This window comes from Burkholderia oklahomensis C6786 (assembly GCF_000959365.1).
GTDB classification, from domain to species: domain Bacteria; phylum Pseudomonadota; class Gammaproteobacteria; order Burkholderiales; family Burkholderiaceae; genus Burkholderia; species Burkholderia oklahomensis.
This window is the reverse complement of sequence record NZ_CP009556.1, coordinates 634,386-749,071: the sequence shown is the minus strand read 5'-3', so window position 1 is coordinate 749,071 and position 114,686 is coordinate 634,386. Positions and strand designations below refer to the sequence as shown.

Here is a 114,686-nt window from a genome sequence, read left to right as displayed (position 1 = left end):
GCGGTATTGGCCAGATCGCTGATGCCGAGGCAGACATAATCGAAAGCGAGCCCGCGAGCAGCGCAATCACAGGCGATCTGATCGAACGGCGTGCCCGAATTTGCAGGACGCGCCTGCCGCAGATCGAAATGCGCATCGAAATTCACGATCGTCAGACGGCGTGCGCCGCCGTCGTCGAGCCACGCGCGCAAGCCGCCATACGTGCCCCACGCGACCTCGTGGCCGCCGCCGAGCACGAGCGGCCGTCCGCCGCAAGCGAGCGTCTCGCGCACCACCTGCGCGAGCTCGGCCTGCGCGCCTTCCAGATCGCCGTCGTCGCAGACCACGTCGCCGGCATCGCGCAACGTCACATCCGGCTTGGCCGGCAGGCTCGCCAGCACGCGACGCAATTCCCCGGGGCCGTGCGCGGCGCCGACGCGCCCCTTGTTCCGCCGCACGCCTTCATCCGAGCCGAAGCCGACGATCACCGCCGCATCGCCCGCCAGCGCCGCGCCGGTAAAGCGCTCGACCTGATCGAACACGCGCCGGGTGTCGCCTGGCTCCGCGTCGTCGGAACGGCCGCGCCAGACCCCGTTATCGAACGGCGCCTTCATGCACGCGACAACACGGCTTGCAGGAAAGCGCGCGTGCGCGGCTGCGATGGCGCGGAGAAGATTTCCGAAGGCGGTCCGGCCTCGACGATCGCACCGCCGTCCATCACCACCACCACATCCGCGACTTCCTTCGCAAACCCCATTTCATGCGTGACGACCACCATCGTCATCCCTTCGCTCGCGAGCAGCTTCATCACTTGCAGGACTTCGCCGACGAGCTCCGGATCGAGCGCCGAAGTCGGTTCGTCGAACAGCATGACGCGCGGCTGCATCGCCAGCGCCCGGGCGATCGCGACGCGCTGCTTCTGGCCGCCCGACAGGCTCGCCGGCATCACGTGCGCCTTGTGCGCAAGGCCCACTTTCTCCAGCAGCGCCAACGCGCTCGCTTCCGCATCGGCCTTGCTCGCGCCGCGCAGCATGCGCGGGCCCACGGTGATGTTGTGCAGGACGGACAGATGCGGAAACAGATTGAACGACTGGAACACCATGCCGACTTCGGTGCGCAGCGCATTCAGCGAGCGTTCGCCGAGCATCGCGCCGCGATCGACGAGACGATGGCCGCAGATGTCGATGGTGCCGCCTTCCGGTTGCTCGAGGCCGTTGCAGCACCGCAAGAAGGTGCTCTTGCCCGAGCCGCTCGGCCCGATGACGACCACCACCTGTTGCGGCTCGATGTCGAAGTCGATGCCGTTCAGCACGACGTGCGAACCGAACGACTTGGTCAGGCCACGGATCCGGACGATGGGTTCGGACGCCTTGTTCATTGCACCATTCCTCCTGCGCGCAGGCGCCGCTCGACGCGATGCAGCGCGTAATTGGTCGCCTGGGTCAGCACGAGATAGACCAGCGCGATGGCCAGATACACTTCGAGCGACCGGTACGACACGCTGATGATCTTCTGTCCCTCATGCATCAGATCGTTGATCGTCAGCAGCGACACGAGCGCCGAATTCTTGATGAGCGCGATGAACTCGTTGCCGAGCGGCGGAATCATGCGAACGACGGCCTGCGGCAGGATGATCGCGCGCATCGCCTGCCCCGACGACATGCCGATCGAGCGGGCCGCCTCCATCTGGCCGCGATCGACCGACTGGATCGCGCCGCGCACGATCTCCGAGACATAGGCGGCCGAATAGAACCCCAGCCCCAGCATCCCGCACACGAACGCGGGCAGCAGAATGTTGAACTGGGGCAGGCCGAAGAACAGCAGAAACAGCTGCACGAGCAGCGGCGTGCCGCGAAAGAACGTCAGGTAGGCGGTGCAGAAGCCGTAGACGAACCGCCGCTGCGGCGCGAGCCGGCCGATGCCGATCAGCAGCCCGAGCACGCAGCTGAGCGCGAGCGCGGCCGCGGTCACTTCCACCGTGACCAGCGCGCCATGCGCAATATCCGTCCAGCCGGCGATCACCGGCGAGAAATCGAGTTCCATGGGCGTGACTCGGCCGGTTATTGCGCGCCGGCGCCGAACCACTTGCGCACGATCGCCGCATACGTGCCGTCGGCCTTGATTTTCGCCAATGCGGCGTCGAGCGCGGCCTTCAATTGCGGCTCGTCCTTGCGCACGGCGATGCCGTACTGCTCGGTCGTCAACGGCTTGTCGAGCACGCGGAAGCCGCCGCGCGTGCGGACCAGCTGATAGGCGGCCGGCTTGCCGGTGACGGCGGCATCGGCGCGGCCGATGCCGACGAGGTCGAACATTTCCTGATTCTTTTCCACTTCGACGCGCGTGATCTGCGGAAAGTTGTCGCGCAGGAAGTTCACCGACTTGGTGCCCACCTGCACCGACACCTTCTTGCCGTTCAGATCGGCCACCGTCTTGATTGGAGAATCGCGCTTCACCAGCGCGACGAGACCGCCCGCGTAGTACGGGCCGGCGAAATCGACAACCTTCGCGCGCTCGTCGGTGATGTATATCGCCGAGATCGCCGCGTCGAAACGATGCGCGATCAGGCCGGGAATCAGCCCCTTGAAGTCGATGTCCGTCCACTGCACGCTCTTGCCCATCGCTTTGGCGAGCGCATTCATCATGTCGATGTCGAAGCCGGTGCGCACGCCGTTTTCGGTGTACTCCATCGGCGCGAACGTGGCGTCGGTCGCCACGCGCAACACGTCAGGGGTTTGCGCCGCGGCGCTGCCGCAAAAGCCGGCGAAGGTGGTCGCCAGCGCGAAGCAGGCAAGGGACAGCAGACGTTGCAATTTCATGGCGAAACTCCTTTGAGACTCGGTGTGAGACGGATCATTCGGCTTGCAGATGCAGGGAAATCGCGCGAGCGGTTCGCAGCGTCCCGTCGATGAACTGGCTTTCGCGACCGATCGCGCGCGTCGAAGGCGCCATCAGCGTGATCGACGCGGAGCTGCTCACGCCGCGCCACGTGCGATGGAAAATCGGTGCGCTGACGCCCCAGACGCCGGGGTCGACCTCGCTGTCGCTCACCGCGTAGCCCTGCGCGCGAATCCGCTCCAGTTCGGCTTCGATGGCCGCGCGCCCGGCGCGGTCGCCGGCGAATACCGAGTCCAGCACTTCGTTGCGCGCGTTCTCCGCCATGAAGGCCAGCAGCGATTTCGCCGACGCGCCCGCCTTGAGCGGCACCGCGCGGCCCTTTTCGAACGAGCAGCGCAGCGACTGCTCGCTGTCGACCCTGTCGAGGCACATCGCCTGATTCTTCACCGCGACGACGAGCCCGACGCTCTCCTTCGACGCCCGCGCGAGCTGCTGCATCTCCATGCGGCTCGCTTCGACAAGCATCGAGTTGACGTCGAAGCCGAGCGCAAGCTGAAGACTGATCGGACCGGGCGCATAGTGCCCCGTGTGCTCGGCGACGAAGCCCCAGCGCTTGAGCAACGCGATCTGGCGATACAGCGTGCTTTGCGCGAGCCCCGTGACGCCTTGCAGATCCTTCACCGACATGGCCTTGCCATGGCTCGCAAGCGCGGCCAGCACGAGCAGCACGCGCTCCGATCCGGTGACTGTGGTTCCTGAATTCACGACGAAAACGACGCAGGTGACGATGAAGTCAGAATGCCAGACCACTCTCAGAAATTAAAACCGAATTTCCCATGAAACGGGAATGCGATGGAGGGGTTTTCCCTCGCATGAAGCGAGATCGCGTTCCGTGCGCCGGAACGCGAAGCGGTGCGCGCCGACGGCTCATGCGCGGCGGCCCACGACGATGTGCAATGCCGGATTGATGTGAAGAAACGCAGCGAAGTCGGCGCGGCGAGAGCCCGTCGATCGGCCGGAATCGCATCCGCCGGATCGGCAGCGGCCAATACCGCCGCGCATCGTGAAGTGTCCGACATTGCGGACCGACGGCGAGAAGCGTCCCGCCCACTTTGATGCGAATGTCGATGCACTGAGCCGATGGATGCCGAACGCATCGAGGGTCACGATATCCGCCGCGTCTCATGGGATGAATCTCGCGCGCCCGAGCGCTTTCAATCGATATCTTCTGGCGTTCTTCCTGTCCGCCTAGCGACGGACGTCGCGACGGATGCGCACGCCGCATCCGCTTCAATCGGCCACGCCCGGTCGCTCATCGTGCTCGTCAAATGGCGGACTACATTGCGACATCGTCGATGCGCGTTTCAAGAGAGCGCCAAATGAGTTTCTCATTCAAGTTATTAGTAACCCAAAAGTAACCGCCCCCAATAACGGATCGATGCAATCAGTAACCCGAAGGTAACTTAATTCTAAAAAAATACTGATCACGCACTCCCGCCAAAACCAAAAAATTTCACATTTATCCGAATATGAGAAATTCGCTGCTTCCGACCGAAATCATGCGGTTCTCATCCGGATTCACGCTCTCACGCCCCAGGCCGTAGCGGTATCCCGCGTCCGCACGCGATTGCGCGCGATCGCGCCGCAGATATCGCGCTGCCTCTGCCGCACCGCCGCACCGCCGCTCCGGATCGAGCTTCCGGGCTCCCGGCTCTTGGGCTCAGGACTGACTCGTCGCCCATCCTTAATAAGTTCCTCCCGCGACATCGCGCGCCATTCACGCAAGCATCCAAAGCGATCGAATCAGGCGGAAACGATGAATCGGCACAGCTCCGGCCGCCTCGTCACTTTTCGTGAGCTATCGACGCGGCCTCTTCGAGACAGTCGTCTCAGATAAAATTATTTACCATTCTTTTATTAAGATCTTAAGTCAGCTATGGAATACTGGCGGCGATGGTTGTAAAGCGTATGCGAGGAAGCATGGATTCCGCGGGACTTGATTGCTGCTGCATCGCATTGCCTTGCCGATGAACCGATTGCCGCAAGTAAAAAACAAGGGCTGCGATGAATTCTGGCTCGCTTGGATCCTCTTTCGTGGTTCGAGCATGCAAAGGAGGACGCATTTGACGGTCGTAGCCCATCGCCGTCGCGGCGACGCCGATCGCCCGATTCGCGCCGCGCCGCCGATTGCGGCGCGCACGTCGACAGCCTCGATCCGCGACGGGCGAATCGCGCGCGGTCGTGCGCATCCCATTGCCTGCCCGACGCCGCGCCTCCCCCGATACTCCCCGACGACACATGCCGCATGCGGCGGAACAGCCATCGTCCAGATCAAGCACCGGGTTCATGCCGCCGCATTGCGATGCAATGCCGTTGCGACATCGGCGCTCCGTCCGCAGCAGGACGAGCGCGCCGCCCGGTATTTCGAAACATGACCGTTCTTGAGGTGGGAAATATGTCCGAGGTGGGGATAAGAAATTTGAATCACCTGCGCGTTTTTATGGCGATTGTCGAGAAGGGTAGTTTCACTGCGGCGGCAGAATGTCTGTGCATGTCGAAATCGCTGGTCAGTGAATACCTGAGCCGCCTCGAAGCGGAGATCGACACCCAGCTCGTGATGAGAAGCACCCGCAGGATTGCGCCGACCGACGCCGGCAACAAGCTGTACTCGGCGTCCCAGGCGTTCGTCAGCGGCCTGTATGACGTGATCGGCAGCATCCGGTGCCTGCGCCATGAATCGACCGGCCTGCTGCGCGTCGCGGCGCCCAGCGGTTTCTCCACCGCGCATCTGAGTTCGATCGCGGCCACGTTCATTCATCAGCACCCGCAGATCGAGCTCGAAATCGTCTGCAACGACGAGGAAATCGATCTGGTCGGCGAGCGCATCGATCTCGCGTTCGAGACAGGCTGGCCGAAGAAGAAAGGCTTCCGGATGAAGATGCTCGGTGCATTCGACCAGGTGCTCGTCGCATCGCCCGAGTATTCGCGCAAGCACGCGGTGCCAAGGCATCCTGACGATCTGCCCAGCTCGCATTGGATCGGGCACGGCGGGCTCGCGAACCTCAGCTATTCGGTGTTCGGCAACGACGGACGCTCGGTCCGTATCCAGACGAACGGCCGCCTCAAGGTGAAGAGCGTGCTGCTCGCGCATCAGATGGTGCTCGCGGACGCGGGCGTCAGCGCATTTCCCGACTATCTGGTCGCCGAGGACTTGCGGGAGGGACGCCTGCACCGGCTGCTGCCGATGTGGACGATGCCGAAAGGCGGCATCTACGCGTGTCGCACGTCTTCGCGGCATGCGTCGGTTCGCGAGCGTCTGTTCCTCGCCGCGGTGCAGGCGTATCTGGCCGGTCTGTCGGGCGAGCAGATGCGCGCGGGCGCGGTTCCGACTTAGCGGAGAACACGCTCCGTCGCTTCAAGCGGAACGGCGCTCGCTTCGATGCTCGCTCGCATGCGTCGGAGCGAGCATCGGAGCAGCGCGCCGCGCTCCGGCGCCATGCGGGGCGACGACAGGCCCGAACCGGCCGTCGCCCGCCCGGATATCAGGCATCGGGCTCGATCTATCGGCCGCGATCGTATCGAAAGCCTGCGGCATCGTGTCCGTTGCTCACGCACGCAGCGATCTCCATGCGATCGGGAACCATGGCGCGCGCGTCGTCCCGATCACGCGCCTGCCGCGTTCCTTGGGCGCTGCGGCACGGCCGCTCGCGTCCATCCGCCATCGGCCGGACTGAACCACAGATGAACGTGACCGGTGCCGATCCCGTTCTCGTACTCGCTGAAGAGACGCCCGCGCGCCGCACACGCGTGCGCGCCGATCGCGCCCGCCATCATCAGATAGTGGCCGAAATTCGCCTCCGGTTGAAAACGCAGAAACGCCGGCATTGCTTCGATCACCCGATCGTGCCGCCCTTCTTCGAGCCATGCGATCCGCCGTTCGTCCGCCGCGCGCGCGGCCGGCGTCACGATGTTCGACGCGGCGCCCGCCATCCGGTTGCGCAGCTCGGCGAGCGGCCAGAACACGTGCGACAGTCCGCCCGACGCGATCAACAGCACGTCGCGGTCGAGCCGCTCGACCGCCTCCGCGACGATCTCGCCCATCCGCAGATAATCGTCGGTGGTCGCGGTCTGGCACACGGAAACGGAAATCCAGCGCTTGCCGGGCCGGCCGAGATAGGTCCACGGATTGAGCGTCGCGTAGTGGATCGGCAGGCACGGATCGTCGACCGCGGCGATCCAGGACGCGCGCCGCGGCGCCCGTTCGGCGATCGCGTGCGCGAGCTCGGGATCGCCAGCGAGATCGTACGGCAACTGCCGTATCGCGTTCGGCATCTCGTCCGACGTGAAGCGGCCCTCGCGCCGCGCGTGCGCGGTGACGACCGCCTCGGTCGTGGTCCGCCAATGGCTGTCGAAAACGAGCACCGTGTCGTAATCGTCGGCGTCGAACACTTCGTGCCGAAGCCGCATCAGGCCGGTCGCGAGCGTGAAGTCGCGGCCGCCGTTTTCATGAAGCCGCGTCGCCTCCGACATCATCACGACGGGCGCATGCGAAATCAAGCCTGCGCCGATGATCTTTCCCATAGATAGGCATCCTGTTCAATGAGTGAGCGAGCGGGCGCGACGGCGTCACGGCACGAGCAGCAGCTTGCCGGTGGTCCGGCGCGCCGCGAGATCGGCATGCGCCCGCCGCGCGTCGGCGAGCGGATAGCTGCCGCCGATCCTGATCTCGAGCGAGCCGTCCGCGATACCGTCGAACACTTCGCCCGCGCGCCACAGAAATTCGTCGACGGTCGCGCGGAAATGTTCGAGATACGGACGCGTCAACGTAAGCGAGCCGCCCCACAAGAGCCGCATCACGTCGACGGGCGGCACCGGGCCGCTCGCACCGCCGAAAATCACCAGCGTGCCGCGGGTCCTGAGGCTCGCGAGGCTCGCGTCGAACGTCGCGGCGCCGATGCCGTCGTACACCGCGTGCACGCCCTTGCCGCCCGTCAACCGGCGCACCTCGGCGGCGAGATCGTCGACCGCGTGGTGCAGGATCACGTCGTCCGCGCCGTTGCCGCGCGCAAGCGCCGCCTTCTGTTCGGTCGACACGGTGCCGATCACCTGCACGCCGCGCTGCTTCAGCCACTGCGTCAGCAACAGCCCGACGCCGCCCGCCGCCGCATGAACGAGCACGGTGTCGCCTTCGCGGGCCTTGTACGAATCGTTGACGAGATAGTGCGCGGTCATCCCCTGGACGAGTGCGGCGGCGGCCGTCTGCAGATCGATTGCGTCCGGCACGACGATCGCCTTGTCCTCCGGCACGATCACGTGTGTCGCGTAGCTGCCCATCACGGTCGTCCAAGCGACGCGATCGCCCGGCTTGAAACGCATGACGTTCGGGCCGACCGCGAGCACGCGCCCCGCGCCCTCTTCGCCGGGCGTGCCGGGAAGCGGCATCGGATAACGGCCTTCGCGGCGGTACAGATCGATGAAGTTCACGCCAGCCGCGGCGAGCTCGACGAGCAGCTCGCCTTCGCCGGGCTCGCGCGGGGTGCGCGTCACGTAATTGAGGACGTCCGGGCCGCCCGTCTCGCGGATCTCGATTGCTTGCATCAGTTCGCTCCAAGTGTTCGTCAAAGGATCAACCCGCCGGGACGCCGTCGAGTTCGACTCGATAGAGGTCGAGCCAGTTGTTGAGCCGGCTGCTCGACTCCAGCAGGATTCGTTCGAATTCCGAAAGGCTGCCGGCCGCGGTCTTCGCGGTCAGGTTGCGCAGCGCGTTGCCGTCGATGAACGGCTTCAGCGGCGCGCGACCGCCGTCGATCGCCTGATTGAGGCGCTCGATGAGACCGCGGTCGTAGCCCGGCGCCTGAATCGACGGATACGCCGCCTTCTTGCGGTTCAGCACCGAATCCGGCAGCAGGTCGGCCGCCGCCGCGCGCAGCAGCGCCTTCTCCTGGCCGCTGAACGTCTTCATCGCCCACGGGATGTTGAACACGTATTCGACGAGCCGGTGGTCGCAGAACGGCACGCGCCCTTCGAGGCCGCTCGCCATGCCCATCCGGTCCTTCTTGTCGAGCAGCACCGGCAGCCAGCGCGTCAGCGTCAGATAGTGCAGTTCGCGCGTGCGGCGGTCCTCCGCGTTTTCGCCGTCGAGGCGCGGCACTTCCGCGAGCGCCGCGCGATAGAGATCCGCTTCGTACTCGCCGAGCTTCAGCTCGTCGATGAACCATCGATGGAACAGCGCGCGCGGATTGAGGCCGCGATGCGCACCGAGCTTGAGCCATGGGAACGTCTGCGCGCGACGCGCAATCGGATCGGAGAACCACAGGTAGCCGCCGAAGATTTCGTCGGCCGCTTCGCCCGACAGCGCGACCGTCGCGTGCTTGCGAACCTCGGCAAAGAGGCGATACAGCGATACGTCGAGATCGGCGAAGTTGAACGGCAGATCCCACGCGCGCAGCACCGTTTCGCGCACCTGAGGATCGAGCAGCCCGGCCTGGTTCAGCTCGATCGTGTGGTGGTCGCTGCCGATGTGCCGCGCGACTTCGAGCGCATACGGCGCGTCGGCCGTCGGGCGGATCGGGTCGGCCTGGAAATTCCGCGTATGACCGGTGAAGTCGACGCAGAACGTCGACAGCGCGCCGCCGCCGTTCGCGCGCCGCCGCTTCTGCGCGATCGCGGCGACGGTGCTCGAATCGACGCCGCCCGACAGCAGCGCGCACAGCGGCACGTCGGAGATCATCTGGCGCGACACGATGTCGTCGAGCAGCGAGCGGATCGTCGCGATCGTCGTCGGCAGGTCGTCGGTATGCGGACGCGCTTCGAGCGCCCAGTAGCGCTCTTCGACGATCCGGCCGCGCCGCACACGCAACAGATGGCCGGGCTTCAGTTCGCGCATCCCGGAGAACGGCACCTGTCCCGGCGTGCGCAGGAACAGCAGCGCGTCGCACAGTCCTTCCGACGACGTGCGCGCACGCACGTCCGGATGCGCGAGGATCGCCTTCGGCTCGGAGCCGAAGATCACGCCGTCCGCCGTCGGGTAATAGAACAGCGGCTTCACGCCGAGCCGGTCGCGAACGAGCAGCAGCTCGTCGCGCGCGGTGTCCCAGATCGCGATCGAGTACATCCCGTTGAGACGATCGACGAACGCCGCGCCCCATTCGAGATACGCGCGCAGCACGACCTCGGTGTCGCAATGCGTGTCGAACCGATGGCCGAGCGCGGTCAGCTCGGCCCGCAGTTCGCGGAAGTTGTACGTTTCGCCCGCGTATGAAATCGCCGCACGCGGCAGATCGCGCGGGCCGCGCTCCGGCGTGAGCATCGGCTGCGCGCCGCGCTCGAGATCGATGATCGACAGGCGCCGGTGCCCCAGCGCCACATGCGTGTCGAGCCACACGCCGCGCGCGTCCGGGCCGCGGCGCGCGAGCGTATCGGTCATCTTGTCGACGATCCGCGCCTCGTTGCGCAGATCGCGGGCGAAGTCGACCCATCCAGTGATGCCGCACATAGCTGCTCCTTTGAGTTGAAACGATTGGGATCGGGCGGCGCGATTCAGCCGTGCAGCCACGGACCTCGCGACCAGCCCGACGCGTCGTAGTCGTCCATGCAGCGCTGCGCGAACGCTTCGCAATCGGCGAGCTGGCCGAACCGGGTCGCCCACGTCAGCGAGTCGAGACGGATCTGATCGAAGTTGCCCGAATAATGCGTTTCGTAGACCGAATGACGCGAGCCGAACTCGCTGCCCGTCGCGTCCCAGATCAACTTGAAGAGCTTGATCCGCTGCTCCGGTTCGAGCGCCGCGCCGCGGTAGTACGCGTCGATCAGCCCCTTCACCCGCGGATCGAGCAGGTCGGCCGCGCCGGACACGGTGACGAGCGGCGAGCCGCCGAGCGCGGTCTCCATCAGCTCGCGGACCCGCTTCCAGATCTGCGGCACCTGAATTCGCAGCGCCGACGCATATTCGAGCTTCGGCACGACGACGCCGGCTTGCGTGCGCACGGGGTCGCGCGCCATCGCGGACGTGATCGCCTTCAGCAGATGCCACAGAGAAATCAGCTCGCCGAGCGCCGCCTGAATCCCGCGGAACTGCTGCGTGCCGTTCGCCTGCGTGCCGAGCGACAGCAGGCCGATCATCAGTTCGAGCTTCACCGCGAACCGGATGCCGGATTGGAAGTTGTAGAGATTCGCGAAACCCGACGCCGCGTAAAAGCCGGTCGCGCGCTTCACGTCGCGATGGACGAGCACGTCTTCCCACGGAATCAGCGCGCGATCGAAGATCAGCACGCTGTCGTTCTCGTCGAAACGGCTCGACAGCGGCGCGTCGAACGGGCTCGTCGCGGCGGCTTCGTACGACGGCCGGCACATCAGGCTCAGGCCCGGGTTGTCCATCCGCGCGAAGAACACGACGGCGAAGTCGTCGGCCTTGCCGGGCTCGAGCAGCGCCGACGCGACGGGTGCGACGAACGTCGCATTGGTCAGCGCGCCCGCGGTCGCGAGCATCTTCACGCCGCTCACGACGATGCCGCGATCGGTCTCGTCGACGACGTGCACGAACACGTCGCGCATGTCGTGGATCGCCTTGCTGCGATCGAGCGGCGGATTGATGATCGCGTGGTTCAGATACAGCCCGTTGCCGGCGAAGCGCTTGTACCAGTCGACTGCGTTCTGACGAAAGTCGCCGTAGTAGTCGGCGCCCGCCTCGAGCCCCGACATGAACGCCGCCTTGTAATCAGGCGTGCGGCCCATGAAGCCGTAGGTCATCTTCGACCACAGCTCGATCGCGTCCTGCGCCGACAGCAGATCGTCGGTCGAATGGCTCGGCTTGAAGAAGCGATGCGTGACCTGCCCGTGCCGATCGGGCGCGGTCAGCCGCTCGCGATGCTCGCCGTGCAACGCGTCGTACAGCGAAGCAATGCTGCGGGCCGCGTTGCGGAACGCGCGGTGCGACGTTACATCGGCGATCCGTTCGCCGCCGAGATACACGTTGCGCCCGTCGCGCAGGCTGTCGAGATAGTCGTTTCCGGTCATCAACGTCATGGTCGTCTCTCCGTCGACGAAGTCGTCAGGCTGCTGCATGGCCGGCCGCGGCCGCGTCGTGCGGCTCTTTCGACAGATGCGGATTGCGCAGCGGCGGCTCGCCGTGAATATGAACGCGGCGCAGATGGCGGCCGGTCCGGCTCGTGAAGCGCTCGCGCCCGTGCAACAGCGTGAAGTTGTCGGTGAGCGCGACGTCGCCCGTCTGCCAGCGATGCGCGTAATGCGCGCGCGGGTCGTAGAGCGCGTGCTTCAGGCTGCCGAGCAGCGCTTCTTTCTCGTCGTCGGCGATGCCGCCGAATGCGTAGCTCGACGGATTGATGAACGTGCTGTCGTTCGCGATCGGCGGCTCGCAGAAGCGCAGGATCGGAAATTCGCGGCGCGGATGCTTCTCGATGATCGGCGCTTCGACCGTGTTGCTATAGAGCTCGACCGTGCGCTGATAGCGTCCGTGCGCGCGGCGCCACAGCGCGCGCGTCTGCGGCGTCGCGATGCGCAGCGCCTCCGTCGTGCTCGAGAACGTCGTGCGCCCGCCGTCCGCTTCGCCGATCGCCTGCACGCACTGGAACACCTGGAATTCCGGCACGGTGTCCAGATACATGCCGTCCCAATGCAGCGGCACGTAACTGCTCGCGAACACATGATCGGCGGGATTCGCCTGCTCGATCAGCTCGAGCACCGCGCCGAACGGCCACATCATGATTTCGCCGAACGTCGCGCAATAGCGGGTCATGCTCTGCGCGTCGACGAAGCTGTCGAAGCCGCGCAACACCACGAGCTGCTGGCTGCGCACCAGCGCACGCAGCCACTCGACCGACAGCTCGCCGACATGAACATGCGCGCGGCGCGGCTTCACCAGCACGCCGAACGAGCACGGCTCGCCGGCATCGCCGACCAGCGGCTCGAGCGACACCGAGCGCTGCAGGAACAAATCGCTCATACGGCCTCCGAAGGAATCAGGGTGTTGCCGGCGTCGGCCGAAGCGCGTTCGTCGCCGACGATGGAAAGCGGAAGGAGATCGTCGCCGCCGATTTGCGACCGCTCGATTTCGTAGTGGCTCGGCCGCCCGTCGCGCATCACGATGCGGCCGCCCAGCAACTCGACGTCGCGGCGCTTCATCAGCACGAACTGATCGCCGAGATCGACCGCGACGCCGTGCCACGGCGTCAGCCAGTTGTCGCGCGTCGGCATCATGTGGACGCCGATCTTCAGGCTCGCCGCCGGCTGCGGGTGGATCGACAGGCGAATCGCATCGGGAAACTGCGTGGCGAGAAGCGCGCCCCATGCCCAGCTGCGCTGAATCACGCCGAGCGCGCGCGTCTTCGAATCCTTCTGCAGCGCTGCCTTCGAGCCGCGATAGTCGGGCGTGAAGCCGTCTTCGAACATGAAGCGGGTGATCGCGCGATACAGCAGCGTGCCCTCCTCCTCGCCCGTCAGCTTTCGCTTGATCGCGTCGATCGGATCGGCGAATTCGTCGACGAGCAGCCGCCGCATTTCATCGAAGCTCGACGTCCGGTTCGCGAACGCTTCGAAGTTCTCGAGGTTGTACGTCGACAGATGGTCCGCACGCAGATCCGCGATGATCCGCCGCAGCGTGCCCTGATATGCGGTGATGTCGCGATCGTCGACGCGGATCAGATCGCCGAATACCCGGCCGTCCGAGCAAATGGTCAGCTTCGCGCCGGGCGCATGGAAGCTCCGAATCCGCTCGCACAGGTCGTTCAGGAACGACAGCGAGAGCTTCTCGGCCATGTCCGGAAAGCGCCCCAATACCTTGTTCGGATTCGGCGATTTGGACGGGAACGCCGGCAGGATGAATTCGACCGGCCGCGCCGTATCGACGAACGCGCGGATTCTGGGAAGCTGAACGGCGTGGATCTGTTCGATCTCGTGACGGATGTCCGAATCCGTCGTGTATTCCGGATACCGACGATGAATCTTGAGAATTTCGCCCAGGATCGCCAGGGAAATCTCGTTGTTTCGGTCGCATTTCATGAATTTCGACCTCGCTGATCAAATAGGTTAATGGCGAGGGAAATTCTATTTTTCGTTTAAAACTTGATAAATACGGATTAATCGAAATGACTGTTCGGAGAATTTGCTTACACGAGAAGAAGAAATGCGGCCGAGCCTCGTTTGAACGGATCGATGGCGCGGTGCGGGCTTATCGGGTGATGAGCGGGTGGAATACGGCATGTGCCCTGGGCACTAGCAAAGTGACGGGCAAAATCAGAAACGGGAATTTGAGCGATTGCGTGCGTTTTCTGTTATTAACGAAAATCAGCCCAATCAGATATTGGAGAATGGCGTCAAACGACGAATTCAAACGCATGGCACGCGAACGAAAATCGGCCGTACGGGGCCGAAATCGACCAATAGATCGTCGACGCAACTGCGCGGAAAAAACGGAAATAGAGCGATCACGGCGACAGTCGCGACCGCCTCACGCCAGGCGCGGAGAGTGCAGCTTCGCCGATCGTCGAGACGGCGCGCGGCGGCGATGTCTGCAACGACACGCCGCCGCCTTTTGCGGTTCACGATCAAACCGCGCATGCATCGTGCGAGCGCCACGCATCGGCATGGCGCTCGCGTCCAGGCATCTACATCAGGCCGCCACGCCGATGCCGAACACGTGCATCTTGCCCGCGCTCACCTGCCTCGGCAGCGTGACGCTCGTCACGACCTTGCCGGCCGGCACCGGAATCTTCTGCGCGAAGATGTAGGTTTTCACGTTGTCCGTTTGCCCGCCGCCGGCGTTGCGATAGGCGGTCGTCACCGCGATCGCCGACTTCGCGCTCGCGCCGCCGCCGTTCAGCGTCCAGTCGTCGAACGACAGCGTGACCTGTGCGCTCGTTCCGTCCGCGAAGTTCACGCGCGCGACGCCCGCGCTCGGCCCGTTGTTCGACGCGCCCAGCACGACCACGCTGCTGCCCGTCGAGCCGGGCGGCAGCATCACGGTCTGGCCGACCGTCACCGCGTTGTCGAGCGACGACGCGCCGCCGCCGAGCACGAAGCTCGCTCCGCCGTACGCGAACGGCACGCCGGGCTTCGCGCCCGCCTGCGCGAGCGCGGTCGCCGAGTAGCTGAACAGGCTGCCGTCGAAGTCGGCGCCCTGGCCGTCCGCGTTCGTCGCGCCGTCCGAGCTGATGCCGCGATTGTTGAAGCCGTCCGCCACGTCGAGCGCGACCGGCACGCCAAACGACGGCGGCGCGTCGCCCGTCCCCCATTGCGATGGCGCGCCGCCCATCTTGAAGTGCATCACCGCGCCGCCTTCGAGCGCGTCGAGCGCGATCCACGGGCTCGTCTGCGCGCGGCCGTTCACGCTGACGCTCTGCACGTAGTTCGACGACGGCGCGCCCGGCGCGCGAATCCTCAGCGTCTTGCCGCTGCCGAGCCGCACGTCGATCGCGCGGAACTGCGGACTGCCGATCGCAAACCCCGCGACGCCCGGAATCTGCGGATACAGCCCGAGCGCGGCCCACACGTACCAGCCGGACACCGCGCCGAGATCGTCGTTGCCGGGCAGGCCGTCGGGCTTCGTGCCGAACGCCGTCTGCATGATCTGCTGGACGACGCGCTGCGTTCCGGACGGCGACCCCGCCCAGTTGTACAGCCACGGCGCTTCGAATGTCGGCTCGTTGCCCATGTAGAAGTTCGGCAGGCTCATCCCCGCGTTCAGCACCGTGAAAAACTTGTCGAGCCGAGGCACGACCGTCTGGTTGCCGCCGAGCTGCGCGAACAGGCCGGCCGGATCGTACGGCACCATCCACGTATATTGCTCGGCGTTGCCTTCGACGTAGTTGTCGGTGCTGCCCGGCGTTTCGGGGATCCATGCGCCGTTCGACTGACGCGCGGCGACGAGCGGCGGATTCAGTGACGCGTTCAGCAAGTTCTGCCAGTACGCGGAGCGGCCGAGCAGCATCTTCTGCGTCGCGGCGTCGCCGAGCGCGCCCGCGAAGCGTGAGATCGCAAAGTCGCTGCTCGTGTATTCGAACGTCGACGATGCGATGCCCCATTCCCCGCTCGTGATGTAGCCCGTCTGCAGATAGCTCGCGCGTCCGCCGTTGGTCGTCACGCCCGCGCACGCGGTACCGGGAATGTTGGCCATCCTGATCATGTGCGCGAGCGCGCCGCGCGCGTCGAAGCTGCGCGCGCCGAACGCGTAGGCGCTCGACACGATCAGCGAGCCCGCATCGCCCGGCATCACGCCGTCCTCGACGTTGTCGTTGACCCAGTGCGGAATCGCGCCGCATTGGTCCGCATCGTTGACGAGCGACTGGATCATGTCGCTCGTCTCGCGCGGGAACAGCACGGCTTTGAGCTGGATCAGCGAACGATAGATGTCCCAGCCCGAGAAGCTCGAGTACTGCGCGGCCTGTCCTTTCGCGACCGTGTGCACCTGCTTGTCAAAGCCGACGTACTGGCCGTTGACGTCGCTGAACACGCTCGGCGCCCACAGCGCGTGATAGAACGCGGTGTAGAACTTCTTCAACGCATCGGCATCGCCGCTCGACACGCGAATCGCGCCCAGCCGGTCGTTCCACGTCGCGTCGGCGAGCGCGCGCACGCCGTCGAAATCCCACGCCTTGTTCTCGGCGTCGAGATTCGCCTTCGCGTTCTCGACGCTCACATACGAGATCCCGATCTTCATCCGCACGGTCGCGCCCGAATCGAAGCCGAGCTTCGCGACGCCGTGCGAGATCGACGACGTCGACGCGAACGGCCGATCGAACGTCGCATAGAAGTACACGGGCACGGGCACCGAATTGCCGCAGAAGCCGCCGCCCACCGTGCTGCCGGAGATCGCGGTCGACGACACGCGCGTGATCGCGCCGCTCGTCGACGTCTTCGTATTCGTGCGCGTCGCATCGAGCACGAGGATCGCGGGCTTGCCGGCGGGATACGTGAAGCGGCCGAAGCCCGTGCGCAGCGTCGCCGTCAGCTCGACCTTGATCTGCGAATCGAGCAGCACCGAGTAATAGCCGGGCTTCGCCGTTTCGTTCGCATGGCTGAAGGTCGGCGCGAGCTTCGTCGCGTCGGTGGTCGGCATCACCGGAAACTCGCCGTTGTTGCCCGCGCAGCCCGCGCCGCTCATGTGCGTGACGCTGAAGCCCTGGATCGCGTTCAGGTCGTAGTAGTAGCCGGCGGGCGAGCCCGGCTCCCTGCTGCCGTCGGGCGCGGGCGTCGTGTTCGTGTCGGGCGCCCACTGGACCATGCCCGAAGGCAAGCCCGCCGCCGGCACGACGCTGCCCGCCTGCCCGGCCGGCACCGGATTCGGCGAATTGCTCGCGAGCGTGCCGATCAACGGATCGACGTATTGGGTCAGCGAGACGGGGCGAATGGCGTCGTCCGTTTGCGCGTTGTTCGCCGCCGCGTCGACCGCCGCGCCGTTCGCGCCCGTCGCGGCCAGCGAAGACGCGGTCGCGGCAGGACTGCCGTCATCCCCTCCACAAGCTGCGAGCGCGCAAGCGACGGCCATCGCGGCGCCCAGCCTGACGAATCGATTCATGATCGTCTCCAGTTCTTGTGCTTCGTTATCGAGCGGCGCGATCGACTGCACGTCGTCGGCCAATCGTGAATCTCGGCTGCGCTGGAAGACTAGGACACGACAAGTTTCTTCGTCAATGAAATGAAGGGTGATGTAATGTTTTTATCAGATTTACTAAACGATGCGAAACAGCGTGCAACACGGCGGTTTTATCTCGCGCGTTTGCGCAGCGTCGCACATGAACGCCGGACGGCGCGCGATGCGGCGCCGCGCCACCCGACGTTCGCCCGTGCCGATCGGGCGCGCGGCCGTCACGGCTTCCAGCGATAGACGACGATGCTCGAGCCGTTGTAGTTGTCTTTCGTGATCACGTATTCGCCCGTCGATCGCAGATAGGCTCTCAGCCCGTACATCGAATCGACGTCGTTGCCGACGTCCATCGTGCTGGTGTTCGAGTTGATCAGCGTCGTGACGAGCTGTCCCGTGTTGAGATCGAAGACGTCGACGTTCGGCACGGTGTGCACGTAGCCGACGAACAGATAGTTGCCGGCCGCCGCGATCGACTTCGGATTGGGGCTCGTGAGCGTGATGACCGGATTCGGCTGGGCGACGTTGCCGGCGCTCCAGCCGTGATACACCTCGATCCGCCCGTTCATCGCCGTCCAGTCCCAGCTCCCCGCGATCCCTTGCGCGAGGATCATCGTATCGCTCTCGGACATGTAGAGGATGCGCGCCGACGGCTGGATGCTCGCGGGCGTCGGGATCGACGTGGCCGCGCCCCAGGCCGGCTTGCCGGTCGCATCGAAGCCCGTCAACGGATAGTGCGAGATGGCGTTCGTCCCGTTGAGGCCGACCCACACGTCCCCCTTGTTGTCGATGGAGAATCCGGCCGTCACCTGCAGCGTCGTATTGAACGCCTTGCCCGGCAGCGACGCATCCGGGATCGCGATGTAGCCGCTTGCCGCGTTGAAGTGGTAGAAGTTGAAGTTGCCCGGATTCTGCCCCGACGCGACGAGAATCCTGTTGCCGCCGACGCTGACGAGCTGGCCGAAGTGCTGGCCGCGCTGGTAGTCGTTCATGTCGAGACGCGGATCGGCAGGATACGTGAACGGATCGACGGTGTTCGCGACGAAGGTGCCGCCCGCACTACCGGTGTAGACGTTCATTCCGCTGTAGAAGTAAGCGCCGTCCGTCGTCGGATCCGGCGCGGCGATCGCCTCGAAGTTGAGCGCCTGGAGCTTCCACAGCGTGTTGCCGAAGGTGTCGTATGCGTGAATGTCGGTGGCGCCGTTGCGGCCGAGATCCCAGCCGCCGCCCCACGGATTGTTGAGCACGTATAGCGTGCCGGCGGCGTCCTTGCCGATGCCGACCACGCGCGTGAAGCGCTTGTCGCCGACCTGGCCTTTGATGCCCGTCGTGGTGTCGAGATAGCCGCCCAGCACGCCGAACGTGCCGACCTGCTTCGGGACGCCCGCGATGCCATAGAACTTGATGTTCATGTCGGGGCCCTGATCGCCGACCATCAGTTGCCGTTTCGACGCATCGTAATACAGCGACGACGGCCGCGATGCCGTCGGCATCTGGATCGTGTTCATCAACGCGCCGGTCGGACTGAATTCGACGATCTTGGCCGCGTTCTTTTGGGCTACCCAGATATTTCCCGCACCGTCGAGCGCGAGCGCGCCGGGATTCGCGATGCTGATGTCGCGCTGCCAGACGCCGTCGGTCGTGAAGACCCGCACGCGGTTGCCGAAGAAGTCGCTCGCGTAGAGGAGCGTGCCCGCCGTCGCGAGACCGGTGATCACGTCGGCCCGGCTGACGGCGTTCCACACGCTGACGGGAATCACGAGATCGCGTGCGAGCGTCGTCCGGTTGTAGCGCGCGACCGAGCCGCTGCCCTGCGAGGTGCTGTATTGCGACGCCGCGAAGATCGACGTCGCGTTGCCTGTAATCGCGCCGCCCTGGAACTCGGCGTGCGTGCCGATCGAACCGAGGCTCTTGCCGTTCTGATAGATCGCGACGCCGCCTTCGTTTTCGTCCCAGAAGGAAGCCGTATAGATGACGCCTTCGGGCGAGACCCACATCGAGCGCGCGTTGTTGCCGACGTGCGACGCAAGGGTTCCGTAACTGTTCGCCAACCAGTCCGTCGTGTATTGCGCGTGCCCTGTGGGCGCGATCATCGCGATCACGGCGCCGACCCATGCGGCATGGATTCGTTTCTTGACCATGAGTGATGCTCTCCTGACCTGACCCGTCGAAATATGAATCGCCGGGTATGACATGAGTGAGTACGGCGAGCGGATCGCCGCTGCCCCCGCTGATTGGTCACCACGCATCTTCAGCCGCATCGCGATTTGCTTCGCGCCGCCACGCGACGTGGCAGGCGCGTCGACACTCGTCTCGTGTCCGTATCGCTTGATCTTTCGGATCGCTCCATCGATCCGTCGTTGAACGACGATTGGCGTCGCCTTGTCGCTCGTCATTGAATTTGTTAAGGAGTCTGGAGCGACGCCCTATTGCTCCATTCGGTAAAACCGTCAGTGGACACAATTCGGCGGCGGTAGAAAATACAGCTGCTCCGATTCCCCCGCCGCTCGATTATCCGGCGTAGTGAGCAAATGCTCTTGAGACTCGCCGATCCGGCCCGAAGTAAAACACTTCGAGCGCCAGCCGCCCCTTTGCGCCACGGTAATGAATCGCGACGCTGTCGACGCCTGTCAGCGTCGCAATCCATTCGAAATGCAAGTCCGGGATCAATTGCAGCGCCTTCGACCAGTACGCGCCGACCGCTTCCTTGCCGCATAGACGGCCGCTGGGCTCGCCGGCGAGCTGCGCGATCATCGGCGACGACATTTCGAATCCGTCGGCGTAGTGCGACAGGATCCGGTCGAGGTCGTGCGCATTCCATGCGTCGATCCATTCCCGGCCGAATTGCTGAGCGAATGCTTGCGTGATGGGTTCCATTGGCAACGAGTATCGAAGCTTGCTTGAGATAATCCGACGGGCGTCGACCGTCATTCAACGGCTCGCGTCGCCGGCATCGCTCGGTTTGTCGAATCGTTTTCGCTGTGCGCTCGGCATTTCATCCATGATTCCGGCTCAAGGCTAGCATGCAATCATGTCATGACGAAATTCGTTCGATATTGCTCGCGTCTTGATCGAAGACGGACGATTCCGCCATGAACCGCACTCGTCGGCGGGCATTTGCGCCAAATTGGCGCCGACGTTACGATACCGGCTCATCCGGTCATCCTGCTGCGCATCGCTGATCCGGCTGCCGACGGGATGACCGCGCGGCCAGCCGTTCGACACGCTTCGTTCGAGCGGCCGAGCGCCGCTGAAACAGATCGTCGGCCACCGCGTGCCGCATCGCGCACGCCGCGCATTCAGTTCTCTTCATCGTCCGAATCGATATGGTCACTCGCTCTTCTCAATTGCCGGCGGTTCGCGCAATCGTCACCGGCCACACGCGCGGGCTCGGCGCCGCGCTCGCCGTGAATCTGCTTCAGCGGGACATCGCGGTGCTCGGTCTGTCGCGCAGCCGCCATCCGTCGCTCGGCGCGCAGGCGGACGACCGGTTCGTCGAAACCGAGCTGGATCTGTCGGAGCCGGCGCGCGTCGAAGCGTGGCTCGACGGCGACGCGCTCGGCGATTTCGTCGCCGGCGCGAGCAGCGTGCTGCTGTTCAACAACGCGGGAACCGTCGAGCCGATCGGCCCGCTCGACACGCAGGACGCGGCGGCGATCGCGCGCGCGGTCGGCCTGAACGTCGCGACGCCGCTGATGCTCGCGAGCGCGATCGCGAAGATCGCGTCCGAAACGGTCGAGCGCCGCATCGTGCACCTCTCGAGCGGGGCCGCGCGCAACGCATATGCGGGCTGGAGCGTCTATTGCGCGACCAAGGCCGCGCTCGATCATCACGCGCGGGCGGTCGCGGCGGATGCGAATCGCGCGCTGAGGATCTGCAGCGTCGCGCCGGGCGTCGTGGACACCGGCATGCAGGCGACGATCCGCGCCACCAGCCGCGACCGGTTTCCGTCGCGCGAGCGGTTCGAGCAGCTCAAGTCGAGCGGCGCGCTCGCGACGCCTGACGATGCCGCGCGTCAGCTTGTCGATTACGCGCTGAGCGACGACTTCGGCAACGCGCCAACGGCCGACCTGCGCGATTTGGGGTGAAGCCGGGGCGGCGTGAGACAACGGTATCGAGGAGGACCGGGCGGAATGTGACTGGCGACTGGCGACTGGCGACCGATGACCGGTGACTGGCGTCGAGTATCCGGCGATCCCGCACCGCATCGCGACGCCATTCGAAGCGCCCGACGCGGCGCGCGCCGCTCTCGCATTGCACGAGAATTCGAAGACGCACGCGAACCAGCGAATCGGCGATGAGCACGCGCCCGGTCGAACCGAATCAAGCCCATCGGGCTCGCCGCATCGATTTCACCGATCCAATCCGATCCGCGCATCCGCTCCGCACGATCGCGCTCACGGCCTTCCGTGCCGAACAGGATTGCGACCGGCTCCGGCCCGCGGTACTGTCCGATGCACGAAGATCCGTCTCATTCCCCGTCATGCGCCTCCGCCACATCGAAGTCTTCCACGCGATCATGCGCACCGGCTCGCTGTCGAAAGCCGCGCAGCTACTGTGCGTGTCGCAGCCCGCCGTCAGCAAGGTGCTCGCGCACGCCGAACAGAACCTCGGCATTCGCCTCTTCAATCGAGCGCACGGGCGTCTGCTGCCGACGCGCGAAGCCGAGCTGCTCTTCGGCGAGACACAGAAGCTCCAATCGAACCTCGACCGTATCAGCACGCTCGCGCGCAACCTGGCGCTGCAGCCCGAAGGGCATCTGCGCGTCGGCTGCCTGCCGAGTCTCGGCCTGAGCCTGATCCCGCCGGCCGTGAAGGCGTTCCGCACCGACTATCCGCGCGTCGCGCTGAAGATCCAGACCTTGCACACCGACGCGCTGCTGAACGCGCTGCTCACGCGCGATCTCGATCTCGCCGTCGCGATCGATCCGCCGACGCGGCCCGGCATCACGTCGACCGAGCTCGGGCGCACGGCCGTCGTCAGCGTCGGCCCGCCGGACGATCCCGCACCGGACGAACCGCTGTCGCTGCACGAATTCATGGAAGGCGACTCGATCGGCATCGGCACCGAGGATCCGCTCGGCGACGCGATCGGCAATGCGCTCGAAGCGTTCGGCGAGGATCGCGTCACGATGGTCGAGGCGCACACGTGGTATGTCGCGCGGGCGCTCGCCGCGCGCGGCGTCGGGCGCGTGCTGCTCGACGAGCTGACGGCGCGCGCGCCCGGCGATCCGGTGACGATCCGGCCGGTCGAGCCGGCGCTGTCGGTCGGCGTGTTCGCGCTGTGGCGCGACGGCGGGCTGGATTCACACGCGGGCGCGACGTTCATCGAAGCGCTGCGCGCACCGTTCGACGAGCCGCCCAGGCCCCACGCGCCGGGCGCCCCGAAGCGGCGGCCGCGCTGATCGGCGCCCCCAGCGCCCTTAACCCAAGGTTATGGGATCACACATCTGTTCATTTGCCCGGGCCATTTCAGCCGGTGAAACTAGGCCGCATCGACAACCCCTTTGCAGACGGCCGGAATTCATGCAGATATGCGTATTGGGCGCGGGCGTCGTCGGCTTGACGACCGCCTATCATCTTGCGCGCGAAGGTCACGACGTGACGGTGCTGGAAGCCCGCTCGGACGCCATGCTCGACGCCAGCTTCGCGAACGGCGGGCAGTTGAGCTACAGCTACGTCGCGCCGCTCGCCGATCCGGCCGTGCTGAGCAAGCTGCCCGCGTGGCTCGTCAGGCCCGATTCGGCGCTGCGCTTCGTTCCGCGGCTGGACGCCGGCCAGTGGCTGTGGTGCATCGCGTTCCTCGCCGCATGCCGCACCGGCCGCGCGCGTCGAACGGCCGCCGAGATGCTCGAACTGGGCGCGCTCAGCCGCGCCGCGCTGCACGATCTCGTCGAACGGGAAGCGCTCGACTTCGACTACGCGCGAAACGGCAAGCTCGTCGTCTATCGCGACCGGCAGGCATTCGATCAGGCGCGGCGCGCGATGGAGCATCTGATCAACGCGGGCGCGCAGCAGCAGGCGCTCGACGCGGCCGCGTGCGTCGCACTCGAGCCCGCGCTCGCGCACGCCGGCGATCGGCTCGCGGGCGGCATCCATACGCCATCCGAAGAAGTCGGCGACTGCCGCCGCTTCGGCGTGGGGCTCGCCCGCGTGCTGCGGGAGCGCCTGCGCGTCGCGATCCACTACGAAACGCCGGTCGATGCGCTGCGCGTCGACGGCGCATGCGTCGTCGCGGCTCGCACGGCGCGCGGCGACATCGACGCCGACGCGTTCGTCCTCTCGGCCGGCAACGGCAGCGCGCCGATGCTGCGCGGGCTCGGCTTGCGCCTGCCGATCTATCCGCTGACGGGCTACAGCCTGACGCTGCCCGGACGACAAGACCAGATGCCGCGCGTGAGCGTGACGGACTTGCATCGCAAGATCGTCTACGCGCCGCTCGGCTCACGCTTGCGGATCGCGGGCATGGTCGAAATCGCCGGCATCCGGTCGTCCGGCAGGGAGCGCCGGCTCGCGTTGCTCGCGCGGCAAGCGCAGGAAATCTTTCCGCACGCGGGCGATTACGCGAACGGCGAAACCTGGTGCGGACATCGCCCCGCGACGCCCGACGGCAAGCCGTTGATCGGCGCGACGCGCTTTCGGAATCTGTGGCTCAACACCGGCCATGGATCGCTCGGCTTCACGCTCGCATGCGGCAGCGCCAGAGTGCTGGCCGACCTGATCGCGGGACGCGAGCCCGCACTGGATGCCCGCGCGTATGCGCCGAACCGCTGAGCCGATGCGCGAGCGTTTCGCCGCTCCGATACGATTGACGGCCGCCATCGCCACGGCCGCCGAATCGACCGGCCCGACACGCTCGCCGACTCCATCCGTTTTTGCCTCGCCCCCAAACTTGTTATCCGCCACCCGTTCCGCCAGGAGCCTTTGATGATGAAACCCCTCCGCCCGCTGCTTTCGATCGCCATCGGCTGCGCGCTTGCCGCCGCCGCTCACGCGGACGACGCCAGCCCGACGTTGAAGAAGATTCGCGACACGGGCATCGTCACGCTCGGCGTGCGCGAATCGTCCGTTCCATTCTCGTACTACGACCAGCAGCAGCGCACGATCGGCTACTCGCAGGACATCGCGCTGAAGATCGTCGACGAGATCAAGAAGGAATTGAAACGGCCGAACCTGACGGTCCGCGAGATTCCGATCACGTCGCAGAACCGCATTCCGCTCGTGCAGAACGGCACCGTCGATCTGGAATGCGGCTCGACGACGCACACGAAGGAACGGGCCAATCAGGTGTCGTTCTCGAACAGCTTCTTTCAATACGGCATGCGATTGATCGTGAAGAAGTCGTCGGGCGTGAAGGACTTCCCCGACCTGGCCGGCAAGACCGTCGCGACGACCGCCGGCACGACCGAGGAACGGCTGCTGCGGCAATGGAACGCGGAGAAAGGGATGTCGATGCAGATCATCAGCGCGAAGGATCATGCCGATGCGTTCCTGAACGTCAAGAGCGGCCGGGCGGTTGCGTTCTTCATGGACGAGCCGCTGCTGTACGGCGCGAAAGCGAAGGAAGCGAATCCGGGCGACTACGTGATCACCGGCAATTCTCCGGTATCCGAAACGTATGGCTGCATGCTGCGCAAGGACGACGCCGGCTTCAAGCAGCTCGCGGATCGCGTGATCGCGCAGATGCAGCGCTCCGGCGAAGCCGAGGCGCTGTACGTGAAGTGGTTCAATCGGCCGATTCCGCCGAAGGGCGTCAATCTCGACTATCCGCTGTCGGCGGACATGAAGAAGCTGTTCGCGAACCCGAACGACAAGGCGCTCGACTGAGCGGGCAGCCGTTCGCGTTGACGGGCGCCGACGAGGTGCGCGGCATGTCATCGTGCCGGCATGACGCGGCGCGGCTCAGCAACGCGGTGCGGAAAGTGAGAGCGGAGCGCGTCGCACAGTTCGACGAACTCGCGCGGCGGCCTGAATGGGCGGCTTGAGACGCGTGGACGGCGTCGCGCCGGGTGCGTCGATCCGGCGGCGGCTGGTTGCGGGCGGCTTGTCGGCCGCCTGTCGAACCACCGTCGAACAGCCGAAGCGCGTCGGATGAGATGCGCCGAGGCGAAGGACCATTGACCCTTCAGGGCAAGGCGTTCGACACGTGCGCCGAGGATATCGGCCGAGCCGCAGCGGGAATGAAGCGCGTCGCGTTGTCCCGGAAGCCCGGCCGCGAACCTGAATGAGCGGCCTGATACGCGTCGCCGGCATCCTGTACGGCGCGCCGACTCGGCAGCCGACCGCCGCGACATTTTCCGCGGCGCCGCCGATCGATAACGCGAGCCCTTCGATTCACCGAAGGCCGCCGAATCGGCAACGCGGACGCAGCGCCGCTGGGAAGTTGCGATGGATGCGCGCGCGGCGCGAAGCCGTACGCCGCCATCGTGCATCAGAGCCTTCGCATGATCCGCCCGGCATCGATTTCGCATCGCTCGAAAACCGGCCGACGCGCGCTGAAGCAGGCATTCCGTGCCCAGCACGCGACCTCGGATCGAATCACGCCAATCGGACTCGCTTCACCGCTCAATGGCGATGGTGATGCTTGCCGCGATGGTTGCCCCGGCGATAGCCGCCGCGATCGTAATCGTCGTTGTACGAGTTCGAGCGAGAGATGTTGCCGCCGAGCGCGGCGCCCGCGCCGCCGCCGACGGCCGCGCCGATCAGGCCGCCGCCGCGGCCGCCCATCGCGTTGCCCGCCGCGGTGCCCGCACCGCCGCCGAGCGCGCCGCCGATGATCGCGCCCGTGCGCTCCCGGCGGTTCGACGTGACCGCGCCGCCGGCGCCGCCGCCGACCGCCCCGCCGATCACCGCCCCCGTGCTGCCGCCCACGGCGCCGCCGACCGCCGCGCCGGCCACGCCGCCGAGTGCGCCGCCGAGCGCGTTGTTCATGTCGCCGGCGAAGGCCGGCAGTGAAGCCGCAGCGGTCAGCGCCGCGATCGCAACGATCTGGATGAGTTTCTTCGACATAATTGAAAGGTCTTCTTTCGTTTTAGGTTTGAAGCAGCGGCGAGTATACCGGGGGCAATGAAAGGTTTCTGTTTCCTTTCGGTCCGGCCGCGGTAAGAGATGTAACAAAGTGATCCGGCGGTGCGCGGGCGGTATGGCAGCGGCTTGTCGGCGCGCATGGGCACGGACGCGAGCCGCAAGGGATCAGGAATTCGGGGAACGAGTGAGGGACCGCCGGATGACACGCGGACCGCGTCGCGGCATTTTCGTATGACGCCGGATCGGATGCGGAAAGCGCGCGTGTAATCCCGTCGGCGCATCGGTCGCGCGCGCAAGACGGATGCGGCCGATGCGCCGGTATCGGACGACGACATTGCGACGGATCGAAGCCGTCGCGGCGGCGTGCCCCGACGTCGCCGTTCGCCGGACATCACGTCCGCGTGGCACGCGTGCCGTTCACGCGGCCATCAACCGCCGATCTGAACACAATCGTCGATCACCGCGACACGCGCGCCGCGTCTCGCCGATGCCGATGCCGATGCCGATGCCGATGCCGACGCCGATGCCGATGCCGATGCCGATGCCGACGCATCGTCGTGCGCGAACGGATGGACGGGCGCATCGGTCTCCCGCCATGCATGGCGTTTCAGCAGCTCCCAATAGCCGCCGCGAATCACGAAGCCGCCGCATTTCCGCGCATACGCATCGCGTCGCATCCGGTACGCGCGCGGCAGGTGATACCACGGCAGCTTCGGCAAGTCGTGATGCACGAGATGGTAGTTGTTGTTCAGGTACAGCAGGCGCATCACGGGGCCGGCTTCGTTGATCGCGATGCGCGCCTTCGGATGCACGGCCGCGCGATGCTCGTACAACGAACGAATCATCGCAAGCGACTGCGCGGGCCACGTGATCGCGATCAGGTAGTACCACCACGGCACGCCGGCCGACACATGCAGCCACGCGAGCAGCACGACGACGGACACGCCGTGCGCGGCCCACATCGACGCATGGCGCCAGTCGCCGCCGCGCCATGCGCGCAGCGTATCCGCGCACATCGCGGCGACGCTCGCCGGCGGCCCGACGACGAACCGCCCGACGAAGCTCTTGCGCGCATGCCACAGCGCGCGCCGCCAGCGCGGGAGCCGAACCCACTGCGCACGCGGCACGTAATTGCTTTCCGGATCGACGCCCGGCACCGTCAGGTCTTCGTCGCGGTGATGTTCGAGATGAGTATCGCGATACAGCGTGTACGGATACCAGACCGCCAGCGGCGGATAGCCGAGCAGCTTGTTCAAGCGCGCGGAGCGCGTCGGATGGCCGTGCAGCAGCTCGTGCTGCAGCGACGTGTGCCACGCGCACAGCGCGATCAGCAGCGGCGTCGCGGCCGCGAGCGGCAGTCGCCCCGCGCGCACGCACAGCAGCACGCCGAGCCAGCCGCCGTAGATGACGACGATCAGCAGCCAGGTCGGCCACTCGGTGCGTGCGGCGAAACGGCCGCCGAGCGCCTCGATCTCGCGCGCATGATCTACGTCGAAATATTCGGCCATGTTTCAGTGGTGACGAAGGCCGAGCGTCGACAAGCGCGGACGACAACGTCGCCGCCCGCGATACGCACGGCAGAACACGCACCGTAACCAGCCGCCGCCGCCGGACCAACCAATGGATTCGCATTTGCTTATGCGAAACGGTCAGCGTTCGATGTGGCGAAATCGCGAAAAGGACGGTGCATCGGTTCCGGCGATGGCGATGGCGATGGCGATGGCGATGGCGATGGCGATGGCGATGGCGAAGCATCGATGCGTTCGCAGACCCGGCAAGCCGAACGCGCCTCCGCCGAATGCGCTGAAATCCGTAGAATGTCCGGATGACTCGATGGATCGCCGGACTGCCGATGTACAACGTGACGCCGCGGCACGCCGCGCTGTGGCGCGCGCTGCTGCGCGACGCGCTGCACGCGTTCGCGCGCGCGGGCGGCCCGGCCGACGTCACGCTGCTCGACGAACCGTTCGGCGAGTTGCTGCCGCTATGGCGCCGCGACGATCTGCTGCTGTCGCAGACGTGCGGCTATCCGTACCGCATGCTCGGCGTCGCCGGAACGGTCCATCTGATCGCATCGCCCGTATTCGACGCCGACGGCTGCGACGGCGCGCGCTACCGAAGCACGCTCGTCGTATCGGCGGACGCACATGCGCGCGGCGCGACGACGCTCGCCGCCTGCCGCGGCCTGCGCGCCGCGTACAACGGAGACGATTCGCACAGCGGAATGAATGCGCTGCGTCACGCGGTCGCGCGGCATGCGCGTGCTGGACGCTTCTTTTCGACGGTCACGCGCACCGGCTCGCATCTGGGCGCGCTGCGCGCGCTCGACGCGGGCGACGCGGATCTCGCCGCCATCGACTGCGTGACGCTCGCGTACGTGCGCGATGCATTGCCCGAGCTGCTGCGCGGCGTGCGGATCATCGGCGCGACAGCGTCCGCGCCGAGCCTGCCGTTCATCGCATCGCGCACGCTCAGCGACGAGCAAGCCGCTTCACTGCGTGACGCGCTCGATGCGGCGGCCGCAGCCGACGTCGAACGCGCGCGCGTGTTGCGACTGCGCGGCTTCGAGCAGCTCACGCCCGACGATTACTCGGAGATCGAACGATTTGCGCGCGACGCGGCCGCGCTCGGTTATCCGACACTCGCGTAACGCGTAACGCGCAACGCGCCGCGCGCAGGCAACCGCAGCAACCAGAGCGGCCACGATCGGCACGGAACACGCAACGAGCGTCCGCCTCGCCTGCCTTTCGACAAGATGCGAGATGCGAGATGCGGCAGGCCGGGTGCCGAACATGTCGATCGACCAGCAGCAAAGCCTGACCGACCCGAGCGGCGCGACAGCGCAACCAAGCTCCATCGCGCGACACGACAACCGGAGCGAAACGACCTGCACTCACCCGGCGTCAACGCAATCCATGCCGCCGCGCCGCATCGCGCATGCAATCGACCAGCATCGACGCAGCCGGCGTCAACGGGCTGTCGCGGCGCGTCACCACCTGCACGGTCACGGCCGGAATCGTCTCGCGTATCGGCAGCACCGCGATCCGGTCGTGCGACCATTCGACGTCGAGCAACTGGTCGGGCATCGCGGCAATCAGGTCGGAGCCCTGAATGAGGCTGTGCGCGATCGCATAGCTCGGACACTCGACGACGCGCATCGGCGTCGGCAAGCCGTGCTCGACGAAACAGTTGAATATCAGCTGCGTCGAGCTTTCGGGCGACGGATTCATCAGCCAGTCGGCGTCGACGAGATCGGCGAGCGACGTCGCCGACGCGAGCGGATGCCCCTTGCGCGCGACGATCGCGTGCCGGCTCGCATACAGCTCCGAGTGATCGAACTCCGCGGCGAGCAGTTCCGGCACCACCACCGACACGGCGAAATCGAGCGATCCGTCGTGCAGCTTCGGCAGCGCGACGCCGGGAAACCCTTCGACGATGCTCACGCGCGCAACCGGAAAACGCCGCCGAAACGCGCGAAACGCATCCGGCAGGATCGTCACCGCGGCTGCGGGTGTGATGGCCGCCGCGACGGCGCCCGTCGTCGCGCCTTGCGCCTGTTCGATATCGTCGCGCGCCCGCTGCATCTCGGCGACGATGAGGCGCGCGCGCACCTGAAGCTGCTGGCCGAATCCGGTGAGCTGCACGCCGCGCGCGGTGCGCACGACGAGCGACACGCCGAGCGCGAGCTCCAGCTCCTTGACCGCCTTCGTCAACGCCGCCGGCGACACGTTCAGCCGGCGCGCGGCCGCGCGAATGCTTCCCTCGTCTGCGACGGCGACGAACGCTTTCAACTGATGATATTTCATACGGAACGCGCGATTCGGAGAAGCCCTTCATTCGCTGCACCGCTGCGGATCAGGGTGTTCCCTAGAGGCAACCCGCAGTGAGCACCGACGCAATTTATCAGCTTATGGTGCGCGAAAAAAATTCATATGCTTCGTCGACATGTCCGCACAAGCGCGCATCCACGCCCCACCAGGAGACAGCATGCAGCCCGAGAATCCCGTCATCCCCGGCATCGCCGCAATCGCACCCGAGCTGATCGACGTGCGCCGCCGCATCCACGCGCATCCCGAGCTCGCGTTCGAAGAGACGCTCACGAGCGATCTCGTCGCCGGGCTGCTCGCCGGCTGGGGCTACGACATGCATCGCGGGCTCGGCAAGACGGGCGTCGTCGGCGTGCTGCGCGAAGGACAAGGCGCGCGCACGCTCGGCCTGCGCGCCGACATGGACGCGCTGCCGATCGCCGAAGCGACGGGGCTGCCGTATGCGAGCCGTCAGACGAACAAGATGCATGCATGCGGACACGACGGCCACACGGCGATGCTGCTCTGCGCGGCGCGCCACCTCGCCGCGACGCGGCGGTTTTCCGGAACGCTGAATCTCATCTTCCAGCCCGCCGAAGAGAACTTCGGCGGCGCGAAGGCGATGATGGACGACGGCTTGTTCGAACGCTTTCCGTGCGATGCGATCTTCGCGATCCACAACATGCCCGGCCGCGCGGCGGGCGACATGGCGTTCCGCGCGGGCGCCGCGATGGCGTCCTCCGACCGCGTGACGATCACGCTGCGCGGCTTCGGCGGCCACGGCGCGATGCCGCATTTCGCACGCGATCCGATGTCGGCGGCAGGCAGCATCATGGTGGCGCTGCAGACGATCGTCGCGCGCGAAGTCGATGCGCAGCAGGCGGCCGTGATCACGGTCGGCAGCGTCCAGGCCGGCGAGACGTTCAACATCATTCCCGAGACCGTCGTGATGAAGCTGTCGGTGCGTGCGCTGAACGCCGACGTGCGCGCGCTGCTCGCGCGCCGCATCGAGGCGCTCGTGAAGGGCCAGGCGGAAAGCTTCGGCGTCACGGCGGACGTTCAGTATGACTACGGTTATCCGGTGCTCGTCAATCATCCCGAGCCGACCGCGTTCGCGTTGGACGTCGCGCGCGCGATGCTCGGCGCGGATCGCGTCGAAGCGGACGCCGCGCCGCTGATGGGCAGCGAGGATTTCGCGTACATGCTCGACGCGCACCCCGGCTGCTACGCGTTCATCGGCAACGGCATCGGCAGCAAGGGCGGCTGCATGGTGCACAACCCCGGCTACGACTTCAACGACGACATTCTCGCGATCGGCGCGAGCTACTGGGTCCGACTGGCCGAAGCCTGGCTCGCCGCCTGACGCCCTCTCGCCCGCCGTCTTGCGTTCCTCGGGGATCACATGGAAACGTCCGCTCTCAATTTCACCGGCGCGCCGGCCGACGCGCGCGCCGCCGCGAAGAAGCGCCGCCTGATCGCCGCGGCCGCGGTCGGCAACGCGCTCGAGTTCTACGACTTCACCGTCTACAGTTTCTTCGCGATCCTGATCGGCAAGCTGTTCTTTCCGGTTCACTCGTCGTTCGGACAACTGATGCTCGCGGTCGCGAGCTTCGGCGTCGGATTCGTCACGCGCCCGCTCGGCGGTCTCGTGATCGGCATGTACGCGGACCGCGTCGGGCGCAAGCGCGCGATGATCGCAACGCTGCTCATCATGGCGCTCGGCACCGCGACGATCGCGGTCGCGCCGACTTACGCGCAGGCCGGCATCGCGGCGCCGCTGCTGCTCGTGATCGCGCGGCTGCTGCAAGGTTTCGCGTCCGGCGGCGAAGTCGGCGCGTCGACCACGCTGCTGATCGAGCAGGCGCCTCACGCGCAACGCGGGTTCTACGCATCGTTCCAGTTCTCGAGCCAGGGACTCGCGGCGCTCGTCGGCGCGCTGACGGGCGTCGTGCTGACGTCGACGCTCAGCGCCGCGCAGCTCGAAAGCTGGGGATGGCGCGTGCCGTTCGTCATCGGCACGCTGTTCGCGCCGCTCGGCTACTGGCTGCGACGCACGGTCGACGAAGCGCCGGCCGCAGCGTCCTCGGCCGCCACCGCTTCGCGCGGGAACATCGCATCGCTGCCGCTCGCGGACGTGCTGCGCCGCCACGGCAAAGCCGTGTTCGCCGGCCTCGGCATCACAATCGGCGGCACGTCGATCCATTACATCATCGTGTTCTACATGGCGATCTACGGCGTGCAGGTGCTGCATCTGCCGAGCTGGCTGTCGATGATGGCCGGCTGCATCGCGGGCGCGATGCTCGCGATCGTGACGCCGATCGGCGGCTACCTGTCGGATCGCTACGGGCGCAACCGGATCGTCTGGTGGACGCGCATCGCGCTGATGCTCGCGATCTATCCGGCATTCGTCGCGCTGAACCGCTGGCCGGGCGCCGTCTCGCTGCTGACGATCATCGCGGCGCTCGCATGCGTGCATGCGATCAACATCGGCGCGATGAGCGCGATGCTCGGCGAATTGTTTCCGCGCGCGGTGCGCGCGACGGGCGGCGCGCTCGTCTACAGCATCGGCGTCGCGATCTTCGGCGGATTCGCGCAATTCTTCGTCACGTGGCTGATCGCCGCGACCGGCGATGCGAACGCGCCCGCGTACTACGCGATCGGTTGCGGCGCGTTGACGTTGATCGCGCTGCGCTCGATGGACGACAAGGCGGGCAAGCCGCTCGATTGACGTAGAACGCCGCGGCACGGCTGACGTGTCCGCGCGGCCGTCGGCTCGCATTGCGCCGTCGGCGTCCGGAAAAAGCCGCCGCGCCCCGATGCGGGCCGGCGGCGCGTCCTTCCTTCACGATGCAGGCCGATGCCCCGATGACCATCGTCGGATCCGCGCATCGCGCGCCGACGGCACGAAACCCAACAACGCGTCATTCGCATGCGCCGCGCATCGCTCCCGCGTCGGCAACCTCCAACGAACGCCTCGAGCCCGCGCTTTCTCCGCACCGCGCCCGCCGCCGGCAGTTCATCTCGTCGTGCCGTCGAGCGGATGTAGTATCAATACATAGTCGACTACAATACATTGAAAATATTGACTCTTTCGGCTTCGCATGAGATACAGCGCATGTTGTTTTGCTACAAAAACGACAGCATACAAATTCATAACGGAGACGAAAATGTCGGCAAAGCACTTCAGATTGAAACAGGCGGTGCTGGTTGGCAGTTTGGCGGCCATGGCGGGCGTCGCGGCGTTGCCGGCGTGCGCGTCGGCCGCCGAAGCGTTCGGTTCGCCCGGCGCGACGCCGGTGAGAGGCCCCGCGGCCAAGTCGTTCCTCGGCACCGCGGTCAACGGAGCATCGCGGGTCTACTTCACCGGCTATCGCGGCATCCTGTCCGAGGTCTACTATCCGGTCCTCGATACGCCCGAATCGGTCGACCTGCAGTTCCTGGTCGGCGATGGCGGCAAGACCTTCGTCGACGAAGAAAAGCTGCAGGCCTACTCGGCCGCGCAGACCGACACGCGCACGATGAGCTGGCAGGTGACCACCAGCAACAGCGCGCACAACTGGCAGATCCGCAAGATCGTCTTCGCCGATCCGAACTACAACGCGATCGTCCAGCGCGTCACCTTCACCGCGCTCAACGGCCACAAGGTCGGCGACTTCAACCTCTACATGCTGTCGAAGCCGTACCTCGACAACGCCGGCGGCAACAACACCGCGCAAACGGTGTCGGGCACCGGCGGCACCGCGCTCGTCGCCAATCACAACAGCCGCTATTCCGCGCTCGTGACGAGCCGTCCGTGGACGGTGGTCAACGGCGTCGGCATGACGTCGAACGGCTTCGTCGGACAGAGCGACGGCTGGACCGACCTGCTCGGCGGCACCGCCGACAAGACGATGGACTGGACCTTCTCATCCGCCACCAACGGCAACGTCGCGCAGATGGGCTGGATCGACCTCGGCGATCCGACCGCGACGAGCGTGTCGTTCGACGTCGTGCTCGGCTTCGGCGGCACGCAGGACCAGGCGCTCGGCGACGCGAACACGGTGCTCGGCAGCGATCTCGCCGGCGAGCAGCAGCAGTACGACACCGCATGGCACAACTACGCGGCGGGCCTGTCGTCGCAGAACGGCGCCGCGGACGATGCCTACTACCTCGCCGCGATGACGCTCAAGACGATGCAGGACAAGAGCAACGGCGCGATGATCGCCGGCATCGGCACGCCGTGGGGCGAAACGCAGGGCGACGCGAACGCGGGCGGCTATCACCTCGTGTGGCCGCGCGATCTGTTCAAGTTCGCGAACGCGCTGACGACGGCGGGCGACACGTCGAGCGCGACGAGCGTCGTCAACTATCTGTTCAACACGCTGCAGCAGACAAGCGATTGCGGCACCGCCGAATACAACGCGTCCGGTTGCGCGCAGGGCTACAGCCGCGTCGGGCGCTTTCCGCAGAATGCGTGGGTGAGCGGCTGGCCGTACTGGCAAGGCACGCAGATGGACGAGCAGGCGATGCCGATCATCCTCGCGTGGCGCCTCGGCCCGAGCGTGTTCAATCCGTTGTGGCCGAAGATCAAGCTCACCGCCGACTACATCGTCAACACCGGTCCGTGGACCTATCAGGAGCGCTGGGAAGAGAACGCCGGCTATTCGCCGTCGACCATCGCCGCCGAGATCGCCGGCCTCGTCACGGCAGCCGACATCGCGACGCAGAACGGCGATACGGCGAGCGCCGCGCGCTACCTCGCCGCGGCCGACTACTGGCAGGAGAACGTCGCGGCGTGGACGTACACGTCGACCGGCACGTTCGGCAGCGGCAGCTACTACATCCGGATCAATCCGGCGAGCCGCTCCGGCACCGGCACCGATCGCGCGAGCTTCGCGCCGACCGCGGGCCCGGACACGCCGCAAACGCTGACCGTCAAGAACGGCGGCGGCAGCCACGACGCGCGGCGCGTCGTCGACGGAGGCTTCTTCGAGCTGGTCCGGATGGGCGTCAAGCGCGCGACGGATCCGACCGTCGTCAACACGATCTCGGTCTACGACAGCGTGCTCGGCCAGTCGCTGAGCCTGGCGAACGCGCCGGCGCTCTCGCCCAACGCGTGGTTCCGCTACAACTTCGACGGCTACGGCGAGCACAACGACGGCAGCGACTTCGACGGCACCGGAGCCGGCCGCTTGTGGCCGATCTTCACCGCCGAGCGCGGCATGTACGAGATCGCGCGCCAAGGCAGCGGCAGCGCGGGCAGCGCGTATTTCTCGACGCTCAAGCAATTGACGACGCCCGAAGGCTTTCTGCCGGAACAGGTGTGGTCGAATTCGACGACGCTGCCGGACGGCTGGGCCGTGACGACGCCGGCCGGCTACACGCCGGGCCAGCCGACCAAGTCGATGGCGCCGCTGAACTGGGCGATGGGCGAGTACATCAGCCTGCTGGCGTCGATTCAGGCCGGCCGCATCGTCGACATACCGTCGGTCGTCTGCGCGCGCTACAACAATTGCGTCGCGCCGCTGCAGAGCGGGCAGGTGGCGGTGGCGGTCAACGTCAACGCCAGCACGCAGCTCGGCCAGCAGGTCTACGTGACGGGCAACGTCGCCGCGCTCGGAAACTGGAACACCGATCTCGGCATTCCGGTCGACCCGGCCAATTACCCGGTATGGAGCAACACCGTCAACATGCCGGCCGGCCAGGCGATTCAGTACAAGTACTATCGCAAGAACGCGGACGGCAGCGTGACGTGGGAGAACTGGTCGGGCAATCGGCAGCTCCAGACGCCGACGAGCGGCGCGCTGACGCTGAACGATCAGGTGAACTGGTGATGACGCGCGCGAGCGGGTTGGCGCTTGCCGCCGCGGTGCTGCTGCTGGGATTGGCGGCGGCGGGCTGGCGTTACGGACTGCTGGCGAATCGCGATCGGGCGGCTGCGGTTGCGGTTGCGCCGGCCGCGGTCGTTCCCGATCGTGCGCAGCCCGTGCCGCCGCCTCCGCCCGCGCCGCCGAGCCGGCCGCTCGTCAAGGCGCTGCCGCCCGTCAAGGTCAAGCCGGGCGGGACCAGCTGGAGCCCCGATCCGGCGACGACACTGGCGCCCGTCGAAGCGCAGCGCGGTGCGCCCGACATCCCCGGCGCTCAGCCGTTGCACCCGCCGGCAGGGACTTCGCCATGAGCACGGGTTGAACGGCGCAAGCGTGCGCCTGATGTTGCCGAGAACGTCCGTCGACCGGGCATGCATGCCCGGTCGACGGACGGACCGACGCCGGCTTTCCGCGCATCGAAAAAACGCCGGTCCGGTCACATCCGCCGCGACATCCCGAGCCCGCTCGATGCGTCGATGAAGACCGAGGCCATACGACTTGATTTCAGCCACGATTTCGTTCGGCACGTGCGACGGTTCATCCATTTTGGATGACGAATCAATGCGATTGCCGCCGGCGACATTCCATTCAGGAATACGATCGAACCACCGCCGAATCGCCCGGCAATTCCGAACGCCCGCGAACATCGTTCGACAGCGCGCGCACAAGCAACTGAAAGCGAATCGTCATCCTCAACGCGCCCACCCCGCCGCCATCCTCCGCATCAATCCGTCGATACCCGGGAATCCCCTAAGCAGACATGTCCGACGTCTCGCAGTTAAATAAATCAACTTGATTTATTTAACCTCTGGCGACCCGTGCCAACCCCGGAGGAGACATCATGAGGAGTCCGCACATCGGCCAGGGCAGCAACTCGGTCAACGTGCGCCGCTACAACGAGCGCCTCCTGCTGAAGGCCCTGCGGCGCGCGGGCAGTGCGTCGAAGGCCGATCTCGCGCGTCTCGCCAATCTGACGGGCACCGCGGTCGGCAGCATCATCGCGTCGCTCGCCGAAGCGAAGCTGATCGAATTCGCCGGCCGCGTCGAAGGCCAGCGCGGCCAGCCCGCGTCGCTGATCCGCCTCGATCCGCGCGGCGCGTTCGGCATCGGCGTGCGGCTCGACCGGATGCGCATCGAGACGGCGCTCGTCAACTTCGCCGGCGACGTGATCGGCCGCCGCTCGCACGACACGCTGCTCCCGCCGCCCGCCGTCGTGCTCGACCTCGTCCGGGAGGACGTCGCCGCGATGCAGCAGCGCCTCTCCGCGCACGAGCGCGAGCGCCTGACGGGCGTCGGCGTCGCGCAGCCATACAACCTCGGAAGCTGGCTGCGCGAGCTCGATCTGCCGGCCGATGCGTTCGGCGCGTGGGCCGAAGTCGATTTCGCGAGCGAACTCGATCGCGCGATCGCGCTGCCCGTCTTCAGCGAAAACGACGGCAACGCCGCCGCGATCGCCGAGCTGTTCTACGGCTGCGGCCGGCAACGCGACGATTTCGTCTACCTGTTCCTCGGGCCGGCGATCGGCGGCGGCATCGCGGTCGACGGCGACTGCCTGCGCGGCGCCACCGGCAACGCCGGCGACTTCGCGATGATGCCGGTGCCGCCGAGCCGCCTGCCGTCGGTGCCGAAACCGCGCGGCGCGTGGGACATCCTGATCGCGCGCGCGTCGCTCAACGGGCTCGTCCGGCATCTGCGCTACTGCGGCGAACGGGTCGAGCATCGCGCGGATCTCGAAGCCTGCATCGCGCGCGGCGCGAAGGCCGTCGACGAGTGGATCGACGATTGCGTCGACGCGCTCGCGCCCGCGCTGCGCGCGGCGCTCGCCGTGCTCGAATCGCCCGTCGTCGTGCTCGACGCCGACACCGACGCGGGCCTGATCGACACGCTGATCGCGCGCCTGCACGCGGCGCTCGCGGCAAGCGCGCCGGAAGCGCGCGGCACGCCCACGCTGGTGCGCGGCTCGTTCGGCTCGGACGCCGGCGCGATCGGCGCCGCGACGCTGCCGATGTTCTTCAACTTCTCCCCGCGCGCCGGCATCCTCAGAGGTGCAAGCGTGGAATCGCAGGAGGCCAGATATGCGGCGTTCTGATCCGTCACGTCCGCTGCTCGAGATGCGCGGCATCAGCAAGACGTTCCCCGCCGTGCGCGCGCTCGCCGACGTGAGCCTCACCGTCCGTCCCGGCGAAATCCATTCGCTGATGGGCGAAAACGGCGCCGGCAAGTCGACGCTCATCAAGATCCTGTCGGGCGCGTACCAGGCCGATCCCGGCGGCGAAATTCTCATCGACGGCGCGCCGATCGCGATCGACGGCCCGCTCGCCGCCCGCGATGCCGGCATCGCCGTGATCTACCAGGAACTGTGCCTCGCGCCGAACCTGACCGTCGCGGAGAACATCTACGTCGGCCGCGAACTGCGCCGCGGCAACGGCCGCTGGGGCACGATCGATCGCGCCGCGATGGCGCGCGGCTGCCAGGACGTGCTCGAGCGCCTCGGCGCGGACTTCGGGCCGAACACGCTCGTCGGCACGCTGTCGATCGCCGAGCAGCAGCTCGTCGAGATCGCGCGCGCCGTCCACACGAAGGCGCGCATCCTCGTGATGGACGAACCGACCACGCCGCTGTCGTCGCGCGAGACCGAGAACCTGTTCCGTCTGATCCGGCAGTTGCGCGCCGAAGGCCTCGCGATCATCTACATCAGCCACCGGATGGCGGAGATCTACGAGCTGTCCGACCGCGTGTCGGTGCTGCGCGACGGCGCATACGCCGGCACGCTCGACCGCGACTCGCTGTCGGCCGAGCGGCTCGTCGGCATGATGGTCGGCCGCGACATCTCCGGCTTCTACAAGAAAGCGCATGCGCCGTACGATCCCGGCAATCTGCTGCTGTCGGTGCGCGACGTCGCGGACGGCGGCCGCGTGCGCGGCTGCAGCCTCGATCTGCACGCGGGCGAAGTGCTCGGCATCGCGGGCCTCGTCGGCGCGGGCCGCACCGAGCTCGCGCGGCTCATCTTCGGCGCGGAGCCGCGCGCGAGCGGCGACGTGAAGCTCGGCGACAGGACCTTCGGCGCGCACTCGCCGCGCGACGCGATCGACGCCGGGCTCGTCTACCTGACCGAGGATCGCAAGCGCCAGGGCCTGTTCCTCGACATGAGCGTGCGCGACAACATCAACATCTCGGTCTGCGGGCGCGACGCCCGGCTCGGCGCGCTCGACCTCGTGCGCGGCGCGCAGCGGGCGCGCGATGCGATCGCGTCGCTGTCGATCCGCGTGCCGCATGCGAACGTCAACGTCGGCGCACTGTCGGGCGGCAACCAGCAGAAAGTCCTGCTGTCGCGCCTGCTCGAGACGAAGCCGCGCGTGCTGATCCTCGACGAGCCGACGCGCGGCGTCGACATCGGCGCGAAATCGGAGATCTACCGGATCATCAACGATCTCGCGCGCGCCGGCGTCGGCGTCATCGTGATCTCGAGCGAGCTGCCGGAGATCATCGGCGTCGCCGATCGCGTGCTCGTGATGCGCGAAGGCAGGATCGCCGGCGAACTCGGCGGACACACGGGCGAGCGGATCACGCAGGAGGCGATCATCGCGCTCGCCACCGGCTCCCGTACGGAGGCGGCGGCCGCGCACTGAGCGGCCGCCGTCGGCTTGTCACCTTACCTTCAGGTTATCGCCATGAACCCACAGATGAAGCAAAGCGAGATCGCTTCCGCGCCGCCCGGTCCGGCGCGGAACCGCGCGCCGCAGCGCGCCGCCGACCACCGCGCGCGCATGCAGGCGCTGATGCGCACGGCCGGCATGCTGCCCGTCCTCGTGCTTCTGTGCATCGGCTTCAGCCTCATGACCGACGGCTTCTTCACGCTGCAGAACCTGTCGATCGTCGCGCAGCAGGCGTCGATCAACATCGTGCTCGCCGCCGGCATGACGTTCGTGATCCTGACGGGCGGCATCGACCTGTCGGTCGGCTCGGTGCTCGCCGCCGCCGCGGTCGCGTCGCTCCTCGCGTCGAACATCCCCGGCTGGGGCTGGCTCGGGATTCCCGCCGCGCTGCTGGTCGGGCTCGCGTTCGGCGTCGTCAACGGCGGGCTGATCTCGTTCCTGCGCCTGCCGCCCTTCATCGTCACGCTCGGCGCGCTGACCGCCGTGCGCGGGATCGCCCGCCTGATGGGCAACGACACGACGATCTTCAACCCGCAGCTGCCGTTCGCGTTCATCGGCAACGGCTCGATCCTCGGCGTGCCGTGGCTCGTCGTGATCGCGCTCGCCGTCGTCGCGATCTCGTGGTTCATCCTGCGCCGCACGGTGCTCGGCATGCGGATCTACTCGGTCGGCGGCAACCCCGAAGCCGCGCGACTGTCCGGCATCAACGTGCGCGGCATCGAGCTCTTCGTCTACGCGAGCTCGGGCCTGCTCGCCGGCCTGGGCGCGCTGATGTCGGCCGCGCGGCTCTACGCGGCCAACGGCCTGCAGCTCGGCCAGTCGTACGAGCTCGACGCGATCGCCGCGGTGATTCTCGGCGGCACGAGCTTCGTCGGCGGCGTCGGCTCGATCGTCGGCACGCTGATCGGCGCGCTGATCATCGCGGTGCTGTCGAACGGGCTCGTGCTGCTCGGCGTATCCGACATCTGGCAGTACATCATCAAGGGGCTCGTGATCATCGGCGCCGTCGCGCTCGACCGCTACCGCCAGCACGAATCGGCCCGCACCTGATGCATCGAACCGCCATGCGGCGCGCGCGCAGGTCCTCGCGCGCGCCCTCCATCACGGACCATACGGAGACAACGACATGTTGGAGATCAAGCACAAGCTCGTTCAGACCGGCGCCGCGTGCGCGCTCGCGTTCGCCGCATGCGCGGCCCACGCGGCCGACAAGCCGCTCAAATCGATCGGCATCACCGTCGGCTCGCTCGGCAATCCGTACTTCGTCACCGTCGTGAAAGGCGCCGAAGCGCAGGCGAAGGAAATCAATCCGAACGCGAAGATCACCGCGGTTTCCGCCGATTACGACCTGAACAAGCAGTTCACGCAGATCGACAACTTCATCTCGGCGCACGTCGACATGATCCTGCTGAACGCCGCCGATCCGAAGGCGATCGAGCCCGCCGTGCGCAAGGCGCAGGCGGCCGGCATCGCGGTGGTCGCGGTCGACGTCGCGGCGGCCGGCGCGGACGCGACCGTCCAGACGAACAACGTGAAGGCGGGCGAACTCGCGTGCGACTACATCGCGAAGAAGCTCGGCGGCAAGGGCAACGTGATCATCGAGAACGGCCCGCAGGTGTCCGCGGTCGTCGATCGCGTGAACGGCTGCAAGGCGGTGCTCACGAAGAATCCGGGCCTCAAGCTGCTGTCGAGCGATCAGGACGGCAAGGGCTCGCGCGAAGGCGGCATGAACGCGATGCAGGGCTACCTGACGCGCTTTCCGAAGGTCGACGGCCTCTTCACGATCAACGATCCGCAGGCGGTCGGCAGCGATCTCGCCGCGAAGCAGTTGCATCGCAACGGCATCGTGATCACGTCGGTCGACGGCGCGCCCGATATCGAGACCGCGCTCAAGAGCGACACGCAGGTTCAGGCGTCGTCGAGCCAGGATCCGTTCGCGATGGCGAAGAAGGCCGTCGCGGTCGGCTACGGGATCATGAACGGACACAAGCCCGCCAATTCGATGATCCTGCTCGAACCCACGCTCATCACGCGCGACAACGTGAAGAACTACAAGGGCTGGAGCTCGCATTGATTCGTCGCGGCCGTTCGCGGCCGGAGGCGATGCGCGTGATGGTACGGATGCCTGAATGATGTGTGGTGATGTACGGTCGTCGCAGGCCGGCGCGACGCGCCGGTCTGAACGCTGGTCCGTACGCTGTTCGATCGCGACGGCGGACACCTGCGGCGCATTTTTTGCTCGCGGCGGCCGGGCGCTGCGCAGCCAGTCGAAGCATCCGGTTGTCGCGGGATGCTCGATCTGCTCGATCTGTTCGTTGCGCTCGCGAGCGGAGCGACCGCATCTTAAATCGCGCGATACGACGCGCTCCGCCGCGAACCGCCGCCGAACGACGGTGGTCCAATGGCTCGAATACGCATGCTTGAGCGCTCGACAGCCAACCTTCGCGGAGCCAGGACGCGCAACCGATCGCGTTCGCCGGATTTCGATCGTGCTTCGACCCGGTGTCGCCCGCACCGGCTTGCGCAGCGCCGGGTGTTCAGCATCCGGCTCTCGGCCATGAGCGCAAGCGCGCTCGATCCGGAGCGAACCTCCGCTCACGCGTGCGTCCCCGCCATCCCCAGCGCTACCCCGGCGGATGCAAATCCTGAAGCAGCGTCGGCACCAGCTCCGACACGGTCGGGTGAATGTGCATCGCGCGGCTGACCGTCGTGTATGGCGCTTTCGCGTACATCACGTCGAGCAGCGAATGCACGACTTCGTCGCCCGCCACGCCCAGGATCGACGCGCCCAGAATCGCATCGCTGTCCGCATCGACGATCACCTTCATGAACCCCAGGCTCTCGCCTTTTTCCACCGCGCGCCCGACGCGCGTCATCGGGCGCGTGCCGACCAGCAGCCTGCGCCCCGCTCCGACCGCTTCGGCCTGCGTCATCCCCACGCGTGCGAGCGGCGGATCGATGAACATCGCATAGGCCGGGATGCGGTCCGACACCTTGCGCGGATCGTTGTCGAGGAGGTTGGCCGCGACGATCTCGTAGTCGTTGTAGGACGTGTGAGTGAACCCGCCGCGGCCGTTGCAGTCGCCTATCGCCCAGATGCCCTCGACGTTGGTGCGCAGTTGCTCGTCCACCTTGATGTAGCCGTGCGCGTCGGTTTCGACGCCGGCCTTGTCCAGTCCGAGATCGTCGGTGTTGGGCACGCGCCCGACGGCGAGCAGCAGATGCGAGCCCGCCACTTCGCGCGCGCCGGCGGCGCAATCGAGCCCGACGACCACGTTGCCCGAATCGCGGCGCACGCTCAGGCAATCGGCGTCGAGCCGGACGTCGATTCCCTCGCCTTCCAGAATCTCCCGCACCGCCTGCGACACGTCCTCGTCCTCGCGCTTGATCAGCCGCGCGCCTTTCTCCACGATCGTCACGCGCGATCCGAAGCGCCGGTACATCTGGCCGAACTCGAGCCCGACGTAGCTGCCGCCGACGATGACCAGATGCTCCGGCAGGAAGTCCACGTCCATCATGCTCGAATTGGTGAGATAGGACACCTGATCGAGGCCCGGCATCGGCGGAATCAGCGCCCGCCCGCCGACGTTGATGAAGATCCGGTCGGCTTCCAGCAGTTCGTCGCCGACGCGCACGGCATGCGCGCGCTCGAAGCGGGCATGGCCCTGATAGACCGTGCCATTCTCCAGACCACGGACCCACTGTTCGACACCGTGGTTCGAACTCGCCGAGATCCGGTCCTTGCGCGCCTTCACCTTCTTCATGTCGACCGCGACAGGCCCGCCGATCGCCACGCCGTATTCGCTGGCCCGTCGAGCCAGGTGCGCCGCGTACGCGCTCGCGATCAGCGTCTTGGTGGGGATGCAGCCGGTATTCACGCACGTGCCGCCGAAGCGCGCACGCTCGACGACGGCCACCGTCATGCCCGCGCCGGACAGCCGGGCGGCGAGCGGGGGGCCGGATTGACCGGTGCCGATGATGATCGCGTCGAAGCGTCGAGTCATTGAGCTCTCCTTCGTTGCTGCAGCACGGAATGCATGCCGCCGCGCGAGCGATCCGCGTGCCTTCGAGGCCGCGCCGCGGGCGGCAGCCCGGACATGGTAAGCCTGTTGATCGACGATGGCGACCGACGCGGCAACATTTGCAGAGCAGGCGTTCGAATCGCGGGCGAGACATCGGCGGCGATTTCACTCGTCACGCGGGCTCGGAGAATGAGAAATGAGAACGGTGGCCGGCCGGACGCCAAGTACCGGGCACGTCATGCGCTCGAGCCGCTTCGCGCGCGGCGTCGGGCCGAGATCGAACTCGCTTCGTCGAAGAACGCCGCTTGTGCAAGGCCTTTGACGTACCGCGTCGACGACCTCGCCGTCCGACGACCTCGCCCTCGCCCGCGACAATCGAAAAAACTCATTCATCCATCGCCGCCGCGACGCCGATCATCCGCGAATGACGATGCGTCCCGCATAGACTAAAGTAAATCAACGTCGAAGCGGATCGCGTAATAAACATTCCATTAATTGGTGCGACGCGCGTTCCGGGTCCGCTTCCCACGTCCATCTCGCCGCCCATCGGATCGAGGCGCGGGCTTTCGCGTTCGGGGGGATCCCATGGATGGCTTTCTCATTCAACGCCCGTCTCGCTTGCAGACGCTGGGGGCAGGATCGTTGGCGCTGCTGACATTGCTCGCGCTCGCGGCTACCGCGCCGCGCGCGAATCTGCAGTTGCCCGCCGTCGGACCGTTCTTGCCCATGTGCGCATTGACGGTGTTCACCACCTCGGCAATCGCGGCCTTCCTTCTCGGCTCGCAGTTCACCGTGATGCGACGCCCGGTCCTCGGCGCACTCGCCGGCGCGTATGCGTTTACGGCGGCGACGGTGGCGCTTCAGCTGCTCGCGTTTCCCGGCATCTTCTCACCGACCGGTCTGCTCGGCGCCCGGCCTGACAGCGCTGCATGGATATGGGTGTTCTGGCACGGCGGGTTCCCGCTGCTCGTCGTGCTGGCGCAGCTGACGCGATACCGGCTCGCGAATCGGCTCAACCGCACCCGTCACGTCGGCCGCTGGTCGGCGGCATTGATCGGCGGCCCGGTCGCGCTGGGCATATCGCTCAGCCTGGTCGCGCTGTACGCCGATCTGCCGGAACCGTTCGATCCGTTTTTCGACAACGCGTTGCTCGCCGCAAAACCGGCTGCGATCGTCGTTTGGGCGATCAACCTCGGCGCGGTCGCGGCCGTGCTGCTCATCGGCCGCATGAGGACGGTGCTCGACGTCTGGCTCATCGTCGTCGTGCTCGCGTGCTTCACCGATGCCAGCCTGAATCTGCTGAGCACCGGGCGCTTCAGCGCCGGCTGGTACATCGCGCGGCTCTTCAGCATGCTGACGCCGGGCATCCTGGTCTGCGCGCTCGTTTGGGAAGTCACGATGCTGTATCGCCGCCTGTTCGACGCGCATGCATCGCTGGTGCGGACCGCCGCGCACGATGCACTGACGATGGTGTACAACCGCAGCTATTTCAACGAGCAGTTCGAAAAAGCCTTTCGCCATGCGCATCGGCACAATCAACCGATCGCGCTCGTGATGGTCGACGTCGATCATTTCAAGCACTACAACGACGCATTCGGCCATTTGCAAGGGGACACGTGTCTCGTCGCCGTCGCGGCCGCGCTGTCCGGCGTGGCGAATCGTCCCCACGATTTTGTCGCGCGCTACGGCGGCGAGGAATTCGCCGTCGTGCTGCCGGGCACGGACGAACGCGGCGCGGCGACGATCGCCGAGCAGGTGCGGCAATCGGTCGAACGCCTGCGCATCGCCGCCGACATGCCGCCCGGCTACGTGACGGTGAGCGCGGGCTATGCGACGAGCAGCGGCAATCCGTTCGAAACGCCGGAAGCGCTGGTCGCGGCCTCCGACGCGGCGCTTTATCGCGCGAAGATGCTGGGAAGGAACGTCATCGCGGCGCCGCATCTCGACGCAACCTCGGCCGCGGTTCCGGACCGCTAGTGGTTTCTTCAGCGCAATCATGCGCTTCGATCGCGGTAGATGACGCGCACCGCCAAACGGCGTCGTGATTCATCAAGGTTCCTGCCGAGTGACAGATTCATCGAAAACGAGGTCCCTGAATTGATGGCGACGTTTCACCAACGCCGTCACGTCATCATGAGCCATGTGACGCGATGCGCGAAAAAACTCGGCCTATGCGATGAAACGTGAAAATTCCCGAAGGTGAGTCGCGACACACCGTGCGCCAATACTTGGCCAACCGGGGGCGTCCATGTTCGGACATTTGAAACCAGCCGCCACCAATCAGAATTTCGTCGATTGGCAATGTGCATTCCCCTGCACGGCAAGCTTGTTGGCATCGAGCCGGGAGACCTCAGGCCCGTGAGGACCGTCGAACGTAGCGGCATGACGTGCGACGAGCATGACGAGTGCCCGGGCTGCTCGTCCCTGGTCAGATCGACGGAGGTAGATCCACAGGCGCGCATTGGATGCTTGGCCGAGGGAATGCGTCATTGAAGCGGGCCCGCGCGGCAAAGCGCGGCGAAGGGTAGACCGGTCGGCAGCCTTTAGCCGCCCAGCGTGCTAGGATGTCCTGACGCACGCTGGGGGCCATCATGGACGACCTCATATTCACCAGCAAAACACACGTTGCACGCATTCGTGTGATGGAAACCACGAGTGGCTTGTATCGCGGTTACGTGTATTTGAGCCACGCCACCGAGGGGCCGAACGACGATCATCCGTACCAGACTGACATCCATAGAGAACGATACGACCTTGCACTGGACGACGCCAAGATTCTCGCTCAACGTTTGCTTCGCGAGTTCGAGTAGCCCGATTACTCCGTCAGTTTGACGAAGATCGGCGCGGACCGCATACACCGGCCGATGGTTGTCACGGAACGCTTGGCGCCAGACAGCAGCTCAGGAGTGACGCATGCCGGATCCGCAGTCTCTGAACGCAAACCATCTGCTTGCGGCGCTGCCCGAAGTGGATCGGGAGCATCTTTTGCCGCACCTTACGCTGGTCGACATGCCTTTGGGAAAGGTGCTGTATGAGTCGGGGGGTTCTCTCAGCCACGTCTATTTCCCGACGACTGCAATCGTGTCGCTGCTGTACGTGATGGAAGACGGTTCATCGGCCGAAATCGCGATCGTCGGCAACGACGGGTTGATCGGCATTGCGCTTTTCATGGGCGGCGAAACGACCCCGAGCCGGGCGATCGTTCAAAGCGGGGGGCAAGCTTATCGCCTCGACGCACGCATCCTGAAGGATGAATTTCGTCGAGGCGGTTCCATGCAGCGGCTGCTGCTGCGCTATACCCAGGCGCTCATCACGCAGATGGCGCAAACGGCCGTGTGTAACCGACATCATTCGATCGACCAGCAGCTTTGCCGATGGCTGCTGCTCAGCCTGGATCGCCTGCCTTCGAACGAGTTGACGATGACGCAGGAACTGATCGCCAACATGCTCGGTGTACGACGATCGGGCGTGACGGAAGCGGCGCTGAAACTTCAGGATGCCGGACTGATCCGCTACAGCTATGGGCACATCGAGGTATTGGACCGGCCCGGGCTCGAAAAGCGCGCGTGCGAATGCTACGGCGTGGTCAAGCGGGAATTCGACCGCCTACTCCCCGACTTGAAACGGCTTTAGAACCCCGCGCCTCGCAAGGCGTACATCCATGTCATCCAGTCCGTACGGCAACGTACCGACTTTGCGCACGCGCACGCGCATTCTGAAAAAAGTGCTTGGATTTCCCGCTTGCCGCAGCCTACGCCGGGATGGAAGCGCCGTGACCGAATCATCAGTCACGATCTGCATTGCACGCGCCGGTTCAGGCTGCGAAGAGCGAATCGACGTCGAAACCCCGGTCTCAAAAGGAGCATGTCGATGAACGATCGCGCGAATCAAGCGGGAGAAACGGAGCGCAGGCAGCAAAAATATGCGGAGGAGCGAGCGACGGACGACGGAATGCCCGTTGTCGACCCGCAGCGGCAGACAGACCATGCCGGTCCGCGGATATTCTTCACGCCGAAGCAACGTGTGTCCGATGCAAGAAAGCGGCTAGGCATGGGATATCTGTCGAGCCGGTAGCCCAGTAAAACTCTGCGCTCTCAGACAGAACGCAGAGCCGTCCCAGCAAGGCGGAGTAGCCCGAAGCCGGCGAAGCGCCGGCTTTCCACTTTGGCGAACCGCGTATCGCGACAGGCGATGCATGACTGCGCAGACACCGCTGCACGCGCGCGCGCCGACCGCCGGCGGCGTGTGATGGCGAGGCAAGGCCGCGAGAGGCGCGCGGCAACGATCGTCAAATCATGCGCATCGAGGGAACCGCGTTATCGATCAGTGTCCGGCTTGCTCACCGCACGGCGCCGGTATCCGCGCAGCGAGAACTGAAATATCAGCACCATCCCGATCAGGATGCCCCACATGGCGGGTGTCATCATTTTCCTCTCCGAAGCATAGAGATTCGCCCGGCATTGCCGGGCCATTGCCGGGCAGCGGCACAACCTGAGCGGACAAATCCGCCATGTCGCGTCCGGCAATCGCGCCAAGACACGTTCGCGACGCAGGACGTGTAGCTCAGGTAGACCGATTTCCTTCGTACAAGCCGCCACCAGCGCGTCGCGGGTTGTGTGGAGCGATTTAACCAACGCGTCGACTGCCTGCAAAAGGCGCTTGGGCAGGCGCAACGCGACCGGCACCGAACACGACGTCAACTGGTCCAGATCGATGCCGACGAACTTCCAACTCCCCCGCCGTCGTCGACGCTCGATGACGGCAATGCCGACATGTCTGCTGCCGAGGACGGAATGAGACGCGCGCAGTGGTCATCCCGTGCCTTGACCTGTTCCGTTGCAGCCGTGGTCAACTCGTCGCAGGAATTTCCCTTGACGCCGGCCTCGGGGAAATCCGGCAACCTGCCGCGATAGCGTGAGCCTTCCTCTCGCGTCATGTGGATTGGATATTCCGCGGAGGACGCCTGGCTTCCAGCGGGACAAATATCCTTGTGCCTCCCGGCAGTGCGGCGTGTCGGTACGCTAGAGGACAATCTTCGGGAAGCCGGCCATCCACGTCCGTTGCACGCTGGATCGCCGGAAGCGGTTCCGTTGCGGGAGAGATCATCCCTCTTCGGTTTCCGTGCTGTCAGCATCGCCGATCATTCATGAGCGGCGCTGATCAGTAACCCAATCCGGGTACGCCACCGTACCGATTTGCGTGGGAATCCGGCGCATGTTCGATCGAAGTGCCTCGACCCATGATGCCGAGACGCGCAAGGCAACCGAGCGGACATGTGCGGCTTTTCGCAGCCCGTGCCGAAAGTCGCCATCACCGGAACGGAGCGTCACCATGAATCCCATCACACTATTTCTGTCCGCCGCGTTCGTCCTTGCGGCGCTAGTTGCCGGCGCCTGGGGCAATCTGTATCTCGCGTTGCCTCTCTTCGCCGTCGCCGTGTTCGTTGCGCTCTCCGTGAAGGTTGCCAACGTCTGGGAGAAGTTCGTGATCCTGCGTGTCGGGAAACTACAGAGCGTCAAGGGTGCAGGTTTTTTTATGATCGTCCCGATACTGGACAACGTTGTCGCAGTGATCGACGAGCGCATTCAAACGACCGCGTTCAACGCACAAGAGGCCCTCACCAAAGACACGGTGCCAGTCAACGTCGACGCCATTATTTTCTGGCACGTGCACGACGCGCAGAAAGCGGCGCTCGCCATCACTGACTATCGGCAAGCCATCGATCGCGTCGCGCAAACTTCGTTGCGGGAAATGATCGGCTCGTCAATGTTGTCCACGCTGCTCTCCGATCGCAAGGCCGCCGACACCCATCTGGCAGAAGAGATCGGCAGGAAAATCGAGGATTGGGGCGTCACGGTCCGCTCCGTGGAAACCCGGGACGTCGCCATCCCCGTCGCGCTGCAGGATTCGATGTCGCGGCAAGCGCAAGCCGAACGCGAAAAGCAGGCGCGTGTGATTCTGGGTTCCGCCGAGGCCGAGATCGCGGCCAAATTCGTCGAAGCCTCGCGGGTGTATGAGAGCCATCCAGCCGCACTTCAACTGCGTGCGATGAATATCATCTATGAAACGACAAAAGAGCGCGGCGCGACGATCTTGATCCCGAGCGCGATGGTGGATAGCCTGAATCCGGCTCTGGCGTTGGCGATTGCCGGGCATGACGCAACGGAGACCGTCCCGCCGCCAGCGGCGCTCAAATCAGCGGCGTAGTTGCGCGGATGTCATCGTCGATAAAGAGACTTGACGCGGGTCAAGCGATCATCGATCGACCCGCGGATCGGGGGCGTCAACCGCTGAGGCCGCGCCCTGGCGATCGCTCCGACAAGGTTCGCCAAAAGCGACGCGAAATTCGCCCGAAGAACCGCGCGTATACGCGAAGCCAATGTGGGCGCGCAACTTCGGCCCGAAGGCGCGAAGGCGCATTACTCGATCGGGCCGAGAATCAGATCGATGGCGGCCTGCCCGGCGATCTCCGCGACGAGATAAGCCCAGCGGCGGGTGAACGGGCCATTGCGGATCCGAATACGTTCCCCAAGCGCGGCCACGCCTCCCGGCTCATGGATGCCATCAATACGAAACCAGACGTCGAACATGTCCTTCGACGTGGTCACCAAATTCACGTGGATTTTGAAGCCACGATAGTCGATCGTCCGTTCCATTCCGACCTCCACTTTCTTGAAACAGGCTAGCATGAAAGACGGCGAAGCCCGCGCGCTATCCGGAGTGCGCATCATTGCCGCAGGTTCGAGCCTTTGCCGAGCCGTCTTGTCGATCAAGACTGAACTTCGCGACCGATACGAGTCGACTTCGGCGCTCGAACGCCAGCTTCGATCCGGATTCCTACAAGACGACTCCGCTTTCCGTCACACGCTCGAAAGCGTCATCGGGCTTCACGCGGCGCCCGCGACGCGCTAACGCTCGGAGGCCTTTACCCGCAGGGTTCAGTCGATATCCCGGCGGGCATTTCCCGTCGGTATCGGCTCGATGGGCCGCTCATCGCAACGGCGAGGACGAGACCGTTGATTCGGTAACGATCCCGAACCGGACAACGCGCAGTCATGACCGGCATCATCGATCTGAACGGGCGTCAATGGCTGACCGTCTCACGCTGCCGTGCGTCAACGAACGCCGGAGCGTGCAACCGTTCCCCGAGCGCTCGTCACAGAACGCTCAACTCAGCCCCACGCCGCGCAAAACGCGTCGACGTCGCCGTGCTGAAAATCCGCCAGCCGCTCCCGTATCGTCTGTTCCGGCCAGTTCCACCACGCGATCGCCTGCAGCCGACGCGCGATGTCGCGTCCGAAACGATCGCGGATCTTCCGGGCCGGGACCCCGCCGACCACGGTGTAAGGCTCGACGTCGCGGCTCACGACCGCGCCGGCGGCAAGCACCGCGCCGTCGCCCACCATCACGCCCGGCAGCACGATCGCGCCGTGACCGATCCACACGTCGTTGCCGATCACGACCCGATCGGTGCGTCGCTCGCCGAAGAATGCGGCGTCGCGCGCGGCGCCGTCGAAGTAATACTCGGGGCAATAGGTGAAGCGGTGCTGGGACACCCGCTCCATCGGATGATTCGGCGCGCCGATGCGCACGTTCGCCGCGATCGCGCAGAAGCGGCCGATCTCGGCATCGGCGACGATGCATCGTTCGCCGACATACGAGTAGTCGCCGAGCACCGCGTATTCGACGACGCTGTCGTGCAGGATTTCGCATCGCCGCCCGATGCTCGCTTCACGCACCCGCGCGCTCGGGCTGACGACGGTTTCCGCGATCTTCGGCGGCAGGCGATCTGGTTCGTTCATGGATGAACTAAAAAGAGAGGTGAGCCGAACAGCGACATCTCGTCTTACGCCGGCATGTCGGGCGTGCAGCCGGTGCGCGCAAGCGCGAGCAGCGCCGACGCCGACGCATCGAGCGTCGTATCGTTGCGAATCCGAATCAGCGTGCAGTCGTCGGGCACCGCGAACGCCTGCTGCGCGCGCGCGACCCGCGCGGCGATCTGCGCCGCGTCTTCGCGACCGCGCTGCGACAGCCGCGCCGCCAGGATGTCCGGCGACACGACGAGCTCGACCGCGATCAATCGCGGATAGCGGGCGCTTGCGTGCGGCAGATAGGCCCGCGAGCCGTTGACGAGCACGACGTGGCCTGCGGCGATCCACGCGTCGATCTCGGTTCCGGCGCCGTACGACAGGCCGTGGCTGCGCCACTGCATCGCGAAACACCCACCTGCGGCGCGACGCGCGAACTCCGCGTCGGACAGCGCGATCGACGCCTCGGTCGCGCCGCTGTCGCGCGTGATGTAGCGACGCGCGATCCGGACCCGGTCGCTTGCCGTCAACCGCGCCGCGATCCATGCCAGCACGCTGTCCTTGCCGCTGCCCGATGCGCCCATCAGATAGACGAGCGCGCCCGGCCGCGATGCGTCCGCCGTATTCATCGATGATCCTTCAGTGCAGGCGCGCCGACGCCGTCGCGCATCGAGCCGTCGAAGCCGTAATGGCGGGCGACGACGAACGGCTGATCGGGCGCAGGCTGCACGAAAACCGAAATGTCGCGCACGATCATCGACGCGATGCCGAGCGCGGCCACGCACCCATGATACGCGGCGAGCCGCGCGAGCGCGTTCGTCGCGGCATCCGCCGATGCCGTGTCCAGCTGGTTCGTCAGCGTGATGTGGAACGCGAACGTGTCGAACACGTATGGATATCCCCAGCGGACGAGGTGCGCATCCTCGCGCGGCGTCAGGCCGGCGGCGCGCCGACGCCCGACGTCGGCCGCCGACAGCGGCGCGCGAAAGACATCGAGCTCGCGGACGCACGCGTCCGCCAGCGCGCGCAGCGGTCCGCGCTCGACCGACGCATTAGCGGGACGCCATGCGAGAAAGCCGCGCAGCGGCCGCAGTTCGAGCGCGAGTGAAAAAGACTGCATGCGCACGGCGAGCGCGTGCACCGCCGCGTCGAGCGCCGCCGCCGACACGCCCGCAGCGAGCCGGAACGGCGGCTTGAGCGTCGCGTGCAGACCGTAGCTGCGCGGGCCGCTCGTCCACGCGTCGACGCGCGCGTCATCGATGTCCTCGCCGCGCTCGATCCGCTCGCCCGTCAGCGCATTGCGACCGAGCCAGCGGGATCCGAGCGCGTTCCACGGCTCGGCCGGCGTCAGATAAATCGCATAGCGGGCGTCATCGCCGAACATGCGCGCCCTCGCCGTCATGCCGCGTCGAGATGCACGGCGTCGCGCGCCGCGCGCACCGCCCACTGACCGGTCGAATACGCGACACGCCCGCCGACGATCGCCGCGCAAACGCGCGGCAGCCCAGGCAGGCTGTCGTCGACGACGATCGCGTCGGCTCGCAGGCCCTTGCCGAGTTCGCCTCGGTCGTCGAGGCCGGCCGCGCGCGCCGGGTTCGCCGAGATCAGCCGCCATGCGTGCGCGAGCGGCAGCACGCCGCGAGCGTCGAGCTCGAACGCGGCCGCAATCGGCGCGGGGTAGTAGTAGTCGGACGCGAGCACGTCGCACAGTCCGGCCTTCACCATGTCCGCGGCGCCCGGCGCATTCATGTGACTGCCGCCGCGCACCACGTTCGGCGCGCCGAACACCACCGCATTGCCGAGTTCGCGCGCCGCCATCGCGGTTTCCACCGTCAACGGAAACTCGCCGATCCGGCAGCCCAGCGCATGATGGTGGCGACGCGCGGCGGGACTCGGGTCGTCGTGCGACGCCACGCTCAATCCCGCATCGAGCGCGACCCGCACGAGCTCCGCCACCGACGCGGGCACCGCATCCGCGACCGCCTGCGCGGCGCGGACGCGTTCGCGGAACGTCTCGACGTCGCACTGCGCACGGTCCGCGTATTGCTGCAGCTTGCGCTCGTTGCTCAGGCGCTTGACCATTTCGGGCAGATGATTGTTCAGGGCGACGAAATGCACGCGGCCGGCCCGGATCCAGTCGCACGCGAGCGGGACATCGGCGACGTTGTGCGCTTCGAAACGCAGATGGATGCAGTGATGCGCGCCGAGCACGTCGCGATGGCGCGTCAGCGCGTCGAACATGCGCTCCGCGTACGCGGCGCCGCGCAATCCGCCCTCCCACGACAGCGTCACGCCATGGAATTCGGTCGTGATCCCGTTTGCGAGCAACTGCCTGTCGGTATCGTAAAGCGCGTGGCGATAGTCGAAGCTGACGTTCGGCCGGGGCATGACGACCCGCTCGAACGCGTCGCCGTGCAAGTCGACGATGCCGGGCAGAACCAGCAGGTCGCCTGCATCCAGATAGCCGGCGGCGGACGCCGGCGCATCGCCGTCGTTCGGCGCGTGAACGTCGGCGATGCGTTCGCCCGCGAAAGCGACGCACGCCGCTTCCACGCCGGAACGCGTCAGCACCCGACGGCCCAGGATGCCTGCGAGTCGGGACGTCGGACGATCCGCGCGATGCGCGGTCGCGGCCATCAAAGAATCGTCTTTCATGTGCGGCTCCCCGCCGAGCAAGTAACTCACGCCCGGCAGTCTATGGACCGACGATGACACAAAGATGTCTAGATAGGTCGGTGTAGACAACCTATCAACGCTTCCGAACCCGCCGTCGTGACGAAGCAACACGCGGAGCACCTCCGCGCTCGCCGCTCACTCTCCGCCGATCAGCAACTCCACGCCGTCGCCCACGAAGCTCCCCACCGTGTATTGCAGCGGCACGCCCTTCAGATCCGTGTTCAGCGCCTCGACCTGCAGGATCGGCCTCAACCGGGACTGCTCCAGCAAGCGCGCGACGTCCGGCTCGGGCAGATGCGCGGTGACCTTCGACCATTGCCGCACGTAGTCGTCTATTCCGTAGCGCGCGTACGCCGCCGAGATCGAATGCGTTTCGCGCAGGATGTCCGCGAAATCCGGGAAGCGCTTGTGTTCGAAGTAATTGTCGGAGAGGCTGATCGTGGTCTTCTCGGCCTTGCCCAGCACACGGATGTGCACGAGCTTCGCGGTGCGGGGCAGTTTCAGATGGTGCGCGATGTCCGCGTTCTTGACCACGTCCGACTGGACAACCGTCACGTATCCCAGCACGCCCTGCCGGCGCAGCGTCTCCGTGAAGCGCGTGCGCTTGCCGATCGGATACTGGAGCATGCTCGATTCGACGAAGGTGCCGCGACCGCGCTCCACACGCACCAGCCCGTGTTGCTGGAGTTCCGCGATCGCACGCATGATCGTGTGGCGATTCACGTCGTAACGCGCGGCCAGATCCGACACGGAAGGCAGCAGCGTGCCCGGCATGTAGCGATTGATCCGGATTTCCTCGGCCAGCGATTCACCTATCTGTCGCCATACTGCGATACCTGAACGGCGTTCCATGAGCACTCTTGAGTCGGAAGTTCTTCGGGACGATATCGGATCGGGCGATTCTACGCGAATCTTCGCAAGCGGACCTCATCGTCGGAGCGCAATGCGACATTCGTCATCGCGTCTGCGATCGTCACGAAACCTTCACCGTGCTTTGCTGCAATAGCGGTCAATCAACTTGTCTACACCAGTTGGTATAGACATTTTTGATGAACACCCGATGCGGATCGCAGGCCGATCCGCGGCAATCCGTCGGCGAGCCGCCGCAACGGCGGCCGCGCGCCGCCGGCAAGCCCAGGGATACCTCAACGCACGATGGGAAATCAGAGCTCAATGCGAACAGCTTCCGACGCTCGCACCGACCCGGAGCACGACGACCGGCAGCAGCGCGCCGACTGGCTGCGCGTGCTCGCGCTGGCCGAAACGGACGAACTGGACCGCGCGATGCGCGCGCTCGCGGACAGCACGGATCTGCCGGCCTATCGCTGGATCCGGTCGCCCGAGATCGGCATGACGATGGTTCAGGCGCGCGCCGGCGGCACCGGCGCGCGCTTCAACCTCGGCGAAATGACGGTCACGCGATGCGCGCTGTCTCTTCCGGACGGCGTCGTGGGCGTCGCGTACGTGCAAGGGCGCAGCACGCGCCACGCCGAGCAGGCGGCGCTCGTCGATGCGCTGCTGCAATCGCCGACATGGCACGCGCGGATCCAGGAACGCATCATCGCGCCGCTCGCCGCATCGCGCGCCGCGCGGCGCGCGCGGCGCGCCGACGACGTGAGCCGAACGCGCGTCGATTTCTTCACGCTGTCGCGCGGAGACGAATGACATGACGATCGACACCGGCATCGCCGCGGCCCCATCGTCGCGCCCCGCTTCGTCCGGCCTGCAACCCGCGTTCACCGATCCGGTGCGCGGCGCGCAATCGACGTTCCGCGCGGCGCTCGCCGCGCTCGCGCATCCCGGACGTATCCGGACGCTGGGCGCCGAGCAGGCGTGCGGCGTCCCCGACGGACTGTCGCCCGCGATGACCGCGCTCCTTCTAGCGCTCGCCGACGCGGACGCTCCGCTGTGGCTGCCCGCCGCGGCCGACGACGGGATTCGCCGCTTCCTGCGCTTTCACAACGCATGCGCGTTCGCCGACGCGCCGGCGCACGCGACGTTCGCCGCGGTGCCGGCCGGACACGCGACGCCGAAGCTCGCGGACTGCGCACAGGGCGACCCCGCCTATCCGGACCGCTCGACCACGCTGTTGATCGAAGTGGATGCGCTCGGCGAAGGCGACGCGGTCACGCTGCGCGGGCCCGGCATCGAAAACGAGCAGGCGCTGGCCGTCAACGGATTGCCCGACGGCTTCTGGACGCAATGGCGCGTCAATCACGAGCGGTTCCCGCTCGGCGTCGACGTGCTCCTCGTCTGCGGCCACGCGCTGTGCGGCCTGCCGCGCACCACCGTCGTGGAGAACTGACATGTACGTAGCAGTCAAAGGCGGCGAAAAGGCCATCCTGCAGTCGTACCGGATGCTCGATCAATACCGGCGCGGCGATCCGGCGATTCCGGAACTCACCATCGCGCAGATCGTCGCGCAGATGCCGCTCGCGGTGTCGCGCGTGATGGCCGAAGGCTCGCTCTACGATCGGCATCTCGCCGCACTGGCGATCAAACAGGCGGCGGGCGATCTCATCGAGGCGATCTTCCTGCTGCGCGCGTATCGAACCACCCTGCCGCGCTTCGCCTACGCGGAGCCGATCGACACGGCCCGGATGGCGGTCTCGCGCCGGATCTCGTCAACGTTCAAGGACGTGCCCGGCGGACAGTTGCTCGGGCCGACCTACGATTACACGCAGCGGCTGCTGGACTTCTCGCTCGAAGCCGCGCGCGATCCGGCCGATGCGCGGTCCGGCGGCGTTTCCGCTTCGGATGCCGAAGCTTTCCCGAAACCGGCGGCAGCGGCAGTGGCGACAACGGCGACGACGCCGCAGATGCCCGGCATCGCGTCGCTGCTCGAACGCGACGGCCTGATCGAACGAGACGCGCCCGCACCGGGCGATCCCGCGCCTGCCGATCTGACCCGCGAGGCGATGCAGCTCCCGGCCGACCGCGCGATCCGCCTGCAGAATCTGGCCCGCGCCGACGAAGGCTTCCTGTTGTCGATGGGCTACTCGACCCAGCGCGGCTACGGCAACACGCACCCGTTCGTCGCGGAGATCCGCTTCGGCGGCGTCGAAGTCGAGATGGACGTGCCCGAGCTCGGATTCGCCGTGACCGTCGGCGAGATCGACGTCACCGAATGCCAGATGGTGAACGGCTTCGGCGGCAGCGCCGAGCGCGCGCCATGCTTCACGCGCGGATACGGCCTCGCGTTCGGCTACAGCGAGCGCAAGGCGATGGCGATGGCGCTCGTCGATCGCTCGATGCGCGCCGTCGAGCTCGGCGAAAGCGCCGAGTCGCCCGCCAACGACGAGGAATTCGTCCTGTACCACAGCGACAACGTCGAAGCGTCGGGCTTCGTGCAGCATCTGAAACTGCCGCATCACGTCGATTTCCAGGCGCAGCTCGAATTGCTTCGGCAGTTGCACGCGGAACGCGCGCATGCGAGCGCCGCGGACGCACCTTCGGACGCGCCCGCCGAACCCGAGCCATCCGGCGCGTCGACGCGCCACGCGAACACGAACACAAACGCGGATGCGATCGCGAATACGGATGCGGATGCAGATACAGATGCCGATGCGATCGCGACCAACGGAGTCTCGGCATGACGACCGGCATGAACGTCGAACGCGATCCGCACTACAACTACGGCTACCTGGACGAGTCGACCAAGCGCATGCTGCGCCGCGCGCTGCTCAAGGCGGTCGCGATTCCCGGCTATCAGGTGCCGTTCGGCAGCCGCGAGATGCCGCTGCCCTACGGCTGGGGCACCGGCGGAATCCAGGTCACCGCGTCGATCATCGGCGACCACGACGTGCTCAAGGTGATCGACCAGGGATCGGACGACACGACCAACGCCGTCAACATCCGACGCTTCTTCGGCCGCGTCGCGGGCGTCGCGACCACCGACCGCACGCCCGACGCCACCATCGTCCAGACGCGCCACCGCGTGCCGGAAACGCCGCTTGCCGAAGGCCAGATCCTGGTGTTCCAGGTGCCGATTCCGGAGCCGCTGCGCTGGCTCGAATCGAGCGAGAAGGAGACGCGCACGATGCACGCGCTCGCCGAATACGGCGCGATGCACGTCCAGCTCTACGAGGACATCTCGCGCTACGGCCACATCGCGACGACCTACGACTATCCGGTCGTCGTCAACGGCCGCTACATGATGCGCCCGTCGCCGATCCCGAAGTTCGACAACCCGAAGCTCGACCGCAATCCCGCGCTGATGCTGTTCGGCGCGGGACGCGAAAAGCGCGTGTACGCGGTGCCGCCGTACACGTCGGTCAAGAGCCTCGACTTCGACGACCATCCGTTCACGGTCGAAACATGGGAGCAGTGCTGCGCGATCTGCGGCTCCGGCACCAGCTATCTCGACGAGATCATCGTCGACGATCAGGGCACGCGTCAGTTCGTTTGTTCGGATAGCGAATATTGTGCGGAGCGGACCGCGTCACAGCAGGCAAAGGAGCACGCCGCATGAACACGCGCCCGTTGTTGTCCGTTCGCCGCCTGACCAAGACCTGGGACGGCGTCCATGGCTTTCGCGACGTGAGCTTCGACCTCCATCCGGGCGAAGTGCTCTGCATCGTCGGCGAATCCGGGTCCGGCAAGACCACGCTGCTCGGCGCGCTGTCCGCGCAAATCGCACCGCAGTCCGGCGCCGTTCACTATGACCTGCCGGGCCAGGGCCTCGTCGATCTCGCGACGCTGTCCGGCGCGCGCATGCGTCTGCTCGCGCGCACCGACTGGGGCTTCGTCCGGCAGCATGCGCGGGACGGCTTGCGCATGCAGGTCAGCGCCGGCGGCAATATCGCGGAACGCCTGATGTCGATCGGGCAGCGTCATTACGGCGAGCTGCGCGCGACGGCCGCGCAATGGCTCGACAAGATGGAAATCGACGTCGGCCGCCTCGACGACGCGCCGACCACGTTCTCGGGCGGCATGCAGCAGCGGCTGCAGATCGCGCGCAATCTGGTCACGCGCCCGCGCCTCGTTTTCATGGACGAGCCCACCGCATCGCTCGACGTCTCCGTGCAGGCTCGCCTGCTCGACCTGCTGCGCCAGCTCGTCAACGAAATGGGGCTCGCCGCGATCGTCGTCACGCACGATCTGGCGGTCGCGCGGCTGCTCGCGCATCGCACGCTCGTGATGCAGGGCGGCGACGTGGTCGAGAGCGGACTCACCGATCAGGTGCTCGACGATCCGCAACATCCGTACACGCAGTTGCTCGTCTCCTCGATGCTGCAGAACTGACCATGACAGACACTTCCACGATGATCAGCGTGCGCGGGCTCGGCAAGACGTTCACGCTGCACAACCAGGGCGGCGTGCGCCTGCCGGTGCTCGACGCCGTCGATTTCGACGCGGCCGCCGGCGATTGCCTGATCTTGTCCGGGCCGTCGGGCGCCGGCAAAAGCACGCTGCTGCGCTGCCTGTACGGCAACTATCTGCCGACCGAAGGCAGCATCCGCGTACGCATGCCCGCAGGCAAGACGGGCGCGGCGGACGCGCCGTGGCTCGAACTCGTCGGCGCGTCGGAACAGGCGGTGCTGCACGCGCGGCAAGTCGCGATCGGCTACGTCAGTCAGTTCCTGCGCGCGATTCCGCGAATCGGCGCACTGCACGTCGTCGCCGAGCCGCTGCTTCAGCGCGGCGCGAGCCGCCCGGAGGCCGAGGCGCGCGCCGCCGCGCTGCTCGAGCGGCTGCGCCTGCCCGCTCGACTCTGGCACCTGCCGCCCGCGACGTTCTCCGGCGGCGAGCAGCAGCGCGTGAACATCGCGCGCGGGTTCATCGGCGCGCAGCCGATTCTGCTGCTCGACGAGCCGACTGCCTCGCTCGACGCCGAGAACGCCGCGGTCGTGATCGATCTGATCCGCGACGCATGCGCGGCCGGCCGATGCCTGATCGGCATCTTTCACGATCGTGCGGTGCGGGAAGCCGTCGGCACGCGGGCGCTCGTGATGAACGCGCCGGAGGCCGCAACGCAACCGCATCCGCCCGGCGCGCGAGCTTCGTCGCAGCCGCCGCAACGCATCGCGGCCGACGCCGCACAACCTGGTTGACCGGAGCCGATCATGACGAACCGGACTTATCTGACGGGCGCGCGCGTGGTGCTACCCGATGCCGTGCTCGACGACAGCGCGGTGCTCGTCGAGCACGGCCGCATCGCCGCGATCGAGCCGGACGGCGCGAGCGCCGCCGCGCACGTGGACCTGACGGGGCAGACGCTGATCCCCGGGCTCGTCGACCTGCATTGCGACGCGATCGAGAAGGAAGTCGAGCCGCGGGCGCGCGTCCTGTTCCCGCTGGATTTCGCGGCTTCGCAGATCGATCGTCGCAACGCGGCCGCGGGCATCACCACGCCGTTTCACGCGATCTCGTTTGCAAGCGCGGACGCGGGCGTGAGGGACAACGACACCGCACAGGCGCTCGTGCGCGCGGTCGCCGCGTTCAAACGAAGCGGGCTCGTCGACAACCGCATCCACTGCCGCTACGAAGTGACGGACGCGGCCGCCGCGCCGCTGCTGCATCAACTGCTCGACGACGGCGTCGTGGACCTGCTGTCGGTGATGGATCATTCTCCCGGCCAGGGCCAGTTCCGCACGCTCGACGCGTATGTCGACTATCTGACCGGCAATCACCGGATCGGGCGCGACGCCGCGCACGAGATCGCCGCCGGGAAGCTCGCGTCGCAGGCCGGCGCGAGCGAACGCATGTCGGCGCTGCTCGCGCATGCGCAGCGGACCGGCGTGCCGACGGCGAGCCACGACGACGACTCGGCCGAGCGCGTCGCCGCGATGAAGCGATTAGGCATCCGGATGACCGAGTTTCCGACCAACGAGGCGACCGCCCGCGCGGCGACCGAGCTCGGGCTGCCCACGCTGTTCGGCGCGCCGAACGTGCTGCGCGGCAAGAGCCAGAGCGGCTCGATGCGTGCGATCGACGCGATCCGCGCGTGCAAGTCCGTCTGTCTGTGTTCGGACTACCAGCCGTCGACGCTCGTCGTCGCCGCGTTCATCGCCGCCGACCAGGCACGGCTCGATCTGCCTTCGGCGATCGCGCTCGTCACGCGCAATTCCGCCGACGCGTGCGGCCTTGCCGATCGCGGCCGCATCGCGGTCGGCGCGCGGGCGGATCTCGTATCGGTGTCGTTCGAAGGTCGATGGCCGATGGTGACGAACACCTGGAGCGCGGGCCGCCACGTGTTCTCCGCGCGTTATCCGCAACGCGCCGCCGCAAGCGGACTGCCGGACACGCTGCGGACCGGCGAAGCGGCGGCCGCGCAATAACGCCGCCGTCATCGAGCCGACATGCTCGTCCGGACGACGAAATGCTTTCGATAGATCGACATCCTGATTTTTACCGATTGTTCCAACCTGATCGCAGCATCTTCTGGAGCGCAAATTGAAACTCTCGACAATCCTGGCGGCGGTCGCTGCTTCGCTCTCCGCGACGGCCGGCGCCGCGCATGCCGAATCCGTCTGCCCGAGCGGCGGCACGATCCGCTTCGGCGTCGTCCCCTACGAGGCGACTGCGTTGCTGCAACCCGCTTACACGGAGATCGCGGATCTGATCAGCAAGAAGACGGGTTGCCCGGTGCAGTTGTCGATCGCGACCAACTACAACGCCGAGATCGAAGCGATGCGCGCCGGCAAGCTCGACATCGCCGAATTCGGCCCGCTCGGCTACGTGCTCGCGAACAAGGTGGCGCGCGCCGAAGCGGTCGCCACGTTCGCGGACAAGAACGGCAAGGCCGCCACATATACCGCGTCGATCGTCACGTGGCCGGGTTCCGGCATCAAGACGCTGACGGACGTCAAGGGCCAGTCGTTCGCTTACTCGGACCCGGCGTCCACGTCCGGGCATCTGTTCCCGGCATTCGGCCTGAAGAAGGCCGGCATCGATCCGGACACCGACGTGCGCGCGCTCTACGCGGGAAGCCATACCGCATCGTTCGAGGCGCTGCGCAATCACAAGGTGAAAGCGGGCGAGCTGAACAGCTCGCAGATCGCGAGCGCGAAACTCGCCAACCAGTACGATCCGGCGGCATTCGTCACATTGTGGCGGTCCGAACCGATTCCGATCGACCCGATCGCGATTCGCGGCGATCTGCCGGCGAACGTCAAGGCGCGGCTGACCGAGGTGCTGAGCAATCTGGATTTCCACGAGCTGTCGCCGGGCACGCAGAAGTTCATCGCGGCAGCGCTGGGCCCGGCGCTGCGCACCGCGCCGCAGACGGACGCCGCCTACGACGTGGTTCGCAGCCTCGTCTCGATGCTGAACATCGACCTGAGCAAACTATGAACATGCCCATCGGAACGCCTCACGTCGGTGCGATCGGACGCGCGCCGATATCGTTCACGCCCGTTTCCGCGATGCCGCCGCGCGTCGTGGCCGGCGGCGAGACGAAACTCGCGGTGCACGGCCTGTCGATGCGCTATCCGAACGGACACGTCGCGCTGCGCGGGCTCGATCTGTCGGTTCGCGCGGGCGAATTCGTCGTGATGCTCGGCAGCAACGGCTGCGGCAAGTCGACGTTCCTGAAGTGCGTGGTCGGCCTCAACCGGCCGACCAGCGGCACGATCGAAGTCGCCGGCCGCAATCTCGCCGGCCTCTCCGGCGAGATGCTGCGCGTGGCGAGACTGCCGATCGCGCTGATCTCGCAGCACGCGAACCTCGTGAAGCGCCGCAGCGTGCTCGCCAACGTGTGCACCGGCGCGCTCGGCCGCTACCGCACGTGGGAAACCGCGTTCGGCCGCGTGCCGCGCGCCGAAGTGCAGCCGTCGCTGGGCTTCCTCGACGAAGTCGGCCTGCCGCACCTCGCCCGGCAGCGCGCAAGCACGCTGTCGGGCGGCCAGGCGCAGCGGGTCGCGGTGGCCCGCGCGCTCGCGCAGCGGCCGCAAGTGCTGCTCGCCGACGAGCCGCTCGCGAGCCTCGACCCCGAGGCCGCCGAGGAAGTCATGCGGCTGCTGCGCCGGCTGGCGTCCGAGGACGGCATCGCGGTCGTCTGCGTGCTGCATCAGCCGGGGCTCGCGCAACGCTATGCGGATCGATTGATCGGCCTGCGCCAGGGCGCGGTCGTATTCGACGACGCGGCCGCGGCCGTGGATCCGGCGACGATGACTCATCTCTACGCATCGGAACCGCAATGAACCGCACGATGAACCACAGTGTGCGCAGCGCACCGCGACCGGGCTCGCGCGAAGCGCGGCCCGCCGGCCTGTTCGTCGCCGCGCTGCTCGGCCTCGCGCTGTTCGCCCAGGCGTGCTATGTCGTCGAGGCGCGCCCTCAGGATCTCGTCACCGGCGTGCACGGGATGATCGACATCCTGTCGCGGTCGATGCCGCCCGACTTCGGCAAGCTGAAGTCGAGCCTGTGGGCGGTGGTGGAAACGGTCGACGTCGCCGTGTTCGGCACGATCTGCGGCGTCGTCTTCGCGTTTCCGCTCGCGATCCTCGCCGCCGCCAACGTCACGCCGGCCCGGCCGCTGTATCTTGCGGCGCGCTCGTTGATCGGCATCACGCGGGTCGTGCCGGATCTCGTATGGGCGCTGCTGTTCGTGACGGCCGTCGGCCTCGGTCCGTTTCCGGGCGCGCTCGCGCTGGCCGTGCATTCGGTCGGCATGCTCGGGCGACTCTTCTCGGAAGTCATCGAGGACATGGACATGGGTCCCGTCGAAGCGCTGACGCTCACGGGCGCGAGCCGCCTGCAAGTCTTCACGCACGCGGTCGTGCCGGGCGTGCTGCCGTCGCTGCTCGGCATCGCGCTGTACCGCTTCGACGAGAACCTGCGCTCGTCGCTCGTGCTCGGCTTCGTCGGCGCGGGCGGCATCGGCTTTCATCTGCTGACCGCGATGAACCTGTTCCAGTATCGGACCGTCTCGCTGCTGCTGATCATCACGTTCCTTCTCGTCACCGGGGCCGAGCACCTGTCGGCCTATTTGCGCAGCAAGGTGACTTAGCGAGTCTCGTGCGGCGCGGCCAACGGCTTCAATGCGCGGCGCGGCGCGCGGAAGTGAAAGCGGGAGTAGGAGTGGAGGCGTGGGCTCGACCGCGTCGAGGCGCGGCAAGTCGACGCAAAGCGCGCTCTCGTATTCGACACGCTCGAACTGATGCTGACTGCGGCGACGGAGGGACAGGACGTTGCGACCGGCGATCCGCGGATATCGACGGATCGGCTTCGGTCGGAATCGCTGGCGATGCCGTTTATCGACATGGCGACGAACGGCCTGTCCTACTTCGTCGTCTATCCGCCGCGACGCGCGGCGCAGCCGAAGATTCGCGCTCTTGCGGAGGTCCCGATAAAGCTCGCGCAAGAAGCGTGACCGCCATCGAGCTCGGTGCGCGGTGGTCCGGCTATCGGCGCATGATCGCGGCGCGACGGCGGCGGGCTTCGCTCACGAGCAGTCGAACGTGCGCGCAGCATCGACCCAGTCCGGTCGAACGCTGCGCGCACGATGCGCACTTATGCCCGCGCTATCGGCCGTCGAGCACGCGCCGATTGCCGGCAGGCCGCACGGCCGCGCCGCCGCGCCGATCGACGCGGCCCGCCAGCCCGCATCAAGCCTTGACGCCTTCGATGACGCTGTGCATGCCCTCGGTCGGATGAACCGCCGTCATCGAGAGCCCGGCCGCCTCGTAGAGCCGCCGGTATCCGTCGGCCGTACGCGCATGTCCGCCGGAACTCATGATGAGCATTTCCAGATCATGCAGCTTGGCGAAATGCGGCTCGCCGGGCGGCGTGAGCACGGCCTCCACCAGCAGGAGCTTTCCTCCCGACGGCATCGCTTCCGCGCAGTTCTTCATGATCCGAATGGCCTGCTCGTCGTCCCAATCGCAGATGACGTGCTTCATCACATAGACGTCGCCGCGCGCCTCGATCGCCTTGCTCGCGTCGCCCGGCATCACGTCCACCCTGTCGGTCAGGCCGTGCTTCGCGAACAGCTGCCGCGCGCCGTCGCACGCGTGCGGCAGTTCGAAGAGCACGCCCTTAGCGTCCGGATTCGCGATAAGGAGCGTCGCCAGCAGAAAGCCGTGTCCGCCGCCGACGTCGACGATCGTTCGGGCTCCGGAAAAATCGTACGCGCGGGCCACCGCCGGAGACTCCAGTTCGCTCACGCTCGTCATCGCATCGTTGACGATCTGCGCGACCTCCGGATGCGAGTCGATGTATTCGAAGCCCGACCCGCCCACGACGTGCTCGAACGCGCTTCGGCCAGTCTTGACGCTATAGAGCAGCTCGCCCCACGCTTTCCAGCCCGCTTCCATGCCCGCCATGCGCGCGAACCCGCGCATCGAGCCCGGCGCGTCGCGCCGCAGCGTGTCGCTGAGCGGGTTGTTGCGAAACCGCCGCGCGTCTCCTTCGATGAAGACGCCCAGATTGCCGAGCGCGCGCAGCACCCGGTAAAGCGCTTCCGGGTGGGTGTCCGTTGCGGCGGCCAGCTCGTCCGCCGTCCGCTCCTTCTCCGCCAGCAGATCGGCAATGCCCAGCTCGGCGGCGACATACAACGCCTGCGCGTTCCACTTGCCGGTGATCATCTGCAGTATCGCGATATGCGGCGCCGCGCTCGCATCTACTTCCGCCATGAAGTTGCTCCTTTGCATGAGATATGGATTCGGCCTGTCGTCGTGCGCTCGCGCGGCGACGCGATGAAACGCGGCGGGCCGGACGGCGCCCGAAGCTTCGTCGTCGCTGCGCGAGCCGCGACCGTCAGGCCGCGATCAGATTGATCATTTCGGCCGTATCGAAATGGTCTTCGAACGTGACCGCCTTGCCGTTCGCGAACTTCCACACGTGCACGAACTTCAACGTGCCGCTGCGCCCGCTGGCGGCGGTGACGCGACGCGTACCGAGCACGACGATGCGGTCGCCGGACTCGATGAACTCCTCCGGCGCGAGCCGCATCTCGGCGATGTGCGTCGGCACGTGCTTGATGAAGGCGATCACTTCGTCGTGACCCTTCTTCGTTCCGCCGAGCCCGTACGGGCTCATGCCGTCCGGGTGCGTCCAGAGCACGTCCGGCGCGAGGGCGGCCAGCACGCCGGGCAGGTCGCGGTTATGGAAGGCCTCGTACGAGGCCCGTACGGTCTGCAGATTGGTCGACATCGCAAAAATCTCCTGTCTCGCGCGCTACGATTGCACGGCCGAGAGCGTCTTGACCGCCCCGGGGAAGTGGGTTTCGATGGTCCGACGCACGCCCTCCTTCCAGTGCACGGTGCAATCGCCGATGAGCGCGCGCCGCTTCGTGTTGTCGAACGCGTACGTTTCCCGCGTCACGTCGCTGCGCTCGAAACGCGCATCGACACCCGTGATGTCCGCGATGTATTGGAGGCAGTCCTGAATGCCGACGGCTTCATCCCCGCCCCAGTTCAGCACGAGCGCGGGCGAAGTCGCGGCGTCCCACAGCAGCGGCACTTGCCGGACGAGATCGTCGGTGTGGATCAGCGATGCCCAGTTCTGGCCTTCTTGCGGAATCGGAATCGGCTTGCCGGCGAGCAGTTGCCGGTACAGCAGTACCGGCACGCCGCCGTGGCCGTACGGGCCGTATGCGACGTTCAGGCGCGCGATGACCGTCGGCAGGCCGAGCACGGCCGAGAACGCGCGCACGACGCCTTCGCATGAAATCTTGACGATCGGATAAGCGGGCAGCCAGTGCGCGACGCCGTTGAGCGGATCCGTCTCCGCATACGGATGGTCGAGCGCCTGCCGCGCGTACAGGCTGCCGCTCGACACGTAGACGAACGCGTCGGCGGTGCGGCAGTGCGTCATCAGGCGGCCGGTGGCGACCGTGTTGACCTCGATCGCCTTGTCGAAGTCGCCGTCCTCGCCACGCCGGACCGCCGCGTGCAGCACGTGCGTGAAGTCGTCGGGCAGGCCGTCGAGCGCGTCGCGCTCCATGTCCCACCGCCATGTGTTGACGCCCTTCGCGCGCAGCGCGTCCTCGACGCTCGCGTCGCTGAAGCGGCCGATCGCCCAGACTTCGTGCTCCGCCGCCAGCGCTTCGGCGACGGGCCGCGCCACCTGGCCGGTCGCGCCCGTGATCAAGATTTTCTTCTTCGCGTTCTTCGCATTCTTCCGCTTCGCGTCAACGCGCGTATCGATGCCTGACACAGTCATGAGAATCCTCTTTTCGGTCATCCGTGACATGAGACATGGAGTTATTGGCCGCCGAGCGCGCGGTCGAGTTCCGCGCGCAGCACTGCCTGGAACGTCCCGACGTGCGCCGGTCCCATCAGCGTGTAGTGCTCGCCCGCCACGTCGATGTAGCGATTCGGCGCGCGCGTGAACTCGTCCCAGCGGCGCAGCTCCTTGTTCAGCCAGTCTTCCTTCGTGCCGCGCAGCGGAATCGCATAGAAGATCGACATCGACTGCACGTTGCCGGACGGAACGTACGAGCGCCCGAGCGTCAGCAGCGACTGTGCGAGCCCTGCCCATGCGCGGAACTTCGGCAGATCCAGATCGAGTTCGGCGAGCCGCCCGGGCGGTGCGTTGTCGATCAGATACGCGAGCGGGTCTTGCTCCGGCATCGCGGCCCGCAGTTGCGGGGGCAGCGTCAGGGATTGCTGCTTGTCGATCAGCGACAGGAAGAACGCCAGGTTGACGGCCCCTTCCACCTCGTCGAGCTCGTCCATCCGATACTTGATGTGCGGCGGCAGATTGAAGCTGCCGACGAAGTCCACGCGCTCGCCTTGCGATTCGAGCACCTTCGCGATTTCGAACGCGACGGCGCCGCCGTACGAATAGCCTGCGACCGCGTAGGGTCCGTGCGGCTGCCGCTTGCGGATCGCTTCGACATACGTGTTCACCATCTCGTCGAAGCTGGAGAAGTACGTCTCGCCTTCGTTGAATCCGCGTGCGCGCAACGCGTAGAACGGACGTTCGTTGACGAAGTACTTCGCGAGATTGACGAACACGAGCACCTCGCCGACGCCGGGATGCACGCAGAAGAGCGGCGTCTTCGCGCCCGTGAGCTGAAGCGGCACGACCGGATCGTATTCGCCCGCCGTCACGCGCTCGCCCGACGCGAGACGCGCGGCCAGCGCGCGCACCGTCGGGTTCTGGAGGATCGTCACGATCGGCAGATCGACGACGTGCAGCCGCTGCTCGACGTGCCGTTTGAGCTTGAGGATGTCGAGCGAGGTGCCGCCGAGATCGAAGAAGCTGGCGGTCGCGCTGATGGCGTCGGGCGCGACCTGGAACATCTCCGCGAAGATCGCGGCGACCGCGGTCTCGGTCTCGCCGGCGGGCGCCACGTAGCCGCCGATCTGACGATTCGTCATGTCGGCGACGGACGCCTTGTAGCCGTCGTATCCGCCCGCCTCCAGGCGCTTGCGCATGATGGTGCGCTGGGTCTTGCCGAGGCTCGTCTTCGGGAACTCGTCTTCCGGCAGCGGCAGGATCAGCGCGGGCCGGAAGCCCCACAGCAGGATCGTGCTGTTGCGAACCGCGATGATCAGCCGATGCAGCTTGTCTTCGTCTTCCAGCGGAAACGACGGCGTGAACGTCACGACGAGCTGCTCCGATTCGTCGCCGCTGTTGCGCGTCGGGAATGCGGAGACGAAAGAGCGCTTGATGCCGTCCAGTTCCTCGAGCGTCGTTTCCAGCTCGTGGCTGAAGTAGTTGACGCCGTTGACGATGATGCTGTCCTTGCTGCGGCCGACGAGCCAGAGCCGGCCGTTCTCGATGCGCCCGAGATCGCCGGTGCGGAACCAGCCGTCATCGGTGAAGGCCGCGCGCGTGGCTTCGTCGTTGTTGTGATAGCGATGGAAGATCATCGGGCCGCGCAGCTGGAACTCGCCGGGCTCGCCGTCCGGCAGCACGTTGTTGCGGTCGTCCGCGATGCGCATCTGCAGTCCGAGGACCGGCAGGCCGAGCGACGCGAACTCGCGATCGGCGTCGCCTTCCGGGAATTCGCGCGAATACACGGAGCCGGCGCACGTCTCGGTCATGCCGAAAGCCGGCCACAGCGCGTCGCGAGCGAGCCCGCAAGGCGCGAGGAGATCGAGAAAGCGCTGCCCGGTCGCGACGACGATGGCTTCGCCGCCCGAAACGACGTGCCGCAACGGCGACAGATCGAGCTTGCGGCGCAAGGCTCCGAGCGCTTCGTCGCCCATCGATTCGAGCGCGGCATTCAGTTGCCCGAACAGAAAGTTCGGGGAGAACGTCATCGTGACGCGATAGCGGCTGATGAGGCGCAGGAACAGCAGCGTGTCGGTCAGGATCGCGGCGGATTCGACATGCAGCTGCACGGCGCCGACATAGAGCGGCAGCAAGTGTGCTTCCAGAAGTGCGGCGACGTGATCGAACGAGATCCAGTTGAGCGTGACGTCGGCACGCGTGAGCTGCTGACGATCGTTCTTGCCCGCCATCGACGCCAGCAGGTTGCCGTGCGTGAGCACGACCGCCTTCGAATTGCCGGTGGAGCCGGACGTGAGCACGAAGACCGCGGGGTCCGACGGCTGCGCCGCGTGAACCGACTCGTCGGGCGACCCGGCGCGCAGCGCGTTCAGGTTGACGGCGAGCGTGTCGCTCGGCAGGTCGCTCTTCAGCGCCTCGGTCGTGACGAGAAGCGGGTGATCGAGCAGCGTGTCGACATGCGCGAGATGCTTCGCCCAGCGTTCCGGATCGTTGCGAATCGGCACGAGCGGACACGGGACGAATCCGCCGAGCGCGCAAGCCCAGAACGCCGGAATGAAATCGTTCGCGTGCTCGAGCAGCAGCGCGACCTTCATGCCGGATCGATAGCCGCGCGCCCGAAGGCCGCCCAGTATGCGGCGCGCCTGGTCGAGCAGCTCGGGATACGTCAGGAATACGCCCTTTTCCGCGGACTCCGCCGATACGAAACGAACGCCCGTGTGCGGATGCAGCCGCGCAGCCCGCAGCAGCAGATCGGCGACGTGCCGCGGTGACGGGGTGCGCGCCTCGTGTTCAGCAAGGCGCGGCGAATCGAGGGTTGATGTCGTCATGGTGCAGGTACTCCATTGCTTATGGTGCAAGTTATAAGCAAACGTCCGTGCGCGTTCGCGCGGACGCCTCGATAGACGATTGCGGGGTGAATCCCTACCTGACTGGCCGCCGATACGTCCGAAGACGAATCGGCGGCCGATTGACGCTCGACTGCGTGAGACGAATCAGCTCATCACCCGGCAAAGACGCGATTGTTCGCATCAAACCGAACATTGGCCGTCGCCACGATCCGAAATGGACGAATTCATCTCAAATCAGACACGCCAGTGATTCGGTTTATCGAAATAATCCGTCGATTACCTTGACGAAAGATGCTGAGCGATTCGATTGTTTTCCGCGCGGCAATGATCGACGCCATTCATTGACCGCGAGCGGACGATTTACAGCCAACGACCGACGAGACTTTATGGGGCAACCGATAATGCTATGGCGCCATTGATACGCTGGCACCGGTTCAAGCAAGACGCATTGAAACGAAGCTGGAAACATCCGACGCCGTTATGAAACGCCGCGAGTTGCAGCGATGGCATCCCTGAATTAATCGGGACAATTGAAACGAAGCGAAGTCTACGGCAAAAAGAATAAATTTGAAACCTAATTAATGTGACTATGTTTTAGCAAAAGTAATGATTTTGTTACAGATTAGACTCACGTCGATATCAATGCACCCAGTTGTTTATTCAATCGAAATCGTCCAATAAAACCCATCGACGTCTACGTCGATTAATTACGCTTCCATGACATCTATTTAACTGACAGTTTCAAGAAAATATCCGTATTTCCTACGGATATTTCGGCATATCGAGCGACTGCCGAGATTGATGGACGTTTCGTGAATGCGAGCGCCCGCGCCGTAAGGCAAGCAAGCCGCGCTCGTGAAGAATGCATCGATGTGTTTCGCGATCGTGACCGGGTCCGCATCCCCATGATCAGGGTGGCTCGGCGGTCGACACCGGCCGCCGATCGGCACGATGAGGTCGATCGGCGGAACCCGTTGTACGACGTGCCCGTTTGCTGCGATCGCTCGCGAGACGGCCGCCGCGAACATTCAGAATCGCGGCAGGAGCCGCGGCCACCGGGAGCCGCGCGGCATTGAAAGTACCACTGTCATCGATGCGCGAATTCATCTCGGAAGAACGGATGTCGCGCCAGCCAATAATCGTTCGTCATCGTTGAGCCGCGATCGTCGAGTGGCCCGTCGCGCCTCACCGATCCGGCACGCTGCACCGATATGCCGCTGGCATGCCCACACGCGAACTACACGTTGCCGGCAAGATGGAAGCGCGATGCGGGATGCCAAAGTTGCACGGACGTCGCGATATCGTCGCCGACCCACGTCCGCCGCCACAGCATCAGGCATGGCTCGCCGATTTCCATCATCAAATACCGGCGCACCTTCGCATCGGGCTTTTGCGCATAGATCCGGAATTCCGCACGCTGGATCGGCGCGAGCCGCACCATGTAGTGGTTTGGCGTTTCGATCGTGAAATCCTGGTCGAGATAAGCCGGAAATACCTTCGGATTGACGTACCGGTCCTCGAATTGAATCGGCTCGCCTTCCTCGTAATGGACGATCCGGGAATGGAACACCGGACCCGCGTCGAGCGCGAGCGCATCGATCGCGTGCTCGTCGTCGCTTCGGTCGAGCGACAGCACGCGCGACGTGTGACGATGTCCGCGCTCGGCGATTTCGTCGGCGATATTGCGTATTTCGAGGACCGTCGACTCGTAGCGCCGCGGCTCCACGAACGTGCCGGCCCCCTGGATTCGGGTCAGCACGCGCTCCGCCGTCAGTTCGCGCAACGCGCGCGATACGGTCATTCGCGCGACACCGAACTCCTTGACGAGCTCTGCCTCGGTCGGAATCGCGCTGCCGGGCTTCCAGTCGCCATCGGCAATCCGCTTCACGACGTAGCGTTTGATCTGTTGATACGCGGGCAATGCACGTGCCGGAACATTGTCGCCGTGCGTGCGCGGCTTTAGCGCGACGGCACGTCGTTCGGTTTGATTCATACGCACATCGACCTGTAGGTTAATGTGAAGAGCCGCATGCCGCGGATCGGCGCAACGCGGCCCGGATAGCCGCCGGGTGCTTGGGCGACGGCTGAAATTACAACACAGGCGGCATCGAACTGGCGATGATTTGCGCGGCGGCCGATATATCGTCGGCGAGCGGCCTGTCGTCGCGATACAGCGCAATACGTTCGCGCACTCGCTGCAGCAACGCATCGGTATGCGCTGCACGACGCAAATCGTCCGGCTGCAGATCGTATGCCTGGGCTGCCGCGAGCCACTCGATTGCGAGCACGCGCGTCGCGTTTTCGATGATGTCGAGCGCTTTCAGCGCGGCGGGCGTCGCGTGACAAAGGTGATCTTCCTGGAGGCCGGAGGTGATGCCTCCGTCCAGGCTCGCGGGCGCGGCAAGCCGCTGGTTCTGCGCGACCAGCGCGACCGCCGTGTACTGCGCAATCATGAATCCGGAGCAGGTACCGCCCGGCGCCGCGAGAAAGCCGGGCAAGCCGCTCACGAGCGGATTGACGAGGCGGTCGAGCCGCCGCTCGGCAATCGCCGCGACCTGCGCCATGGCGGCCGCGAGACTGTCCATCGCGAGCGCGATGCCCGCGCCCACCGCATGCGCCTGCGAATAGACGAGCGGCGCGTCCCGTGTACCGGCGACGATCGGATTATCGGTCACGGAAGCCAGTTCGCGATCGACGACGTCGGCTGTCGCCGCGAAGACGTCGCGCGCCGCGCCGTGCACGTGCGGAATCGTTCGCAGACTGAGCGGGTCCTGCGTGCGCCGCCCGGCGGCCGCAGCGAGTATCCCGCTGTCGCCAAGTGCGGCGCGCATCCTGGCGCCGACACGCCCGATGCCGGGGGACACGCGCAGCGCGAGCGACGCTGCATCGAACGCGGCAAGCTGTCCGCACAGATTCTCGAAGCTCATTGCGGCCACGCAATCCGCCCAGTCCAGCAAGCGCTCGGCACGCGCGAGCGCGAGCGCCGCCAACCCCGTGACGCACGGCGTGCCGTTGACGAGGCTCAGGCCCTCCTTCGCACCAAGCGCGAGCGGCTCCAGCCCAATACGCTGCAGCGCCGCCCGCCCGGACACACGCTCGCCGCGATGGCGCGCGTGCCCATATCCGATGCAGACGAGCGCGACGTGCGCCATGTGCGTGAGATAACCGACCGATCCGTGCGCAGGCACTTCCGGCAGGCAGTCGGCACCGAGCAGCGCGACGAGGTGCCTGACGACGTCGACGCGGATGCCGGAATGTCCGTGCGCGTAATTGTTGATCGCCGCGGCAATGATCGCGCGCGTCTCCGTTGCACCGAGCGGCGTGCCGACGCCGACCGCGTGACTCATCAAGATGTTGCGCGAAAGCGTGCTCTGCTCGGCAGGCGAGACGATCACGTCACACAGCGCGCCCACCCCGGTGTTCACACCGTACGCACGGATGTCGCGCGCGACGATCTCGTCGACGAGCTCACGCGCCGATGCGATCCGCGCGAGCGCATCGGCGGCAAGCTCGAGCCGCGCCCCCGCGGCGACGGCCGCGATCTGCCGCCAGTCGAGCGGACGTTCGGAACGACTGATGATCATGAAATCCTCAGTTCGCCGTACGGTGATGATGGCTCGACACGAACTGACGGAAGCGCTCGGATTTCAGTCCTCCGAACACTTCGTCCGGCGTGCCGTCGGCATCGACTTCGCCCTGATGCAGAAACATCACGCGATTCGACACGTGGCGCGCGAAACCCATTTCGTGCGTGACGACGAGCATCGTTCGGCCCTCCTCCGCGAGCGAGCGCATGACGCGCAGCACTTCGCCGACGAGCTCGGGATCGAGCGCCGACGTGGGCTCGTCGAACAGCATGACCTTCGGATGCATCGCGAGCGCGCGGGCGATCGCGACGCGCTGCTGCTGCCCGCCCGACAGATGCGCCGGATAGTGGCTGCGCTTGTCCGCGAGTCCGACGCGCGCGAGCAATGCCTCCGCTTCGTCGATCGCTTCCGCACGCGTGCGCTTCTGCACGCGCAGCGGCCCCTCGAGCAGATTGTCGAGCACCGTCATGTGCGACCAGAGATTGAAGTTCTGAAACACCATCCCGAGCTGCGAACGAATTCGGTCGACCTGGCGACGATCGCTCGGCTGAAGCTTGCCGTCGCGCGCGCGCTTTAACTTCAGCTCTTCGCCCGCGAGTGCGACGGAACCTTCGTCGGGCGTCTCGAGCAGATTCAGGCAGCGCAGAAACGTACTCTTGCCCGACCCGCTCGCGCCGAGAATCGAAATGACGTCGCCTTCGTGCGCGTCGAGCGAGATGCCTTTCAGTACATGGTGGTCGCCGAACGATTTGTGGATATTTCTGACCGACAGGGCGACGGAAGCAGAAGTGTTCATCGGATTCTCTGAAAAGTGGACGGTACGATCAGGACGCGGCGCGCTGCGCTTCGCTCGACGTCACAGCACGCCTGCCGGACGCGACCGGCGCGCGCAGATGGCGCGACAGGCGCCATTCGAGCGCGCCGAGCACGCGGACGATCACGAAGTTGAGACCCAGATAGATGAGCGCCGCGCAGACGAACACTTCGGTCGTACGATAGGTCTGCTGAATGATCTGCTGGGCGACGCCCGTCACTTCCCAGACTGTCACGAGGCTCGCGAGCGCCGTCGATTTCACGAGCAGCACCGCTTCCGTCGAATACGCCGGCAGGCACTGGCGCAATGCGATCGGGCCGATCACGCGCCGCAGCAGCGCAAACCCCGACAATCCAATCGCGTATCCCGCCTCGATCTGGCCGACCGGCACGGCCATCAGTCCGCCGCGGATGATTTCGGCAGTGTAGCCGGCGGTACACAATGCCAGTGAAAGCACCGCGCAGATGTACGGGTCGCGCAGCATCGGCCACATGAAGCTCTCGCGGATCACGCCGAACTGGCCAAGGCCGTAGTAGACGAGAAACATCTGGATCAACAGCGGCGACCCGCGAAAAATCAGGATGTACAGGCGTGCGAAACGGTTCGGCAGCCAATGCGGCGACACGCGCATCGCGACGACCGCGATCGACAGCAGGCCGCCCAGCACGAGCGACGAGAAGAACAAGCCGAGAGTTGTCGGCACGGCGGCAAGCAGTTGGCGCAGCGTGTCGGTAAGGAAGTCGAAATCGAGAGACATGTCGTTTCCCCGGTCAGTTGCGTGCGAAATTGCGCCGGAACGAGCGTCCGACATGGGCTTCCACGCGGTTGAACACGCGGTTCGACAGTCCCGTCATCAGCAGATAGAGCGCCCCGCCCGCCACGAAGAACACGAAATACTGGTGCGTCGAATTGGCGGCGATCTGGCTCGTGCGCAGCAGTTCCGCAAGCCCCGTGACCGAGATCAGCGCCGAATCCTTGAGACTCAGCTGCCAGACGTTGCCGATGCCCGGCAGCGCGAAGCGCAGCACCTGTGGAATCAGGATGCGGCGCAGGACCATGCGCGCGGGCATGCCGATCGAGCGCGCCGCCTCGAGCTCGCCCTTCGACACTGCGAGCACGGCCGCGCGGTACACCTCGGCCTGGTACGCGCCGGAAATCATGCCGACCGCGAGCGCGCCGATCACGAACGGCGGCACGCCGACGAAGCCTTCCGCGCCGAACCACTGCCCCACGGTCGTGACGAGCGTCGATCCGCCGAAGTAGAACAGGTAGATGACGAGCAGTTCGGGCACGCCGCGAAACACGGTCGTGTACAAGTCGCCCAGCAAACGAGCGCTGCGATGACGCGACAACTTCGCGGCCGCGACGAGCGCGCCGAATACGGCGCCGACTGCAAGCGCCGCGAGTGTCAATGCAACCGTCATCAGCGCGGCGAGCAGCAGCACGCTGCCCCAGCCGTCCGTTCCGAAACCCAGTAATTCGATGAGCGACATGCGCTTCTCCCGCTGGAGAAAGAGAATCGTGTGTTCGGACGCCGGCCCCGCGTCAAGCGGCGCCGGCGAGCGGGCGCACGCTTACGGCGTGACGTCGGTCTTGAACCACTTGTCGGCGAGCTTCTTGACCGTGCCGTCGGCGAGCGCCGCGCCGATTGCCGCATCGAACTTCGTTTTCAGGTCGGCGTCCTGCTTGCGGAATGCGAGTCCTTCTCCCGGCCCCCAGATCGGTCCGCCCAACTTCGGGCCGGCGAGCATGATCGACGCGTTCTCCTTCTTCGCCATGTTCGCCGCGTAATACGTGACGTCGTCGAACGACGCGTCAATGCGGCCGGCAACCAGATCGAGATCGCGCTCGGGCGACGTCTTGTACACACGGATGGTCGCAATGTCCTTGAAGTTGTCGTTGATGAATTTCGTGTAAACCGTGCCCGACTGGATGCCGATCGTCTTGCCTTTCAACTGCTTGCGCAGCGCGTCGACCGTCGGCTTGTCGGTCTTCGGGTCGCCCGTCAGCTTGAGCGCCGGCGCATTGGCGGCCGACCTCGGAAGAACCTTCGCATTGGTGACGGCGAACGTCGCGGGCGTCGCCGCATACGGCCGCGAGAATGCGAGGATTTTCTCCCGCTCCGGCGTGATCGAAATCGCGTCCATCAGCACATCGAATTTTCCGGCCTGCAATCCCGGGATCATGCCGTCCCAATCCTGCGCAACCATGTTGCACTGCAATTTGATGCGCGCGCACACGTCGGCGAGCAGCTCGGGCTCGAAGCCGCCCAGCTTGCCGCCCGGCAGCGTGAGATTCCATGGCGCGTAGCCGCCTTCCAGCGCGACCGTCACCATCTTCCACTCCTTCGCCTGCGCCTGCGCGGCGAGCACCGCCGCCATGCCGACGACCGCGCCGATCGATCTGATTGCCAACTTGATGCGCTTGCCGTTCACGTGATCTCTCCTTTCGATGAAGACGCCATCCCTGCGGTCGAGCGGCCGGCCGCACGAAATTTGTCTATACAAGTCGACGCAAGCATGCAGGAAGAAAAATCCGGCTACAAGCAATGATCAAAAAAAACCCCGGCAGCCTGGGGAAACTCCCTATAAATAGGGCTGTTTAGCAATCCTCGACGAAACATCAGGGCATGAAAATGGTGCAAGCATGCTTGCAGGCGCACCTTAAATGTCTAGACATATCAGATTGCCATCGCACGATGGAAGTCAGTCACGGTGTGCGTGGCGCGTCGATGCGATTCCGGCCGAAACGGCACGGCTGGGGCATCCGGATACAGTGTCCGTCTCCACGCGCGACGCTGCACATCCGTTCTGTACCCCAAAGCAACGTCGATCGACCGAACGGCCGTGAAACTGATCTCGATTTCGGGCCGCTGCCCGTACGGGATGAGTCCGGCGAGGATGCCGGATGTCGCGCTCGCGCGTCTCCGCGGCCATGTGAGCCTTCGAGCGCCCGACGTCGGACGCCCTGACCGGCTTCGAACGGTCTTCAGCCTTTTCGGCGCGCGGTTAGGCGACGACGGGATCGCACATTGCGCCATTGGCAATGGCTCAAACACACACATGTTTCTCAACAAGCGTCGAATCGAGGCGGAGCCGCCGGCTCCCTCCGATCAAGTCCCTGAACGCCTGTCGCCGGAGCCGCCGTCGGAACCGTCAGGGATGCTCACCACCGTCTGCAGCGCGATGTACAGCCAGAGCCGATCGTCCATCGACCCGAGATCGAGCCCCGTCGCATCGCGAATCTGCTGCAGCCGATAGTCGAGCGTATTGCGATGGATGCCGAGCGCCTCCGCCGTCGCGCTCGGGTGGCCGTCGTTCGCGTACCACGCCTTCAACGTTTCGAGCAGCGCGCCGGAGCGCCGTTCGCGCGCGAGCAGGCGCGTGAGCGGCAAGCGGAGCTGCTGCGCCTGCCAGCCCTGCGACAGCGCCGACAGCAAGACGGGCAGCACGAACTCGTAATACGAATACGCGGCCCTTTGCGGCATCCGCGCCGCGCCGACGCGAAGCGTCGCAAGCGCGCACTGATACGAGCGTTCGAAACCGTCGATGCCTTCGAGCGCGATGCCGAGCGCCAGCGAGAACGGCTGCGTCGCGACCTTGCGCAGCGTGCCCTCCAGCGCGGCGAGCCGCTTGCCGGCATGCCTCGCCAGCGCGCTGTCGTGCGCGGCGCGCGCATCGATCGTGTCGAACATCACGAGCTCCCGATACGACGTCTTCGCGGTCAGCAACTGCGGCCACTCGTCCGCCAGTTGTGATTGCATCGCCTCGATCTGGCTGACTCCGGCCTCCGGGTCCGCGTCGACGTCGGTCAGGCGGCACACGATCGCCGTATGCGCGAGCCGCACGTCGATGCCGAGCCGGTCGGCCCATGCCTCGAGCTCGGCGGACGTGGCGGTGCGTCTCAGAAGCTGGAGGACGAACTCCTCCCGATGGCGTGCGTTGCGGCGCAATTCGAGCGTCAGCTGCTCGCGCTCGAGGATCAGTTCCGCCGTGACGCGCAGCAGCTCGCCGAACCGGCGCACCTTGTCCGGCTCGCCGGTGACGCCGATCACGCCACAAACCCTGCCGCGCACGCTCAGCGGCAGGTTGATGCCGGGCCGCACGCCGCTCAGGTTCGCGGCCATGGCGTCGTCGATCTCGACCGCGCGCTCGCGGGCGAGGGCGAGCTGCGCGCCCGCGTGGATCTCGCCCACGCGGCCGGCGTCGCTGCTCGCCAGGATCAGGCCGTGCGCGTCCATCACGTTCACATCGAACGGCATCACTTCGACGGTACGTGCGACGATTTCAGTCGCGAGCCGGGCATCGATCATCATGGCGGTCAGGTCGAATAGCAGGAGCGGCGTCGAAGCGGCCCCGGGACCGGCGCTGGGCCCCGAAGCCTATCGTCGCGTCATTTCGGTCGGCCAGACGATGCGCATCAGGTTCGTCGAGCCGGGATGTCCGAAGGGTACGCCTGCGGCCACGACGATCGGACATTCGTCCGTCGGGAACCCTTCCGCGTGCGCGGCTTCGATCGCGATCTCGACGATGTTCTCGATGCCGGTCGCCTCCCCCGCGACGCGCGAGTGGACGCCCCATGCGAGCGTCAGCCGGCGCGCGACGTCGGCGCGCGGCGTGAGGCTCAGGATCGCCGCGCTCGGCCGCAAGCGCGACAGGCGTATCGCCGTGGCGCCCGACGCCGTGTACGTGACGGCGACGCCGAGCCGCAGTGTATCCGAAACCACTTCGATCGCCGCGCCGATTGCGTCGGTCGCGTTCGGCGCGTGCGCGGTGCCGATCGCCTTCATCAACTGCGGCTGGATCGGATCCGCCTCGGTCGTCGCGATGATCTTGCGCATGAAGTCGACCGCCGCGACCGGATACTGGCCCGATGCCGATTCCGCGGACAGCATCACCGCGTCGGCGCCGTCGTAGACGGCCGCGGCGACGTCGGACGCTTCCGCGCGCGTCGGCGTCGGCGCGAGCGTCATCGATTCGAGCATCTGCGTCGCGACGATCACCGGCTTGCCCGCCGCGCGCGCGAGCCGGATGATCCGCTTCTGCACGCTCGGCACGTCCTCGAGCGACATCTCGACGCCGAGATCGCCGCGCGCGACCATCACCGCATCGGCGGCGTCGACGATGTCGACGATGTTCGCGACCGCCTGCGGCTTTTCGATCTTCGCGACGATCGCGGCGCGCGAGCCGATCAGCGCGCGCGCGTCGCGCACGTCCTGCGCGGTCTGCACGAACGACAGCGCGACCCAGTCCACGCCGAGCGACAGCCCGAATTCGAGATCGTCGCGATCCTTCGTCGACAGCGCCGGAATCGCGAGCGTCGCATCGGGCACGCTGACGCCCTTGCGGTCGGACACGACGCCGTCGAGCAGCGCGACCGCCTCGATGCGTCCCGTCGACACCGCCCGCGCCTGGAACCGCAGCTTGCCGTCGTCGACGAGGAGCAGATGGCCAGGACGGACGGCGTCGAAGATCTCGGGGTGAGGCAGGCTCACGCGATGCGCGTCGCCGGGCGCCGGGTCCATGTCGAACACGAACGGCTGACCCTTGACGATCGACGCCCGCCCTCCCGCGAACTGCCCGACGCGCAGCTTCGGGCCCTGCAGGTCGAGCAGGACGCCGATCGGATGCCCGAGGCGCGCCTCGATCGCGCGGACGGCCGCATGACGCGACGCGTGGTCGGCGTGCGCGCCGTGGCTGAAATTCAGCCGGAAGACGTCGGCGCCCGCGCGCGCGAGGGCCTCGATGGCGGTCTCCGTCGAGCTCGACGGGCCGAGCGTGGCGACGATCTTCGTCGAACGGCGGCGCGCGCGGTCGGTGTGGTTTTCGTTTCGCATATCCGGTAGCAGAGTAGTGGGGCGAATGGGTTCGGCCGGCCGGCGATCGGAGGCCGATGCGTGGGTGCTACGCGCCGCGCCGCGACGATGCGTGCCGGCCGAGATGCCAGCCGACGCGAATCGCCGCCGCGACGTTGCGGGCGGCGAAGCGAACGTTGATCGCCGCGTCGCGAAGGGCTTCGTCGATCGTACACGCACGCCTGACGGACGCGAAGATCGCGTCGATGCCATGCCGGTACAGCGCGTCGGCCTGGCCCGTCACCGCACCGCCGATCGCGACGACCGGCACCCCGCATTCCGCCGCGATGCGCGCGACGCCGATGGGCGCCTTGCCCCGCAGCGTCTGGCCGTCGATGCAGCCCTCGCCCGTCACGACGAGGCTCGCGCCGCGAATCGCGTCGCGCAGCCGCAGCGCGTCGGTCACGATCTCGATGCCCGGCCGCAGCGTCGCGGTGAGGAACGCGGACATCGCCGCGCCGAGACCGCCCGCCGCGCCGCCGCCCGAAAGCTGCGCGACGGCGGGGCCGACGTCGCGCTCGATGATCGCCGCGAAATGCGCGAGGTTGTGATCGAGATGCGCGATCATCTCGGGCGTCGCGCCCTTTTGCGGCCCGAAGACCGCGGACGCGCCGTTCGGCCCGACGAGCGGATTGTCGACGTCGCACGCGACTTCGAACGTGCAATCCGCGAGCCGGCTGTCGAGACCGGCGACGTCGATGCGCGCGAGGCGCGCGAGCTGCGCGCCGCCCGCGCCGATCGGCCGGCCGTCGGCGTCGGCGAGATGCGCGCCGAGCGCCTGCAGCATGCCCGCGCCGCCGTCGTTCGTCGCGCTGCCGCCGAGACCGACGATGAAGCGCCGCGCGCCGGCGTCGAGCGCCGCGCGGATCAGCTCGCCCGTGCCCCGGCTCGACGTGACGCGCGGATCGCGCAGGTCGGGCGGCACGAGATGCAGGCCGCTCGCTTCGGCCATCTCGATGACCGCAGTGCCGTCGGGCAGAATGCCGAACGCGGCGCGCGTCGGCCGGCCGAGCGGATCGCCGACGTTCGCGATGCGGCGCTCGCCGCTCGCCGCCGTGACGAGCGCGTCGACCGTGCCTTCGCCGCCGTCGGCGATCGGCAGGCACCGGTAGTCGGCGTCGGCGAACACTTCACGGAACCCGGCCTCGATCTGCCGCGCCGTTTCGACCGCGGTCAGGCTTTCCTTGAACGAGTCGGGAGCTATCACGATCTTCATGAGCGAACCTCTTCGATGACGCGCGCTGTCGCGCGCGAATGCAGTGGCGAAAGGCGCGGCCTTCCGCGCGTCAGCGGCCGGCGCGACGCGCGTGCGTGCGCATCACGAGCACGATGCCGACGACCATCGTGCTCGACAGGACGTAGAGCGCGAGATCGGTGCGCTGCGTCGCGTCCTTGATCCAGCCGACGATGTAGGGACTCACGAAGCCCGCGACCTGCCCCAGCGAGTTGATCAGCGCGACGCCGCCCGCCGCCGCCGTGCCCGTCAGCACCAGGGTCGGCAGCGGCCAGAACATCGCGAGCGCGGTGAGCGCGCTGGCCGTCGCGAGCACGAGGCCGATCATCGCGGGCACGATCGCATTGCCGGACTGCGCGGCCATCAGCAGGCCCGCGACGCCTACCGCCATCGGGACGCTCAGATGCCAGCGGCGCTCCTGGCGCGCATCGGCGGATTTGCCGACCGCGATCATCGCGATGCTCGCGAACAGATACGGGATCGCGCTCAGCCAGCCGATCGCGCCGCTGCCGCCGACGCCGAGCGAACGGATGATCGACGGCAGCCAGAAGTTGATCGCGTACACGCCCATCTGGATGCTGAAATAGACGATGCCGAACTTCCAGACGGCCGCGTTGCGCAAGACGTCGCGCATCCGCTGCGGCCGTCCGGACGACGACCTCGCGGCGTCGGCCGCGGTGGTCGCGAGCGCGCGGTTGAGCGCGGCCTTCTCGTCGCCCGACAGCCAGCGCGCGTCGTCGATCCGGTCCTGGAGGAACGCGAACACCGCGATGCCGAGCACGATCGTGGGAGCGCCCTGCAGCAGGAAGAGCCACTGCCAGCCCGCGAGTCCGCCTTGCCCGACCGAGAAGTGGTCGAGCATCCAGCCCGACAGCGGGCCGCCGATCACGCCGGAGATCGGAATCGCCGACATGAAGAGCGCGATCGCGCGGCCGCGATGCTCGGCGCTGTACCATTGCGTCAGATAAAGCACCATGCCCGGAAAGAAGCCGGCTTCCGCGATGCCGGTGAAGAAGCGCAGCGTATAGAACGATGCCGGCGTCTTCACGAACAGCAGCGACGAGGACAGCATGCCCCACGCGACCATGATGATCGCGATCCACACGCGCGCGCCGACGCGCCGCAGAATCAGGTTGCTCGGCACGCCCGCGAGCACGTAGCCGACGAAGAAGATGCCTGCGCCGAGACCGTAGACGGTTTCGCTCATCTGCAGGTCGCTCAGCATCTGCAGCTTCGCGAAGCCGACGTTGACTCGGTCGAGGTAATTGAACAGGTAGCAGACGAAGATCAGCGGGATCAGTCGGAACGTGACCTTGCGATAGCCGTCGTTCAGCGGGTCCGACGCGGGTCGTACCGCTACGGAAGAGGGGTGGTCCATACGCGTCTCCGGATCGTTCATATCGTGTGAGTCGTATGGTATGGACGTCGCGCCGGGGATTCATCGGGCGGATGCACGAGCGTTACGCACATTGCATACGATGTATCGTGCAAGCGCCCAAGCCGGCGGCATCATCGCCGCCATGAACCACGGCGACTGCGCCAGCCCGGTCCTTCGTCCGCCGCGCGTTGCAGGCGATATGCCGCGCCGGCGCCGACGGCCGGTCACGTACTCGCCATCACGAACCGCGCCGACCGCGATCGCGCGAACCTCGGATGGCCGCATCCGACGTACGCCTGCGCCTGTCCGCCGTTGACGGTGCCGCGGCTTCGGCGATCCGACGCCGGGTGTCGCATCGATCGCCGGTTCGCGTCGCGGCCGCGACGAACGATCGGGCCTGATTCTCGCCAGCCGGCAGCACACCCGCTCGCCCGCCGCTCGTTCTCGCCGGCGCTCTTCGACGCGTCCCCGCCGCCGGACGCCGCATCGCAACGAAATCCGCCGACGAAATCCGAATCCGCACGCCGCCCCCGGCGCTACAATCCCGCGGCTGCGTGTCGATAGCGAGAGTATGTTTTGACGGAATTCGAACAGGGCTTCATTCTCACCCGCCACTGGAGGGACACGGCGAAGGGCACCGAGGTCGAGTTCTGGCTGGCGACCGAGCGCGGCCCGCGCCGGGTCCGCTTGCGCACGCAGGAATCGGTCGCGTTCATTCCCGCCGAGCAACAGGAACAGGCCGAACGCGCACTGAACGGCGACACCGACGCCGTGCTGCGCCCCCTCCCGCTGCGCGACTTCCGTCAGCGCCCGGTCGTCGGTCTCTATTGCCGGCGCTACCGCCATCTCGCCGCCCTGAAGAAGCACCTGAGCCAGTCGGGCGTCGACGTCTACGAGTCCGACGTCCTTCCGCCGGAGCGCTACATGATGGAGCGCTTCATCACCGCGCCGGTCCGGTTCCGCGGCGTGCCGGACAGCGACGGCGCATTGGTCGACGGCGAGCTGAAAACCGGCACCGACTATCGCCCGACACTGCGATGCGTGTCGCTCGACATCGAAACGAGCGCCCGGAGCGAGCTCTACTCGATCGCGCTCGACGGATGCGGACAGCGGCAGGTCTTCATGCTCGGCCCGGCCAACGGCGACGGCGACGTCGATTTTCAACTGGAATACTGCGAAAGCCGGCCCGCGCTGATCGAGCGGTTGAACGACTGGCTCGCGCGGCACGATCCCGACGTGATCATCGGCTGGAATCTCGTGCAGTTCGACCTGCGCGTGCTGCATGCGCACGCCGAGCAGTATCGGGTTCCGCTGCGGCTCGGACGCGGCGGCAGCGTGCTCGACTGGCGGGCGCACGGCCAGCAGCCCGATCATTTCTTCGCGACGGCGGCCGGGCGGCTCGTGATCGACGGCATCGACGCGCTGAAATCCGCGACCTGGACCTTTCCGTCATTCAGTCTCGAACACGTCGCGCAGTCGCTGCTCGGCGAAGGAAAGGCGATCGACAATCCGTACCAGCGCATGGACGAAATCCAGCGCCGGTTCGATCACGACAAACCCGCGCTCGCACGCTACAACCTGAAGGACTGCGAGCTCGTCACGCGCATTTTCGAGAAAGCGGATCTGCTGCCGTTCATGCTCGAACGCGCGACCGTCACGGGGCTGCCTGCGGATCGCATCGGCGGATCGGTCGCGGCGTTCACGCATCTGTACATGCCGAGGATGCACCGGCTGGGCTACGTCGCGCCGAATCTCGGCGACGTGACCGGGCAAACGAGTCCCGGCGGCTTCGTGATGGATTCGCGGCCCGGACTCTACGACTCGGTTCTCGTGCTCGACTACAAGAGCCTGTATCCGTCGATCATCCGCAGCTTCCTGATCGATCCGGTGGGGCTCATCGAGGGCATCAGCCATCCGGACGACAGCGAATCGGTGCCCGGCTTTGTCGGCGCCCGCTTCTCGCGCAGCCGGCATTGCCTGCCGGACATCGTGCGTCGCGTGTGGGAAGGCCGCGAGCTCGCGAAGCGCCAGCACAATCAGCCGCTGTCGCAGGCGCTGAAGATCATCATGAACGCGTTCTACGGCGTGCTCGGCTCCTCCGGATGCCGGTTCTTCGATCCGAGGCTCGCGTCGTCGATCACGATGCGCGGCCACGAGATCATGCACGAGACGCGCAAGCTCATCGAGGCGCAGGGTTACGACGTCATCTACGGCGACACCGACTCGACGTTCGTCTGGCTGAAACGCCCGCACGCCAGCGAAGAAGCCGATCGCATCGGCCGCGCGCTCGTCGGCCATATCAATCGCTGGTGGCAGACGCATCTGCAGGCCCGCTTCGGACTCGACAGCGCACTCGAAATCCAATACGAGCGGCACTATCACCGATTCCTGATGCCGACCGTCCGCGGCACGGAGGAAGGCAGCAAGAAGCGCTACGCCGGCCTCACCGTCGCACCGGACGGCGGCGAGGAGCTCGTGTTCAAGGGCCTCGAGACCGTGCGGACCGACTGGACTCCACTGGCCCAGCAGTTCCAGCGGGAGCTATACCGACGGGTCTTCAAGCGGGAGCCGTACCATGACTTCATCCGGGAATACGTGCGCCGCACGCTCGCCGGCGAATTCGATGCGCTGCTGATCTATCGGAAACGGCTGCGCCGGCCACTGGGCGAATACCAGCGCAACGTCCCGCCGCACGTCCGCGCCGCGCGCGTCGCCGACGCATTCAATCGCGAACAGGGGCGCCCGCTGCAGTACCAGCATGGCGGATGGATCAGCTACGTGATGACGACGGCGGGTCCCGAACCGCTCGAGACGCTCCGCATGCCGATCGATTACGCGTTCTACGTGAGCCGCCAGTTGCAGCCCGTTGCCGACGCGATTCTTCCGTTCCTGCGCGACGATTTCGAATCGGTGATCTCGGGGCAGGGGCAGTTGTTCTAGAGGCAGGACAGTCACGCCGCGTCGAATGCGCGATTGTCCGGTTCCCGGCTCGCCATCGGCGTTCTCCATCGCGACCGCCCATAACGTTCACGGCGCTGTTTGGCTCGCATCACCCCTTTGCAAATTCCTGACTACGCGACAGCGGGCTTTCGGAAAAGGCGTCTTTGACATTCTATAAAGCACCCAATCAGACATCTTCTCCGAGGCACGCGGGTCCCGCTCGTCTCAAAAGGATGTCCTTGGACGACGAAACTCTCGAAGAAGTCGTCCTTGGAAAGGGCCGTCGGCAGACAACCCCTGACCCGCATGGAGTGACGTATCGCGCCATTTCCGATCTCGATGCCGATGCCTTCATCGCACGCGGCCATTCATCGCATGCGGCGCGATGTCGCTCGCGCACGTCCGTCAACACCGATGACCTCCCGCCGCGCGATGTCCGCTTCGCCCCGAAACCGACCGCCATCGTCGTCAAGCGTGCAAGGATCGTTCAGAGCGGACGACGGCCGCTCGTCGGGCAGCCAACCCGGCGTTCACGATCGCCGGCACATCATGCAACGTAGCGCGCGACGCTGACGAATTGGCACAGGCTGCCCGCCAGAACGAACAGATGCCAGATGCCATGCCCATGGCGGATGCGCTCGTCGTTGATGAAGAAATAGATGCCGGCGCTGTAGATGACGCCGCCCGCCACGAGCCAGGCGGTGCCCTCTGCCGGTAACGCATGGATCAGCGGGCGGATCGCAACGAGCGCGAGCCATCCCATCAGGACATACAGCGTCATCGAAACGATGCGGGTGCGCCGCCCGAGCGTGAGCTCCTGCGCGATGCCCAGAGCGGCGAGCCCCCAGCTGACGCCGAACAGCGACCAACCCCACGGTCCGCGCAACGTGACGAGCGTGAACGGCGTGTAGCTGCCGGCGATCAGCAGGTAGATCGCCGAATGATCGCATTTCTGCAGGATGGCTTTCAGGCGCGGGCTGCGCACGCTGTGGTAAAGCGTCGAGATGGCATAGAGCACGCACAGCATCGCACCGTACACGCTGAAGCTCACGACCTTGTACGCGTCGCCGTCGAGCGCGCCCATCGTCACGAGCGTCACCAGCCCCACCACCGACAGCACGGCACCAACGAGATGGGTAATGCTGTTGAAACGCTCACCGACATGCACGACGCTGTCCTCCCGCACGGGTTCATCAAGGTAAGTCATCGACATGATACCGGGCCGGAGCCGACAATGAACTTTCGCCCGTAGACAACGGGCAGCGGTATTTCGACTCGCGCCTAGCCATCGTTTCAGAGACAGGCTGACGGACCCCATCCCGAAAAAGATGTCATTGGGCGAAAAAATCCTCAGAAAAGCCGTCTTTGGAACGAGCACCATCGGCTGCGGCCGGACTGGCTTTTCTTGCTTCTCGCGAGATCGACCGTTTCGTCATCGCTTGTGACGGCGCAAGCCGGACGGCGTCCCACGCCGCCGCGCCCTTTTGCGCTACAGTAAAACCATTGGCTTCGAATACGGCCACGACACAGTCAGACTTCTGTAAAGCACATGAGAGCGACGACGCATACTCCTCAGGCCTACTTCGCCGATGCGCCTACGCGCGCCGAAGTCGACGCGCTCGTTGGTGCGACCGTCATCGAGTTCGGCGCGAATTGGTGCGGCATCTGCACGGCCGCGCAGCCCAAGATTCGCGACGCATTCTCGGCGCACCCCGCGGTTCGGCATCTGAAAATCGAAGACGGCCCCGGCCGGCCGCTCGGCCGCTCATTCGGAATCAAGCTCTGGCCGACGCTGGTGTTCCTGCGCGACGGCGTCGAAATCGCGCGCGTCGTCCGCCCCGTCAGCGCCGAGCAGATCGAATCCGAGGGCTTCGCCGCGCTGGGATGAGCACACCGACGCCCAATGACCATGCAACAGTCGATTCAACACATTACCGTCGAGGCGCGCGGGTGCGGCCTCGTCGAGCTCACGCCGCAGGTACGCGCATTCGTCGAACAGCAGTCGATCCGCACCGGCCTCCTCACCGTGTTCTGCCGGCACACCTCCGCTTCGCTGCTGATCCAGGAGAACGCGGATCCGTCGGTGCAGCGTGACCTGGAACGTTACTTCGCCACCCTCGCGCCCGAGGACGGTTCGCGCTACGAGCACGACACCGAGGGCCCCGACGACATGCCCGCGCATTTGCGCACGGCGCTGACGCAGGTGCAGTTGTCGATTCCCGTCGAACATGGGCGCATGGTGCTCGGCACCTGGCAAGGCATTTACCTCTTCGAGCATCGCCGCGCCGCGCATCGACGCGATATCGTGCTGCATCTGATCGGCGAATGAACGCGCGTCGCGCGCGGTATCGCCGCAGTGCGATGCCGCCAACGCCGACAATATCCGGCTCGATCCGGCATTCGAGAAGCAGGTCGTAAGCGTGCCGCGACACCAGGATCGGGGCGTATATCTGCAAGTCGATCGCGCCCGGTAACGCGTCGACGTTGTCGTTTTGGATCGTGAGCCCTCAGCCGCCCCGTCATCGGCATCGAATACGACGGCGGGATCAACCGCTCCGGCGCGACTCCGCGGGATCCCGCGCGTGTCTACGGATATTCCCTCGGTGTCCACCGTCGACGATCATCGCGTCATGCGATGAACCGCGTTTTTTGCACGTCATCGAACGCCGCGCCGTTTCGTTCTTCCAAACAATGCCGCCATTCGTTCGCCGGCCGGCTCGCCAGACATCAGCCGCCCATTCGAAAATGCAGGCCGCCTGAATTGAAAAACGCTGCTTCATGGATCAATTGAATATTCATAAAATACCATTAACAATTGAAATGAATATCCAATGAAATAAAACATGGCGGCTGTTGTCGGCCTGCAAGCGCGCCACGAGCTCCGTTCGAGCCGCATCGCACGCGGCGCCACTCCGCTGTCGAATCTTTTGACACGCACTCGGCGCATGCCGCCAGTTCAATGTCGCCGACGCGCCCAACGCGTCGCACAAGATCATTTCAGATTTCTCACCAACACCTGACTCGATTCATGTCGACACAATGAAAAATTAATTTATTGGTAATTATCTTGTAAATATTGATTTGACCTTCTAGCATGCCTTTGCAGTTCGCCGCACCTCTCATGTTTAGTGCTTGCACTTAATACGTTTTCAATAATTACGCATTCATTATCTGGAGGATTACATGAAGAAGCTATCTTGCCTTCTGTCCGTCACTGCGATTTCCCTTGCCAGTCTCAGCGCGTTTGCGCACGCCGGCGATCAGCAGGCCGCAGTCGACCGGGCGCTGCAACTGATCCGGCAGAACCCGATCGCCTTCAACCTGGCCGCCGGCAGCGCCGCGCACACGCTGAAGTTCGCGGCCGCGCAGGCGAGCGCGCCGGTGGAAGGCGACCAGTTCCAGGTGCGCGACGTGATCGTCGACCCCGACGGCACCGAGCACGTGCGCTTCGACCGCTTCTACGCGGGTCTGCCCGTGATCGGCGGCGACGTCGTCGTCCACTCGAGCCAGGGGCAACTGAAGCAGGCCAACCTGACCCAGCCCACGCCGATCAATCTCGCCGGCAAGATCGGCAAGGTCGGCGACCGCTTCGTGGTGCGCAACGCGCCCGACGTGGGCACGGCCACGGCCCGGCGCGTCGCGTCCGCGCGCTTCGGCGAAGACGTGCGCCGCGTCGAGGGCGCGGATCTCGTCGTGTTCGCGCGCGACGTCGCGCCGACGCTGGCCTATGCGGTGCGGGTGTACGGCAAGGCGACCGACGCGCACGGCGAAGCCGTGCTCTACTACGTCGACGCGCGCACGGGCAACGTGCTCGACGCGCAGGACCTGATCAAGACCGCCTCCGCGACCGGCACCGGCCGTTCGCTGTACTACGGCAACCTGCCGCTGACGACCGACCAGACCGGCATGAACGCATACCGGATGCTCGATCCGACGCGCGGCGGCGGCTCGGTGTACGACGGTCGCGGCCTGACCTCGGACGACGTCGAGCTGGCCACCGATCTGCCGATCTTCACGAGCAGCACGAACGTGTGGGGCAACAACACGACCAGCGACCGGCAGACCGTCGCAGCCGACATCGACTACGGCCTCGCGCTGACCTGGGATTACTACAAGGCCACGCACAACCGCAACGGCATCTTCAACGACGGCCGCGGCGTGAAGAGCTACGCCCACGTGGTGTTCAACACCGGCAGCGGCACGACCGGCGCGAACGCGGCATGGCTGTCGTCGCGCGTGATGGTGTACGGCGACGGCGAGCCGGGCACCCGCCTGCCGAAGCCCGTCGTGTCGATCGACGTGGCCGGGCACGAGATGAGCCACGGCGTAACCGAAGCCACCGCGAACCTGAACTATTCGGGCGACGCGGGCGGCCTTAACGAATCGACGTCCGACATCTTCGGCACGCTCGTCAAGTTCTACGCGGACAACCCGAACGATCCGGGCAACTACGTGATCGGCGCGCGCGTGACGAGCGGCGGCCTGCGCAAGATGTACAAGCAGGATCTCGACGGCCGGTCGTACAGCTGCTATCCGTCCGGCGGCTTCTCGTGGTTCAATCCGCGCCACGATCCGCACTACTCGTCGGGCGTCGGCAACCGCTTCTTCTACCTGCTTTCGGAAGGCCCGGTGGCGCCGGCGACCGATACCGGACTGTCGACGAGCCAGCTTGTCTGCAACGGCGACACCCGCTTCAGCGGCCTGGGCCGCGACAAAGCCGGCAAGATCTGGTACCGGACGCTGACCGTGTACCTGACCACCAACTCCAGCTATCCGAGCGCGAGGCGCGCGTCGATCCAGGCGGCGAATGACCTGTACGGCGCGAATTCGGTTGAGAGCGCAACGGTCGCGCGCGCGTGGAGCGCCGCTGGCGTGAACTGACGGCGCTGCGCGTGCGCGTCAAGGGCCCTGCCGATCGCGACGATCGCGCGGCTGCACTTTCGATCCGGACGAAAGCGAGCCGATCGAGGTCGAGCGCCGGGTGGGCCTGGGAAGCGTAGGCGTCGATCAGCCGCTTGCGATTGCAAGCGGCTGATCGAAGGACATTTCATCTGTGCGAGGGGGGACTGCATGTTCGAGGAAGTCGCGGAGGTACGCTCGTTCACGAAGCCGGTTGAGTCCCCATTCACCCATATTGGCGTTGGCGGCCGCCGTGTGGGCCAATCCCTTCCGAATACCAATGCCTAAAGCACTAGATACCATGTCAGCATGGCGGCCCACAGCGTGATGACGAGGAGCAATATCCGCTCGCCATGCCGCAGCAGACGCTGCAAACCGGTAGGCGAACGATCCGTCGCGTGCAGCGGCGGCTCCGGCTCAAGCTGAAACGGCACGCCCGCGTCGAGCGCGGAATGATCGACGGGCACATGCGCGTCGGCACCGGCGTCGGCCGACTGCCGATCGTCGGCCAGCCGGACCGCGAACCCCATGAACTTCAGGCCCTGGCGCGGCAGCGTCTTGATGAGCGCGCCGCTGAGCTGATGCTCCTCCAGGCGGGTCCTGAGCGACCGCACGAGCTGATGGTAGCTGCTGTCGGTCACGATGACGCCCTTGTCGCCCCAAACGTGCTTAATGACTTCCGCTTTCGCGATCATGCCGGAGAGCACCATTTCCAGAAGCGCCGACTCGTTGGCGGTCAGTTCGGTTTCCCGGCCGGCGTGCGACAAGCTCATGTGGTAGCTATCGAACATCACGCGATCTTCTATCAGATATCTCGTCATCATCTCGTACACGGCATACCGTACCGTTGCATACATGCGAATGGCTTTGCGGACGGGCCGGCAGCGGAAAGCCGGCGTGCGGAATCGGAACGCGCTCGGCCTGAAGCGCAGGACAAATTCGTGTCCGAATAATCGATGCATACATTCTGGGACTGTCGGCGGTCCGCATAAATCGGATGCGTCTTAAATATGCCGAAACGTGGACTGTTCGTCCCTTTACGCAAGCGCGTCCGATGCGGTCACCGAAACGCATACACGACGCGCGCCCGGCGAGCGGCCGTCATGCCGCGCCGAAGCGGTGTTTTCGCGCATGATGCGGCGGCGTTGACATCGACCGGACAGGAAAACGAAACGAAAAAAGCGAAAGGCAGTGAATGCGACGGGATGCCGTCGTGTCCGACGACACACCTGTCTACGGCGGCGAAGCGCATCGCCGGACGGCGCGTGCTCGCCCGGCGCGCGCCGCGTCCGGTTCGCGCGCATCGAACATCGCGCCGCGGACGCCGCGCACGTCAACGCAGCGCCAGCAGTTCGCGCACGCGCGCCGCCCGAACGCCCGAGGCTGCGACGTTCAATGCTGCGACGTCGCAAAAATGCCGACCGGACGCCAGCGATTCCGCCACACCGGCGCTCGTCGCGCGCGCCCACTCCGCGTCGTGACCGGCCGGCGCGGCGCTGGCCGCGCGTCGCGCGTCTCTCAACGTGCGCTGGACGGTTTCACACACGCTTTCGACGTGCCTGATCGCATGCACAGCCCGGCGCAGCGATGCATGCAGCGCATCCCGATCGTCTACGCTCCACTGCGACGGCTCGATGACGCCCGGCAACGCGCCGAGCGCCGGCCGCTGCGGCTGCCCAGCCGGAAAGCGCACGCCGCCGCCCCGGATGCGCAGCCCCTCTTCGAGCGACGACCATTTCGATTCGGAGACGGAAAAGCGAATCCGCTCGTGCGCATCCAGCCTGACGTCGACGCCGAGCGCGGCCAGGCCTTGCTTCAGCCGAGCCGCCAGATCGCGCGCGGAGAGATTCGCCTCGACGTAGACCGTCGCCGACCGGGCGCCCGCGGGGCTCAGGTAGAACGTAAGCATCTCGCCTTCCGCGCGCCGTCCATCGCGTCCGTTGAGCCCGCGCACCACGAAGCTGCGTTGCGCGGCGCCTGCGTCGCCCGCTTCGAGCAGGTTGTTCAAGCGCCCGCCCGTCGCTTGATGCCGGCGCGCCCACTCCGCCGACACCGCGTCGAGCTTCGCGCGGACGTCGTGATCTCCGCCGCCGGCGAGCCGGGTGCCGAGCGCGCCCTTCAGGTCTTTCAGGTGCGCGGCGAAACGGCCCAGATAATCGAGCACCTGCTGCGAGCCGGACGCTTCCGCGTTCAGCCGTTGCCGAACGGCAAACGCGTCGCGCCGCGCCTTCGACGCACCGACGGCCGCGTCGGCATGCCCGCTTCGCGACGCGTCTCGTTCAGTACGGGCAATCGGGCGCATGCGCGTGATGCGGGCATCGGCCGGCGCGGTCTCGGTCCGTTGGTTGGCGCCGCCGCCCAGGCGTTGGCCGGCGGGCGCGGCAATCATTCGAACGTCCATCGATCGTCACCCGCGTCACAGCACATTGAAGAGCGACATCTGGATCACCTGCGCATAGATCTTCTGCGTCGCCTCGAGCGCGACCCGGTAATTCATGTATTCCTCGTAGACCTGCGCGACATCGGCCTGTCCGACGTCGAGCACCGCCTCCGCACCCGCCACCTGCGCTTCCTGGTGCATGTCGTCGAACAGCTTGAGCGTGCTGCGCGCATTGCCGGACCGGGCGATCTTCGCATCGACGGCGTTCCTCGTCGCGTCGCTCGCGTCCAGCGCCGCGACGAGCACCGCGCGCACGGCGTCGTCGTTCGGATCGGCGCCCGGCGTGTTCATCGTCTCGATCGCATGTTCGAGCTTGTTGAGCAGGTCCGCCATCTCCTTCATGTTGTCGTTGGCGACTTCGGTCATGCCGTCGCCGACGATCACTTCCTGCTGCTTGTCGTTGCCCGCATACGTGTATCGCGACCCGACCGGCTTGGTCTCATCGTATTGAATCGGCTGCGTCTTGATCGCCGTGCCCGAGAACAGGTAATTTCCTTCGCCATCCTTCGCATTCGCCGTCGCGACGAGACTGCGCCGCAGCGTTTCGAGCGTCTGCGCAATCGCGGGCAGATCCTGCGGCGGCTTGCTGCCGTCCGACGCCCAGAGCAGCAAATCTCGCACGTCGCCGAGCCCCGTGCCGAGCCCTGTCATCCTGCTCTCGGCGAGCTGAAGCCGGCTCGTCAGCTTGCCGATGTTGTCGCGATATTGCTCGCGCGCGCCGTCCTGCTGGATCAGCAACGCGAGGCGGACCGAACCGATCACGTCGTCGGACGTGCGGAGAATCCGCTGGCGAGTCGCCATGCGGACCATCGCGTCGGCGATCTGCGACTGCGCGCGCTGTGACACGCCGATCATGATCGAATGATATTGGTTGCTCGTCACCCGCATGGCGTTCCTCCTTCCGTCAGATCGATTTCAGCGTGGTCTCGAACAGCTCGTTCGCCACGGAGATCACTTTCATGTTCGCGCTGTACATTTCCTTGAAGCGCAGGATGTTCATCGCCTCCTCGTCCTTGTCGACGCCGCTCACCGATTGCCAATCGCGCTCGGCCTGCGCGCGCGTCGCGTCCGCGGTTTCGAGCAGCTGCTTGTTCTCCCGGCTGGCCGAGCCGATCTTCGCCATCATCACCGCCGTCGCGTTCTCGAGCGACACCGTGCCCAGGCCCGGCACGTCGATCTTGCTATGGCCCAGCTCGATCAGCGCGCGCAGATTCGCGTTGTCGCCCGGATTGTCCGGGTCGCCGGAGAACGCGAGATCGTCCGGCTTGAGCGTCTTGTCGATGCCGAGCATGCCGGTCGACGGGTCATACGTGATCAGCGGCTTGCCGGGCTTGCCGTTCATGTCGTAGCCATCGCCGAGCTGCGTGTTGACGAGATCGACCAATTGCGATCCCAGCGACCGCAGCGCTTCCATTTGCGGACGCAGCACGTCGTCCTCGACATCGGACAGCCCGCGCAGCGCGCCGCCGACGCTCGCCGTTCTGACCGGCATCGTCTGATCGCCGAACGTGAGCGACAGGGTCTGGCGGCCCGACGCGTCGTGCTCGACCGCCATCGTCGCCGCCTGATTGCCGAGCACGAGCGGCTGACCCGTGCCGAGCGACACGTCGACCGTGCCGTTCGGCTGCTGGACGACCCGCACGCCGGCCAGGCCCGACAATGCGTCGACCGCGACGTCGCGCTGATCCAGCAAGCCGGACACGTCGGCGCCCGCCGCCTGCCCCGACATGATCTTCGCGTTCAGTTCCGCGATTGCCGCAGCGCGGCCGTTGATCTCCTCGACCGTCGCGACGCGCGCCTGCTCGATATTCCGCAACTGTTCGTTCAGCGTCGAGCGCATGTTGTTGAACTGCTTCGTCATCGAACCGGTGGCGTCCAGCACCGCCTGGCGCAGCACGGACGACCCCGGGTCCGTGCTTGCAGCGTTGAGCGACGCGAAGAAAGCGCCCATCCCGAGATCGTTCGTCTTGCTCTTTCCCTCCGGCAGGCTGATGCTCGTCAGGCGCTCGAGCTGATCAAGATAGGACTGGCTCGCCTTATGGCGTCCGAGCTTGCCGTTCGTCGTCCAGAGCTGCTGGGTCTTGTAGCTCTCGTTGAAGCGGAGCGTCGCCGACGTGTCGACGCCGCCGTTCGCTCCGCTCGACAGCAGCACACCTCGACGCGAATAGCCGCTGGTCGCGAGGTTGGAGGTGTTGTCCGCGGTCGCGCGCAGCGACCAGTTCGCCGCGCGCAAGCCGGACATGCCGATATAGATCAGGTTCATCGTGATAAACGCCTTTTGAATGCCAGGACGCGGACGTCGCCGCGGTCGGGCCAACTGGTGAACGAAGGTGCGAAAGACAATGCCATTCGGCGACCGGAACGCGCGACGCCTTAAATCGGCGCGCGCGTGCTTGCGCCTGCGCGCGCCGCGGCTCGGCCCGGCAGCGCATCGGGAGCGATCTGCCTCAGGATGAAATCGGCGATGCCGAATGCGCGCCGGGACGCGAGCGATTGCGTGACGGCCGCGTCCACGAAATCCGTCAGACTGCCGTTGACGGGATCGCGCAGCAGGCTGCCTTCCGGGCTGATTTCGCGGATCGACTTGCGCATTTCCCGGATCAGTTGCGCGATGAGCAGCGCCTCGAACTGCTCGGCCGCGCCGACGGCCTTGCGTCGCTCGGCCGCTTCGGCGCTCGCCGGCGCGACGCGCCCGACCTCGGCCGCGTCAAACGCGACGGGCGTGGAATCGATGCTTGCAAACGACATGAAAACTCCCTAGATAACGACTAGTTCGCCATTGAGCGCGCCGGCCTCGTCCAACGCCTGCAGGATCGCCATCACGTCGTCGGGGCCGGCGCCCGTCGCGTTGATCGTGTCGACGATCGTCTGAAGGCTGACGCCCGCGGGCCATCTGAACATCCGGTTGCCGCTCGGCTCGACGTCGACCTTCGACAGCGGCGCCACGGCGGTTTGCCCGCCGGCGAACGCGTTCGGCTGGCTGACGAGCGCGCCTTCCGAGATCGTGACCCGCAGCGCGCCGTGGGACACCGCCGCCGGCGCGACCGTCATCCCTTCGCTGATCACGACGGTGCCCGTGCGCGAATTGAACACCACCCGAGGTGCCTCCTTGCCGCTCGCCACGTTGATCGCGTTGAGCCTCGCGACGAACGCCACCCGCGCGGTCGGATCGCCAGGCGCCTTCACTTCGACGCTCGTGCCGTCGCGCGCGACGGCGAAGCCCGCGCCGATCACGCCGTTCACCGCGTTGACGATGTTCGTCGCCGTCTGGAAATTGGGGCGCTTCAGGCTCAGCCGCACGTACGGCTTCGCGTCGAAATCGGTGGCGATTTCCTGTTCGATCGTCGCGCCCTGCGGAATGCGGCCGGCCGCGGTCGCGTTGACGGTCACGCTCGAGCCGCTTCGCCCTTGCGCGCTGACGCCCGGCACGACCAAGTTGCCCTGCGCGAGCGCGTAGACGACGCCGTCCGCCGCGCGCAGCGGCGTCAGCATCAGCGTGCCGCCGCGCAGGCTTTTCGCGTCGCCGAGCGACGACACCGTCACGTCGATGTGCTGGCCCGCCACGTAGCCGGGTGGGAAATTCGCGCTCACCATCACGGCCGCGACGTTTCGGGAGCGCAGACGTATCCCTTCCGGCAGCGCGATGCCGAACTGCTTGAGCATGTTGGCGACGGATTGCCCGGTATAGCGGATCTGCTGGCCGTCCCCAGTGCCGTTGAGGCCGACGACGAGGCCGTAGCCGATCAACTGGTTCTGCCGCACCCCTTCGACGTCGACCAGCGTGCCCAACGCCGCCGCGCGGGCGCCGCACATGGCGGCCAACAGCACGGCGGCGCCCGCGGTCCGCCACGTTAGTTGTAGTGATTTCATCATCAGAATGGCATCCACGGACCATTGAAGAAGCGCGTAAGCCAGCCGGCGGCGTTCGAGTCGGACAGCGCGCCCTTGCCCACGTACTTGATGCGGGCGTTCGCGATGCGGCGCGACGACACGCGGTTGTTCGTGTCGATGTCGGCCGGGCGGACGTAGCCCGTCAGCCTCATGATCTCCTCGCCCTGATTCAACGCCAGCACTTTCTCGCCCTTCACCTGCAACAGGCCGCCCGCCATGACCTGATGGACGATGACGGTGATCTCGCCGCGCAGCGTGTTCTGCTGCGAGCTCGTGCCGCTGCCGTTGAAATCGCGCTTCACGCCGACCGACGAATCAAACGTCAGCGGATTGCCGAACAGCATGCCCGGCTTGAATTCGAAATCTCCTTTCTTGCCGAAGCGCGTGTCCGCACGCTTGCTCGCCTGAGTCGTTTCCTCGAGGACTACGGTCAAGGTGTCGCCCGGGCGGTATGCACGGCCGTCCGACGCAAGCGACCATGCAGACACCGGATTGAACACGCCGCCCGCGCGGCCGGCCGCCGGCGCGGTCGCGAAGGGCGGCAGATCGTCGTCGGCGAAGTCGGGCCGCGGCTGCTCGATCACCGTGCAGCCGGCGAGCGCGAGGCTTCCGAGTAGCAGCGGAATCAGGAGAGCTCGCATCACCGCGCCGCCTGCGCGAGGTACTGCAGCATGCTGTCGGCCGCGCTCAGCACCTTCGTGTTCATCTCGTAGGTTCGCTGCGCGGCGATCATCTCGACCATTTCGTCGACGACCTTCACGTTCGATGCCTCGAGCGAACCCTGCTTGATCTTGCCGAACGCGTCGGTGCCCGGGTCCCCCTCGTTCGGCGGACCGCTCGCGACAGTCTCCATGTAAAGGTTGTCGCCGATCGACAGCAGCCCGGCCGGGTTGACGAAGTCCGCGAGCTGAACCTGCCCGACCTCGGTCAGTTCGCTGGCCCCTGGCGTCTTCACCGCGACGACGCCGTTCTCGCCGATGACGATCTCGGTCGCGTTCTCCGGAATCGCGATCTCGGGCTGCAACGGCAGGCCTTGCGCGTTCGTGAGCAGGCCTTCCGCGTTCTTGGTCAGTTGGCCGGCGCGCGTGTAGCCGGTTTCGCCGTTCGCCAACTGCATCTGCAGGAAACCCTTGCCGACGATCGCGACGTCGAGCGCTTGTCCGGTGGTCTGCACGCTGCCGTCCGTAAACACCTTCTGCGTGCCGACGAGGCGCGTACCGGTGCCGAGCTGGACGCCGAGCGGCGCCGCGTTGTTCTGATCGAGCTGCGCGCCGGGCTGGCGCTCGATCCGGTAAAACAGATCCTCGAACACCATCCGATCGCGCTTGAAGCCGACCGTGTTCGCATTCGCGAGATTGTTCGCGATCGCCTGAAGCCTCGCATCCTGCGCCTGAAGGCCGGTCTTGCTAATCCACATTGCCTGATTCATCGTTTTCCTCACTTCAACTGGATGACGGGCGGAGCGGCGAACCGCTCCACCACGATCCGCGCGATCAGCCGCGGATCAGCCTGTTGCCCGCGTCGGCCATGTCGCCCGCCGCGTTGTACAAACGCATCTGCACCTCGAATGCGCGGTTGAGGGCCATCGTCGAGGTCATCTCGTCGACGGGCGACACATTGCTGCGCTCGAGATGGCCGCCCAGCACCCTGACGTCGTCGCTAGCCGGCAGCGGCGCGCCGTTGCGCGGGACCAGCAAGCCGGTCTCGTTCTTCACCAGCTCGGACGCGTCTGCATCGACGAGTTCAAGCCGGTCGACCGCCTGGACTTCGGTGTCGCCCGCGACGGTAATCGACAGCGTGCCGTCCTCGCCGATGCGCACGCTCGTGAAATCCGGCAGCACGACCGGGCCGCCTTCGCCGATCACCGGCCGGCCGTTGACGGTCAGCGCGCCGTCCGCGTCGATCTGGAAATTCCCCGCGCGCGTATACGCGTTGCCGCCGTTCGGCCCTTGCACAGTGAAGTAGCCGCGGCCCTGGATGGCCGCGTCCAGCTCGCGGTCGGTTTCCTCGACGACGCCCGCGTCCGCACTCAACACGTTCGCCTGCAGCTCGATCAAGTGACGGCTGTCGTAGCCGTAGCCCGCGACCGGTCGCGTCCGAGCGGCCTCGAGCTCGGCGCGAAAGCCGTCGGTCTGCGCGTTCGCGATGTTGTTCGCATGCACCTCGAGCGCGTGCAGCGCCCGGCCGGCGCCGCTCATGACGGTATAGATCAGCGCATCCATCGCGTCACAGCGCCTGCATCAACGACTGCATCATCTGGTTCTCCGTCGCGATCACCTTCGAATTCGCCTGGTAGTTGCGCTGCGCGGACATCATGTCGACCAGTTCCCGCGTCACGTCCGCGTTGGACATCTCGAGTGACGCCGTCGCAAGCTTGCTGAACATCCCCGAGCCGGGCGTCCCGTAAAGCGGATTGCCGGACGCGGTCGACGCCTTCCACGCGGTGTCGCCGACCGCCGTCAGGCCGTCGGCACTCGCGAACGCAGCGAGCGCGACCGTGCCCACCGTGCGCTTCTGCCCGTTGCTGTACTGAACGACGACGTTGCCTTTCTCGTCGATCGACGGCTCTCCCGGCGTGCCCGCCGCATAGCCGTTCTGGTTGTTCGTGGTCGTCGTGGAATCGCCGCCGACCTGCATGACGCCGGTGTAGTTGACGTTGACGACGAGCTTTCCCGCGCCGGCGGGCGTGCCCAAATCGAGCGCGACCGGCGCGGTCGGCTCCGTGAGCTTGCCGTTTTCGTCGAACTTCAGGGTCTGCTTGGCCGGCGTCGCGCCGCCGACCAGCTCGTTGTCCATCGCGTAATACGTGTCGATGTCGGTCGACGGCGCGGGCTGCTTCACGAAATACTGCGTGACGACATGCTTGCGGCCCAACGAATCGTAGACGGTCGTCGAGACCGAATGGTTGAACGAAGTATCGTCGTCCTTATCGAATTTCGGATTCTTCGGCACTTTCCAGTCCGCCGACAGGTTCCCCGCATATTCGATGCTGTCGCTCGCCTTCGCCGGCTCGACCGTGTTCGGCACCTGAAGATCGCCGAGCACTCCGTTCGCCGCATAGCCCTGCACGCGGCGCCCGAAGCCGTCCACCATGTAGCCGTCGGCGGCGCGCTGGAATATGCCGACGCGGGTATACAGCAACGAGCCGTCGGCATCCTTGGTCACGAAAAAGCCGTCCTGCTGGATCGCCGCGTCGAGGCCGCGCCCCGTCTTCATGATGCTGCCGCCGATGCCGACGTTCTGCGTGATGGAGCCGATATACGTGCCGTTCGGCTGCGCGCCCGCGACCATCGTCGCGAAATTGGCGCGTCCCGACTTGAAGCCGTAGGTGCCCGTGTTCGCGATGTTGTGGCTGATCGTGTTCAGCTGGTTGTTGACGGCGTTGATGCCGGACAATGCGATGTTGAAGCTCATGGAATCTCCTTCGGAACATGGAGTGTGAAACAAAACAAGGGCTAGACCGAGCGCCCCATGAAACTGGTGATCGACGCGACATCGATCTCGCCGATCCCGGCGACGCGCACCCGAACCTTGCCGTCCGCGGCGACGCGCACCCCTTCGAGGGTTCCGCTGAACTCGACCGCCGGCTCCGTCTTCGCACCCGTCTCGACCTTCACCTTGTACTTGCCGGGCGGCAAACCGTGCTTTTGCGGATCGATTTCGAAATTCACGTCGCCTTTCGGCTGCTCGCCCAGGTCGATGCGATGCTGCTCGCCGTCCGGGCCCGTCAACACGACCGTGACCTTGGACGCGCCGTTCTCGAGCGCCAGCCGGCCTTTCACCTTCTCGTCGCCGATCTCGATCGAATCGGCCTTCGCCATCACGGCCGCGCCCACCTGCGAACCGAGCGCAACGACCAGCATGCTCGATGTCGTCGCGAGGTTCTGGTTAGTCAGCACGGCGACGGTCTCCATCGCCTGGGTCTGCTGCATCATCATCAATTGCGTGACGAACTGCGACGAATCCATCGGTTCGAGCGGGTTCTGATTCCGGATCTGCGCGTCGAGCAGTTTCGCGAACAAGTCCGCCGGCGAACCTTCGGGGTTGGCATTCGGCGCGGGCGTCTTGTTGCCGCGCGCGCCCGCCGCGTCGTTGCCGGAATACGGCGATTGAATCGAATTCGACATACCTGACCTCCTTTCACGTCGTTGAAACGGGAAGAACCCGCGCTCACTGCCCCAGCTTCAGCAATTCCATCTGCATGCCGTTCACGCGCCCGAGCACTTCGACATTGGTCGAGTACGCGCGCGTCGACGACAGCATGTCGGTCATTTCCTCGACCGGATCGACGTTCGGATACAGCACGTTGCCGTCGGCGTCGGCCAGCGGATTACCGGGCTGATGCACCTTGCGCAGCGGCTCCGTGCTCTGCACGACGTCGAGCACCTGCACTGCCGCGCCGTTCACCTCGCCGTCCGCGCCGACCTTGAAGATCGACGCGAACACCGGCTTGCGGGCGCGGTACGTCGACGCCTCGGTGCTCGACGCGGCGTCCGCGTTGGCGAGATTGCTCGCGATCGTGTTGAGCCGAACCGTTTGCGCGGCCATCGCGGAGCCGGCGATCTGGGCGATGTCTTTGAAACTCATGGTGAACTCGCTGTTTAGTCGAAAGGTCGTCGGATCAACCGTTGCCCGTGATGGCCGCCTGCAGGCCCTTGAGCTTGAGGTTGAGGAAAGTCAGACTCGTCTGGAAATCGGCGGCGTTCTGCGCGAACGCCGCCTGCTCGACGCCCAGCTCCACCGTGTTGCCATCTTGCGCGGGCTGGTACGGCACGCGGTAGCCGAGCGTCGCTTCGCCGTCGAGCGCCGCGCCGAACGCGTCGCCTCGCCGTCCGGAGCCGGCAGCGGCCGCCATGCTGGCCTTGAAATCCAGATCCCGCGCCTGATAGCCCGGCGTGTCGAGATTCGCGAGGTTCGACGCCAACATCTTCGTGCGCTCGGCCCGCAACTTCAGCGCGGCAGGATGCAGATCCAATCCGCCTGTCAAATCAAATGCCATTTAGTCCTCCTTGCTATACACTTCGATCGATGCACGCCGACCGGCCTGCATGCCTCCCATTCCCACTCGCTCACCCGCCCGTTCCTGCGGCCGCTTCGGTCGAACGAGCGCTACGTTCTCCCGTCATGTCCGACACTCGTCTCATCCGTCTTCTCCACATCGTCGTTTCCGGCCTCGCCGTCGGCGTCCCGGCAAGCCAGGCGATCGCGTCGCCCGTTCCCGCATCAAGTACGGCCGCCGCTTCCGTCATCCAGTCGCAGGCGCACGCGGCCGCGCTCGAACAACTAAAGACGCTGGCCGCCAAAGACGGCCTGAAGGACGCGCAGATCACGCTCGCCGTGCTGCCGCCCAAACCGCCTCTGCCAACCTGCCCCCGTCCGTTCACCTTCTCCATCGGCGACGCCCGGCAACTCGGCCGGATGACCGTCACCGCGCGCTGTCCCGACACGGGCGCGCCGTTCAGGCTGATCGCCCGCGCCACCGTCAAAGCGACGGTTCCGGTCGCCGCGCGCGACATCGAAGCGCGCCAGCCGATCGTCGCGGACGACCTAGCCGACGAGCCACGCGACATCGCGTCGCTCACCGATACGGTCACGCGCGCCGAGGATGCGATCGGCCGATCCAGCCGCCGCGCGGTGCACGCCGGGCAGATCCTGCGCCGCCGCCATCTGCAGACGCCCGAACTGATCCGGCGCGGGCAGACCGTGCGCGTCGTCGCGCGGGTCGGCCGGGCGGAAATCGTCAACACCGGCGTCGCGATGCAAAGCGGCGGCAAGGACGACGTCATCCGGGTACGCGTCGGCGGCCGCTCGAACCACAAGACCGTCGATGTGCGGATCACCGCGGCAGGAACGGCCGAGCCGGTGGGTCTCCCCGTGCCATCCGCGGCGCATTGACGCCGCGCGCGGCCGCGACGTCGGCGGCCACGCGGCTCAGCTTCGCCGCATAGGCCGGATCGGTCGCATAGCCGCCCCGCACCAGTCCGGCAGCGAACGCCGCGGCATCGCCGCCCGCGCCCATCGCGCCGCGGTAGCGCGCGTTGCCGCTCAACAGCGTCACGTAGTCGTCGAACGCATGCCGATAATCCGAATATGCGCGAAAGCGTTCGACCGTCTTCAACGGTTGCCCGACCGCATACTCGGTCGTCAGCACGTCGGCCACTCGCCCCTGCCAGTCCGCGCCCGCCTTGATGCCGAACAGGTTGTGGCTGTCCACGCCGGACGCCGCCGTCAATGGCCGCTGGCCCCAGCCGGATTCGAGCGCCGCATGCGCGGCGACGAGATCACTGGACACGCCGAGCGCGGCGCCGGCCGTTCGCGCGAACGGCCACACCGCATCCAGAAACGCCTGCTTGTCCGGCGCGGTGGAGCTGCCCGGACTGGACGCGAACACGCCGAAGCCTGCCGGCACGGACACCGCGCCCGACACCACCACGTCGAAGCCGTCGGCATCGAATCCTTCAGCGATCGACCGCGCGATATCGCGCTGCAACCGCGTCAATTCGGCCCGGAAGTCGTGACGCTCCGCGCCTTCGCCGCGCAGCGGCGCGTGCATGCGCACATCGGCCGGGTTCGACGCGAAAACAGGGAAATCAAGTTTGAACATAGGTATCGACCTCGCCGTACAGCACACGCTGCACAATCTCGAATTGCGACATCAGCAAGCTCGCGTTGCGCTGGTTGAGCCGCTTGCATTCGGTCACGAGCGTTTCCAGCTTCGTCCACTCACGCGCCAGCGCGTCGCACGGCGCGGCCGGCAATACGGCGCAGACGTCCGCCATCGATTTCGGCTCCGCCGGCTCCGTCAGCGCGCGCGCGCAGCGGCCGCGCGCCCTGTGGTTGTCGATCAGCGCGTCGGCCAGTGCGACGATCGCGTGACCGGTCGCCGCGAGCGCCGAACTGTCGCGCCGCAGCGCCGCGGCGAACTGCTGATTCAGCAGGCCGTGCAGTTGCCGGTAGCGGCCGAGGTCCCGCTCGATGCCACTGAACAGCTGCGCGAACGCTTCCTTCCGTTTCATCGCTTCGCTCCGTGAAATTGCTCGATCAGGCCAGCGAGTTTCGCGGCGTCGAACGGAATGTGTCCCGCGTGCAGCGCCGCGCGCAATTCCGCGACGCGTGCGTCGTCGAAATCGGACATGGCTCGCAGCGCGGTTCGCGCCGCGACGAGCGCCGCGGCCTCGCCCGGCTCGCCCCGACGTTCGACGGGCGGTGCGGGCGCCACGCCCTTCGGCGCGCCGGACGCGGCCGCGCCGCCGACTCGCTGGACCTGCGTGCGGCTTTTCGTACCTGACAGTCTCATGTCTGCTTCTCTAAAAAATCGATGCCGAATCGAATCGTGCGACGCCGGTGCGCGCCTAGCCGTCGCTCAACGCGGCGCGCATTTTCCTGAGCGCCGCCTTGTTGATCTGACATACGCGCGCTTCGGTGAGCTCGAGCACGGCGGCGATTTCGCGCAGGCTCAGGTCGAACTCGTAGTACAGCTGAATGACGCGCTGCTCGCGTTCGTCGAGGCTCGTCAACGCCTGTTCGAGACAGCGACGCAGCACCACCTGGCGCTCCGGGTTGTCGTCGTGCGCGAGCCAGTCGGCGTCGAGCATTTCGTCGAAGCTCGCCATCGCTTCCGCCCGGTTCGCCATGACGTTTTCGCGATACTCATCGATGCCGATGCCGAGCGACGCGCTCACTTCGCCCGCCGTCGGTACGCGCCCGAGCGTGCGACACAGCGCCCGCTCGCAATCGCGAGCGCGGTGCGCGGCGTTGCGCACCGCGCGCGGCCGCCAATCGTGCCGTCGCAATTCGTCGAGAATCGCGCCGCGAACGCGCAACGCCGCATATCCCGCGAACGCCTCGTCGGGCGAGCCATAGCGGCGCAATGCCTCGAGCAGGCCCATGAGACCGATCTGCTCCATGTCCTCCAGCGCGATCGCCCCGTTCGCCTGCGAACCAAGCTGGCGCGCCACACGCTTCACGAGCGGCGCATATTCGATCAGCCAGCGTTGCTCGACGGTCGCGTTCGCCCCGACATAGGCGGCGGGCGGCGTCGCGTGCTCGATGTGCGTCGGCATGGCATCACTCGGCCAGCAGCTTGCTGATCATCACCGTCTCGAAAGGCATCTCGGCGCGGCGGCTGCGATAAGACTCAGCGAACTTCTTGTTCAGCACCCCGGACAATTGGTCGACGTTTACACGCCGCAGCGCATCGAACGTGTAGCCCGACAACGCCTCCACGACGAGGCTGCGCAGCAGCAGCAAATGCGCGCGCGTGGCCGCTTCTTTCTCGGGCCGGGTCTTCAACACGATATCCAGCACCGCGTAATGCACGTCGGCGCCACGCGCAACGGAAGCCGACTCGTCCGGTTGTTTCAGCATCACGACGATGCGCTCCGTGCCGACATATTTGTACGGGTCCGGCGGCGGCGGCGATGCCTCTGCCGTCGCCGCTTTCGGTTCGTACGAGAGGAACGCCCACAGGCTGCCGCCTATCGCGACGGCGACGAGCAGCGCCACGCCCACCATCGTCAAAATCCATGCCTTCTTGCTCATTGATCTACTCGACTTCGTCTGTTGTTAGCCGACGCCCGGACCGTCCAGCCGGAATCGGGCATCGTCGTCCGCCGTGTCAGCTTCGGCCAGCGCCATGCCGGGGCGTGCGTCGCGGTCATCCGCCGTTTCGCGCTGCGGCTCGCGTTCACCGTGACCGAATCCCTGCCCGTGCCTGACCACCACCGACACGTCGCCGTTGTGGCGTCCGGCGAGATCCTGGCGCAACGCTTCGCTCACGGTCTGCAACTGGCGCGCGATCTCTTCGTTGGACGCGACGAGTTGAATCCGCACCGCACCCGCCTCGTGCCGAATCGCGATACGCAAGGTCCCGAACGACTGCGGCTCCAGATGAATCACGGCCTGGCCGATGCCGTCGCGCACCTGTACGCTGACGCGCTCGCCCAGCGAGTTCAGCAATTGCGTCCCCCACTGCGCGGCGGCGCTTTGCGTCGCCGCTTGCCGCACCGCGCCCGACGCGCCGCTCAAGTCGCTCGTCGCCGGAAAGCCGGACGGCTGCGCGAGGCCGGCGGCGGGCTTCTCCTGGCCGAGCGCTGAAGACTTGTCCTGACCGGCCCGCGCGTCCGCGCGAGGCGCGGACGGCGGCTCGCCGCGCACGCGTTGCGGTTCGTCGGCCGAGCCGCGCGCAACCGGCGAAACCGGCATGGCAGGCGCACGCGAGTCGGCCGCGCGATCGCCGCCGTCCGTCGCGCGCGGCACGGCCGTCGCGCCGCCAGAGGCCGCCTGTGCCGGGCGGCGCTCGGCCAACGACACGGCGGTTCGATCGACCATCGGATGAACGCCGAACGACGGCCCGTCGATGCGCGCGGACAGCGCCAGCCCGGCCGGCGCGACGCCCGGCTCGGCCGGTACGGCACGCGCCTCAGCCGGCTGCGCTACGGAAAGCCCGCTCGCCTCGCCCGCGGGCGCCGCCGCCGCGGCAGGCAACGCGACGCTCGCGGGTACCTCCGCCGAGACGTGCAGCGCCTGCATCAGTTGCTCGAATGCATCGGGCCGCGCCGGCTCTTTCGATTCGTCCCGCGCGGGCTTCGTATCGTTCTGTCCCGCGCTCGCGCCGTCGGCCGCGGGCGTCGGCGTCGGCCCTTCCGTCCATGACAGGCGCACGCCGGCGCGTTCGCCCGAACCCGCGTCCGCCCGGCCCGCGAACGGAATACTCGTTGCGTTCATGTTTCGTTGTCCTCAAGCCCATTGATCACCGAGTAGGCGATCCATCCGTCCTTTCGCGCGCGCATCGCTTCGAGCTGCCGCGCCAGCGCGTCGCTCTCGCCGGCGGCCGCCGTCATCGCGCCTTCGCAAGCCCGTCTGACATGAGCCAGCGCTTCCCGCTCGCCGCGATCGGATCCGCCGTCTTGCCGGCACGCATCCAGCAGCGGCTGCAGGCGCGCTTGCACCTGAGCGACACGCCCCCAATCGCGAGCCGAGACCATTCGGGTCAACTCGCGGGCCTGCGCAATCAGCGCTACGCGGCGCGTGCTACCGGCCGCCATCGCGCGCCCCTTGCCATCCTTCGCGCAGTACGCCGATCAGGCGTGCCGCCTCGTCGAGCGGCTCGACGTCGAGGTCCACGCTCGCCTGGCTCAGGCGGCGCGCGCAGTAGTCGTACAGCGCCGCTAGCTTGCCCACCACCTCGCCGCCCGCTTCCATGTCCAGCGAACTCGACAGGCCGTTGAGCAAGTCGATGCACTTGTCGATGCTCGCGGCCTTCGCCTCATACCGGCGGCCCTCGATGTGGGCGCGCGCACGCGCCATTTCGTCGAGCAGGCCGTCGGTCAGCACGAGGACCAATTGCACCGGAGAGGCGCTGGCGATCTGCGTTTCGAGGTTTGCAGCGTGATAGCTGCGGTATCCAACGTGTTCCACGTTCAATCGGTCCTTTACGAAGCGCTCGTGCGACACGAAGCGCGGTTAGTTGTTCTTCGTCGAGAACAAATCGTCGAGCCGCTTCAATGTCGAATTCAGGTTCGCCTGCAACGCCTGCAGCGCGGTGAACTGCTTGACATACTGGTTATAGACCTGATCGTAGCGACGCTTCAAATCGTCGGTTTGCGCATCGAGCCTCTTCTCGTTATGCTCGACCGACTCCATGCGCTTCTTCATCTGCCCCTTCGACGCGTCCAGCCACGTATCGAGCAACGCGTCGAAATTGCCGGCGAGTCCCGTCGACTTGTTGCCGAACAACTTGTCGAACTTTTCGGGGCTGTCCTTCATCGCCTTGTCGAGCGCGCTTTCGTTGATGCTCAGCCGCCCCTTGCGATCCGTTTCGATGCCGAGCTCATGGAGGCGGACGCCGTCCATGCTCTTGCGCAGCGTGTTCTTGATCTGGCTGATGAGCGCGCGGACGCCCGCGTCGGCCTCCAGCGGACCGCCGGCCTCATTGTTTTTCTCATTGCCCGCGCGCGTGAGTTTCTCGAACTCGTCCATCAACGCGTTGTAAGCGTCGACGAACGCGCGCACGCCCTTCACGGTTTCTTCCTTGTCGGCGGAGACCTTCACCGTGACCGCGCCGGTCTTGTTGAACGTGATCGTCAGTCCTTCGATCGAATTCAATACGTTCGACGGCTGCTTGATCTCGACGCCGTTCTCCCCGCCGAGCAGGATGATCGCGTCCTGCGCCTTGCTCGTTTCCTTCGCGCTTTCGAACGCCTGCTTCAGATCGGGATCGTTGAGCCCCGACGCGTCGATCGTGAAGCCGTTTTGCTCGCCGGTCTCGGCGGACGTCAACACGAGCTTCCCGCTGACCACCTCGGCCCGGACCTTGCCGTCCAGCTCGCGGTTTCCGTTGATCGCGCGCGCAAGCTCCTCGGGCGTCAGGGTCTCTTTGCCGTCCTTGCCCAGCGCTTCGATGTCCACGCGGCATTTCGTGCCGTCATTCAGCGTGATCTCGAACGAGCCCGCGCCCCCTGTCTTGATCGAAGCGGGCAGGTTCACCACGCGCTGATTCGCCGTTGCCAGTTGCCTGACGTAGAAATCGTAAGCGCCCGGCTTTGCGTTCGGCGCCGCGGTGGCCTTCGCGATCGCATCGTTCGACAGCCAGACCGAATTCCGCGTCACGCTGCCGCCCTTGACAAGCTCCTCGTTTGCTTTTCGGAACGCCTTCAACGCATCGTCCAACGCCTTCAGGCCTTTGCTGTAGACGTTGTTTCGATCGATCTGCTTTTTCAACAAATCGTTCGCTCTAGCGATGTAACCGTCTGCGTAAGTCTTCGCGTATTTCCGCGGATCGTCTATTACGTCAATCATGATTCACTCGCCTTCTCGACCCAAAATCGGCGCGCCTTCGACGCGCCCCCGGCCGGCGCCTGCGCGCCGGATTTTCGTCCCTTCACGCGCGAGACCTGATCCATGCCTGCGCAGCCAGTTCATCCTGCGAGCGCTGCTCGCCGCGCTCACGCGCCGCGTCCAAACGGCGCTCGCGCTTGCGCAGCTCGCGCCGCCACATCTCGCATCGCGCGGCCGTCGCGGCCAGCAACTGGCGCTCGACTTGCATGTGCTCCTCGTGCGCGCGCAACGCCGTCCGGTGCGCTTGCATCATGTCGAGCATCGCGAGCCGGTAACCGGCCTGGTTGTGCAGCAGCGTCGGCGGCACGGCCTGGGCCGGCGCGCCACCCGCCGCGTCGAACAGCGTCTGCATCGCATGCAGATTCCGGTGAAAGCGGGCGCGCACGGATTCCTGGCGCGCGAGACTCGCCGTCAGCTTCTCGACCTCCGCCTCGCGAATGCTCACGAGCCCGGCGATGCACTTGACCATGCGGGGCGCGTTCATCCGATCAATGCCTCCAGTGCTGCGTAAGTCTCGTCGAACGACGCCGCCTCGTGCATCGGCTGGCGCAGGAACGCGTCGATGCGCTCGGCCATCGCGACGGCCCGGTCGGTCGCCGCATCCGCGCCCTGTACGTAGCCGCCGAGCGGAATCAGGTCGCGCACCTGTTCGTGGCGTCCGATCATTTCCTTCAGTTGTCCTGCGCGCACGACGTGGCGCGCATCGGCGATCTGCGCCATGCAGCGACTGACTGACCGCGTCACGTCGATCGCCGGGTAATGGCCGCGCTCGGCGAGTTCGCGCGACAGCACGATATGACCGTCGAGAATGGCCCGCGCGGTATCGACGACCGGATCGTTCTGGTCGTCGCCTTCCGCCAGCACCGTATAGATCGCGCTCATGCTGCCGCTCCCCTCGCCATTGCCGGCCGTCTCGACGAGCTGCGGCAACATGCCGAACACCGACGGCGGATAACCGCGCGTCGCGGGCGGTTCGCCGAGCGAAAGCGCGATTTCCCGCTGCGCCATCGCATAGCGCGTCAGCGAATCGACGAGCAACAGCACGTCGCTGCCCGCGTCCCTGTAATGCGCGGCGATCGCATGGCACAGCTCCGCCGCCCGCAGACGCATCAACGGCGATTCGTCGGCCGGCGCCACCACGAGCACGGCCTTCGCCAGCCCTTCGTCGCCTAGCGCATGCTCGACGAACTCGCGCACCTCGCGGCCCCGTTCGCCGATGAGGCCGACCACCACCACGTCGGCCGCCGTCGCGCGCGTCATCATCCCGAGCAGCACGCTCTTGCCGACGCCGCTGCCCGCCATCAGGCCGACCCGCTGCCCCTTGCCGAGCGTCAGCGCACCGTTGATCGCCCGAACCCCGACGTCGAGGACATCGCGTACCGCGCGCTTGCGCAACGGATTGACGGCCGCCGGCTTCTCGTTCAGCACCTGGTCGCCGCCAAGCGGCCCGTGGCCGTCGATCGGCTCGCCGAGCCCGTTGATCACGCGTCCGAGCCACGCGCGGCCGACGCGCAGCGCGCCTTTCCGATCGCGCGCGAGCACCTGCGCGCCGGCAACGAGCCCGACCGGTTTCTTGAACGGCATGAGGTAGGATTCCTCACGGTTGAATCCAACTACCTGCGCATCGATCCAGTCTCCGCCGGACGATTCGATCACGCAGCGCCGGCCCGTCTCCAGCGGGCAGCCGGACGCCTTCAGCAGCAAACCGGATACGCCCGTCAGGCGTCCCGTCAGACGCGCGACCGGAACGGCGCCGAGCTTGAGGTTACGCAAGGCGGACGCGATCATGCGACGCTCCCAGATGCGTCCGGCTCGCTCGCGGGCGCGGCGCCGGCGGCATCGCCGCCGTCAGGCGCGCCGAGCAGCTGTGCGCGAACTTGCTCGACGCACGCGTCGAGCCGATGCCGGCAGCCGGCGTCGGCCTCGTGGTCGCCGAGCCGCACCCGGCACTCGCCCGGCTCCAGCCGCGCATCGGCGAGAAGCGTCCAGCGCTGCGCGTGCTCGGGCAGCAATTCGGCGAGACGCGCGTGCTCATCGGGATTCAGATAGATCTGCGGTGCGTCGACGACGGCCGGCATCGCGCCGAGCGTTTCGTCGATCAGCGACAGCAGTTGAGCGGGCTGCAGCGCCAACTCGCACCGGACCACTTGCTTCGCGACCTTGGCGACGAGTTCCACCAGTTCGGTGCGGCGCGCGGTCTGATAATCGTCCTGCACGCGATGCAGCCCTTCTAGCATCGTGTCGATCGTCTGCGCAAGCCCGGCGAACCGGACTTCGACCGCCGCGCACGCTTCCTGCGTTCCTGCGTCGCGACCGGCATCGCGGCCTTGCGCGCGCCCGTCGGCTTCGCCGCGCTCGAACCCGGCGTGATAACCGCGCTCCATGCCCTGACGGAAGCCTTCGTCGAAGCCGGTGCGCAGCGGCGCGTCGGCGTCGCCGGACGCAGGCGGCGGCGACGCCGCGCGTCGCAACGCAACGGTCAGCGGCGGAAACCGGTACGGAAGATATGTCCTCACGCGACCACATCCTCCTCGACGAGCCGCAATTCGATCTCGCCGGCATCAGCTAGCCCCTTGACCTGCGCCATGATGTCCGCGCGCACTTGCTCGACGCGCGCCACCGGCACCGGTCCGGTGCGGCGGATCACGTCGTCAAACGCCTGAATCTGACGACGCGGCATCGCGCGCTGCAACGCCGCGAACACGTCCGGATCGGCGCCCTTGAGCGCGATCGCCCATTGCTCGAGCGGCGCCACGTCGATGATCCGTGTGATCGCGACGTCACTCTGACGCGATAGCACTGCGAAGCTGTACATGCTCGTCTCGATCGCGGCCGCCACGCGGGGATCGTGCGCGCGCAGCAGCTCGAGCATCCGCATCCGATCGCCCGGCAGCCGGTTGATGATTTCGGCGGCCTGCCGGACGCCTTCGACGTTCGCGCCCTGCCGCTCCAAGTTCTGCAGGCAGAGCTCGATCAACTCCTCGAGCTCGACGAGCAGTGCGTGCTCGACTTCATCGAGCCGCGCGACGTTGACGAGTATCACGTCGCGCGTCTCCGCGGGCAGCGCTTCGATCACTTCGCATGCCTGCGCAGGCGGCAGGAACACGACGAACAACGCCTGTACCCGTACGTGCTCGTTCACGATATGATCCGCGAGCCAGCGCGCGGATACCCATTGAAGCCGCGCCATCTTCGAGCGGATGCTGCCGCCGTAGAGACTGTTAAGCACCGTGTTCGCGATGTCGTGGCCAAGCGCGAGATCCAGCGCGCGCTGCAAGTACATCCGCGACGCGCCGTGAATCCCGCTTTGCTCGCGATATTGATCGAAGAAGCGCTGTAGCGCCGTCTTGACAGCGTCGACCTTGACACCGCCCATGCCGGACATCGCCTGCGTGATCTTCAGCAATTCGGGTCGCGACAGGCAGCGCAGCACGTCGGCCGCGCGCTCTTCGCCGATGCTCAGCAAGACGATGGCGGCCTGCTCGATCGAGCCGGGCACGTTGATCTCAGCTACTGGCGTTTCCATTGCTTTGTATCCATTGTTTAACGACTTCCGCGACGCGCTCCGGCGCCTTCTGCGATAGTGTGCGCAGGTGATCGATCAGCACTTCGACGCCAGAGTCGGCAGGCGGCAGTTCGACATCGTCGAGAAAAGGCATCACGTTCGCGAGACGCGGCCGGCCGTCCGGCAACGCCGCATCGGACGCGCTCGGCTCGCTCTCCCTGCCGCCGGCCGTCGAGCCGCCCGCGAGCGCCGGCGCCGCGACGGCCGGCGACGCGGCGCCGCGCCCGTACCGGTGTCCGGCCCACTGCTGCAGCGTCCGCAGCAACGGTCGCGCGACCAGCAGGTACAGCAGCAACGCACCGATCGCATACGCGACGTACCAGCCGCCTTGCTCGAGGGTTTCGCGTTCCCGCCACCACGGTTCGGGCGCGTTCGGCGCGGGGAAGTCGAGCGACGACACGACGAGCTGATCGCCCCGTTGTGCGTCGATGCCGAGCCCGTTTCGCAAGATCTGCTCGATATGCGCGAGTTGCTCCGCGGACCACGGCTTGCCCTTGGCGGGCGACACCGCGTTGTTCAGCACGACGGCGACGCTCAGCTTTTCGAGGCGTCCGCGACTGTGCTTGATCTGCGTCACGTTGCGGTCGTACGCGTACTGGCGCGTCGTCGCGTGACGCTGGACGCCGTCGTCCGCCTGCGGCGCCGAAGCCGGTGCGTCGACGGGGCGATTGCTCAGCGAACCCGGCACGCCGAGCGCGATCCGGTCGCGGTTCTGCTCGTCGCGCGTCGCCTCGTTGGTCACCTTCGGCGCCTCGCCGAACTGCTCGCGCATCTCTTCGACCCGATCGTTGTTGACCGCCGCGGTCACGCTGACGCGGAAGTTGTCGATCCCCAGCGTCGGCGCGAGCAGGTCCTGGACGCTACGGATCGTTTCGTCGCGGAATCGCGCCGCGGCGTCGTTGCCATCGCCGAAGTCGTCGTCGAGATCGACCCGGGCGGACAGGAACGCACCCGTCTGATCGACCACCGAGACCCGCGACGGCGCGAGGTTCGGCACGCTGCCCGCGACCAGGTTGAGGATCGCCGCGATCTGCTCCTTGCCGAGTCGCCGTCCGGGTTTGAGCGTCAGCATGACCGACGCGGAGCTTTTCTCGCCGTCCATCATCACGAACGACGACGATTTCGCGATCGACAAATGCACGCGCGCCTTCTCGACGGCCTCCATCGTCATGACGCTCTGCGCCAGTTCGCTTTCCAGCCCGCGCCGAAAGCGCACGTCCTGCACGAACTGGCTTGTGCCGAGCGGATCGTCGCGATCGATCTGTTCGAGTCCCGGCGCCGGCTGGCCCGTGACGCCTCTCGCGGCCAAAATCATCCGCGCCCGGGCCAGATCGGCGCGCGGCACGAGCACTTGCCCGGTGTCCGGGTGAATGCGATACGGAATGCGCTCGCCGTCCAGCACGGACGCGAGCTGGCCGAGTTGCACGGGCTCACGCGCGCCGAACACGGGCTTGTAGTTGGCCTCGTCGTAACGCAGATAAGCCGTCGCCAGCGCGGTGAGCGCGATCGCTAGCACGGCGACCGGCATCAGCTTGGACAGCGTGGCCGGAGACGGCAGCGCGACAGAAAGAGACGCGGGCAGCCGACCCGCGACCGCCGCCTTGAGTCTTGCGAGCACTGATTGACCTTTCTAGGAGTACGGAATAGGCGTATTCAGATCTGCATCTTCAGCAGATCGTCCATCGCGGCAGTCAGCTTGTTGCGCACCTGGGTCAGCATCGAGAACGACAGACTCGCCTCCTGGCTCGCCAGCATCGCGCCGATCAGGTCGTCACTCCTGCCGCTGTCGACGTCGGACATTTTTTCGGCGGAGAACGTCTGCTTGCTGTCGACGTCGTCGACGGCACGAGAGAACACACTCGCGAAATTCACGTCATCGGCGACGCGCCCTCGCTCGGCGGCCGGCAAGACCGCGGCGCTCGCCTGACGTCCGAGTTCAGCCATTTGACTGTGCAATTCCGCAGCCACCTGTTCGATCGGTTCCATGATTAACTCTATATTTGGATTGAATTCGACGAT

General features: G+C 66.2%; 108 protein-coding genes and 1 pseudogene (2 of these 109 cut by a window edge). 39 read left to right on the top strand and 70 right to left on the bottom strand.

The window, feature by feature from the left end; genetic code table 11:
- The 6 genes from hutG to BG90_RS35480 all read right to left on the bottom strand — a co-directional run.
- On the bottom strand, window positions 1-593 hold the 5' portion of the coding sequence (gene hutG / locus BG90_RS21315; protein ID WP_010117734.1) for a formimidoylglutamase. 346 nt of this gene lie to the left of the window's left edge; 593 of the gene's 939 nt are visible here — the first part of the coding sequence; it begins with the start codon at window positions 591-593; the stop codon falls past the left edge of the window.
- Window positions 590-1,357, bottom strand: coding sequence for an amino acid ABC transporter ATP-binding protein (locus tag BG90_RS21310; protein WP_010117733.1), 768 nt, complete (start codon window positions 1,355-1,357; stop codon window positions 590-592). Before BG90_RS21310 ends, hutG begins: the two co-directional genes overlap by 4 nt.
- On the bottom strand, window positions 1,354-2,022 hold the full coding sequence (locus BG90_RS21305; protein ID WP_010107438.1) for an amino acid ABC transporter permease: 669 nt from the start codon (window positions 2,020-2,022) through the stop codon (window positions 1,354-1,356). The genes BG90_RS21310 and BG90_RS21305 overlap by 4 nt, the downstream gene beginning before the upstream one ends.
- Window positions 2,023-2,039: 17 nt before the next feature.
- Window positions 2,040-2,795 (bottom strand): transporter substrate-binding domain-containing protein, encoded by a 756-nt coding sequence (locus tag BG90_RS21300; protein WP_010107437.1) that lies wholly within the window; start codon window positions 2,793-2,795, stop codon window positions 2,040-2,042.
- A gap of 34 nt (window positions 2,796-2,829) precedes the next feature.
- Window positions 2,830-3,579, bottom strand: coding sequence for an IclR family transcriptional regulator (locus tag BG90_RS21295; RefSeq protein WP_025990102.1), 750 nt, complete (start codon window positions 3,577-3,579; stop codon window positions 2,830-2,832).
- A gap of 162 nt (window positions 3,580-3,741) precedes the next feature.
- Window positions 3,742-3,981: a hypothetical protein gene (locus tag BG90_RS35480; RefSeq protein WP_124072363.1), complete on the bottom strand. Its 240-nt coding sequence runs from the start codon at window positions 3,979-3,981 to the stop codon at window positions 3,742-3,744.
- Between the two features lie 833 nt (window positions 3,982-4,814).
- Between BG90_RS35480 and BG90_RS36220 the strand changes: the two genes are divergently transcribed.
- On the top strand, window positions 4,815-5,249 hold the full coding sequence (locus BG90_RS36220) for a hypothetical protein (protein ID WP_158335908.1): 435 nt from the start codon (window positions 4,815-4,817) through the stop codon (window positions 5,247-5,249).
- Window positions 5,246-6,208: a LysR family transcriptional regulator gene (locus BG90_RS21290; protein ID WP_063837212.1), complete on the top strand. Its 963-nt coding sequence runs from the start codon at window positions 5,246-5,248 to the stop codon at window positions 6,206-6,208. Before BG90_RS36220 ends, BG90_RS21290 begins: the two co-directional genes overlap by 4 nt.
- 269 nt (window positions 6,209-6,477) lie before the next feature.
- Here the strand turns inward: BG90_RS21290 and BG90_RS21285 are convergent, their stop codons facing one another.
- The 9 genes from BG90_RS21285 to BG90_RS21245 form a co-directional block, all read right to left on the bottom strand.
- Window positions 6,478-7,395, bottom strand: coding sequence for a DODA-type extradiol aromatic ring-opening family dioxygenase (locus BG90_RS21285; protein WP_010107433.1), 918 nt, complete (start codon window positions 7,393-7,395; stop codon window positions 6,478-6,480).
- Window positions 7,396-7,440: 45 nt separating this feature from the next.
- Entirely contained in the window at window positions 7,441-8,412 is a 972-nt protein-coding gene (locus BG90_RS21280) for a quinone oxidoreductase family protein (protein WP_025990101.1), read from the bottom strand.
- A gap of 28 nt (window positions 8,413-8,440) precedes the next feature.
- The gene (gene asnB / locus BG90_RS21275; protein ID WP_010117728.1) at window positions 8,441-10,309 is read right to left on the bottom strand and encodes an asparagine synthase (glutamine-hydrolyzing); all 1,869 of its coding nucleotides are present in this window, start codon (window positions 10,307-10,309) and stop codon (window positions 8,441-8,443) included.
- Between the two features lie 44 nt (window positions 10,310-10,353).
- Window positions 10,354-11,838: a 4-hydroxyphenylacetate 3-hydroxylase family protein gene (locus tag BG90_RS21270; RefSeq protein ID WP_010117727.1), complete on the bottom strand. Its 1,485-nt coding sequence runs from the start codon at window positions 11,836-11,838 to the stop codon at window positions 10,354-10,356.
- Window positions 11,839-11,863: 25 nt separating this feature from the next.
- Window positions 11,864-12,775, bottom strand: a complete 912-nt coding sequence (locus BG90_RS21265; RefSeq protein ID WP_010117726.1) for a TauD/TfdA dioxygenase family protein — start codon at window positions 12,773-12,775, stop codon at window positions 11,864-11,866.
- Window positions 12,772-13,830: an L-tyrosine/L-tryptophan isonitrile synthase family protein gene (locus BG90_RS21260; RefSeq protein WP_010117725.1), complete on the bottom strand. Its 1,059-nt coding sequence runs from the start codon at window positions 13,828-13,830 to the stop codon at window positions 12,772-12,774. Before BG90_RS21260 ends, BG90_RS21265 begins: the two co-directional genes overlap by 4 nt.
- A gap of 610 nt (window positions 13,831-14,440) precedes the next feature.
- Window positions 14,441-17,344 carry a GH92 family glycosyl hydrolase gene (locus tag BG90_RS21255; protein ID WP_081469884.1) on the bottom strand — a complete coding sequence of 968 codons (2,904 nt, stop codon included), beginning with the start codon at window positions 17,342-17,344 and terminating at the stop codon, window positions 14,441-14,443.
- 290 nt (window positions 17,345-17,634) lie between these two features.
- On the bottom strand, window positions 17,635-19,551 hold the full coding sequence (locus tag BG90_RS21250) for an SMP-30/gluconolactonase/LRE family protein (RefSeq protein WP_010117723.1): 1,917 nt from the start codon (window positions 19,549-19,551) through the stop codon (window positions 17,635-17,637).
- Window positions 19,552-19,921: 370 nt separating this feature from the next.
- Window positions 19,922-20,287 carry a nuclear transport factor 2 family protein gene (locus BG90_RS21245; RefSeq protein WP_010117722.1) on the bottom strand — a complete coding sequence of 122 codons (366 nt, stop codon included), beginning with the start codon at window positions 20,285-20,287 and terminating at the stop codon, window positions 19,922-19,924.
- Window positions 20,288-20,757: 470 nt separating this feature from the next.
- Between BG90_RS21245 and BG90_RS21240 the strand changes: the two genes are divergently transcribed.
- The 4 genes from BG90_RS21240 to BG90_RS21225 all read left to right on the top strand — a co-directional run bounded on the left by BG90_RS21240 (window position 20,758) and on the right by BG90_RS21225 (window position 25,236).
- Window positions 20,758-21,498 (top strand): SDR family oxidoreductase, encoded by a 741-nt coding sequence (locus tag BG90_RS21240; protein WP_010117721.1) that lies wholly within the window; start codon window positions 20,758-20,760, stop codon window positions 21,496-21,498.
- A gap of 395 nt (window positions 21,499-21,893) precedes the next feature.
- Window positions 21,894-22,814, top strand: a complete 921-nt coding sequence (locus tag BG90_RS21235) for a LysR family transcriptional regulator (protein ID WP_010117720.1) — start codon at window positions 21,894-21,896, stop codon at window positions 22,812-22,814.
- A gap of 121 nt (window positions 22,815-22,935) precedes the next feature.
- Window positions 22,936-24,183 carry a D-amino acid dehydrogenase gene (locus BG90_RS21230; protein ID WP_025990100.1) on the top strand — a complete coding sequence of 416 codons (1,248 nt, stop codon included), beginning with the start codon at window positions 22,936-22,938 and terminating at the stop codon, window positions 24,181-24,183.
- Window positions 24,184-24,336: 153 nt separating this feature from the next.
- Window positions 24,337-25,236 carry a glutamate/aspartate ABC transporter substrate-binding protein gene (locus BG90_RS21225; RefSeq protein WP_010107417.1) on the top strand — a complete coding sequence of 300 codons (900 nt, stop codon included), beginning with the start codon at window positions 24,337-24,339 and terminating at the stop codon, window positions 25,234-25,236.
- A gap of 738 nt (window positions 25,237-25,974) precedes the next feature.
- Here the strand turns inward: BG90_RS21225 and BG90_RS21220 are convergent.
- From BG90_RS21220 to BG90_RS37745, 3 genes are all read right to left on the bottom strand, one after another.
- Window positions 25,975-26,418: a hypothetical protein gene (locus BG90_RS21220; protein WP_045568381.1), complete on the bottom strand. Its 444-nt coding sequence runs from the start codon at window positions 26,416-26,418 to the stop codon at window positions 25,975-25,977.
- A gap of 446 nt (window positions 26,419-26,864) precedes the next feature.
- On the bottom strand, window positions 26,865-27,944 hold the full coding sequence (locus BG90_RS21215; RefSeq protein WP_010117710.1) for a fatty acid desaturase: 1,080 nt from the start codon (window positions 27,942-27,944) through the stop codon (window positions 26,865-26,867).
- A gap of 141 nt (window positions 27,945-28,085) precedes the next feature.
- Window positions 28,086-28,214: a hypothetical protein gene (locus tag BG90_RS37745; RefSeq protein WP_257791837.1), complete on the bottom strand. Its 129-nt coding sequence runs from the start codon at window positions 28,212-28,214 to the stop codon at window positions 28,086-28,088.
- Window positions 28,215-28,261: 47 nt separating this feature from the next.
- Between BG90_RS37745 and BG90_RS21210 the strand changes: the two genes are divergently transcribed.
- On the top strand, window positions 28,262-29,086 hold the full coding sequence (locus BG90_RS21210) for a phosphate/phosphite/phosphonate ABC transporter substrate-binding protein (RefSeq protein ID WP_025990098.1): 825 nt from the start codon (window positions 28,262-28,264) through the stop codon (window positions 29,084-29,086).
- A gap of 253 nt (window positions 29,087-29,339) precedes the next feature.
- Here the strand turns inward: BG90_RS21210 and BG90_RS21205 are convergent, their stop codons facing one another.
- A complete protein-coding gene (locus BG90_RS21205; RefSeq protein ID WP_010117708.1) occupies window positions 29,340-30,242 on the bottom strand; it encodes a LysR substrate-binding domain-containing protein in 903 nt (300 codons plus the stop codon).
- A 181-nt stretch (window positions 30,243-30,423) separates the two neighbouring features.
- Between BG90_RS21205 and BG90_RS21200 the strand changes: the two genes are divergently transcribed.
- The 8 genes from BG90_RS21200 (at window position 30,424) to BG90_RS21165 (ending at window position 41,818) form a co-directional block, all read left to right on the top strand.
- A complete protein-coding gene (locus tag BG90_RS21200; RefSeq protein ID WP_010117707.1) occupies window positions 30,424-31,605 on the top strand; it encodes a M20 aminoacylase family protein in 1,182 nt (393 codons plus the stop codon).
- A gap of 39 nt (window positions 31,606-31,644) precedes the next feature.
- Window positions 31,645-32,970 carry an MFS transporter gene (locus BG90_RS21195; protein ID WP_010117706.1) on the top strand — a complete coding sequence of 442 codons (1,326 nt, stop codon included), beginning with the start codon at window positions 31,645-31,647 and terminating at the stop codon, window positions 32,968-32,970.
- Between the two features lie 439 nt (window positions 32,971-33,409).
- Complete coding sequence (locus BG90_RS21190) at window positions 33,410-36,055, top strand: glycoside hydrolase family 15 protein (protein WP_025990097.1); 2,646 nt, start codon at window positions 33,410-33,412, stop codon at window positions 36,053-36,055.
- Window positions 36,055-36,399 (top strand): hypothetical protein, encoded by a 345-nt coding sequence (locus tag BG90_RS21185; protein WP_010117704.1) that lies wholly within the window; start codon window positions 36,055-36,057, stop codon window positions 36,397-36,399. The genes BG90_RS21190 and BG90_RS21185 overlap by 1 nt, the downstream gene beginning before the upstream one ends.
- Before the next feature lie 530 nt (window positions 36,400-36,929).
- Window positions 36,930-38,177: an ROK family protein gene (locus BG90_RS21180; protein WP_010107403.1), complete on the top strand. Its 1,248-nt coding sequence runs from the start codon at window positions 36,930-36,932 to the stop codon at window positions 38,175-38,177.
- Complete coding sequence (locus tag BG90_RS21175) at window positions 38,164-39,717, top strand: sugar ABC transporter ATP-binding protein (protein WP_010117702.1); 1,554 nt, start codon at window positions 38,164-38,166, stop codon at window positions 39,715-39,717. Before BG90_RS21180 ends, BG90_RS21175 begins: the two co-directional genes overlap by 14 nt.
- Before the next feature lie 42 nt (window positions 39,718-39,759).
- Window positions 39,760-40,794: an ABC transporter permease subunit gene (locus BG90_RS21170; RefSeq protein WP_025990095.1), complete on the top strand. Its 1,035-nt coding sequence runs from the start codon at window positions 39,760-39,762 to the stop codon at window positions 40,792-40,794.
- A 76-nt stretch (window positions 40,795-40,870) separates the two neighbouring features.
- Entirely contained in the window at window positions 40,871-41,818 is a 948-nt protein-coding gene (locus BG90_RS21165) for an ABC transporter substrate-binding protein (protein ID WP_010107400.1), read from the top strand.
- A 550-nt stretch (window positions 41,819-42,368) separates the two neighbouring features.
- Here BG90_RS21165 and BG90_RS21160 read toward each other — a convergent pair.
- A complete protein-coding gene (locus BG90_RS21160) occupies window positions 42,369-43,748 on the bottom strand; it encodes an FAD-containing oxidoreductase (protein WP_045568380.1) in 1,380 nt (459 codons plus the stop codon).
- A 603-nt stretch (window positions 43,749-44,351) separates the two neighbouring features.
- On the opposite strand from BG90_RS21160, the gene BG90_RS21155 reads away from it, so the two are divergent.
- From BG90_RS21155 to BG90_RS33470, 4 genes are all read left to right on the top strand, one after another.
- A complete protein-coding gene (locus tag BG90_RS21155; RefSeq protein ID WP_025990094.1) occupies window positions 44,352-45,743 on the top strand; it encodes a GGDEF domain-containing protein in 1,392 nt (463 codons plus the stop codon).
- Window positions 45,744-46,357: 614 nt separating this feature from the next.
- Entirely contained in the window at window positions 46,358-46,576 is a 219-nt protein-coding gene (locus BG90_RS21150; protein ID WP_010117692.1) for a hypothetical protein, read from the top strand.
- Window positions 46,577-46,679: 103 nt separating this feature from the next.
- Window positions 46,680-47,399 (top strand): Crp/Fnr family transcriptional regulator, encoded by a 720-nt coding sequence (locus BG90_RS21145; RefSeq protein WP_010107395.1) that lies wholly within the window; start codon window positions 46,680-46,682, stop codon window positions 47,397-47,399.
- 237 nt (window positions 47,400-47,636) lie between these two features.
- Window positions 47,637-47,840, top strand: a complete 204-nt coding sequence (locus BG90_RS33470; RefSeq protein WP_025990093.1) for a hypothetical protein — start codon at window positions 47,637-47,639, stop codon at window positions 47,838-47,840.
- Between the two features lie 242 nt (window positions 47,841-48,082).
- Here BG90_RS33470 and BG90_RS21140 read toward each other — a convergent pair whose 3' ends face one another.
- Window positions 48,083-48,466, bottom strand: a complete 384-nt coding sequence (locus BG90_RS21140; protein WP_010117691.1) for a hypothetical protein — start codon at window positions 48,464-48,466, stop codon at window positions 48,083-48,085.
- A 631-nt stretch (window positions 48,467-49,097) separates the two neighbouring features.
- On the opposite strand from BG90_RS21140, the gene BG90_RS21135 reads away from it, so the two are divergent.
- A complete protein-coding gene (locus tag BG90_RS21135) occupies window positions 49,098-49,973 on the top strand; it encodes a slipin family protein (protein WP_010117690.1) in 876 nt (291 codons plus the stop codon).
- 212 nt (window positions 49,974-50,185) lie between these two features.
- Here BG90_RS21135 and BG90_RS21130 read toward each other — a convergent pair whose 3' ends face one another.
- Window positions 50,186-50,422 (bottom strand): hypothetical protein, encoded by a 237-nt coding sequence (locus BG90_RS21130; protein ID WP_025990092.1) that lies wholly within the window; start codon window positions 50,420-50,422, stop codon window positions 50,186-50,188.
- Between the two features lie 31 nt (window positions 50,423-50,453).
- Here BG90_RS21130 and BG90_RS35470 point away from each other — a divergent pair, with 31 nt between their 5' ends.
- Complete coding sequence (locus tag BG90_RS35470) at window positions 50,454-50,678, top strand: hypothetical protein (RefSeq protein WP_144411702.1); 225 nt, start codon at window positions 50,454-50,456, stop codon at window positions 50,676-50,678.
- Between the two features lie 260 nt (window positions 50,679-50,938).
- Here BG90_RS35470 and BG90_RS21125 read toward each other — a convergent pair whose 3' ends face one another.
- The 5 genes from BG90_RS21125 to phnF form a co-directional block, all read right to left on the bottom strand.
- A complete protein-coding gene (locus BG90_RS21125) occupies window positions 50,939-51,568 on the bottom strand; it encodes a GlgC family sugar phosphate nucleotidyltransferase (RefSeq protein ID WP_010117688.1) in 630 nt (209 codons plus the stop codon).
- A 44-nt stretch (window positions 51,569-51,612) separates the two neighbouring features.
- On the bottom strand, window positions 51,613-52,203 hold the full coding sequence (gene phnN / locus BG90_RS21120) for a phosphonate metabolism protein/1,5-bisphosphokinase (PRPP-forming) PhnN (protein WP_010117687.1): 591 nt from the start codon (window positions 52,201-52,203) through the stop codon (window positions 51,613-51,615).
- Window positions 52,200-52,976 (bottom strand): DUF1045 domain-containing protein, encoded by a 777-nt coding sequence (locus BG90_RS21115; RefSeq protein WP_010117686.1) that lies wholly within the window; start codon window positions 52,974-52,976, stop codon window positions 52,200-52,202. Before BG90_RS21115 ends, phnN begins: the two co-directional genes overlap by 4 nt.
- Complete coding sequence (locus BG90_RS21110) at window positions 52,973-54,211, bottom strand: alpha-D-ribose 1-methylphosphonate 5-triphosphate diphosphatase (protein ID WP_010117684.1); 1,239 nt, start codon at window positions 54,209-54,211, stop codon at window positions 52,973-52,975. Before BG90_RS21110 ends, BG90_RS21115 begins: the two co-directional genes overlap by 4 nt.
- A gap of 174 nt (window positions 54,212-54,385) precedes the next feature.
- Entirely contained in the window at window positions 54,386-55,102 is a 717-nt protein-coding gene (gene phnF, locus BG90_RS21105) for a phosphonate metabolism transcriptional regulator PhnF (RefSeq protein WP_038801167.1), read from the bottom strand.
- A 321-nt stretch (window positions 55,103-55,423) separates the two neighbouring features.
- Here phnF and phnG point away from each other — a divergent pair, with 321 nt between their 5' ends.
- The 11 genes and pseudogenes from phnG to BG90_RS21050 form a co-directional block, all read left to right on the top strand.
- Complete coding sequence (gene phnG / locus BG90_RS21100) at window positions 55,424-55,915, top strand: phosphonate C-P lyase system protein PhnG (protein WP_010107385.1); 492 nt, start codon at window positions 55,424-55,426, stop codon at window positions 55,913-55,915.
- Window position 55,916: 1 nt separating this feature from the next.
- Entirely contained in the window at window positions 55,917-56,555 is a 639-nt protein-coding gene (phnH, locus tag BG90_RS21095) for a phosphonate C-P lyase system protein PhnH (protein WP_010107384.1), read from the top strand.
- A gap of 1 nt (window position 56,556) precedes the next feature.
- Window positions 56,557-57,846: a carbon-phosphorus lyase complex subunit gene (locus BG90_RS21090; protein WP_010117681.1), complete on the top strand. Its 1,290-nt coding sequence runs from the start codon at window positions 56,557-56,559 to the stop codon at window positions 57,844-57,846.
- Window positions 57,843-58,721 (top strand): alpha-D-ribose 1-methylphosphonate 5-phosphate C-P-lyase PhnJ, encoded by an 879-nt coding sequence (locus BG90_RS21085; protein ID WP_045568379.1) that lies wholly within the window; start codon window positions 57,843-57,845, stop codon window positions 58,719-58,721. Before BG90_RS21090 ends, BG90_RS21085 begins: the two co-directional genes overlap by 4 nt.
- Window positions 58,718-59,494 carry a phosphonate C-P lyase system protein PhnK gene (gene phnK, locus BG90_RS21080; protein WP_010107381.1) on the top strand — a complete coding sequence of 259 codons (777 nt, stop codon included), beginning with the start codon at window positions 58,718-58,720 and terminating at the stop codon, window positions 59,492-59,494. The genes BG90_RS21085 and phnK overlap by 4 nt, the downstream gene beginning before the upstream one ends.
- 2 nt (window positions 59,495-59,496) lie before the next feature.
- Window positions 59,497-60,303, top strand: coding sequence for a phosphonate C-P lyase system protein PhnL (gene phnL, locus BG90_RS21075; protein WP_232239169.1), 807 nt, complete (start codon window positions 59,497-59,499; stop codon window positions 60,301-60,303).
- 12 nt (window positions 60,304-60,315) lie between these two features.
- Window positions 60,316-61,530, top strand: a complete 1,215-nt coding sequence (locus BG90_RS21070; RefSeq protein ID WP_010122267.1) for an alpha-D-ribose 1-methylphosphonate 5-triphosphate diphosphatase — start codon at window positions 60,316-60,318, stop codon at window positions 61,528-61,530.
- A gap of 115 nt (window positions 61,531-61,645) precedes the next feature.
- Window positions 61,646-62,545 (top strand): phosphate/phosphite/phosphonate ABC transporter substrate-binding protein, encoded by a 900-nt coding sequence (locus BG90_RS21065; protein WP_010107377.1) that lies wholly within the window; start codon window positions 61,646-61,648, stop codon window positions 62,543-62,545.
- Window positions 62,542-63,393, top strand: a complete 852-nt coding sequence (gene phnC / locus BG90_RS21060) for a phosphonate ABC transporter ATP-binding protein (RefSeq protein ID WP_010122265.1) — start codon at window positions 62,542-62,544, stop codon at window positions 63,391-63,393. Before BG90_RS21065 ends, phnC begins: the two co-directional genes overlap by 4 nt.
- An 8-nt stretch (window positions 63,394-63,401) precedes the next feature.
- Window positions 63,402-64,202, top strand: coding sequence for a phosphonate ABC transporter, permease protein PhnE (gene phnE / locus BG90_RS21055; RefSeq protein ID WP_232355238.1), 801 nt, complete (start codon window positions 63,402-63,404; stop codon window positions 64,200-64,202).
- 69 nt (window positions 64,203-64,271) lie between these two features.
- Window positions 64,272-64,565: pseudogene (locus BG90_RS21050) on the top strand (type 2 periplasmic-binding domain-containing protein); the annotation flags it as partial.
- 235 nt (window positions 64,566-64,800) lie between these two features.
- Here the strand turns inward: BG90_RS21050 and BG90_RS21045 are convergent.
- The 14 genes from BG90_RS21045 to BG90_RS20980 all read right to left on the bottom strand — a co-directional run bounded on the left by BG90_RS21045 (window position 64,801) and on the right by BG90_RS20980 (window position 83,094).
- The gene (locus tag BG90_RS21045; protein ID WP_025990541.1) at window positions 64,801-65,826 is read right to left on the bottom strand and encodes a methyltransferase; all 1,026 of its coding nucleotides are present in this window, start codon (window positions 65,824-65,826) and stop codon (window positions 64,801-64,803) included.
- 124 nt (window positions 65,827-65,950) lie between these two features.
- Window positions 65,951-66,346 (bottom strand): nuclear transport factor 2 family protein, encoded by a 396-nt coding sequence (locus BG90_RS21040; RefSeq protein ID WP_010122256.1) that lies wholly within the window; start codon window positions 66,344-66,346, stop codon window positions 65,951-65,953.
- 24 nt (window positions 66,347-66,370) lie between these two features.
- Window positions 66,371-67,357, bottom strand: a complete 987-nt coding sequence (locus BG90_RS21035; protein WP_038802173.1) for an NAD-dependent epimerase/dehydratase family protein — start codon at window positions 67,355-67,357, stop codon at window positions 66,371-66,373.
- A 41-nt stretch (window positions 67,358-67,398) separates the two neighbouring features.
- A complete protein-coding gene (locus BG90_RS21030; RefSeq protein ID WP_010122252.1) occupies window positions 67,399-70,206 on the bottom strand; it encodes a non-ribosomal peptide synthetase in 2,808 nt (935 codons plus the stop codon).
- Between the two features lie 1,258 nt (window positions 70,207-71,464).
- Window positions 71,465-72,220, bottom strand: coding sequence for a histidine utilization repressor (hutC, locus tag BG90_RS21025; RefSeq protein ID WP_010107368.1), 756 nt, complete (start codon window positions 72,218-72,220; stop codon window positions 71,465-71,467).
- Between the two features lie 97 nt (window positions 72,221-72,317).
- On the bottom strand, window positions 72,318-73,811 hold the full coding sequence (locus BG90_RS21020; RefSeq protein WP_010107367.1) for an HAL/PAL/TAL family ammonia-lyase: 1,494 nt from the start codon (window positions 73,809-73,811) through the stop codon (window positions 72,318-72,320).
- Window positions 73,812-73,818: 7 nt separating this feature from the next.
- On the bottom strand, window positions 73,819-74,610 hold the full coding sequence (locus BG90_RS21015; RefSeq protein WP_010107366.1) for an ABC transporter ATP-binding protein: 792 nt from the start codon (window positions 74,608-74,610) through the stop codon (window positions 73,819-73,821).
- Between the two features lie 28 nt (window positions 74,611-74,638).
- The gene (locus BG90_RS21010) at window positions 74,639-75,385 is read right to left on the bottom strand and encodes an ABC transporter permease (protein ID WP_010107365.1); all 747 of its coding nucleotides are present in this window, start codon (window positions 75,383-75,385) and stop codon (window positions 74,639-74,641) included.
- 13 nt (window positions 75,386-75,398) lie between these two features.
- Entirely contained in the window at window positions 75,399-76,121 is a 723-nt protein-coding gene (locus BG90_RS21005; protein WP_010107363.1) for an ABC transporter permease, read from the bottom strand.
- An 81-nt stretch (window positions 76,122-76,202) separates the two neighbouring features.
- Window positions 76,203-77,063, bottom strand: a complete 861-nt coding sequence (locus BG90_RS21000) for a transporter substrate-binding domain-containing protein (RefSeq protein ID WP_010107362.1) — start codon at window positions 77,061-77,063, stop codon at window positions 76,203-76,205.
- A gap of 677 nt (window positions 77,064-77,740) precedes the next feature.
- Window positions 77,741-78,943 carry a sugar diacid recognition domain-containing protein gene (locus tag BG90_RS20995; protein WP_010107361.1) on the bottom strand — a complete coding sequence of 401 codons (1,203 nt, stop codon included), beginning with the start codon at window positions 78,941-78,943 and terminating at the stop codon, window positions 77,741-77,743.
- A gap of 66 nt (window positions 78,944-79,009) precedes the next feature.
- Entirely contained in the window at window positions 79,010-80,464 is a 1,455-nt protein-coding gene (gene pyk / locus BG90_RS20990) for a pyruvate kinase (RefSeq protein WP_010122248.1), read from the bottom strand.
- A 67-nt stretch (window positions 80,465-80,531) separates the two neighbouring features.
- The gene (locus BG90_RS20985; RefSeq protein ID WP_010122246.1) at window positions 80,532-81,698 is read right to left on the bottom strand and encodes a glycerate kinase family protein; all 1,167 of its coding nucleotides are present in this window, start codon (window positions 81,696-81,698) and stop codon (window positions 80,532-80,534) included.
- 70 nt (window positions 81,699-81,768) lie between these two features.
- Entirely contained in the window at window positions 81,769-83,094 is a 1,326-nt protein-coding gene (locus BG90_RS20980; RefSeq protein ID WP_010122244.1) for an MFS transporter, read from the bottom strand.
- A 576-nt stretch (window positions 83,095-83,670) separates the two neighbouring features.
- Here BG90_RS20980 and BG90_RS20975 point away from each other — a divergent pair.
- Both BG90_RS20975 and BG90_RS35465 read left to right on the top strand, forming a co-directional pair.
- Complete coding sequence (locus BG90_RS20975) at window positions 83,671-86,034, top strand: DNA polymerase II (RefSeq protein WP_010122242.1); 2,364 nt, start codon at window positions 83,671-83,673, stop codon at window positions 86,032-86,034.
- A gap of 239 nt (window positions 86,035-86,273) precedes the next feature.
- Window positions 86,274-86,594, top strand: a complete 321-nt coding sequence (locus tag BG90_RS35465; RefSeq protein WP_144411701.1) for a hypothetical protein — start codon at window positions 86,274-86,276, stop codon at window positions 86,592-86,594.
- Here BG90_RS35465 and trhA read toward each other — a convergent pair.
- The gene (gene trhA, locus BG90_RS20970; RefSeq protein ID WP_025990539.1) at window positions 86,582-87,202 is read right to left on the bottom strand and encodes a PAQR family membrane homeostasis protein TrhA; all 621 of its coding nucleotides are present in this window, start codon (window positions 87,200-87,202) and stop codon (window positions 86,582-86,584) included. The genes BG90_RS35465 and trhA overlap by 13 nt on opposite strands.
- A 163-nt stretch (window positions 87,203-87,365) precedes the next feature.
- Window positions 87,366-87,557 (bottom strand): hypothetical protein, encoded by a 192-nt coding sequence (locus BG90_RS35460; protein ID WP_124072366.1) that lies wholly within the window; start codon window positions 87,555-87,557, stop codon window positions 87,366-87,368.
- Window positions 87,558-87,583: 26 nt separating this feature from the next.
- On the opposite strand from BG90_RS35460, the gene BG90_RS20965 reads away from it, so the two are divergent.
- The 3 genes from BG90_RS20965 (at window position 87,584) to BG90_RS20955 (ending at window position 90,915) form a co-directional block, all read left to right on the top strand.
- Entirely contained in the window at window positions 87,584-87,922 is a 339-nt protein-coding gene (locus tag BG90_RS20965) for a thioredoxin family protein (RefSeq protein ID WP_010122240.1), read from the top strand.
- Window positions 87,923-87,943: 21 nt separating this feature from the next.
- Window positions 87,944-88,363 (top strand): secondary thiamine-phosphate synthase enzyme YjbQ, encoded by a 420-nt coding sequence (locus BG90_RS20960; protein WP_010122238.1) that lies wholly within the window; start codon window positions 87,944-87,946, stop codon window positions 88,361-88,363.
- 854 nt (window positions 88,364-89,217) lie between these two features.
- Entirely contained in the window at window positions 89,218-90,915 is a 1,698-nt protein-coding gene (locus tag BG90_RS20955; protein ID WP_010122236.1) for a M4 family metallopeptidase, read from the top strand.
- Window positions 90,916-91,217: 302 nt separating this feature from the next.
- On the opposite strand, the gene BG90_RS20950 is transcribed toward BG90_RS20955, so the two are convergent.
- From BG90_RS20950 to flgB, 13 genes are all read right to left on the bottom strand, one after another.
- Window positions 91,218-91,724: a winged helix-turn-helix domain-containing protein gene (locus BG90_RS20950; protein WP_157135692.1), complete on the bottom strand. Its 507-nt coding sequence runs from the start codon at window positions 91,722-91,724 to the stop codon at window positions 91,218-91,220.
- Window positions 91,725-92,266: 542 nt separating this feature from the next.
- Window positions 92,267-93,322 (bottom strand): hypothetical protein, encoded by a 1,056-nt coding sequence (locus BG90_RS20945; protein ID WP_010122232.1) that lies wholly within the window; start codon window positions 93,320-93,322, stop codon window positions 92,267-92,269.
- 27 nt (window positions 93,323-93,349) lie between these two features.
- Window positions 93,350-94,261 carry a flagellin N-terminal helical domain-containing protein gene (locus BG90_RS20940; RefSeq protein WP_010112100.1) on the bottom strand — a complete coding sequence of 304 codons (912 nt, stop codon included), beginning with the start codon at window positions 94,259-94,261 and terminating at the stop codon, window positions 93,350-93,352.
- A 16-nt stretch (window positions 94,262-94,277) separates the two neighbouring features.
- Complete coding sequence (gene flgK / locus BG90_RS20935; protein WP_010122229.1) at window positions 94,278-95,636, bottom strand: flagellar hook-associated protein FlgK; 1,359 nt, start codon at window positions 95,634-95,636, stop codon at window positions 94,278-94,280.
- Window positions 95,637-95,746: 110 nt separating this feature from the next.
- Window positions 95,747-96,121, bottom strand: a complete 375-nt coding sequence (locus BG90_RS20930; protein ID WP_010122227.1) for a peptidoglycan hydrolase — start codon at window positions 96,119-96,121, stop codon at window positions 95,747-95,749.
- A 9-nt stretch (window positions 96,122-96,130) separates the two neighbouring features.
- Window positions 96,131-97,186, bottom strand: a complete 1,056-nt coding sequence (locus BG90_RS20925; RefSeq protein ID WP_010112097.1) for a flagellar basal body P-ring protein FlgI — start codon at window positions 97,184-97,186, stop codon at window positions 96,131-96,133.
- 59 nt (window positions 97,187-97,245) lie between these two features.
- Window positions 97,246-97,908, bottom strand: coding sequence for a flagellar basal body L-ring protein FlgH (gene flgH / locus BG90_RS20920; protein WP_374189779.1), 663 nt, complete (start codon window positions 97,906-97,908; stop codon window positions 97,246-97,248).
- Window positions 97,905-98,693 (bottom strand): flagellar basal-body rod protein FlgG, encoded by a 789-nt coding sequence (gene flgG, locus BG90_RS20915; RefSeq protein WP_025990536.1) that lies wholly within the window; start codon window positions 98,691-98,693, stop codon window positions 97,905-97,907. Before flgG ends, flgH begins: the two co-directional genes overlap by 4 nt.
- A 64-nt stretch (window positions 98,694-98,757) precedes the next feature.
- On the bottom strand, window positions 98,758-99,486 hold the full coding sequence (locus BG90_RS20910) for a flagellar basal body rod protein FlgF (protein ID WP_010112094.1): 729 nt from the start codon (window positions 99,484-99,486) through the stop codon (window positions 98,758-98,760).
- Window positions 99,487-99,490: 4 nt separating this feature from the next.
- Window positions 99,491-100,678: a flagellar hook protein FlgE gene (locus BG90_RS20905; protein ID WP_010122225.1), complete on the bottom strand. Its 1,188-nt coding sequence runs from the start codon at window positions 100,676-100,678 to the stop codon at window positions 99,491-99,493.
- Window positions 100,679-100,719: 41 nt separating this feature from the next.
- A complete protein-coding gene (locus BG90_RS20900; protein WP_010112092.1) occupies window positions 100,720-101,391 on the bottom strand; it encodes a FlgD immunoglobulin-like domain containing protein in 672 nt (223 codons plus the stop codon).
- Between the two features lie 43 nt (window positions 101,392-101,434).
- Window positions 101,435-101,851, bottom strand: a complete 417-nt coding sequence (gene flgC / locus BG90_RS20895) for a flagellar basal body rod protein FlgC (RefSeq protein ID WP_010112091.1) — start codon at window positions 101,849-101,851, stop codon at window positions 101,435-101,437.
- 34 nt (window positions 101,852-101,885) lie between these two features.
- The gene (gene flgB / locus BG90_RS20890; RefSeq protein WP_025990535.1) at window positions 101,886-102,263 is read right to left on the bottom strand and encodes a flagellar basal body rod protein FlgB; all 378 of its coding nucleotides are present in this window, start codon (window positions 102,261-102,263) and stop codon (window positions 101,886-101,888) included.
- 125 nt (window positions 102,264-102,388) lie between these two features.
- Here flgB and flgA point away from each other — a divergent pair, with 125 nt between their 5' ends.
- Window positions 102,389-103,159 (top strand): flagellar basal body P-ring formation chaperone FlgA, encoded by a 771-nt coding sequence (gene flgA / locus BG90_RS20885; protein ID WP_010112089.1) that lies wholly within the window; start codon window positions 102,389-102,391, stop codon window positions 103,157-103,159.
- On the opposite strand, the gene BG90_RS20880 is transcribed toward flgA, so the two are convergent.
- On the bottom strand, window positions 103,101-103,868 hold the full coding sequence (locus BG90_RS20880; RefSeq protein ID WP_045568378.1) for a glycoside hydrolase family 73 protein: 768 nt from the start codon (window positions 103,866-103,868) through the stop codon (window positions 103,101-103,103). The two genes, flgA and BG90_RS20880, sit on opposite strands and share 59 nt — an antisense overlap.
- Complete coding sequence (locus BG90_RS20875) at window positions 103,855-104,280, bottom strand: flagellar protein FlgN (RefSeq protein ID WP_010112087.1); 426 nt, start codon at window positions 104,278-104,280, stop codon at window positions 103,855-103,857. Before BG90_RS20875 ends, BG90_RS20880 begins: the two co-directional genes overlap by 14 nt.
- Window positions 104,281-104,291: 11 nt before the next feature.
- Between BG90_RS20875 and BG90_RS38155 the strand changes: the two genes are divergently transcribed.
- The gene (locus BG90_RS38155) at window positions 104,292-104,552 is read left to right on the top strand and encodes a hypothetical protein (protein ID WP_418230270.1); all 261 of its coding nucleotides are present in this window, start codon (window positions 104,292-104,294) and stop codon (window positions 104,550-104,552) included.
- A gap of 64 nt (window positions 104,553-104,616) precedes the next feature.
- Here the strand turns inward: BG90_RS38155 and BG90_RS20865 are convergent, their stop codons facing one another.
- The 12 genes from BG90_RS20865 to fliE all read right to left on the bottom strand — a co-directional run.
- The gene (locus tag BG90_RS20865; protein ID WP_010122221.1) at window positions 104,617-105,327 is read right to left on the bottom strand and encodes an RNA polymerase sigma factor FliA; all 711 of its coding nucleotides are present in this window, start codon (window positions 105,325-105,327) and stop codon (window positions 104,617-104,619) included.
- Between the two features lie 4 nt (window positions 105,328-105,331).
- Window positions 105,332-105,805 (bottom strand): flagellar basal body-associated FliL family protein, encoded by a 474-nt coding sequence (locus BG90_RS20860; protein WP_010112084.1) that lies wholly within the window; start codon window positions 105,803-105,805, stop codon window positions 105,332-105,334.
- A gap of 24 nt (window positions 105,806-105,829) precedes the next feature.
- Window positions 105,830-106,795 (bottom strand): flagellar hook-length control protein FliK, encoded by a 966-nt coding sequence (locus tag BG90_RS31185; RefSeq protein ID WP_144411700.1) that lies wholly within the window; start codon window positions 106,793-106,795, stop codon window positions 105,830-105,832.
- Window positions 106,796-106,986: 191 nt separating this feature from the next.
- On the bottom strand, window positions 106,987-107,310 hold the full coding sequence (locus BG90_RS20850) for a hypothetical protein (protein ID WP_010122188.1): 324 nt from the start codon (window positions 107,308-107,310) through the stop codon (window positions 106,987-106,989).
- Entirely contained in the window at window positions 107,297-107,683 is a 387-nt protein-coding gene (fliS, locus tag BG90_RS20845) for a flagellar export chaperone FliS (protein WP_025990532.1), read from the bottom strand. The genes BG90_RS20850 and fliS overlap by 14 nt, the downstream gene beginning before the upstream one ends.
- Before the next feature lie 45 nt (window positions 107,684-107,728).
- Window positions 107,729-108,985 (bottom strand): flagellar filament capping protein FliD, encoded by a 1,257-nt coding sequence (fliD, locus tag BG90_RS20840; RefSeq protein WP_010111363.1) that lies wholly within the window; start codon window positions 108,983-108,985, stop codon window positions 107,729-107,731.
- Window positions 108,986-109,145: 160 nt separating this feature from the next.
- The gene (locus tag BG90_RS20835; RefSeq protein WP_025990530.1) at window positions 109,146-109,586 is read right to left on the bottom strand and encodes a hypothetical protein; all 441 of its coding nucleotides are present in this window, start codon (window positions 109,584-109,586) and stop codon (window positions 109,146-109,148) included.
- Entirely contained in the window at window positions 109,583-110,890 is a 1,308-nt protein-coding gene (gene fliI / locus BG90_RS20830) for a flagellar protein export ATPase FliI (RefSeq protein WP_010122185.1), read from the bottom strand. Before fliI ends, BG90_RS20835 begins: the two co-directional genes overlap by 4 nt.
- Window positions 110,887-111,618, bottom strand: a complete 732-nt coding sequence (gene fliH / locus BG90_RS20825) for a flagellar assembly protein FliH (RefSeq protein WP_010122183.1) — start codon at window positions 111,616-111,618, stop codon at window positions 110,887-110,889. Before fliH ends, fliI begins: the two co-directional genes overlap by 4 nt.
- The gene (locus BG90_RS20820) at window positions 111,615-112,628 is read right to left on the bottom strand and encodes a FliG C-terminal domain-containing protein (protein WP_025990529.1); all 1,014 of its coding nucleotides are present in this window, start codon (window positions 112,626-112,628) and stop codon (window positions 111,615-111,617) included. The genes fliH and BG90_RS20820 overlap by 4 nt, the downstream gene beginning before the upstream one ends.
- Window positions 112,609-114,195 carry a flagellar basal-body MS-ring/collar protein FliF gene (gene fliF / locus BG90_RS20815; RefSeq protein WP_220376971.1) on the bottom strand — a complete coding sequence of 529 codons (1,587 nt, stop codon included), beginning with the start codon at window positions 114,193-114,195 and terminating at the stop codon, window positions 112,609-112,611. Before fliF ends, BG90_RS20820 begins: the two co-directional genes overlap by 20 nt.
- A 125-nt stretch (window positions 114,196-114,320) precedes the next feature.
- A protein-coding gene (gene fliE, locus BG90_RS20810) for a flagellar hook-basal body complex protein FliE (RefSeq protein WP_374189780.1) crosses the window boundary here: on the bottom strand, window positions 114,321-114,686 show its 3' portion. The gene runs 48 nt beyond the window's last position; the window shows 366 of its 414 coding nt (coding positions 49-414); the start codon falls outside the window, past its right edge; the stop codon is at window positions 114,321-114,323.

Coding starts and splice junctions, on each gene's coding strand:
- BG90_RS21020 (WP_010107367.1), bottom strand. CDS start 73,811: ATGATCATCAGTCGTTCCGAACGTCCGCTCGACTGGCGGCAGATCGCG.
- flgK (WP_010122229.1), bottom strand. CDS start 95,636: ATGAACCTGATCTATATCGGCATGTCCGGCTTGCGCGCGGCGAACTGG.
- BG90_RS21070 (WP_010122267.1), top strand. CDS start 60,316: ATGACGAACCGGACTTATCTGACGGGCGCGCGCGTGGTGCTACCCGAT.
- BG90_RS21255 (WP_081469884.1), bottom strand. CDS start 17,344: ATGAATCGATTCGTCAGGCTGGGCGCCGCGATGGCCGTCGCTTGCGCG.
- phnF (WP_038801167.1), bottom strand. CDS start 55,102: ATGGAACGCCGTTCAGGTATCGCAGTATGGCGACAGATAGGTGAATCG.
- BG90_RS21215 (WP_010117710.1), bottom strand. CDS start 27,944: ATGGCCGAATATTTCGACGTAGATCATGCGCGCGAGATCGAGGCGCTC.
- BG90_RS21085 (WP_045568379.1), top strand. CDS start 57,843: ATGACGACCGGCATGAACGTCGAACGCGATCCGCACTACAACTACGGC.
- flgA (WP_010112089.1), top strand. CDS start 102,389: ATGTCCGACACTCGTCTCATCCGTCTTCTCCACATCGTCGTTTCCGGC.
- BG90_RS21115 (WP_010117686.1), bottom strand. CDS start 52,976: ATGACGGCGAGGGCGCGCATGTTCGGCGATGACGCCCGCTATGCGATT.
- BG90_RS20960 (WP_010122238.1), top strand. CDS start 87,944: ATGCAACAGTCGATTCAACACATTACCGTCGAGGCGCGCGGGTGCGGC.
- BG90_RS21010 (WP_010107365.1), bottom strand. CDS start 75,385: ATGTCTCTCGATTTCGACTTCCTTACCGACACGCTGCGCCAACTGCTT.
- BG90_RS21165 (WP_010107400.1), top strand. CDS start 40,871: ATGTTGGAGATCAAGCACAAGCTCGTTCAGACCGGCGCCGCGTGCGCG.
- BG90_RS20900 (WP_010112092.1), bottom strand. CDS start 101,391: ATGTCGAATTCGATTCAATCGCCGTATTCCGGCAACGACGCGGCGGGC.
- BG90_RS20875 (WP_010112087.1), bottom strand. CDS start 104,280: ATGAAACGGAAGGAAGCGTTCGCGCAGCTGTTCAGTGGCATCGAGCGG.
- BG90_RS20930 (WP_010122227.1), bottom strand. CDS start 96,121: ATGTCGTTTGCAAGCATCGATTCCACGCCCGTCGCGTTTGACGCGGCC.
- BG90_RS21030 (WP_010122252.1), bottom strand. CDS start 70,206: ATGACGACATCAACCCTCGATTCGCCGCGCCTTGCTGAACACGAGGCG.
- BG90_RS21245 (WP_010117722.1), bottom strand. CDS start 20,287: ATGGAACCCATCACGCAAGCATTCGCTCAGCAATTCGGCCGGGAATGG.
- BG90_RS20995 (WP_010107361.1), bottom strand. CDS start 78,943: ATGATGATCGATGCCCGGCTCGCGACTGAAATCGTCGCACGTACCGTC.
- BG90_RS21230 (WP_025990100.1), top strand. CDS start 22,936: ATGCAGATATGCGTATTGGGCGCGGGCGTCGTCGGCTTGACGACCGCC.
- BG90_RS20910 (WP_010112094.1), bottom strand. CDS start 99,486: ATGGATGCGCTGATCTATACCGTCATGAGCGGCGCCGGCCGGGCGCTG.
- BG90_RS21310 (WP_010117733.1), bottom strand. CDS start 1,357: ATGAACAAGGCGTCCGAACCCATCGTCCGGATCCGTGGCCTGACCAAG.
- BG90_RS35470 (WP_144411702.1), top strand. CDS start 50,454: ATGAAAGACGGCGAAGCCCGCGCGCTATCCGGAGTGCGCATCATTGCC.
- BG90_RS21090 (WP_010117681.1), top strand. CDS start 56,557: ATGTACGTAGCAGTCAAAGGCGGCGAAAAGGCCATCCTGCAGTCGTAC.
- asnB (WP_010117728.1), bottom strand. CDS start 10,309: ATGTGCGGCATCACTGGATGGGTCGACTTCGCCCGCGATCTGCGCAAC.
- BG90_RS21210 (WP_025990098.1), top strand. CDS start 28,262: ATGACTCGATGGATCGCCGGACTGCCGATGTACAACGTGACGCCGCGG.
- phnN (WP_010117687.1), bottom strand. CDS start 52,203: ATGAATACGGCGGACGCATCGCGGCCGGGCGCGCTCGTCTATCTGATG.
- BG90_RS21155 (WP_025990094.1), top strand. CDS start 44,352: ATGGATGGCTTTCTCATTCAACGCCCGTCTCGCTTGCAGACGCTGGGG.
- BG90_RS21265 (WP_010117726.1), bottom strand. CDS start 12,775: ATGAGCGATTTGTTCCTGCAGCGCTCGGTGTCGCTCGAGCCGCTGGTC.
- phnH (WP_010107384.1), top strand. CDS start 55,917: ATGACGATCGACACCGGCATCGCCGCGGCCCCATCGTCGCGCCCCGCT.
- BG90_RS21150 (WP_010117692.1), top strand. CDS start 46,358: ATGGACGACCTCATATTCACCAGCAAAACACACGTTGCACGCATTCGT.
- BG90_RS20820 (WP_025990529.1), bottom strand. CDS start 112,628: ATGGAAACGCCAGTAGCTGAGATCAACGTGCCCGGCTCGATCGAGCAG.
- BG90_RS21180 (WP_010107403.1), top strand. CDS start 36,930: ATGAGGAGTCCGCACATCGGCCAGGGCAGCAACTCGGTCAACGTGCGC.
- fliI (WP_010122185.1), bottom strand. CDS start 110,890: ATGATCGCGTCCGCCTTGCGTAACCTCAAGCTCGGCGCCGTTCCGGTC.
- BG90_RS21300 (WP_010107437.1), bottom strand. CDS start 2,795: ATGAAATTGCAACGTCTGCTGTCCCTTGCCTGCTTCGCGCTGGCGACC.
- BG90_RS20925 (WP_010112097.1), bottom strand. CDS start 97,186: ATGTGCGGCGCCCGCGCGGCGGCGTTGGGCACGCTGGTCGACGTCGAA.
- BG90_RS33470 (WP_025990093.1), top strand. CDS start 47,637: ATGAACGATCGCGCGAATCAAGCGGGAGAAACGGAGCGCAGGCAGCAA.
- BG90_RS20965 (WP_010122240.1), top strand. CDS start 87,584: ATGAGAGCGACGACGCATACTCCTCAGGCCTACTTCGCCGATGCGCCT.
- BG90_RS20980 (WP_010122244.1), bottom strand. CDS start 83,094: ATGGACCACCCCTCTTCCGTAGCGGTACGACCCGCGTCGGACCCGCTG.
- flgG (WP_025990536.1), bottom strand. CDS start 98,693: ATGAATCAGGCAATGTGGATTAGCAAGACCGGCCTTCAGGCGCAGGAT.
- BG90_RS21005 (WP_010107363.1), bottom strand. CDS start 76,121: ATGTCGCTCATCGAATTACTGGGTTTCGGAACGGACGGCTGGGGCAGC.
- BG90_RS21305 (WP_010107438.1), bottom strand. CDS start 2,022: ATGGAACTCGATTTCTCGCCGGTGATCGCCGGCTGGACGGATATTGCG.
- BG90_RS21260 (WP_010117725.1), bottom strand. CDS start 13,830: ATGAAATGCGACCGAAACAACGAGATTTCCCTGGCGATCCTGGGCGAA.
- phnG (WP_010107385.1), top strand. CDS start 55,424: ATGCGAACAGCTTCCGACGCTCGCACCGACCCGGAGCACGACGACCGG.
- BG90_RS21135 (WP_010117690.1), top strand. CDS start 49,098: ATGAATCCCATCACACTATTTCTGTCCGCCGCGTTCGTCCTTGCGGCG.
- BG90_RS21015 (WP_010107366.1), bottom strand. CDS start 74,610: ATGAACACTTCTGCTTCCGTCGCCCTGTCGGTCAGAAATATCCACAAA.
- BG90_RS21195 (WP_010117706.1), top strand. CDS start 31,645: ATGGAAACGTCCGCTCTCAATTTCACCGGCGCGCCGGCCGACGCGCGC.
- phnC (WP_010122265.1), top strand. CDS start 62,542: ATGAACATGCCCATCGGAACGCCTCACGTCGGTGCGATCGGACGCGCG.
- BG90_RS21145 (WP_010107395.1), top strand. CDS start 46,680: ATGCCGGATCCGCAGTCTCTGAACGCAAACCATCTGCTTGCGGCGCTG.
- BG90_RS20850 (WP_010122188.1), bottom strand. CDS start 107,310: ATGGCGGCCGGTAGCACGCGCCGCGTAGCGCTGATTGCGCAGGCCCGC.
- BG90_RS20865 (WP_010122221.1), bottom strand. CDS start 105,327: ATGCCGACGCACATCGAGCACGCGACGCCGCCCGCCGCCTATGTCGGG.
- BG90_RS21125 (WP_010117688.1), bottom strand. CDS start 51,568: ATGAACGAACCAGATCGCCTGCCGCCGAAGATCGCGGAAACCGTCGTC.
- BG90_RS21160 (WP_045568380.1), bottom strand. CDS start 43,748: ATGACTCGACGCTTCGACGCGATCATCATCGGCACCGGTCAATCCGGC.
- BG90_RS31185 (WP_144411700.1), bottom strand. CDS start 106,795: ATGCAGGCGCTGCACGTCTCGGCGGAGGTACCCGCGAGCGTCGCGTTG.
- phnL (WP_232239169.1), top strand. CDS start 59,497: ATGACAGACACTTCCACGATGATCAGCGTGCGCGGGCTCGGCAAGACG.
- BG90_RS21035 (WP_038802173.1), bottom strand. CDS start 67,357: ATGACTGTGTCAGGCATCGATACGCGCGTTGACGCGAAGCGGAAGAAT.
- BG90_RS20860 (WP_010112084.1), bottom strand. CDS start 105,805: ATGAGCAAGAAGGCATGGATTTTGACGATGGTGGGCGTGGCGCTGCTC.
- BG90_RS21110 (WP_010117684.1), bottom strand. CDS start 54,211: ATGGCCGCGACCGCGCATCGCGCGGATCGTCCGACGTCCCGACTCGCA.
- BG90_RS20950 (WP_157135692.1), bottom strand. CDS start 91,724: ATGTTCGATAGCTACCACATGAGCTTGTCGCACGCCGGCCGGGAAACC.
- BG90_RS20945 (WP_010122232.1), bottom strand. CDS start 93,322: ATGATTGCCGCGCCCGCCGGCCAACGCCTGGGCGGCGGCGCCAACCAA.
- BG90_RS21280 (WP_025990101.1), bottom strand. CDS start 8,412: ATGCAAGCAATCGAGATCCGCGAGACGGGCGGCCCGGACGTCCTCAAT.
- BG90_RS21290 (WP_063837212.1), top strand. CDS start 5,246: ATGACCGTTCTTGAGGTGGGAAATATGTCCGAGGTGGGGATAAGAAAT.
- hutC (WP_010107368.1), bottom strand. CDS start 72,220: ATGAATCAAACCGAACGACGTGCCGTCGCGCTAAAGCCGCGCACGCAC.
- BG90_RS21205 (WP_010117708.1), bottom strand. CDS start 30,242: ATGAAATATCATCAGTTGAAAGCGTTCGTCGCCGTCGCAGACGAGGGA.
- BG90_RS21235 (WP_010117720.1), top strand. CDS start 21,894: ATGCGCCTCCGCCACATCGAAGTCTTCCACGCGATCATGCGCACCGGC.
- pyk (WP_010122248.1), bottom strand. CDS start 80,464: ATGCGAAACGAAAACCACACCGACCGCGCGCGCCGCCGTTCGACGAAG.
- phnK (WP_010107381.1), top strand. CDS start 58,718: ATGAACACGCGCCCGTTGTTGTCCGTTCGCCGCCTGACCAAGACCTGG.
- BG90_RS21040 (WP_010122256.1), bottom strand. CDS start 66,346: ATGTCGACCAATCTGCAGACCGTACGGGCCTCGTACGAGGCCTTCCAT.
- BG90_RS21285 (WP_010107433.1), bottom strand. CDS start 7,395: ATGGGAAAGATCATCGGCGCAGGCTTGATTTCGCATGCGCCCGTCGTG.
- fliF (WP_220376971.1), bottom strand. CDS start 114,195: ATGCCGGTCGCCGTGCTAGCGATCGCGCTCACCGCGCTGGCGACGGCT.
- BG90_RS21175 (WP_010117702.1), top strand. CDS start 38,164: ATGCGGCGTTCTGATCCGTCACGTCCGCTGCTCGAGATGCGCGGCATC.
- BG90_RS21225 (WP_010107417.1), top strand. CDS start 24,337: ATGATGAAACCCCTCCGCCCGCTGCTTTCGATCGCCATCGGCTGCGCG.
- BG90_RS21185 (WP_010117704.1), top strand. CDS start 36,055: ATGACGCGCGCGAGCGGGTTGGCGCTTGCCGCCGCGGTGCTGCTGCTG.
- flgB (WP_025990535.1), bottom strand. CDS start 102,263: ATGGCATTTGATTTGACAGGCGGATTGGATCTGCATCCTGCCGCGCTG.
- BG90_RS21250 (WP_010117723.1), bottom strand. CDS start 19,551: ATGGTCAAGAAACGAATCCATGCCGCATGGGTCGGCGCCGTGATCGCG.
- BG90_RS21220 (WP_045568381.1), bottom strand. CDS start 26,418: ATGTCGAAGAAACTCATCCAGATCGTTGCGATCGCGGCGCTGACCGCT.
- BG90_RS21045 (WP_025990541.1), bottom strand. CDS start 65,826: ATGGCGGAAGTAGATGCGAGCGCGGCGCCGCATATCGCGATACTGCAG.
- BG90_RS21270 (WP_010117727.1), bottom strand. CDS start 11,838: ATGACGTTGATGACCGGAAACGACTATCTCGACAGCCTGCGCGACGGG.
- BG90_RS21170 (WP_025990095.1), top strand. CDS start 39,760: ATGAACCCACAGATGAAGCAAAGCGAGATCGCTTCCGCGCCGCCCGGT.
- BG90_RS20905 (WP_010122225.1), bottom strand. CDS start 100,678: ATGAGCTTCAACATCGCATTGTCCGGCATCAACGCCGTCAACAACCAG.
- BG90_RS21190 (WP_025990097.1), top strand. CDS start 33,410: ATGTCGGCAAAGCACTTCAGATTGAAACAGGCGGTGCTGGTTGGCAGT.
- BG90_RS20835 (WP_025990530.1), bottom strand. CDS start 109,586: ATGAACGCGCCCCGCATGGTCAAGTGCATCGCCGGGCTCGTGAGCATT.
- BG90_RS20955 (WP_010122236.1), top strand. CDS start 89,218: ATGAAGAAGCTATCTTGCCTTCTGTCCGTCACTGCGATTTCCCTTGCC.
- BG90_RS20940 (WP_010112100.1), bottom strand. CDS start 94,261: ATGCGGGTGACGAGCAACCAATATCATTCGATCATGATCGGCGTGTCA.
- BG90_RS20985 (WP_010122246.1), bottom strand. CDS start 81,698: ATGAAGATCGTGATAGCTCCCGACTCGTTCAAGGAAAGCCTGACCGCG.
- phnE (WP_232355238.1), top strand. CDS start 63,402: ATGAACCACAGTGTGCGCAGCGCACCGCGACCGGGCTCGCGCGAAGCG.
- BG90_RS20880 (WP_045568378.1), bottom strand. CDS start 103,868: ATGTTCAAACTTGATTTCCCTGTTTTCGCGTCGAACCCGGCCGATGTG.
- BG90_RS21130 (WP_025990092.1), bottom strand. CDS start 50,422: ATGGAACGGACGATCGACTATCGTGGCTTCAAAATCCACGTGAATTTG.
- BG90_RS21200 (WP_010117707.1), top strand. CDS start 30,424: ATGCAGCCCGAGAATCCCGTCATCCCCGGCATCGCCGCAATCGCACCC.
- flgC (WP_010112091.1), bottom strand. CDS start 101,851: ATGAGTTTCAAAGACATCGCCCAGATCGCCGGCTCCGCGATGGCCGCG.